The organism is Spirabiliibacterium pneumoniae (genome assembly GCF_014884995.1).
Taxonomy (GTDB): Bacteria; Pseudomonadota; Gammaproteobacteria; order Enterobacterales; family Pasteurellaceae; genus Spirabiliibacterium; species Spirabiliibacterium pneumoniae.
Genome location: NZ_JABMII010000001.1, coordinates 57672 through 173014, shown reverse-complemented (window position 1 = coordinate 173014; position 115343 = coordinate 57672). Strand labels below are relative to the sequence as shown.

General features: G+C 46.8%; 113 protein-coding genes, 4 tRNA genes and 1 riboswitch (2 of these 118 cut by a window edge). Of the genes, 72 read left to right on the top strand and 45 right to left on the bottom strand.

Going from position 1 to position 115343, the window contains the following annotated elements:
* From HPC38_RS00870 to HPC38_RS00815, 12 genes are all read left to right on the top strand, one after another.
* Window positions 1-260 carry the final stretch of an ABC-2 transporter permease gene (locus HPC38_RS00870; RefSeq protein WP_208119392.1) on the top strand. It extends 868 nt beyond the left edge of the window, so only the last 260 of its 1128 coding nucleotides appear in the window; the start codon falls outside the window, past its left edge; its stop codon occupies window positions 258-260.
* Window positions 261-268: 8 nt separating this feature from the next.
* Entirely contained in the window at window positions 269-1705 is a 1437-nt protein-coding gene (locus tag HPC38_RS00865) for an efflux transporter outer membrane subunit (RefSeq protein WP_208119391.1), read from the top strand.
* Window positions 1706-1795: 90 nt separating this feature from the next.
* Window positions 1796-3112 carry a glutamyl-tRNA reductase gene (gene hemA / locus HPC38_RS00860; protein ID WP_208119390.1) on the top strand — a complete coding sequence of 439 codons (1317 nt, stop codon included), beginning with the start codon at window positions 1796-1798 and terminating at the stop codon, window positions 3110-3112.
* A 74-nt stretch (window positions 3113-3186) separates the two neighbouring features.
* Complete coding sequence (gene prfA, locus HPC38_RS00855) at window positions 3187-4269, top strand: peptide chain release factor 1 (RefSeq protein WP_208119389.1); 1083 nt, start codon at window positions 3187-3189, stop codon at window positions 4267-4269.
* 2 nt (window positions 4270-4271) lie between these two features.
* Window positions 4272-5159, top strand: coding sequence for a peptide chain release factor N(5)-glutamine methyltransferase (gene prmC, locus HPC38_RS00850; RefSeq protein ID WP_408021832.1), 888 nt, complete (start codon window positions 4272-4274; stop codon window positions 5157-5159).
* Complete coding sequence (locus HPC38_RS00845) at window positions 5156-5980, top strand: SirB1 family protein (protein ID WP_208119387.1); 825 nt, start codon at window positions 5156-5158, stop codon at window positions 5978-5980. Before prmC ends, HPC38_RS00845 begins: the two co-directional genes overlap by 4 nt.
* A gap of 17 nt (window positions 5981-5997) precedes the next feature.
* On the top strand, window positions 5998-6942 hold the full coding sequence (locus tag HPC38_RS00840; protein ID WP_208119386.1) for a 2-hydroxyacid dehydrogenase: 945 nt from the start codon (window positions 5998-6000) through the stop codon (window positions 6940-6942).
* A complete protein-coding gene (locus HPC38_RS00835) occupies window positions 6942-8126 on the top strand; it encodes a lipoprotein-releasing ABC transporter permease subunit (protein ID WP_208119385.1) in 1185 nt (394 codons plus the stop codon). The genes HPC38_RS00840 and HPC38_RS00835 overlap by 1 nt, the downstream gene beginning before the upstream one ends.
* A 1-nt stretch (window position 8127) precedes the next feature.
* The gene (gene lolD, locus HPC38_RS00830; protein WP_208119469.1) at window positions 8128-8826 is read left to right on the top strand and encodes a lipoprotein-releasing ABC transporter ATP-binding protein LolD; all 699 of its coding nucleotides are present in this window, start codon (window positions 8128-8130) and stop codon (window positions 8824-8826) included.
* The gene (gene lolE / locus HPC38_RS00825) at window positions 8823-10085 is read left to right on the top strand and encodes a lipoprotein-releasing ABC transporter permease subunit LolE (RefSeq protein ID WP_208119384.1); all 1263 of its coding nucleotides are present in this window, start codon (window positions 8823-8825) and stop codon (window positions 10083-10085) included. Before lolD ends, lolE begins: the two co-directional genes overlap by 4 nt.
* Window positions 10086-10097: 12 nt before the next feature.
* Window positions 10098-11180 carry a 3-deoxy-7-phosphoheptulonate synthase AroG gene (aroG, locus tag HPC38_RS00820; protein ID WP_208119383.1) on the top strand — a complete coding sequence of 361 codons (1083 nt, stop codon included), beginning with the start codon at window positions 10098-10100 and terminating at the stop codon, window positions 11178-11180.
* A gap of 146 nt (window positions 11181-11326) precedes the next feature.
* On the top strand, window positions 11327-11536 hold the full coding sequence (locus tag HPC38_RS00815) for a DUF1107 family protein (RefSeq protein WP_235977540.1): 210 nt from the start codon (window positions 11327-11329) through the stop codon (window positions 11534-11536).
* An 11-nt stretch (window positions 11537-11547) separates the two neighbouring features.
* Here the strand turns inward: HPC38_RS00815 and HPC38_RS00810 are convergent, their stop codons facing one another.
* The 5 genes from HPC38_RS00810 to sstT are packed head-to-tail and all read right to left on the bottom strand — an operon-like array spanning window position 11548 to window position 16298.
* Window positions 11548-12171, bottom strand: coding sequence for an NAD(P)H-dependent oxidoreductase (locus tag HPC38_RS00810; protein ID WP_208119382.1), 624 nt, complete (start codon window positions 12169-12171; stop codon window positions 11548-11550).
* Window positions 12168-12614, bottom strand: a complete 447-nt coding sequence (locus tag HPC38_RS00805; protein ID WP_208119381.1) for an NfeD family protein — start codon at window positions 12612-12614, stop codon at window positions 12168-12170. The genes HPC38_RS00810 and HPC38_RS00805 overlap by 4 nt, the downstream gene beginning before the upstream one ends.
* An 8-nt stretch (window positions 12615-12622) precedes the next feature.
* Window positions 12623-13543, bottom strand: a complete 921-nt coding sequence (locus HPC38_RS00800; protein WP_208119380.1) for an SPFH domain-containing protein — start codon at window positions 13541-13543, stop codon at window positions 12623-12625.
* A gap of 14 nt (window positions 13544-13557) precedes the next feature.
* On the bottom strand, window positions 13558-15000 hold the full coding sequence (gene modF, locus HPC38_RS00795) for a molybdate ABC transporter ATP-binding protein ModF (RefSeq protein WP_208119379.1): 1443 nt from the start codon (window positions 14998-15000) through the stop codon (window positions 13558-13560).
* Window positions 15001-15041: 41 nt separating this feature from the next.
* Window positions 15042-16298 (bottom strand): serine/threonine transporter SstT, encoded by a 1257-nt coding sequence (sstT, locus tag HPC38_RS00790; RefSeq protein ID WP_208119378.1) that lies wholly within the window; start codon window positions 16296-16298, stop codon window positions 15042-15044.
* Window positions 16299-16541: 243 nt separating this feature from the next.
* Between sstT and HPC38_RS00785 the strand changes: the two genes are divergently transcribed.
* Both HPC38_RS00785 and HPC38_RS00780 read left to right on the top strand, forming a co-directional pair.
* The gene (locus tag HPC38_RS00785; protein ID WP_208119377.1) at window positions 16542-16964 is read left to right on the top strand and encodes a S24 family peptidase; all 423 of its coding nucleotides are present in this window, start codon (window positions 16542-16544) and stop codon (window positions 16962-16964) included.
* Between the two features lie 115 nt (window positions 16965-17079).
* Window positions 17080-18933: an SLC13 family permease gene (locus HPC38_RS00780; protein WP_208119376.1), complete on the top strand. Its 1854-nt coding sequence runs from the start codon at window positions 17080-17082 to the stop codon at window positions 18931-18933.
* Window positions 18934-18988: 55 nt separating this feature from the next.
* Here HPC38_RS00780 and rimO read toward each other — a convergent pair whose 3' ends face one another.
* Window positions 18989-20329: a 30S ribosomal protein S12 methylthiotransferase RimO gene (rimO, locus tag HPC38_RS00775; protein WP_208119375.1), complete on the bottom strand. Its 1341-nt coding sequence runs from the start codon at window positions 20327-20329 to the stop codon at window positions 18989-18991.
* 361 nt (window positions 20330-20690) lie between these two features.
* On the opposite strand from rimO, the gene aceE reads away from it, so the two are divergent.
* From aceE to lpdA, 3 genes are all read left to right on the top strand, one after another.
* Complete coding sequence (aceE, locus tag HPC38_RS00770; RefSeq protein ID WP_208119374.1) at window positions 20691-23354, top strand: pyruvate dehydrogenase (acetyl-transferring), homodimeric type; 2664 nt, start codon at window positions 20691-20693, stop codon at window positions 23352-23354.
* A gap of 23 nt (window positions 23355-23377) precedes the next feature.
* Window positions 23378-25261 (top strand): pyruvate dehydrogenase complex dihydrolipoyllysine-residue acetyltransferase, encoded by a 1884-nt coding sequence (gene aceF, locus HPC38_RS00765; protein WP_208119373.1) that lies wholly within the window; start codon window positions 23378-23380, stop codon window positions 25259-25261.
* Between the two features lie 71 nt (window positions 25262-25332).
* Complete coding sequence (lpdA, locus tag HPC38_RS00760; RefSeq protein ID WP_208119372.1) at window positions 25333-26754, top strand: dihydrolipoyl dehydrogenase; 1422 nt, start codon at window positions 25333-25335, stop codon at window positions 26752-26754.
* A gap of 65 nt (window positions 26755-26819) precedes the next feature.
* Here lpdA and HPC38_RS00755 read toward each other — a convergent pair whose 3' ends face one another.
* Window positions 26820-27242, bottom strand: a complete 423-nt coding sequence (locus HPC38_RS00755) for a hypothetical protein (RefSeq protein ID WP_208119371.1) — start codon at window positions 27240-27242, stop codon at window positions 26820-26822.
* Window positions 27243-27404: 162 nt separating this feature from the next.
* Here HPC38_RS00755 and HPC38_RS00750 point away from each other — a divergent pair, with 162 nt between their 5' ends.
* The 3 genes from HPC38_RS00750 to HPC38_RS00740 are packed head-to-tail and all read left to right on the top strand — an operon-like array spanning window position 27405 to window position 32089.
* The gene (locus HPC38_RS00750; RefSeq protein ID WP_208119370.1) at window positions 27405-28118 is read left to right on the top strand and encodes a DNA methyltransferase family protein; all 714 of its coding nucleotides are present in this window, start codon (window positions 27405-27407) and stop codon (window positions 28116-28118) included.
* Window positions 28096-29613 carry an Eco57I restriction-modification methylase domain-containing protein gene (locus HPC38_RS00745; RefSeq protein WP_208119369.1) on the top strand — a complete coding sequence of 506 codons (1518 nt, stop codon included), beginning with the start codon at window positions 28096-28098 and terminating at the stop codon, window positions 29611-29613. The genes HPC38_RS00750 and HPC38_RS00745 overlap by 23 nt, the downstream gene beginning before the upstream one ends.
* Window positions 29606-32089, top strand: coding sequence for a GIY-YIG nuclease family protein (locus HPC38_RS00740; protein WP_208119368.1), 2484 nt, complete (start codon window positions 29606-29608; stop codon window positions 32087-32089). The genes HPC38_RS00745 and HPC38_RS00740 overlap by 8 nt, the downstream gene beginning before the upstream one ends.
* A 43-nt stretch (window positions 32090-32132) precedes the next feature.
* On the opposite strand, the gene bioB is transcribed toward HPC38_RS00740, so the two are convergent.
* From bioB to rho, 7 genes are all read right to left on the bottom strand, one after another.
* Window positions 32133-33149, bottom strand: coding sequence for a biotin synthase BioB (bioB, locus tag HPC38_RS00735; RefSeq protein WP_208119367.1), 1017 nt, complete (start codon window positions 33147-33149; stop codon window positions 32133-32135).
* A gap of 65 nt (window positions 33150-33214) precedes the next feature.
* Window positions 33215-33844, bottom strand: coding sequence for a thiamine ABC transporter ATP-binding protein (thiQ, locus tag HPC38_RS00730; RefSeq protein WP_208119366.1), 630 nt, complete (start codon window positions 33842-33844; stop codon window positions 33215-33217).
* Entirely contained in the window at window positions 33828-35423 is a 1596-nt protein-coding gene (thiP, locus tag HPC38_RS00725; protein ID WP_328805194.1) for a thiamine/thiamine pyrophosphate ABC transporter permease, read from the bottom strand. Before thiP ends, thiQ begins: the two co-directional genes overlap by 17 nt.
* Window positions 35423-36421 carry a thiamine ABC transporter substrate binding subunit gene (gene thiB / locus HPC38_RS00720; RefSeq protein ID WP_208119365.1) on the bottom strand — a complete coding sequence of 333 codons (999 nt, stop codon included), beginning with the start codon at window positions 36419-36421 and terminating at the stop codon, window positions 35423-35425. The genes thiP and thiB overlap by 1 nt, the downstream gene beginning before the upstream one ends.
* Window positions 36422-36453: 32 nt before the next feature.
* Window positions 36454-36545: riboswitch (TPP riboswitch) on the bottom strand.
* Window positions 36546-36584: 39 nt separating this feature from the next.
* Window positions 36585-37022, bottom strand: a complete 438-nt coding sequence (locus tag HPC38_RS00715; protein ID WP_208119364.1) for an RrF2 family transcriptional regulator — start codon at window positions 37020-37022, stop codon at window positions 36585-36587.
* 111 nt (window positions 37023-37133) lie between these two features.
* The gene (locus tag HPC38_RS00710; RefSeq protein WP_208119363.1) at window positions 37134-38603 is read right to left on the bottom strand and encodes a YdgA family protein; all 1470 of its coding nucleotides are present in this window, start codon (window positions 38601-38603) and stop codon (window positions 37134-37136) included.
* Window positions 38604-38698: 95 nt separating this feature from the next.
* The gene (gene rho, locus HPC38_RS00705; protein ID WP_208119466.1) at window positions 38699-39961 is read right to left on the bottom strand and encodes a transcription termination factor Rho; all 1263 of its coding nucleotides are present in this window, start codon (window positions 39959-39961) and stop codon (window positions 38699-38701) included.
* A gap of 228 nt (window positions 39962-40189) precedes the next feature.
* On the opposite strand from rho, the gene rhlB reads away from it, so the two are divergent.
* The 11 genes from rhlB (at window position 40190) to HPC38_RS00650 (ending at window position 50726) form a co-directional block, all read left to right on the top strand.
* Window positions 40190-41458, top strand: coding sequence for an ATP-dependent RNA helicase RhlB (gene rhlB, locus HPC38_RS00700; RefSeq protein WP_208119362.1), 1269 nt, complete (start codon window positions 40190-40192; stop codon window positions 41456-41458).
* A 122-nt stretch (window positions 41459-41580) separates the two neighbouring features.
* Window positions 41581-41895 (top strand): ribosome silencing factor, encoded by a 315-nt coding sequence (rsfS, locus tag HPC38_RS00695; RefSeq protein WP_235977539.1) that lies wholly within the window; start codon window positions 41581-41583, stop codon window positions 41893-41895.
* Window position 41896: 1 nt separating this feature from the next.
* Window positions 41897-42364, top strand: a complete 468-nt coding sequence (gene rlmH / locus HPC38_RS00690; RefSeq protein ID WP_208119360.1) for a 23S rRNA (pseudouridine(1915)-N(3))-methyltransferase RlmH — start codon at window positions 41897-41899, stop codon at window positions 42362-42364.
* Between the two features lie 14 nt (window positions 42365-42378).
* Window positions 42379-44280, top strand: coding sequence for a penicillin-binding protein 2 (gene mrdA, locus HPC38_RS00685; RefSeq protein ID WP_328805192.1), 1902 nt, complete (start codon window positions 42379-42381; stop codon window positions 44278-44280).
* Window positions 44277-45392 (top strand): rod shape-determining protein RodA, encoded by a 1116-nt coding sequence (gene rodA / locus HPC38_RS00680; protein WP_208119359.1) that lies wholly within the window; start codon window positions 44277-44279, stop codon window positions 45390-45392. Before mrdA ends, rodA begins: the two co-directional genes overlap by 4 nt.
* Window positions 45393-45411: 19 nt before the next feature.
* Complete coding sequence (locus HPC38_RS00675; RefSeq protein ID WP_208119358.1) at window positions 45412-46314, top strand: septal ring lytic transglycosylase RlpA family protein; 903 nt, start codon at window positions 45412-45414, stop codon at window positions 46312-46314.
* A gap of 20 nt (window positions 46315-46334) precedes the next feature.
* Window positions 46335-47516 (top strand): serine hydrolase, encoded by a 1182-nt coding sequence (locus HPC38_RS00670; protein WP_208119357.1) that lies wholly within the window; start codon window positions 46335-46337, stop codon window positions 47514-47516.
* A gap of 11 nt (window positions 47517-47527) precedes the next feature.
* Window positions 47528-47824, top strand: a complete 297-nt coding sequence (ybeD, locus tag HPC38_RS00665; RefSeq protein ID WP_208119356.1) for a DUF493 family protein YbeD — start codon at window positions 47528-47530, stop codon at window positions 47822-47824.
* A 13-nt stretch (window positions 47825-47837) separates the two neighbouring features.
* Window positions 47838-48512 (top strand): lipoyl(octanoyl) transferase LipB, encoded by a 675-nt coding sequence (gene lipB / locus HPC38_RS00660; RefSeq protein WP_208119355.1) that lies wholly within the window; start codon window positions 47838-47840, stop codon window positions 48510-48512.
* Between the two features lie 18 nt (window positions 48513-48530).
* Entirely contained in the window at window positions 48531-49493 is a 963-nt protein-coding gene (gene lipA, locus HPC38_RS00655) for a lipoyl synthase (protein ID WP_208119354.1), read from the top strand.
* A 24-nt stretch (window positions 49494-49517) separates the two neighbouring features.
* Complete coding sequence (locus HPC38_RS00650; RefSeq protein WP_208119353.1) at window positions 49518-50726, top strand: BaiN/RdsA family NAD(P)/FAD-dependent oxidoreductase; 1209 nt, start codon at window positions 49518-49520, stop codon at window positions 50724-50726.
* Here HPC38_RS00650 and HPC38_RS00645 read toward each other — a convergent pair.
* Both HPC38_RS00645 and HPC38_RS00640 read right to left on the bottom strand, forming a co-directional pair.
* Window positions 50695-52458: a DUF3413 domain-containing protein gene (locus tag HPC38_RS00645; RefSeq protein WP_208119352.1), complete on the bottom strand. Its 1764-nt coding sequence runs from the start codon at window positions 52456-52458 to the stop codon at window positions 50695-50697. The genes HPC38_RS00650 and HPC38_RS00645 overlap by 32 nt on opposite strands.
* A 12-nt stretch (window positions 52459-52470) precedes the next feature.
* Window positions 52471-52692 (bottom strand): YejL family protein, encoded by a 222-nt coding sequence (locus HPC38_RS00640; RefSeq protein ID WP_208119351.1) that lies wholly within the window; start codon window positions 52690-52692, stop codon window positions 52471-52473.
* Window positions 52693-52828: 136 nt separating this feature from the next.
* On the opposite strand from HPC38_RS00640, the gene yejK reads away from it, so the two are divergent.
* The 3 genes from yejK to HPC38_RS00625 all read left to right on the top strand — a co-directional run bounded on the left by yejK (window position 52829) and on the right by HPC38_RS00625 (window position 54895).
* Window positions 52829-53851 (top strand): nucleoid-associated protein YejK, encoded by a 1023-nt coding sequence (yejK, locus tag HPC38_RS00635; protein WP_208119350.1) that lies wholly within the window; start codon window positions 52829-52831, stop codon window positions 53849-53851.
* Between the two features lie 132 nt (window positions 53852-53983).
* A complete protein-coding gene (gene bamE / locus HPC38_RS00630; RefSeq protein WP_208119349.1) occupies window positions 53984-54403 on the top strand; it encodes an outer membrane protein assembly factor BamE in 420 nt (139 codons plus the stop codon).
* Window positions 54404-54505: 102 nt separating this feature from the next.
* A complete protein-coding gene (locus HPC38_RS00625) occupies window positions 54506-54895 on the top strand; it encodes a hypothetical protein (protein ID WP_208119348.1) in 390 nt (129 codons plus the stop codon).
* 15 nt (window positions 54896-54910) lie between these two features.
* On the opposite strand, the gene HPC38_RS00620 is transcribed toward HPC38_RS00625, so the two are convergent.
* The 3 genes from HPC38_RS00620 to focA form a co-directional block, all read right to left on the bottom strand.
* A complete protein-coding gene (locus HPC38_RS00620; protein WP_208119347.1) occupies window positions 54911-55762 on the bottom strand; it encodes a hypothetical protein in 852 nt (283 codons plus the stop codon).
* Between the two features lie 64 nt (window positions 55763-55826).
* A complete protein-coding gene (gene pflB / locus HPC38_RS00615) occupies window positions 55827-58139 on the bottom strand; it encodes a formate C-acetyltransferase (RefSeq protein ID WP_208119346.1) in 2313 nt (770 codons plus the stop codon).
* 63 nt (window positions 58140-58202) lie between these two features.
* Window positions 58203-59027 (bottom strand): formate transporter FocA, encoded by an 825-nt coding sequence (focA, locus tag HPC38_RS00610; protein ID WP_408021831.1) that lies wholly within the window; start codon window positions 59025-59027, stop codon window positions 58203-58205.
* A 323-nt stretch (window positions 59028-59350) separates the two neighbouring features.
* Between focA and hinT the strand changes: the two genes are divergently transcribed.
* From hinT to rlmC, 5 genes are read left to right on the top strand one after another with little or no spacing between them, the layout of a single operon-like run.
* Window positions 59351-59701: a purine nucleoside phosphoramidase gene (gene hinT, locus HPC38_RS00605; protein ID WP_208119344.1), complete on the top strand. Its 351-nt coding sequence runs from the start codon at window positions 59351-59353 to the stop codon at window positions 59699-59701.
* 1 nt (window position 59702) lies between these two features.
* Complete coding sequence (locus HPC38_RS00600) at window positions 59703-60068, top strand: DUF1425 domain-containing protein (RefSeq protein WP_208119343.1); 366 nt, start codon at window positions 59703-59705, stop codon at window positions 60066-60068.
* Window positions 60061-60873 carry a phosphotransferase gene (locus tag HPC38_RS00595; RefSeq protein ID WP_208119342.1) on the top strand — a complete coding sequence of 271 codons (813 nt, stop codon included), beginning with the start codon at window positions 60061-60063 and terminating at the stop codon, window positions 60871-60873. Before HPC38_RS00600 ends, HPC38_RS00595 begins: the two co-directional genes overlap by 8 nt.
* Complete coding sequence (gene nagZ / locus HPC38_RS00590; protein WP_208119341.1) at window positions 60854-61888, top strand: beta-N-acetylhexosaminidase; 1035 nt, start codon at window positions 60854-60856, stop codon at window positions 61886-61888. The genes HPC38_RS00595 and nagZ overlap by 20 nt, the downstream gene beginning before the upstream one ends.
* Window positions 61881-63086 (top strand): 23S rRNA (uracil(747)-C(5))-methyltransferase RlmC, encoded by a 1206-nt coding sequence (gene rlmC, locus HPC38_RS00585; protein WP_208119340.1) that lies wholly within the window; start codon window positions 61881-61883, stop codon window positions 63084-63086. Before nagZ ends, rlmC begins: the two co-directional genes overlap by 8 nt.
* On the opposite strand, the gene HPC38_RS00580 is transcribed toward rlmC, so the two are convergent.
* From HPC38_RS00580 to rpsO, 4 genes are all read right to left on the bottom strand, one after another.
* On the bottom strand, window positions 63058-63582 hold the full coding sequence (locus HPC38_RS00580) for a methylated-DNA--[protein]-cysteine S-methyltransferase (RefSeq protein WP_208119339.1): 525 nt from the start codon (window positions 63580-63582) through the stop codon (window positions 63058-63060). The genes rlmC and HPC38_RS00580 overlap by 29 nt on opposite strands.
* 52 nt (window positions 63583-63634) lie before the next feature.
* Complete coding sequence (locus tag HPC38_RS00575; RefSeq protein WP_208119338.1) at window positions 63635-63895, bottom strand: GlsB/YeaQ/YmgE family stress response membrane protein; 261 nt, start codon at window positions 63893-63895, stop codon at window positions 63635-63637.
* A gap of 275 nt (window positions 63896-64170) precedes the next feature.
* A tRNA-Ser gene (locus HPC38_RS00570) sits at window positions 64171-64261 on the bottom strand.
* Between the two features lie 161 nt (window positions 64262-64422).
* Entirely contained in the window at window positions 64423-64692 is a 270-nt protein-coding gene (gene rpsO / locus HPC38_RS00565; protein WP_208119337.1) for a 30S ribosomal protein S15, read from the bottom strand.
* A gap of 249 nt (window positions 64693-64941) precedes the next feature.
* Here rpsO and HPC38_RS00560 point away from each other — a divergent pair, with 249 nt between their 5' ends.
* The 5 genes from HPC38_RS00560 (at window position 64942) to HPC38_RS00540 (ending at window position 71552) form a co-directional block, all read left to right on the top strand.
* Window positions 64942-66012 (top strand): 3-deoxy-7-phosphoheptulonate synthase, encoded by a 1071-nt coding sequence (locus HPC38_RS00560; RefSeq protein ID WP_208119336.1) that lies wholly within the window; start codon window positions 64942-64944, stop codon window positions 66010-66012.
* 8 nt (window positions 66013-66020) lie between these two features.
* Window positions 66021-67145, top strand: a complete 1125-nt coding sequence (gene tyrA, locus HPC38_RS00555) for a bifunctional chorismate mutase/prephenate dehydrogenase (RefSeq protein WP_208119335.1) — start codon at window positions 66021-66023, stop codon at window positions 67143-67145.
* 101 nt (window positions 67146-67246) lie between these two features.
* The gene (locus HPC38_RS00550; protein ID WP_408021830.1) at window positions 67247-68704 is read left to right on the top strand and encodes an MFS transporter; all 1458 of its coding nucleotides are present in this window, start codon (window positions 67247-67249) and stop codon (window positions 68702-68704) included.
* 17 nt (window positions 68705-68721) lie between these two features.
* Complete coding sequence (locus tag HPC38_RS00545) at window positions 68722-69630, top strand: mechanosensitive ion channel family protein (RefSeq protein WP_208119334.1); 909 nt, start codon at window positions 68722-68724, stop codon at window positions 69628-69630.
* A gap of 8 nt (window positions 69631-69638) precedes the next feature.
* The gene (locus HPC38_RS00540) at window positions 69639-71552 is read left to right on the top strand and encodes an ABC transporter ATP-binding protein (protein WP_208119333.1); all 1914 of its coding nucleotides are present in this window, start codon (window positions 69639-69641) and stop codon (window positions 71550-71552) included.
* A 41-nt stretch (window positions 71553-71593) separates the two neighbouring features.
* Here HPC38_RS00540 and HPC38_RS00535 read toward each other — a convergent pair whose 3' ends face one another.
* Together HPC38_RS00535 and HPC38_RS00530 are read right to left on the bottom strand one after the other, a co-directional pair.
* Window positions 71594-71983, bottom strand: a complete 390-nt coding sequence (locus HPC38_RS00535; RefSeq protein WP_208119332.1) for a hypothetical protein — start codon at window positions 71981-71983, stop codon at window positions 71594-71596.
* Between the two features lie 66 nt (window positions 71984-72049).
* The gene (locus HPC38_RS00530; protein ID WP_208119331.1) at window positions 72050-73240 is read right to left on the bottom strand and encodes a CynX/NimT family MFS transporter; all 1191 of its coding nucleotides are present in this window, start codon (window positions 73238-73240) and stop codon (window positions 72050-72052) included.
* Between the two features lie 373 nt (window positions 73241-73613).
* Here HPC38_RS00530 and HPC38_RS00525 point away from each other — a divergent pair, with 373 nt between their 5' ends.
* Window positions 73614-74360 (top strand): GNAT family N-acetyltransferase, encoded by a 747-nt coding sequence (locus HPC38_RS00525; RefSeq protein ID WP_208119330.1) that lies wholly within the window; start codon window positions 73614-73616, stop codon window positions 74358-74360.
* A gap of 2 nt (window positions 74361-74362) precedes the next feature.
* Window positions 74363-75139 carry a lysophospholipid acyltransferase family protein gene (locus tag HPC38_RS00520; RefSeq protein ID WP_208119329.1) on the top strand — a complete coding sequence of 259 codons (777 nt, stop codon included), beginning with the start codon at window positions 74363-74365 and terminating at the stop codon, window positions 75137-75139.
* A gap of 2 nt (window positions 75140-75141) precedes the next feature.
* Here HPC38_RS00520 and ybaK read toward each other — a convergent pair whose 3' ends face one another.
* The gene (ybaK, locus tag HPC38_RS00515; protein ID WP_208119328.1) at window positions 75142-75618 is read right to left on the bottom strand and encodes a Cys-tRNA(Pro) deacylase; all 477 of its coding nucleotides are present in this window, start codon (window positions 75616-75618) and stop codon (window positions 75142-75144) included.
* Window positions 75619-75717: 99 nt separating this feature from the next.
* Between ybaK and HPC38_RS00510 the strand changes: the two genes are divergently transcribed.
* Window positions 75718-76686, top strand: a complete 969-nt coding sequence (locus HPC38_RS00510; RefSeq protein WP_208119327.1) for an oxidoreductase — start codon at window positions 75718-75720, stop codon at window positions 76684-76686.
* Between the two features lie 45 nt (window positions 76687-76731).
* Here HPC38_RS00510 and HPC38_RS00505 read toward each other — a convergent pair whose 3' ends face one another.
* From HPC38_RS00505 to HPC38_RS00490, 4 genes are all read right to left on the bottom strand, one after another.
* Entirely contained in the window at window positions 76732-77334 is a 603-nt protein-coding gene (locus tag HPC38_RS00505) for a YagU family protein (RefSeq protein ID WP_208119326.1), read from the bottom strand.
* Between the two features lie 114 nt (window positions 77335-77448).
* The gene (gene fur, locus HPC38_RS00500; RefSeq protein ID WP_208119325.1) at window positions 77449-77895 is read right to left on the bottom strand and encodes a ferric iron uptake transcriptional regulator; all 447 of its coding nucleotides are present in this window, start codon (window positions 77893-77895) and stop codon (window positions 77449-77451) included.
* Between the two features lie 91 nt (window positions 77896-77986).
* Window positions 77987-78511 (bottom strand): flavodoxin FldA, encoded by a 525-nt coding sequence (gene fldA / locus HPC38_RS00495; RefSeq protein ID WP_208119324.1) that lies wholly within the window; start codon window positions 78509-78511, stop codon window positions 77987-77989.
* 115 nt (window positions 78512-78626) lie between these two features.
* Window positions 78627-79412, bottom strand: coding sequence for an alpha/beta fold hydrolase (locus tag HPC38_RS00490; protein WP_208119323.1), 786 nt, complete (start codon window positions 79410-79412; stop codon window positions 78627-78629).
* 119 nt (window positions 79413-79531) lie between these two features.
* Between HPC38_RS00490 and seqA the strand changes: the two genes are divergently transcribed.
* The 11 genes from seqA (at window position 79532) to recR (ending at window position 92467) form a co-directional block, all read left to right on the top strand.
* Window positions 79532-80152: a replication initiation negative regulator SeqA gene (gene seqA, locus HPC38_RS00485; RefSeq protein ID WP_208119322.1), complete on the top strand. Its 621-nt coding sequence runs from the start codon at window positions 79532-79534 to the stop codon at window positions 80150-80152.
* Window positions 80127-81545 carry an AMP-binding protein gene (locus HPC38_RS00480; RefSeq protein WP_208119321.1) on the top strand — a complete coding sequence of 473 codons (1419 nt, stop codon included), beginning with the start codon at window positions 80127-80129 and terminating at the stop codon, window positions 81543-81545. The genes seqA and HPC38_RS00480 overlap by 26 nt, the downstream gene beginning before the upstream one ends.
* 31 nt (window positions 81546-81576) lie before the next feature.
* The gene (gene mscK, locus HPC38_RS00475) at window positions 81577-85059 is read left to right on the top strand and encodes a mechanosensitive channel MscK (protein ID WP_208119320.1); all 3483 of its coding nucleotides are present in this window, start codon (window positions 81577-81579) and stop codon (window positions 85057-85059) included.
* 13 nt (window positions 85060-85072) lie between these two features.
* Window positions 85073-86161 carry a chorismate synthase gene (gene aroC / locus HPC38_RS00470; RefSeq protein WP_208119319.1) on the top strand — a complete coding sequence of 363 codons (1089 nt, stop codon included), beginning with the start codon at window positions 85073-85075 and terminating at the stop codon, window positions 86159-86161.
* Entirely contained in the window at window positions 86161-87006 is an 846-nt protein-coding gene (gene mepA, locus HPC38_RS00465) for a penicillin-insensitive murein endopeptidase (protein WP_208119318.1), read from the top strand. The genes aroC and mepA overlap by 1 nt, the downstream gene beginning before the upstream one ends.
* Before the next feature lie 26 nt (window positions 87007-87032).
* Window positions 87033-87794 (top strand): TSUP family transporter, encoded by a 762-nt coding sequence (locus tag HPC38_RS00460; protein ID WP_208119317.1) that lies wholly within the window; start codon window positions 87033-87035, stop codon window positions 87792-87794.
* Complete coding sequence (lpxM, locus tag HPC38_RS00455; RefSeq protein ID WP_208119316.1) at window positions 87794-88756, top strand: lauroyl-Kdo(2)-lipid IV(A) myristoyltransferase; 963 nt, start codon at window positions 87794-87796, stop codon at window positions 88754-88756. Before HPC38_RS00460 ends, lpxM begins: the two co-directional genes overlap by 1 nt.
* A gap of 68 nt (window positions 88757-88824) precedes the next feature.
* Complete coding sequence (apt, locus tag HPC38_RS00450) at window positions 88825-89373, top strand: adenine phosphoribosyltransferase (protein WP_208119315.1); 549 nt, start codon at window positions 88825-88827, stop codon at window positions 89371-89373.
* A gap of 8 nt (window positions 89374-89381) precedes the next feature.
* Complete coding sequence (gene dnaX, locus HPC38_RS00445; protein ID WP_208119314.1) at window positions 89382-91430, top strand: DNA polymerase III subunit gamma/tau; 2049 nt, start codon at window positions 89382-89384, stop codon at window positions 91428-91430.
* A 65-nt stretch (window positions 91431-91495) separates the two neighbouring features.
* Entirely contained in the window at window positions 91496-91825 is a 330-nt protein-coding gene (locus HPC38_RS00440; protein WP_208119313.1) for a YbaB/EbfC family nucleoid-associated protein, read from the top strand.
* Between the two features lie 42 nt (window positions 91826-91867).
* Window positions 91868-92467, top strand: a complete 600-nt coding sequence (gene recR, locus HPC38_RS00435) for a recombination mediator RecR (RefSeq protein WP_208119312.1) — start codon at window positions 91868-91870, stop codon at window positions 92465-92467.
* A 20-nt stretch (window positions 92468-92487) separates the two neighbouring features.
* Here the strand turns inward: recR and HPC38_RS00430 are convergent, their stop codons facing one another.
* The gene (locus HPC38_RS00430; protein ID WP_208119311.1) at window positions 92488-93348 is read right to left on the bottom strand and encodes a VirK/YbjX family protein; all 861 of its coding nucleotides are present in this window, start codon (window positions 93346-93348) and stop codon (window positions 92488-92490) included.
* The gene (yjgA, locus tag HPC38_RS00425) at window positions 93341-93874 is read right to left on the bottom strand and encodes a ribosome biogenesis factor YjgA (RefSeq protein ID WP_208119310.1); all 534 of its coding nucleotides are present in this window, start codon (window positions 93872-93874) and stop codon (window positions 93341-93343) included. The genes HPC38_RS00430 and yjgA overlap by 8 nt, the downstream gene beginning before the upstream one ends.
* Before the next feature lie 114 nt (window positions 93875-93988).
* Between yjgA and pmbA the strand changes: the two genes are divergently transcribed.
* Complete coding sequence (gene pmbA, locus HPC38_RS00420; protein WP_208119309.1) at window positions 93989-95338, top strand: metalloprotease PmbA; 1350 nt, start codon at window positions 93989-93991, stop codon at window positions 95336-95338.
* Window positions 95339-95569: 231 nt separating this feature from the next.
* Window positions 95570-96109 carry a hypoxanthine phosphoribosyltransferase gene (gene hpt / locus HPC38_RS00415; RefSeq protein ID WP_208119308.1) on the top strand — a complete coding sequence of 180 codons (540 nt, stop codon included), beginning with the start codon at window positions 95570-95572 and terminating at the stop codon, window positions 96107-96109.
* Between the two features lie 19 nt (window positions 96110-96128).
* Here the strand turns inward: hpt and HPC38_RS00410 are convergent, their stop codons facing one another.
* Window positions 96129-97073 (bottom strand): GlxA family transcriptional regulator, encoded by a 945-nt coding sequence (locus HPC38_RS00410; RefSeq protein WP_208119307.1) that lies wholly within the window; start codon window positions 97071-97073, stop codon window positions 96129-96131.
* Between the two features lie 83 nt (window positions 97074-97156).
* On the opposite strand from HPC38_RS00410, the gene HPC38_RS00405 reads away from it, so the two are divergent.
* Window positions 97157-98032 carry an MBL fold metallo-hydrolase gene (locus HPC38_RS00405; protein ID WP_208119306.1) on the top strand — a complete coding sequence of 292 codons (876 nt, stop codon included), beginning with the start codon at window positions 97157-97159 and terminating at the stop codon, window positions 98030-98032.
* A 183-nt stretch (window positions 98033-98215) separates the two neighbouring features.
* Here HPC38_RS00405 and HPC38_RS00400 read toward each other — a convergent pair.
* From HPC38_RS00400 to HPC38_RS00390, 3 genes are all read right to left on the bottom strand, one after another.
* A tRNA-Leu gene (locus HPC38_RS00400) sits at window positions 98216-98302 on the bottom strand.
* A 5-nt stretch (window positions 98303-98307) separates the two neighbouring features.
* Window positions 98308-98381 (bottom strand) — tRNA-Cys (locus tag HPC38_RS00395).
* A 2-nt stretch (window positions 98382-98383) separates the two neighbouring features.
* Window positions 98384-98459, bottom strand: a tRNA-Gly gene (locus HPC38_RS00390).
* A 228-nt stretch (window positions 98460-98687) separates the two neighbouring features.
* On the opposite strand from HPC38_RS00390, the gene HPC38_RS00385 reads away from it, so the two are divergent.
* From HPC38_RS00385 to bioD, 6 genes are read left to right on the top strand one after another with little or no spacing between them, the layout of a single operon-like run.
* Complete coding sequence (locus HPC38_RS00385) at window positions 98688-99797, top strand: methionine biosynthesis PLP-dependent protein (protein ID WP_208119305.1); 1110 nt, start codon at window positions 98688-98690, stop codon at window positions 99795-99797.
* Window positions 99798-99799: 2 nt separating this feature from the next.
* Window positions 99800-101089, top strand: a complete 1290-nt coding sequence (gene bioA / locus HPC38_RS00380) for an adenosylmethionine--8-amino-7-oxononanoate transaminase (RefSeq protein ID WP_208119304.1) — start codon at window positions 99800-99802, stop codon at window positions 101087-101089.
* Window positions 101086-102240 (top strand): aminotransferase class I/II-fold pyridoxal phosphate-dependent enzyme, encoded by a 1155-nt coding sequence (locus HPC38_RS00375; RefSeq protein WP_328805190.1) that lies wholly within the window; start codon window positions 101086-101088, stop codon window positions 102238-102240. Before bioA ends, HPC38_RS00375 begins: the two co-directional genes overlap by 4 nt.
* Window positions 102240-102902 carry a DUF452 family protein gene (locus tag HPC38_RS00370; RefSeq protein WP_208119303.1) on the top strand — a complete coding sequence of 221 codons (663 nt, stop codon included), beginning with the start codon at window positions 102240-102242 and terminating at the stop codon, window positions 102900-102902. Before HPC38_RS00375 ends, HPC38_RS00370 begins: the two co-directional genes overlap by 1 nt.
* Window positions 102887-103660, top strand: a complete 774-nt coding sequence (gene bioC / locus HPC38_RS00365) for a malonyl-ACP O-methyltransferase BioC (protein WP_208119302.1) — start codon at window positions 102887-102889, stop codon at window positions 103658-103660. Before HPC38_RS00370 ends, bioC begins: the two co-directional genes overlap by 16 nt.
* A gap of 1 nt (window position 103661) precedes the next feature.
* Window positions 103662-104309 (top strand): dethiobiotin synthase, encoded by a 648-nt coding sequence (bioD, locus tag HPC38_RS00360; RefSeq protein ID WP_208119301.1) that lies wholly within the window; start codon window positions 103662-103664, stop codon window positions 104307-104309.
* A gap of 16 nt (window positions 104310-104325) precedes the next feature.
* Here bioD and HPC38_RS00355 read toward each other — a convergent pair whose 3' ends face one another.
* The 7 genes from HPC38_RS00355 to HPC38_RS00325 form a co-directional block, all read right to left on the bottom strand.
* Window positions 104326-105846 (bottom strand): tripartite tricarboxylate transporter permease, encoded by a 1521-nt coding sequence (locus HPC38_RS00355; RefSeq protein WP_208119300.1) that lies wholly within the window; start codon window positions 105844-105846, stop codon window positions 104326-104328.
* Window positions 105843-106298, bottom strand: coding sequence for a tripartite tricarboxylate transporter TctB family protein (locus HPC38_RS00350; RefSeq protein WP_208119299.1), 456 nt, complete (start codon window positions 106296-106298; stop codon window positions 105843-105845). Before HPC38_RS00350 ends, HPC38_RS00355 begins: the two co-directional genes overlap by 4 nt.
* A gap of 16 nt (window positions 106299-106314) precedes the next feature.
* A complete protein-coding gene (locus HPC38_RS00345) occupies window positions 106315-107280 on the bottom strand; it encodes a Bug family tripartite tricarboxylate transporter substrate binding protein (protein ID WP_208119298.1) in 966 nt (321 codons plus the stop codon).
* Window positions 107281-107479: 199 nt separating this feature from the next.
* A complete protein-coding gene (gene ychF, locus HPC38_RS00340) occupies window positions 107480-108571 on the bottom strand; it encodes a redox-regulated ATPase YchF (protein WP_208119297.1) in 1092 nt (363 codons plus the stop codon).
* 16 nt (window positions 108572-108587) lie between these two features.
* Entirely contained in the window at window positions 108588-109175 is a 588-nt protein-coding gene (gene pth, locus HPC38_RS00335; protein WP_208119296.1) for an aminoacyl-tRNA hydrolase, read from the bottom strand.
* A 96-nt stretch (window positions 109176-109271) separates the two neighbouring features.
* Window positions 109272-109412 carry a type B 50S ribosomal protein L36 gene (gene ykgO, locus HPC38_RS00330; RefSeq protein ID WP_208119295.1) on the bottom strand — a complete coding sequence of 47 codons (141 nt, stop codon included), beginning with the start codon at window positions 109410-109412 and terminating at the stop codon, window positions 109272-109274.
* Window positions 109413-109420: 8 nt separating this feature from the next.
* Window positions 109421-109684: a type B 50S ribosomal protein L31 gene (locus tag HPC38_RS00325; RefSeq protein WP_208119294.1), complete on the bottom strand. Its 264-nt coding sequence runs from the start codon at window positions 109682-109684 to the stop codon at window positions 109421-109423.
* A gap of 305 nt (window positions 109685-109989) precedes the next feature.
* Between HPC38_RS00325 and HPC38_RS00320 the strand changes: the two genes are divergently transcribed.
* The 3 genes from HPC38_RS00320 to HPC38_RS00310 are packed head-to-tail and all read left to right on the top strand — an operon-like array spanning window position 109990 to window position 112732.
* The gene (locus HPC38_RS00320) at window positions 109990-110526 is read left to right on the top strand and encodes a hypothetical protein (protein WP_208119293.1); all 537 of its coding nucleotides are present in this window, start codon (window positions 109990-109992) and stop codon (window positions 110524-110526) included.
* Between the two features lie 17 nt (window positions 110527-110543).
* Entirely contained in the window at window positions 110544-111188 is a 645-nt protein-coding gene (locus tag HPC38_RS00315) for a YchE family NAAT transporter (protein ID WP_208119292.1), read from the top strand.
* The gene (locus HPC38_RS00310) at window positions 111188-112732 is read left to right on the top strand and encodes a peptide ABC transporter substrate-binding protein (protein WP_208119291.1); all 1545 of its coding nucleotides are present in this window, start codon (window positions 111188-111190) and stop codon (window positions 112730-112732) included. Before HPC38_RS00315 ends, HPC38_RS00310 begins: the two co-directional genes overlap by 1 nt.
* On the opposite strand, the gene ribA is transcribed toward HPC38_RS00310, so the two are convergent.
* Window positions 112729-113349 carry a GTP cyclohydrolase II gene (gene ribA, locus HPC38_RS00305; RefSeq protein ID WP_208119290.1) on the bottom strand — a complete coding sequence of 207 codons (621 nt, stop codon included), beginning with the start codon at window positions 113347-113349 and terminating at the stop codon, window positions 112729-112731. The genes HPC38_RS00310 and ribA overlap by 4 nt on opposite strands.
* Before the next feature lie 160 nt (window positions 113350-113509).
* Here ribA and nagK point away from each other — a divergent pair, with 160 nt between their 5' ends.
* On the top strand, window positions 113510-114424 hold the full coding sequence (gene nagK, locus HPC38_RS00300) for an N-acetylglucosamine kinase (protein ID WP_208119462.1): 915 nt from the start codon (window positions 113510-113512) through the stop codon (window positions 114422-114424).
* A 15-nt stretch (window positions 114425-114439) separates the two neighbouring features.
* On the opposite strand, the gene HPC38_RS00295 is transcribed toward nagK, so the two are convergent.
* On the bottom strand, window positions 114440-115003 hold the full coding sequence (locus tag HPC38_RS00295) for a DUF1439 domain-containing protein (RefSeq protein WP_208119289.1): 564 nt from the start codon (window positions 115001-115003) through the stop codon (window positions 114440-114442).
* Between the two features lie 84 nt (window positions 115004-115087).
* Between HPC38_RS00295 and HPC38_RS00290 the strand changes: the two genes are divergently transcribed.
* Window positions 115088-115343: the 5' portion of a hypothetical protein gene (locus HPC38_RS00290; RefSeq protein WP_208119288.1), read on the top strand. 452 nt of this gene lie beyond the right edge of the window; only the first 256 of its 708 coding nucleotides appear in the window; it begins with the start codon at window positions 115088-115090; the stop codon falls past the right edge of the window.

Below are 115343 nucleotides of genomic sequence, written 5' to 3'. Positions count from 1 at the left end.
TGTTGTGCTTGCCTGTTTATATCGTGCTTTATTTGCTCTCTGGTGCGCCGTCACCGTTTGAAAATATGCCGCAAGTGGTGCAAGATGTGATACAGCTTTCGCCTTTGACACAATTTGTGGCGATAAGTCAAGATGTGTTATTCCGTGGCGCAGGCTGGGAAACCATTTGGCATCGCGTGTTGATCATGGCGGTGCTTGGCGCGGTGTTTGTGGCATTGGCCATTTTCAGTTTCCGTTCTATGTTGGCAAGACAAAATTAGGAGTTTTTATGTCGCAGTCTAAATGTGTATTAACCGCACTGGCTCTGTTGCTCACCGCGTGCAGCCAAACGCAAGTGCCGTTAGAATCCAAGATCAATTTGCCAGCACATTTTGAGCAAGTCAAAGCGGGGCAAGTGCAGAATATGCAGCAGTGGTGGCGCTATTGGCACGACGCGCAACTGACGCGCTTGATTGAGCAAGGGCTTGCAACTAGCCCTGATATTGCCATCGCGCAATCCCGCTTAAATGAAGCGCGCGCCACGGCGCAACTGGCACAAAGTGATCTCGGGCCGAATGTGGGCGTGAGTGCTAATGTGGCGGGGCAACGCAGCCGCCTTGATAACCCTGTTGGCGAGCCATACCGCACTTTGCTGGGGCAAGATGACCACATCAACAGCAAAGGCTATGGCGCCAATCTTGGTGTGATGGCCAGCTGGGAGGTGGATATTTTCGGGCAAAAGCAAAGTGATGCCGATGCTGCTAGTGCCGCTGCGCGTGGCGCACAAGCGCGCGTATATGGCAGCCAAATGATATTAGCCAGTACCATTGCTGAAAACTACCTCAAAGCGGCGGCGGCCTTAGAAAAACGGGCGTTGCTCAATAGCATGGCAAACACTTTGAGCAAAATGCGCCAATATGTCAAAGGGCGTTTTAATGCAGGGCAAGCCACCGCCTATGAAGTCAGTGAAGTGGATTCCAAATGGCAGGCGGTGCGCGCCCAAGCCACTAGCTTGTTGGCAGAATTTAATGCCTATGAGCGCAGCATTGCGGTGCTGATTGGGCAAGCGCCACAAGGGTTTCATTTGGATAAAACCGCACTTTTAGGCAAGAATGCGATTCTTCATCATTTGCCCGCGCCACCAACAGGCGTGCGCCCAGGGAGCTTGTTGGACAGTCGCCCTGATCTTCAAGGCCAAAAAGCCGTGGTCGAGGCGTATGCCGCGAAACTGGCAAGTGCGAAAGCCGATTTACTGCCCCGATTTGACATTCGTTTTTTAGGGCAAGGCGGGCGCATTGAGCTTGATGGTGACTTGCCGACTCTTAAAGGTGTGGGGGGTTTGGTCAGCCTTGGCGTGCAGTTGCCGATTTTCACCAACGGGCGAATTCAAGCCAACATTGATGCCGCCGATGCGCGATTAAAAACCGCACTTTTAGAGTATGACCAAACCTTGCTTAAAGCGCTAAGCGAGGTAGAAAGCAGTTATCAATTGCAATATGCCTTGCAAACGCAAAGTCAAAAATTGCAAAGTGCGGTCAGCTTGGCACAGCGTCAAGCCAAGCAAGGCGAACAGCTGTTTCATTATGGCGATAAAACGTTAGATGAAGCGCTGCGCGCACGCCTTGAGGCGCTCACGCTTGCCCAAAATGCGCTGGAGCTGCGGCTGTTTAAAGGGCAAAATTTGCTCAATTTATACAAAGCCATCGGGGCTGGTTGGCAGCCATAAATCACAGTGGTTGCCCATTGGCGCACAATTGATTAAAATGTTGCGTTTTACCGCACTTTGCGGTTCGTGTGGGGAGTGGGGCAAGCCCAAATGACCATTTTATTGCTTGGCATTAATCATAAAACCGCGCCAGTGGAGTTGCGCGAGAAGGTTGCTTTCAGTGATGAAAAGCGCGAGTTTGCCTTGCAACAAATTCACGCACAGCACTTAGGTGAAGGTGCGGTGATTCTTTCCACCTGCAACCGCACGGAAATTTATATCCACGCGCGCCATATTTCCCCTGATGAACACAGCGAGAAAAACCGAACGTGGCTGGAGAGCATTTTTGCGTGGTTTGTGGCGTTGCATGGGGTGAGCCAATCCGAGGTGCAAAAAAGCCTTTACGTTGAGCAAAATATGGGCGTGGCACGCCATTTGATGCGTGTTGCTTGTGGGCTGGATTCTTTGATTTTAGGCGAGCCACAAATTTTAGGTCAAGTGAAACAAGCCTTCGCTGCTAGTGAGCAGTTTTATCACCGTCAAGGCTTAACCTTAAGCAGTGAATTTTCCCGCCTTTTTCAAAAAAGTTTTGCCAGCGCTAAACGCGTGCGCAGTGAAACGGCAATCGGCAGCAGTGCCGTGTCGGTGGCGTATGCCGCCACCAGTCTTGCGCGCCAGATTTTTGATTCTTTCCAGCCGCTGACGATTTTATTGCTCGGCGCGGGGGAAACCATTGAGCTGGTGAGTCGCTATCTTTTTCAGCAAGGGGCAAGCAAGGTGATGATCGCCAACCGCACTTTAGCGCGTGCGCGCGCGCTAAGTGAGCGCGTTTCGCCGATGACGGTGCTTTCCCTTGCGGATTTACAACAGGGGCTGAATCAAGCCGACATTGTGATTTGTTCTACCGCCAGCACGACGCCGTTGATTGACGTGAACATGGTCAAAGCCGCGCAAAAAGCGCGTAAATATCGCCCGATGTTGATTATTGATATTGCGGTGCCACGTGATGTGGAGGAAAAAGTTGCCGAGCTTGATGCGGTTTATCACTATTGTGTGGACGATTTGCAACACATTATTGAGCAAAACAAAGCCCAGCGCCAGCAAGCTTCCGAGCAAGCAGAGCTGATTGTTGCGCAAGAGGCGCAAGCTTTCTTTCAATGGTTGAAATTGCATCAATCTTCGAATTTAATCCGTAAATACCGCACGAGCGCAGAAGCTACGCGTCAGGCGTTATTGTCGAAAGCGCAGGCCGCCCTTGCGCAGGGGCAAGATGTGGACAAAGTGCTGCAAGAGATGAGTTACAAGCTCACAAATAGCTTGTTGCACCCGCCCACTCACGCCATTACGCAATTGGTGAAACAAGGTGATGCACAGGCGCTGCAACTTTTTTCGAGCGCACTCGGGCTTGATAACGAGCACGAAGATTAAGCCAAAACAGTTAAAAAATCCCACAAAGTAGGCTAGAATAGCCCGTTATTAATCGACATTTAGACATAAAAACAATGAAAGAGTCCATTATTGCAAAATTAGATAGCCTCAACGAGCGCCATGAAGAGCTGCAAGCTTTGCTCGGCTCGCCTGAGGTGATAGGCGATCAAGACAAATTCCGCGCCTATTCCAAAGAATATGCCCAACTCGGCGAGGTGGTGGAATGCTTCAATGCGTGGAAAAAACAGCAAGACGATCTCGAGCAAGCACAATTATTGCTTGATGATCCCGCGATGAAAGAGATGGCACAAGAAGAAATTGAGCAATGCAAAGCGGAAAGTGAAACCCTTGAGCAGCGTTTGCAAGTGTTATTGCTGCCGAAAGATCCGAATGACGAATACAACTGCTTTTTGGAGATTCGTGCGGGTACAGGGGGCGATGAAGCGGGTATTTTCTGTGGTGATTTGTTTCGAATGTATAGCCGTTATGCGGAAATCAAGCGCTGGCGAGTGGAGCTGATGAGCGCGAATGAAAGCGAGCAAGGTGGCTTTAAAGAGGTAATCGCAAAAGTCAGCGGTGAGGGCGTTTATGGGCAGTTAAAATTTGAATCCGGTGGGCATCGGGTGCAGCGCGTGCCGAAAACCGAATCACAAGGGCGTATTCATACCTCGGCATGTACTGTGGCAGTGATGCCTGAATTGCCAGAATCTGAATTGCCTGAAATTAACCCTGTCGATTTGAAAATTGACACCTACCGTTCATCGGGCGCTGGTGGTCAGCACGTAAACACCACCGATTCTGCGGTGCGGATTACCCACTTGCCAACGGGCATTGTGGTGGAATGTCAAGACGAGCGTTCACAACATAAAAATAAAGCCAAAGCGATGTCGGTGCTGGCCTCACGCATTGTGAAAGCCGAAGAAGAGCGCAAAGCGGCAGAAACCGCCAATACTCGCCGTGACTTGCTCGGCAGTGGCGATCGCTCGGACAAAATCCGCACTTACAACTACCCACAAGGGCGGGTAACAGATCATCGCATCAATTTAACGCTCTACCGTCTCGATGAGGTGATGAACGGCAAAATGGACGAGTTAATTCAGCCGATCATCACCGAATATCAAGCGGACCAACTCGCTGCGCTGTCGGACGAGAGTTAATGATCACTTACGCCGATTGGCTTAAAAGTGCGGTTGAAACACTGACAAAGTGCGGTGTGGGGCAAAGCGCAAAACTGGATGCTTACCTACTGCTCGAGAAGGTTACAGGAAAGACACGCGCGCAGTTAATAGCATTTGATGATGAATTCTTAACTGATACACAATTAAGTGCATTGACCGCACTTTTCAATCGCCGTTGTCAAGGTGAGCCGATGGCGTATATTTTAGGGGAAAAGGCGTTTTGGTCGCTGAATTTAGACGTTGACTCAAGTACGTTGATCCCTCGCCCAGATACGGAAGTGCTGGTTGAGCGCGCGCTGGATCTGGCGCGTGCGGCGATCGCACAGCTCAATCCACCGCACTTTGCGATTCTTGATCTCGGCACGGGCACCGGGGCAATAGCACTGGCACTGGCGTGTGAACTTCAGCCCTATTGTCAGCAGCATGATTGCCATTTGCGCGTGGTCGGGGTGGATAAAATTGAAAGTGCGGTTGCACTGGCCAAGCGTAATCAGCAGCGCAACGGCATCTTTTGCGTGGAGTTTGTGCAAAGCGATTGGTTTCACGCGCTGTTAGGTCAACATTTCGATTTGATTGTGAGTAATCCGCCCTATATTGATGCAGCCGATCCGCATCTTGAGCAAGGCGACGTGCGCTTTGAGCCGCGCAGTGCATTGGTGGCACAAAAGTGCGGTTTGGGTGACATTGAACAGATTATTCGACAATCCCCAGCCCACCTTAATGATGGCGGCTATCTCTTGCTTGAACATGGCTGGCAGCAAGGTGAGGCGGTGAGATCACAATTTTTGCAACAACATTGGCAACACATTCAAACTATTTTCGATTATGCAGGCCTTGAGCGTGTAACTTTGGCAGGTAAACCAACATGACACAAACACAACACGAACGCTTAAGTAAAACCGAAGCCCACGCCCAGCGTATCTTAATCAATTTGATGGTGACACTGGAGTCGGTGCTGAGTGATGAACTCAAACCGCGCCGCATTTATGGCCAGTTAGGGCATTTGGTACGCGAGGTGGGGGGCAAATTAGACCGCACTTTGCCCGTGAAAGCCCAAATCGATCAGCTATTACACATTTTTTATCGTGATCTTGGCTTTGCTTGTGATCCCATGCGCTATTACTTATCGGATAACCTGAAAATTTCGACCATCTTAGACAGCAAGCGAGGTATGCCAGTGTCTCTTGGCGCAATTTTGCTTTTTTTAGCCAACCGCTTTGCCTTGCCGCTGTTGCCTGTCAATTTCCCAACCCAGTTGATTTTAAAAGCGCAAGTGGGGCGTGAGGTGGCATTCATTGACCCTTGGAATGGTGATTACATTAGCCTTGATCATTTGAACAAATTAATTCAAGGTCATCTCGGTTTTGGCGCTACACTTAACCCACGCGATGTGGCGCTAGCTGATACTGAAATTCTGGAAGGGCGTTTGGTGCAATTGACCAAAATGGCATTAATGCGTGAAGAGCAGGATATGGCGGCGTTGCGCTTGATTGAGTGGTGTATGCAGCGTTACCCTGAAAATCCTTACGAACTGTTAGACCGCGGCGTGGTGCTCGCGAATTTAGGCTGTGTGGCGCTGGCGCGTGATGATTTTAACAATTTTATAAAAAAATGCCCAGAAGATCCCAATAGTCAAGTTTTGCGTGATAAGATTACCCAATTGGAAAACATTAGCCACATTTATCATTAGTGACAAAAGGAGAGCCTATGCTGACGATTGTGCATCTTGATGCTGACACTTTTCCCAAAGGTGTCGTCGTGCCAAAACCGCGCCTAGAACACAACTGGATTACCTATCCTTTCACTGACCCTGAAGACAGACTTGAACGGCTCAAAGCAGCGGATGTGGCGGTGACTAATAAAGTAGTGATTGATCGTGAATTAATGGCGAAATTGCCACGTTTAAAATTGATTGCCATCACTGCAACGGGCATGAACAATGTCGATTTAGAAGCCGCGAAAGAATGTGGCATTTGCGTGAAAAATGTCGCAGGCTATTCCTCCACTTGCGTGCCTGAACACGTTTTAGGCATGATCTTCGCCTTAAAACACAGCTTAATGGGCTGGTATCGCGATCAATTAAGCGATCGCTGGGTTGAAAATAAACAGTTTTGTTATTTTGATTATCCTATCACCGACATTCGTGGATCAACGTTGGGCATTATCGGCAAGGGCAATTTAGGCACTGAGGTGGCGCGATTGGCAAGTGCGGTGGGCATGAACGTGATCTTCGCCGAGCGAGCAGAAGCAAGTACGTGCCGTGAAGGGTATTTGCCGTTTGATGATGTGCTTGCAAAGTCTGATTTCATCAGCTTGCACTGCCCACTGACGGAAGAAACGCAAAATATCATCAACGCCGCCGCCATTAATAAAATGAAAAAAGGCGCTTTTTTGATCAACACGGGGCGCGGGCCATTGGTGGACGAGAACGCTTTAGTGGCGGCATTAAAGTGCGGTCAGCTTGGGGGCGCAGCGTTAGATGTGATGGTCAAAGAGCCGCCAGAAAAAGGTAACGTGATTATGCAAGCCGCTAAAGAATTACCAAACTTGCTCATCACCCCGCATATCGCATGGGCATCGGATAGTGCGATTGACACCTTGTTACATAAGGTGCGCGATAATATCGAAACATGGATTAAAGAGCAGCAATAATGGCATTGAATGTCTCCCTTTTTGTGGCATGGCGCTATTGGCGCTCAAAAAGTGCCGATCGCTTTGGGCGCATTGTCACGTGGCTGGGCAGCATTGGCATTACACTCGGTGTGATGGCGTTGGTGATCGTACTTTCTGTGATGAACGGCTTGCAGCATCAGCAAAAGGTAAATGTGCTCTCAAGCCTGCCCCATGCCATCATTATGCCGCAGCAGGGGCATTTGCCTGTTGATTTTACTTTGCCACACACGCAAGGCATTATGCACGCCGTACCAATTAATCAAAGTGATGTAATTTTGCAAACGGCGTCGGGCATGAGTGCGGCACGGCTTTTGGGGGTGCAAAGCTGGGACGATGATCCCACACTGGCGGATGAAACTGCGGATTTTGACCGCACTTTGCCCGCAGGTGGTTATCGCATTGCGCTGCCTTATTCACTGGCACAACAGCTCAACTTACAGGTGGGGGATAAAGTGCGGGTGATGTTGGCGGCGAACAGCCAATATACGCCATTTGGGCGCGTGCCTGTGCAGCGCTTGTTTGAAGTGTCAGCAGTGTTAGACAGCAGCCAGAAAAATGACGGCCACAGCGCTTTTGCCAATCTTGCCGATGTTGGTCGGCTTTTGCGCATCGCACCTGATGAGGTGCAAGGTATGCGTGTATTTATGCAAGATCCATTTAAAGTGACCGCACTTTCCCATGATTTTCCTGAAGAAAAATGGAAAATTGCTGATTGGCGTGAGCAAAAAGGTGAATTTTTCCAAGCAGTGGCGATGGAAAAAAATATGATGGGGCTGCTGATTGGTCTTATCATCATCGTGGCGATTGCTAATATTGTGACGAGCTTGAGCTTAATGGTACTCGATAAACAAGGGGAAATTGCCATTTTGCAAACCCAAGGTATGCAAAAGCGTGATGTGATGGGCATTTTTATTTTGCAAGGGCTATTGGTTGGCGTCAGCGGCACCGCCATTGGTTTGCTTGCGGGCTTTTTGGTGGCCTCAAACATCAATGAGATTATGCACTATTTGCCGTTAAACAGCATTCATCTACCTGTATTGTTTGACCACAACCAGCTGTTGCTGATAGGCGTACTCACGCTGACGTTAACGTTGCTTTCAACCCTTTATCCTGCTTATCGAGCAGCCAAAATTGAACCTGCGGACGCATTACGCTATGAATAATATGACTCTCTCAAACACGCCATTGCTCTCGTGTCAACAATTGTGCAAATCCTATCAAGAGGGCGAGAAAACCACCGACGTGCTTAAACAGGTGAGTTTTGCTATGCAGCCACAAGAATTGGTGGCGATTGTTGGCAGCTCAGGCTCGGGGAAAAGTACGCTTTTGCACTTATTAGGTGGGTTGGATAAGCCCGATAGCGGCACGGTGCAGTTGTGCAATCAGGATTTATTTAGTCTTTCCAGCCGTCAATTAGCGCAGCTGCGCAACCGTCATCTCGGCTTTGTGTATCAATTTCACCACTTAATGGCGGATTTCTCAGCACTTGAAAATGTGATGATGCCGCTCTTGATTGGCAAAGAAAATAAGCGTGAGGCGCAAGATAAGGCGGAAAATATGCTCCATGCGGTTAGGTTGGCACATCGTCTGAGCCATCGTCCTTCTGCGCTTTCAGGCGGTGAGCGACAACGGGTAGCGATTGCTCGCGCGCTGGTTAATCAGCCAGATTTAGTGCTAGCCGATGAACCTACTGGGAATTTGGATCATAAAACCACTGAGAGCATTTTTGAATTGATCCAAATGCTCAACGCAGAGCAAAAAATTGCCTTTTTGTTAGTGACCCATGACCGCACTTTAGCACAAAAATTGTCACGCACAATGGTGATGAGAGATGGCGTGTTACAAACTGAGGCTGCACTATGAACACACCGTTAATGATGGCGTGGCGCTATCAGCGTGGCAAACAGAAAAATCGGCTGGTGAGTTTAATTTCTGCCTTTTCCACTGTGGGCATAGCGCTTGGCGTGGCGGTATTGATTATTGGACTAAGTGCGATGAATGGCTTTGAGCGCGAGCTGCGCCAACGGGTGCTGGCGGTGGTGCCGAATGTGGAAATTAATGCCTATGCCACCCGAGCAGGCAGTGAAAATTATGTGCACGATTGGGCACAGTTAGCCTCGCTGTTTTCAGCACAAAGTGCGGTTAAAGGCGTGGCGCCCTACGTCAGCACGACTGCTTTAGTCGAAAATGGCAATCGCCTGAAAGTGGTACAGGTGCGTGGCGTGGACAAAGCAGCACAAAATAACGTGAGTGCGTTGGGGCAATTTGTACAAGATGGTGCATGGCAGGCGTTCAATGCTGATTCAGGGCTGATTTTAGGCGCAGGAATTGCCCACGATCTCGGTGTGCAAAAAGGCGATTGGGTGACGCTGTTGTTATCTCAAGGGCAAGAGGGTAACAGCGGCAATATGGCAAAAAGTAAGCGGGAGCGTATCCGTGTGGAAGGTATTTTGCGCCTTGATGGCCAGCTTGACCATAGTTTTGCCTTGATGCCGATTGGGCAGTTGCGCCATTTGCTACATCTCTCCGAGCGTGAAGCAACTGGCATTGAAATCGCTCTGCATGATCCTTTTGTGCTTGACAAGCTTGATTATCAAGGGATTATCAATTATCCACAACAGCTATGGGCAAGCAGTTGGCAGGGTAAATTTGGCTATATGTATCGCGATATTCAATTGATTCGCAGCATTATGTATATCGCCATGGTGCTCGTGATTGGAGTGGCGTGTTTTAATATTGTATCCACGCTGATTATGGCGGTGAAAGACAAGCAAGGGGACATCGCCATTTTACGCACACTCGGCGCCAATGGGCATTTTATTCGTCGAATATTTATTTATTATGGTATGCTCGCTGGCATGAAAGGGTGTTTTTATGGCATTATCTTAGGGGTATTGGTGGCACTAAACTTGACCGCACTTATTCAAGGCATTGAACAACTTTTTAATATTCACATTTTGTCTGATGGCATTTATTTTGTCGACTTCTTACCAAGTCAATTGCACTGGTTTGATGTGGCAATGGTGTTTATTGCGGCCTTGATTTTAAGTTTGATGGCAAGCCTTTACCCCGCTTCGCGTGCGGCGAAACTCTCACCAGCACAGGTTTTAAGTAGTTATTAATAAGAGAAGAACATGAACAGCAAAAATAAACTATATTATAAAAACGATGATTTACGCATTGAAAAAACACAACAACTATTGCCACCAGTGGCGTTGCTGGAAAAGTATCCTGCCAGTGACATCGCCGCTGAAACTGTAGCGCAAGCACGTGAAAAAGCGCATAACATTATTCATGGTAAAGATGATCGTTTGCTCGTGATCATTGGTCCGTGCTCAATTCATGATCCAACAGCAGCACTGGAATACGCACAAAAAATCAAAGCGGTGCGTGCAGAGCTTGGAAATGAGCTTGAAATTATCATGCGGGTTTATTTTGAAAAACCGCGTACCACGGTGGGGTGGAAAGGGTTTATTAATGATCCTTATCTCAACGATAGCTTTTTGATTAATGACGGGCTGCGCATGGCGCGTAAAGTGCTTTCCGATATTAATGATATGCAAGTGCCAGCTGCGGGTGAGTTTTTGGATATGATCACCCCACAATACATGGCGGATTTCATGAGTTGGGGGGCTATCGGTGCGCGCACCACAGAATCTCAAGTGCATCGTGAGTTGGCGTCAGGGCTTTCATGTGGAGTGGGCTTTAAAAATGCCACCAACGGTTGTGTACAAGTGGCGCTGGATGCCATTGGCGCGGCACAAGCGCCCCATAATTTTTTATCCGTCACCAAATTCGGCCATTCTGCCATTGTGACCACCAAAGGCAATGAAGATTGCCATATTATTTTGCGCGGTGGCGATAAACAAACAAACTATGATGCCGACTCGGTTGAGCAAGTGTGCGAACGTTTGGCAGAAAAGGGTAAAGTTGCCCATGTGATGATTGACTTTAGCCATGCTAATAGCCAAAAACAGTTTAAAAAACAACTTGATGTATGTCATGATGTGTGTGAGCAAATCGCCAATGGTTCATATCACATTTTCGGCGTGATGATTGAGAGCCATCTCGTGGAAGGGCGACAAAACTTAGTCGACGGCAAAGCCCTAGTATATGGGCAAAGCATCACCGATAGTTGCCTAGGCTGGGAAGACAGCGAAAAAGCGTTGTGCGATTTAGCGCAAGCCGTACGTTCTCGCCGCGCTAAAAAGAGCTAGTGCAAAAAATGTGATCTCATTCAAAGTGCGGTTAATTAAATCACCATTAACCGCACTTTTTGTTTTATACTGAGTCTAACGTGATAACAAGAAGAAAATCATACAGACAACCCCTATAATTAAAGCAATAAAAACAGGAGTGTACTATGCAAATTCGTGTTTTTAAACGTTACAATCCCCTCCAAATTGCACGCTATGTGAGCATCTTGTTCACAGGCAGTTTCTTCATTCGTGGCATCGGTTTGTTCGAGTTTCGCCACGGCAAAGTCATCTCCCCTAAAGTTAAAAACCTGAAAAAATTCAGTGTAATGAGTGAAGTGAATAAGCAGATTAAAACACTCACGGCATTAAGTTAGTCAAAATGCGGTTAGAGCCTTTTACTAAATGTATTGGGGGATGATATTGCGTTTAGTTTTTTCTCGGTGATGTGATAGGCACTTTCCAAATAGTTAGCTAGTGTTGGCTTGTCAACGAGATGAATATCATCAAACACATGGTGGGTGATGTCTGTGATGCCGCAAAAGTTAAATAGGCCGTCGGCGAGGGTGTCGCGAATGGATTTGTCAAAGCCAAAGCCTGTGTATTCTTGCCAGTTGCTACCAATGGTGATGAACTGTTGCAGCCGTTTGCCTGTGAGGAGGCCTTGCGATTTACCGTTGAGGGTTTGATAGGCAAAGCCGAAAGTTAAAGTGCGGTCAAGGTAGCCTTTTAAGATGGCGGGGAAGCCCATCCACCATAATGGGTAAATTAAGGTGATCAGATCAGCATGGCGGATAAAATCGTGCTCTTGGGCGATGTGTTCATTGATGATGCCTTGATAACTTTCGGCGAGTTCTTGCCAAGAGAGCACAGGGTTGAACTCAAGCGCGTGCAAATCGCGTACCACGGGCTGCCAACCGCACTTTTTCGTGGCATGCACAACCTGCTCGAGAATGGCGTGATTAAAACTTTGTGGGTTAGGGTGTGCGTAGATAATCAAGTGTTGTTTCATGGGTGTTTCTCAACGGTGAGAGTGATGCCATGCACGGCGGTGACGGTGATATTATCCCCGATGCGTAAATCGTTGCCTTGAATGCGCCAAGTAGTGTCGCCAAATTGCCCTCGACCGATGCCGTTGTCGGCGAATGCGAGCACACGCCCCGTTTGCCCAAGCATAGCCACGCCACGCTGGTTGAGATCGTTATGATGGTCATCGGCTTGATCTTTTCGATGCTGAATGCGCCACCATGCGAGGCTGAATATAATAGCAATGCAGGCAAATAGCACCCAACTGAGCGCAGTTGATAAAGAGAAAAGTGCGGTCAGGGCAGCCATAATAATGCCTGCAACTCCAAACCATAGCAAGAAAATACCAGGAAGTAAAAGTTCACCAATCAGCAAGATAAAGCCGAGAATGAGCCACTGCCACACACCCCAGTCAGTTAGCCACGCCATAATGCCCCCTAGTCTTTTTGTGTTTTCAACAATTCCGCAATGCCAGCGATGGAGCCAATCAAATTGCCCGCCTCAAGCGGCATTAGCACCACTTTGCTGTTCTCGGCTTGGCCGATTTTTTGTAGCGCTTCGGTGTAGCGTTGTGCCACGAAATAGTTGATGGCTTTAGTATCACCTTGCGCGATAGCGTCAGACACCATTTTGGTGGCGCGTGCCTCCGCTTGCGCTTCACGCTCACGTGCTTCGGCTTTTAAGAAGGCCTCTTGGCGTTCCCCTTCCGCTTGCAAAATGCGTGATTGTTTATCCCCTTCGGCGCGTAAAATTGCCGCTTGGCGGATCCCTTCGGCCTCAAGCACTTCCGCGCGTTTATTCCGCTCCGCTTTCATTTGGGCGTTCATTGAATCAATCAGTTCACGCGGTGGGCGCACATCACGAATTTCAATTCGCGTGACTTTCACGCCCCACGGATTGGTAGCTTCATCAACAATCGTGAGCAAGCGAGAGTTGATCGAATCTCGCTGTGAGAGCATTTCATCTAGCTCCATTGAACCAAGTACGGTACGAATATTGGTTAAGGTGAGATTGACAATCGCTTGTTCTAGATTATTCACTTCATAGGCGGCGTTGCGTGCGTCGATCACTTGTACAAAGCACACCGCATCAATGGAAACGTTGGCATTATCTTTAGAGATGACTTCTTGTGATGGAATGTCGATCACCTGTTCCATCATATTGATTTTGCGCCCCACGCGGTCGATAAACGGCACAATAAAATTTAAGCCTGGGGTCAGCGTGCGAGTGTAGCGCCCAAAACGTTCAATCGTCCAGTGATAGCCTTGTGGTACAGTTTTCAAACTGGAAAATAGCGTGACGACCACTAAAATGATAAAAAAGATGACCGCTACGGGTAAGCTGTCGAGAAATTCCATAATAAACTCCATGATTACACAATACCTTGATGATAATCATAACCTGTGCCGTTTGCAATAAAAGTCAGCGTGTGGTTAATGCAACGAGGTTGGTCCTCATCGTGGTGAGAAACAAAAATGAGTTGGGTTTGACTGTTGTCGATAAGCTGCTCAATAAATGTCAGCACCAAATGGCGATTGAGGGCATCAAGCCCCATTAGCGGTTCATCTAAAATCAGCACGGGTGGGTGTTTAACCATCGCGCGGGCAATCAGCAAAAGGCGTTGCTGCCCAAAAGAAAGGCTTTTAAATGGGCGATTGGCCAATGCCGTGAGGTTAAGCCGCTCAAGCCATTGCATGGCACGCAGGCGTGTTGGTTCATCCACGTGTTGATAAACGCCAATGGAGTCAAAAAAGCCCGAAATGATGACATCCAGCGCACAGCAGTTGACGCGATAGTCTAAATGCAGTTGATTGGACACATAACCAATATGCTGTTTGATTTCCCATACGGTTTCGCCGCTGCCACGTTGGCGACCAAAAATGTGTACATGATTATTAAAGGCTTGCGGATGATCGCCGGTGATGAGGGAGAGTAAGGTTGATTTTCCGCAACCATTGCCACCTTTAATCCACCAATGCTCACCCGATTTCACCTGCCATGACAGTTTATCTAAGATCATTTTTTCGCCAAATTGCACAGACACCTCTTTAAGGTCGAACAACAGTGCGCACGTAAGTGGTGACGCAGGGCTTAAAGGGGCAGGAATGGCTTGGTGCGTGGCGTTTTCGGCATAGCATAACTGCTGAAAAATCGGGTTTTGTTGCACTTCAGCAAAAGGTGCTTGCAGCACTTGATGGCAGTGGCTGAGCAGGGTTACACTTTGTGCGGCAGGTGGAATATCGTGCAGGCGATTGAGAATTAACACCACGCAACATGATTGGCTAAGTTGGGCGATCAGCGTTTGCCACTGGGCTTGCGATGCGTGATCTAACCCTTCAAAAGGCTCGTCTAAAATTAACAAATCAGGCGCATTGATTAAACTTTTTGCCAGCAGCACCTTGCGTGCTTGCCCCGTCGAAAGCAGCTTAAATGGCGTGGATAAAAGTGCGGTTATGCCAAGTTGGGCGGCAATGCGGGGTAGAGTTGAGGGCTGCGTGGCATTTTCTAAAATAATCTGTTGTGCACTTGGGCCATGATCATCGGGTGAACGTGTGTCATCGTTAAGCTCATACGCGATGCGTTCAATCAGTTTCTGATGCACACGCAAAGAAAGCAGCGCAGGGCGTTGGAAATAATTTTGATATTCTCCGCGTTCACAAGGCTTACCTTGGCTAATGAACTGGGCTAGTGTGCTCTTGCCCGAACCATTATGCCCCACCACTACAGCAAAGTGCGGTTTGGTCAGCGTGAAATGATCAATGGTAAGGTAGCACTGTGGCGCAATTTTAATGTGTGCGTTGTGTAGCTCTAACATAGTTTTCCCATGAAAAAAGCGAACACAAGGTTCGCTTTTCATCAGTTAATTTTGTTGCGCTCGCCGATGTCGGCGGCAGCAGTGAACACCACATCGGTAGAGGAGTTCAGCGCAGTTTCTGCAGAGTCTTGGATAACCCCAATGATAAAGCCCACACCGATCACCTGAGCGGCGATGTCGTTGGAAATCCCAAAAAGGCTACACGCCAGTGGGATGAGCAGTAAAGAACCGCCTGCGACACCAGATGCACCACAGGCGCAGATGCTGGCAACAACACTTAATAAAAGTGCGGTTGTAAAGCTCACTTCAACGCCGAGCGTGTTGACAGCGGCTAAGGTCAAAATTGTAACCGTGATGGCGGCTCCTGCCATATTAATTGATGCGCCGAGTGGAATGGAAACGGAGTAAGTTTCTTCATCGAGATTGAGGCGTTTACACAAATTAATGTTGACAGGGATATTGGCAGCTGAACTGCGAGTAAAAAATGCGGTTAGGCCACTTTCACGAATGCACACCCAAATCAATGGGAAAGGATTTTGGCGTGTTTTCCAGAAAACTAAGATTGGGTTGACAACAAATGCCACAAACAGCATTGCGCCCACCAACACGGCAATCAGGCGTGCGTAGGTATTAAGTTCGCTCAAACCTTGTGAGGCAATAGACATAGCCACCAAGCCAAATACCCCAAATGGCGCAAAGGCAATCACCACTTTCACGATCATCGACACCGCTTCAGCCATCTCGTGGATAAATCGCTTGGTTGTATCGCTAGCGTGACGCAGGGCAAACCCCAGCCCAATTGCCCACGCGAGAATGCCAATATAGTTGGCGTTGAACAGGGCTTTAATTGGGTTATCGACAATGTTCATCAGCACACTCATGATCACTTCTGTGACATTTTGTGGTGGGCTGAGCTCAGCATCGGTGGTGGCTAATGACAGTGTGGTTGGGAACAGATAACTGGCAATCACCGCCACTAAGGCGGCTAAAAAAGTGCCGATCAAATATAGCACGATGATCGATTTCATGGTTTTGCCACTGTGATCACTGTCACTTTTCTTTTTATTACTAATGGCTGAAAGCACTAAAATAAAAATCAAAATGGGTGCAATCGAGCGCAGTGCGCGTACAAAAAGCTCTCCGAGCACACCAACGCTATTAGCGAGATTAAAACCTAAAGTAGGTTCTAGTGGTGCGCTGATCAGGGCTACAATCAGCCCGAGCACTAAGCCTACAGCGATTTTAGCAATTAAACTGCCTTGAAATAAAAGTGCGGTTAGTCGATTTGAGTTACTCATAAGATAGTTATAGTCATCATGTGAAACACACGGCCTTGCTCAGCAAAGCCCCCAGTGATGAAAGATTACCCGAAAATAAACATAATGCAAAACAAAAAGTGTGAAATGTGTTAAATCTTCAAAGGGTTAGCCATGAAATTGTGATGCGGTCAATAAAGGATCAAAAAAATGCTTGCGAATTGTATAAAAACACAGTATAAATACCTGTATAAAAAAACAGTGATGCTGTTATAAGGAGCCGATATGAAAATGATGAGTCACCAACACCCCAGCGCATACAGTTATCAGCCTATGCCACTGTGCTACGATAAAGATGCACAAAGTGCGGTGCGCTATAAATTGGATTTGAATAAATATTGCATCAAAAAGCCGCAAGAGACTTTTTTTATGCACGTAAGCAATACTAATCTTACCGCGTGGGGAATTGAAGCGGGCGATGTGCTGGTGGTGGAGCGTAGTAATGCGGTAAATAAAGGGGATTTAGTTGTGATTGCGATTGCAGGTCAGCTGAGTATATTTGAAGTCTTCTCAACATCGTCTGTCAACTGGGTATTATTTCCGCTGGATTCCACGCAGTCTTGTTTACAGCTGGCGTCATTAAATGACGTTGATTTGCAAGGGGTGGTAACGAATACAATTCATCAGGTGCGTCGCCGCGTAGCATAATGGCATTACGCCAAATAATGTGTAAAGTGCGGTCAAATAACGTCAAAAAAACCGCACTTTAATGTTTAAGGCTGTGTTATAATCGTGTCTTTCAATTGTGTTTAATGGCCATTTTGTGAGTATATTTTCAGGACTTTCCGCAATCAACACGGATCTTTATTGGGTGCTGCTTTTCCTTGGCGCCGCTATTGTATTATTCATCTCTAATAAACTACGCATGGACGTAGTCGCGTTGCTCATTATGGTGGCGTTCAGTATCAGTGGTATTCTTTCCACCAATGAAATTTTAGCGGGCTTTAGTGACCCTAATGTGATTTTGATCGCCTTGTTATTTATTGTGGGGGATGCGCTATTGCGTACAGGGGTGGCCTATCAGGTGGGGGCGTGGCTGTTGAAAGTGGCCAATAATAATGAGTTAAAGGTACTGCTGCTATTAATGCTTATCGTGTGCGGACTGGGTGCGTTTATGAGTTCTACGGGCATTGTTGCGATTTTCATTCCTGTGGTATTGGCCATCTGTACTCGTATGAATATCTCGCCACGCCGATTAATGATGCCATTGAGTATTGCAGGGTTAATTAGCGGTATGATGACGTTGATTGCCACACCGCCGAACTTGATTGCCAACGCTGAGCTGGTGCGTGCTGGCTTGCCTGCGCTTAACTTTTTCTCTTTTACACCGATTGGGATTATGGTGTTGGTGCTGGGCGTGGTGTATATGCTGTTTGTGCGCCATTTATTGGATGGCGATGGTGGGAATATAAAAACAAACTACAATCGCACTTCAATGAATGATTTGATTGAAAGTTATCATTTGCAAGGGCGCTCTAAACAAGCACTGATTTTGCCTGATTCACCTTTAGTGGGTAAAACGCTAGATGAGCTACACCTGCATTCACAACACGGTATTTTGGTGGTGGCGATTGAGCGTTGGCGACGGATTCGTCGTATTGTGGTTAGCGCGTTTGGTTTATCTGATTTACGTGCTAAGGATATTTTATTGTTAGATATTTCATCGCCTGATTTGGATTGGGAAGCCTTTTGTGAGGCCAATAAACTCAAGCCGATGGAGGTGCGTGGTAACTATTTTAGTGAAAAATCAAAAACTGTCGGCATGGCAGAAATTTCACCTATTCCAGACAGCACATTGATTGGCAAAAGTGTGCGTGATATCAAGTTTCAACAGCGCTATGGCTTGATCATCGTAGGCATTAAACGTGGTGGGCAGCTGCTTGAAGTCAATCCCAGTGATATTGAAATGGCGGCTGGGGATCAATACCTCGTCATTGGTGAGTGGCGTTTAATTCAAGAAATGCGTTCTAATAGTCGTGATTTTTTTATCCTTAACTATCCCGCTGAGATCGACAACGTTGCACCCGCCGCCAGTCAAGCACCCCATGCAATTTTGTCGGTGGCGTTGATGGTGGCGATGATGCTCAGTGGCGTTGTTTCTAATGTGATTGCAGCACTTATAACGTGTATGTTACTGGCAAAATTTCGTTGTGTGGACGCCAAAAGTGCCTATCGCGCTATTCACTGGCCAAGCATTGTCTTGATTGTGGGAATGATGCCATTTGCTACCGCCTTGACAAAAACGGGCGGGATTGACCTTGCCGTCAATGGCTTATTGGACCTTGTCGGAGGGCTTGGCATTCACGCCATTCTTGGTAGTCTGTTTATTTTATGTGCGCTGATCAGCTCATTTATCTCCAATACGGCAACTGCCATTTTGATGGCGCCGATTGCCATCGCTATGGCGCAAGCGCTGGATACTTCCCCAGTGCCATTTGTGATTACGATTGCGGTTTCGGCCTCTGCCGCCTTTATGACACCTGTGGCATCACCTGTGAATACCATGGTTTTAGGCCCAGGTGGCTATTGCTTTGGGGATTTCTTGAAAGTGGGCGTGCCATTTACGCTGATTGTGATGCTCGCAACCGTTATAGTGGTGCCGTGGATGTTTGGCTAAATAAAGGTGCAATAAAAAGGGGCATATATGCCCCTTTTTAGTATGTTTTCGAACGCTATGAGCGGACAATATCGCCCCACAGGTCATACTCATCACTATGAGTAATCTTCGCTTGCACAAAATCACCGACCTTGACCGCACTTTGCGTTGGGTTTTGTAGATACACCAGCCCGTCGATTTCGGGGGCATCGGCCATTGAGCGTGCGATAATACCGTCATCGTCAATTTCGTCGATGAGCACAGTGAGCGTTTGCCCCACTTTTTGTGCTAAACGTGTAGTGGAAATGCGCTGTTGGGTTTGCATAAAGCGGTGGTAACGTTCTTCTTTCACCTCTTCAGGCACTTGCTCTGCCATCTCGGTGGCAGGTGCGCCTTCCACTGGGCTAAATTTAAAGCAGCCCACACGGTCAAGCTGTGCCGCTTCTAAGAAATCTAACAGTTGTTGAAAATCGTCTTCCGTTTCCCCTGGAAAGCCGACAATAAAGGTTGAGCGCAAGGTTAATTGTGGGCAAATTTCACGCCATTGCTTAATGCGTTCTAAAGTGCGGTCAATGCTACCAGGGCGCTTCATCGCTTTGAGAATTTTAGAGCTAGCATGTTGTAGCGGAATATCTAAATACGGCAGAATTTTACCCTGCGCCATTAGTGGGATAAGTTTGTCCACATGGGGATACGGATAAACATAATGCAGCCGCACCCACACGCCGAGGGTGGCAAGCTGCTCGCACAACGCTTGAAGCGAATTGTTTAGCGGCATGCCATTCCAAAAGGCGATTTTGCTTTTCTCTTTTTTAGTCTTATCGAGGGCGTAAGCACTGGTGTCTTGGGATACCACTAACAGCTCTTTCACGCCAGCGTCCACCAGCCGTTTTGCCTCATCGAGCACCTGTCCGATAGGACGGCTGTCAAGGTCTCCACGCATAGACGGGATAATGCAAAACGTGCAGCGATGGTCGCAACCTTCAGAGATTTTCAAATAGGCATAATGCTTTGGCGTGAGTTTGATACCTTGTTTGGGCACTAGGCTCAAATAGGGGTTGAATTCAGGGCGTGGGACATATTTATGCACCTGTTTAAGCACGGTTTCATAACTGTGCGGGCCACTGATAGCCAGTACATTAGGATAGACTTCGCGAATTTGGTCTTCTTTTGCGCCAAGACAACCAGTGACGATCACTTTGCCATTCTCATCTAATGCTTCACCGATGGCTTCCAGCGACTCTTGCACGGCAGAGTCAATAAAACCACAGGTGTTTACGATCACAAGCTCCGCATTATCATAATTAGGCACAATGTTATAGCCTTGCGTGCGCAGCTCGGTTAAAATCCGCTCCGAATCGACTAAGTTTTTCGGGCAGCCTAAACTTAAAAATCCAATATTAGGGCTATTGCTCATCTTGTATCCCACAGAAAAAACCGCACTTTTGTGCTGCTTGAAAATTAAACGCGCTATTTTAGAGAATTTTTCGCCAAAAGGCTATGAATTTGCACAGGGAAAAATGCAAAGTGCGGTCTTGGCACTTGAAATTATCAAAATTGGTAATTTTTTACAAAAAAAGTTGAGTAAATGGCGGATATTTTACAGATAGGGATTAATTTTTTTGCAAATTTAGGCTATATTAAACAAGATAATTTTTAGCATTTTTATTACAAACCATTAATATTTATTTTATGGAAAAAAATAAATCTGCTTTTCGTGTAAGTGATCATCAAATCTGTGGCTTGACCGCACTTTTGAACAACAAAAAGGAAATACTATGTCCGATATGGTTAAAAATGACGTGGATACAGCGGAAACAAATGATTGGCTATTAGCCATCGATTCCGTGATCCGTGAAGAAGGCGTTGAACGTGCACAGTTTATTATTGAGCAATTAATGCAGCGTGCACGCGCTAACAATGTTTCCTTGCCAACTGGCACCACCACTGACTATGTCAACACCATTCCAACCGCTGATGAACCTAATTATCCAGGTAATTTAGACATTGAGCGTCGTATCCGTGGCGCTATTCGCTGGAATGCTATTATGATGGTGTTGCGCGCCTCGAAAAAAGACCTAGAACTCGGCGGTCACATGGCGTCATTCCAGTCTGCCGCAACCATGTATGAAGTGTGTTTTAACCATTTCTTCAAAGCTCGTACAGAACAAAGTGGGGGGGATTTAGTCTTCTTCCAAGGTCATATTTCTCCAGGAATTTATGCTCGCGCTTTCCTTGAAGGCCGCTTAAGCGAAGAACAATTGGATAACTTCCGTCAAGAGGTGCATGGTCATGGTTTATCTTCCTACCCGCATCCAAAATTAATGCCAGAATTTTGGCAATTCCCAACCGTATCTATGGGCTTAGGGCCATTGAATGCCATTTATCAAGCGCGTTTCTTGAAATACCTTGAACACCGTGGCTTGAAAGACACCTCTGATCAAACTGTTTACGCCTTCTTAGGTGATGGTGAAATGGACGAAGTCGAATCACGTGGTGCGTTGGCGTTTGCGGCACGCGAGAAACTAGACAATTTGGTATTCGTGATCAACTGTAACTTGCAACGTCTTGATGGGCCAGTCACAGGTAACAGCAAAATTATTCAAGAGTTAGAAGGTCAATTCACAGGCTGTGGCTGGGAAGTGATCAAAGTCATTTGGGGCCGCCGTTGGGATCGCCTATTGCAACGCGATACCTCAGGCAAATTGCTACAACTGATGACCGAAGTGGTGGACGGCGACTATCAAACCATGAAATCTAAAGATGGCGCCTATGTGCGTGAACATTTCTTTGGCCGTTACCCTGAAACGGCGGCATTGGTTGCGGATATGACCGATGATGAAATTTGGGCATTAAACCGTGGTGGCCATGACCCAATTAAAGTGTTCGCGGCGTTTAACAAAGCGAAACAAGTGAAAGGCAAACCGGTTGTGCTTTTAGTGAAAACTATTAAAGGCTACGGCATGGGTGAAGCTGCCGAAGGTAAAAATATTGCTCACCAAGTGAAAAAAATGGATATGTCTGGCGTGCGTCATGTGCGTGATTATTTCTCAATCCCAGTCAGTGATGAGAATATTGAGAAATTGCCATACATCAAATTTGAAGAAGGCTCAGACGAGTACAAATATCTCCACGAGCGTCGCCAAGCACTCAATGGCTACTTACCAACTCGTGCGCGCCGTTTCACCACAGAGCTTGACGTGCCACCGCTGGAAGACTTTTCACAACTGTTTGAAGCGCAAAACCGCCCAATTTCAACCACCATGGCGTTTGTGCGTTCATTGAACGTGTTATTGAAAAATAAATCAGTGGGTAAACACATTGTGCCAATCATTGCCGACGAAGCCCGTACTTTTGGTATGGAAGGTTTATTCCGCCAAATCGGTATTTACAACCCACATGGTCAAAACTACACCCCACAAGATCGTGAACAAGTGGCCTATTATCGTGAAGCAGTGGACGGCCAAGTGCTGCAAGAAGGCATCAACGAGCAAGGTGCAACTGCATCATGGTTGGCGGCAGCGACCTCTTACAGCACCAACAACGTGCCAATGATCCCATTCTTTGTTTATTACTCTATGTTTGGTTTCCAACGTGTGGGTGATTTAATGTGGGCAGCAGGTGATCAACAAGCACGCGGCTTTATGATCGGTGGCACATCAGGACGTACAACCTTAAATGGTGAAGGTTTACAACACGAAGATGGCCACAGCCACATTCAATCTGCGGTGATTCCAAACTGTGTGTCTTATGACCCAGCATTTGCTTTTGAAGTGGCAGTGATTATCCAAGATGGTGTGCGTCGTATGTATGGTCCAGACCAAGAAAACGTGTACTACTACATCACCACCTTGAACGAAACCTACGACCAACCAGCCATGCCAAAAGGTGCGGAAGAAGGTATCCGCAAAGGTATCTACAAATTTGAGACCGTCAATGGTCAAGGCAAAGGCAAGGTGCAATTACTCGGCTCTGGTGCGATTTTACGCCATGTGCGTGAAGCCGCTAAGCTCTTGGCCGATGACTTTGGTGTGACATCTGATGTTTACAGCGTGACTTCATTTACAGAATTGGCACGTGAAGGTGCGGATGCCGAACGTTACAATATGTTGCATCCAACTGACAAAGCCCGTGTGCCGTATATTGCGCAAGTGATGAACGATGCACCAGCGGTGGCAGCGACAGATTACATCAAATTATATGCTGAACAAGTGCATCCATTTGTACCTGCCTCAAGCTATCGCGTGCTGGGCACTGATGGTTTTGGTCGTTCCGACAGCCGTGAGAACTTGCGTGAACACTTTGAGGTGAATGCGCACTATGTTGTGGTGGCAGCATTGACCGAATTGGCAGCGAAAGGTGATATTGATAAGAAAGTGGTTGCTGATGCGATTGCGAAATATGGTATTGATGCGGATAAAATCAATCCACTATACGCATAATCAGTTAAGAATAAGGAAATAGTATGTCTAAACAAATTCAAGTACCTGATATCGGTGGCGACGAAGTCACCGTAACAGAAGTGATGGTAAAAGTAGGCGATAAAGTTGATGTTGACCAAAGCATTATCAATGTTGAGGGCGACAAAGCCTCAATGGAAGTGCCATCGCCAGAAGCTGGCGTGGTGAAAGAGTTGCTAGTAAAAGAAGGCGATAAAGTGTCTACTGGCAGCCCAATGATGGTGCTCGAAGCCGAGGGCGCAGCAGAGGCTGCGCCTGCTAAAGCTGAAGAAAAACCAGCCGAGAAACCTACACAAGCCGCTCAAAGTGCGGTTGTGGATGTCAACGTGCCTGATATCGGTGGCGATGAAGTTAACGTAACCGAAATCATGGTGGCTGTGGGTGATAAAGTAGAAGCAGAGCAGTCACTCATCACCGTTGAAGGCGACAAAGCCTCAATGGAAGTGCCAGCGCCATTTGCGGGTGTGGTGAAAGAAATCTTAATCAAAAGCGGCGACAAAGTGTCTACTGGCAGCTTGATTATGCGCTTTGAAACCAGCGAAGGCGGTGAAAGTGCGGTTGCAGAAAGCACTGCCGAAGCCTCAGCACCAGCTGCAGGTGGCGTGGTTGATGTCAACGTGCCAGATATTGGCGGTGACGAAGTTAATGTAACTGAAATCATGGTATCTGTCGGTGATAGCGTCAGCGAAGAGCAATCACTGATCACTGTTGAAGGCGATAAAGCCTCGATGGAAGTGCCAGCACCATTTGCCGGTGTGGTGAAAGAAATCTTGGTGAAAGATGGCGACAAAGTCGCAACTGGCAGTCTAATTATGCGCTTTGAAGTGGCAGGAGCTGCGCCTGCGCAAGCGCCAGCAAAAACCGAAGCAAAAACGGAAGAAAAAGCGCCAGCGTCTACTGCGAAAAATGAAAGTGCGGTCAGCTCACAACAAGAAGTGGTAGAAAGTGCGACATTTGCTCACGCAACCCCTGTTGTGCGCCGTTTAGCACGCGAGTTTGGTGTCAACCTTGATAAAGTGAAAGGCACCGGTCGCAAAGGCCGTATCTTGAAAGAAGACGTACAAAACTACGTTAAAAACATCATCAAACAAGTGGAATCTGGCCAAGCGCCTGCCGCATCAAGCGGTGTAGCGAATGGCGCAGGCTTAGGCTTGTTACCATGGCCAAAAGTGGACTTCAGCAAATTTGGTGAAGTCGAAGAAGTTGAATTAACTCGCATCAACAAAATCTCGGGTGCAAATCTTCATCGCAACTGGGTGATGATCCCACACGTTACGCATTTTGACCGTGCTGACATCACTGAGCTGGAAGCGTTCCGCAAAGAGCAAAACGTACTGTCTGAAAAACAAAAATGGGGCGTGAAAATCACTCCTGTGGTGTTCATTATGAAAGCCGCTGCTAAAGCACTTGAGGCCTACCCACGCTTTAACAGCTCCATTTCAGAAGACGGCCAACGTTTGACACTGAAAAAATACATCAACATCGGTGTGGCGGTGGATACACCAAATGGTCTTGTGGTGCCAGTGTTTAAAGATGTCAACAAAAAAGGCATTATTGAGCTTTCTCGTGAGTTGATGGAAGTCTCTAAAAAAGCACGCGAAGGCAAACTGACCGCCAGCGATATGCAAGGTGGCTGTTTCACCATTTCAAGCCTCGGTGGCTTAGGTACAACCCACTTTGCGCCAATTGTGAACGCACCTGAAGTGGCGATTCTTGGGGTATCTAAATCCGACATGGCGCCAGTGTGGAATGGTAAAGAGTTTACACCGCGCTTGATGCTGCCATTGTCATTATCGTTTGACCACCGCGTGATCGACGGCGCTGACGGTGCGCGTTTCATTAGCTACATTGGCAGCGTATTGGCAGATCTTCGTCGCTTAGTCATGTAATCGAAATCCAGCCCACGCTTTCGGGCGTGGGATAATGAACCAAAGTGCGGTTGCACACAAAAGGGGAAATTATGAGTAAAGAGATTAAAACCCAAGTGGTTGTTTTAGGTGCAGGTCCTGCGGGGTATTCTGCAGCATTTCGTTGCGCCGATTTAGGCTTGGAAACCGTAATTGTTGAACGTTATTCAACACTGGGTGGTGTTTGTTTGAACGTTGGCTGTATTCCATCAAAAGCCTTATTGCATGTGGCGAAAGTGATTGAAGAGGCCAAAGCGCTGGCACAACACGGTATCGTTTTCGGTGAGCCAAAAACTGACGTTGAAAAAATCCGCGGCTGGAAAGAAAAAGTCATCAGCCAACTAACAGGCGGTTTGGCGGGCATGGCGAAAATGCGTAAAGTGCAAGTGGTCAATGGCTACGGTAAATTCTCAGGCCCGAACACCATTATTGTGGCAGGCGAAAAAGAAGATGTCACCATCAAATTTGACAACGCGATTATTGCCGCAGGTTCTCGCCCAATTCAATTGCCATTTATCCCACACGAAGACCCACGCATTTGGGATTCAACCGACGCATTAGAGCTTAAAGAAGTGCCTGAAAACTTGCTCATCATGGGCGGTGGTATCATCGGCCTTGAAATGGGTACTGTGTATCATGCGCTTGGCTCTAATATTGATGTGGTAGAAATGTTTGACCAAGTGATCCCAGCGGCAGATAAAGACATCGTCAAAGTGTTCACTAAGCGCATCAGTGACAAATTCAACTTGATGTTGGAAACCAAAGTTACTGCGGTGGAAGCCAAAGAAGATGGCATTTATGTGTCAATGGAAGGCAAAGCCAATGAAACCAAACGCTATGACGCCGTGCTTGTTGCTATCGGTCGTACACCAAACGGCAAATTGATTGATGCCAACCTCGCAGGCGTTGAAGTGGACGAACGTGGCTTTATCCGTACTGACAAACAAATGCGCACCAACGTTGACCACATCTTCGCCATCGGCGACGTGGTTGGCCAACCAATGTTGGCGCACAAAGGGGTGCATGAAGGCCACGTGGCAGCGGAAGTGATCGCGGGCAAAAAACACTACTTCGACCCGAAAGTTATCCCATCAATTGCCTACACCGAGCCTGAAGTGGCGTGGGTGGGCAAAACCGAGAAAGAATGTAAAGCCGAAGGCATCAACTACGAAGTGGCTACATTCCCATGGGCGGCATCAGGCCGTGCGATCGCCTCTGACTGCTCAGACGGCATGACCAAGCTGATTTTCGACAAAGAATCTCACCGCGTGATCGGTGGTGCCATTGTGGGGACTAACGGCGGTGAATTGCTGGGCGAAATCGGCCTTGCGATCGAAATGGGCTGTGATGCGGAAGATCTTGCCCTCACAATCCATGCTCACCCAACCTTGCATGAGTCTGTTGGCCTTGCCGCTGAAGTGTTTGAAGGGACTATCACCGACCTGCCAAACGCCAAAGCGAAAAAGAAAAAATAATGCAAGTTAAACGCAAAACCGCACTTTAAAGTGCGGTTTTTTGTTAAAAAATGCCAAACTGCATTTTATGTTTTTGATGGAATAACATGCGTTTTGTGTAAGGCGAGGATAACATCACTCACCGTATTTTTTTGTGCATCAGGTAGTTCCATAAAACATGCAAAAAGTTCCTTCTCTTTTGCACTGAGGGCGTTTTCCCACACATAAAGATGGCGATTACGTCTCATTTCACCGAGTTCTAATTTTTTCAGCTTTTCAAGCGAGACAAATTCCAGCATATCCACTTCAAGCCAAGCGCTGAGCAAGCGTAAGTTAGCAAGGCGTGGAATTGATTTCCCACATAGCCATTTGCGGACAGCCTGCGGTGTCACGGTTTCCCCGTGATTTCGTAAATTAAATTCTCTTTCGAGTACGGCAGGCGTAGCGTCATATCCTTTGTCGGTCAACGCTTTGATTAAACGTGCTGAAAATCGGCTCTTATCATTCATAGCGCTCACGCTATCACTGTTAGTAAAAAAAGATAAAACCAGTTTTACAAAAGTTAAATAATGATCAAAAATAGTTACTATGAAATAGCCTTATTAAAAAGACTTGTAGTGATAACTGAAAAGCAAATAGTTTCCAAAAAAAGAGTGGCAGATCATGGTGAGGTGTACACACGCCCCCAAGAGGTGAATGCCATGCTGGATTTGGTTTCCGATCAATGTGAGCGGATCACCAGCCGATTTCTTGAGCCAGCGTGCGGTACGGGCAATTTTCTGCTTGAAATTTTACGGCGAAAACTGGCGGTGGTGCGCAAGGCATATAAACGCAGCCAAGTGGAATACGAACGTAATGCGGTCAGCGCAGTTGGCTCCATTTATGGCATTGAGCTGCTGCCAGACAATGTTGAACAGTGCCGCACACGCTTGTTTGAGTTGGTGGAGCGTGAGTACCGCACTTTGTTTAAACGCCATGCCAAGCCCCGCTTTTTACGCACCATTCACTATATTTTGACATTGAATATTGTGCATGGTGATGCCCTTGAGATGACGGCCAAAACCCAGTTCACGTTGCCAGAATCCTTGCCACCCTCACTCAAAGCCCTTGCCCAAGAGGCGATTATTTTCCCGCATTGGTCATTTGTGAGCGATAACTTACTGAAGCGACACGATTATTTATTTGACCGCCTCGTCAACCACGGCGGGCAAAAGTGCGGTAAAAAAGCGCAAAAGTCCGCTTTAACGCCATCACGCCAAAACCGTCAGGCAGATTTGTTTTCTGATGAAGCTGTGGTGCAAGACGATGACCCTTCTCGCTCGTTTTTTCAATACCCACCGACACACTATTTGGAGATAGCCGATGCCTACCCTATTGAACCATAATCCTGATGTGCTTTCGTGCTTGGCGAGCCTGTCTAACGATGAGGTGTTCACGCCCCCAAGTGTGGTCAACCAAATGCTCGATCGGCTACCACAATCGCTATTTAGCGACCCTAACAGCACGTTTTTAGACCCAGCCACCAAATCGGGTGTATTTTTGCGTGAAATTGCCAAACGGCTGATTGTGGGGTTGCAACCGCACTTTCCCGATCTACAAGCACGGCTTAACCATATTTACACCCACCAATTATTCGGCATTGGCATTACCGAGCTGACCGCACTGTTAAGCCGCCGCAGCCTTTATTGTTCTCGCACCGCGAACAATGCGTTTTCTCAATGCCAAGTGTTTGATGATGAACACGGGAATATTTTTTATCGTGCTATTGCGCATGAGTGGGTCGATGGCAAATGCCGCCACTGTGGCGCAAGCCAAGCCGTGTTTGACCGCGGCGAAAACCGAGAAAGCCACGCCTACAATTTTATTCACAACCCGATCGCACTTTTTGAGAAATTAAACAGCATGAAATTTGACGTTATTATTGGCAATCCGCCTTATCAACTCAGTGATGGCGGCGCACAAGCGAGCGCAAAGCCAATTTATCACTTATTTGTTGAACAGGCGAAAAAACTCAACCCTGACTACTTAATCATGATTATTCCTGCACGTTGGTATTCTGGCGGCAAGGGATTAGATGATTTTCGAGCGGCGATGCTTGCTGATCGCGATATTTGTGAATTGCACGACTTTCCAAACTCAAGTGATTGCTTTTCAGGTGTTCAAATTGAAGGGGGGGTGTGTTATTTCCTGCGGAAAAAGGGGTATCAAAGTGATTGTGAAGTGTCAAATTATGGACAAGGAAAATGTGTTTCTCGCCTAAAGCGCCCATTAAAGGAGCAAGAGCTGGATTTTTTTATTCGGGATAATAATGCCATTGGAATCCTCAATAAGATATCAGCTTTAGAGGAAAAATCCTTTAGCAAATTAGTTAGTCCAAGAAAGCCTTTTGGTTTTCCGACTAATTTTAGAGGTTATATTAAAAGTAAACATAATACTGTGAAGATTTATGTGAATAAGTCGATGAACTATATTAGTCGAGATGAAGTTAAACAAAATAAAGAATGGATAGATAAGTATAAAGTTTATATTTCAGAAGCCTACGGTATGGGGAGTACGTTTCCTTCACAAATTATCAATAAGCCATTTTTAGGTGAACCGAATACCTGCTGTTCAGAAACTTATTTGTTGATAGGTCCATTTGATGATGAGTATAGCGCAAAAAATGCTATTTCATACATTAAAACTCGTTTTTTCCGTTTTATGGTTTTTTTATTAAAAAATACTCAGCATGGTACACAAAAAGTCTATCAACTCGTCCCTATGCAAGACTTTTCCCAGCCTTGGTCTGATGAAAAACTGTATCAAAAATATGGCTTAACTGAGCAAGAGATTGCCTTTATTGAATCGATGGTGCGACCAATGGAGGCAAGCGATGAATAGCTTACTGAGCCGATTGGCGACACCGACGATTTATGCTTATCAAGACAGCCGTTTCCCAGGTTGCTTAAAGGTGGGGTTCACACAGCGCAGTGCCGCTGAGCGAGTGAGAGAACAGCAAAGTGCGGTTAAAATGCCATCTCAATCATGGAAAATTGTGTTAGAGGAAAGTGCGGTTTGCAATGACAAGCACTATATTCGCGATCACGATGTGCATCGCATTTTGGCGCAACACGGATTTGAACGCCTTGAGGGGGAGTGGTTTCGTTGTGGGCTTAATGATGTGAAAAAAGCCATCAACATTGCGAAAAATCCAGACAAAGCGTTGGATTTTAACCGCACTTGTGATTTTGCGATGCGCCCAGAGCAGCAAAGTGCGGTTGAAAAAACTGCCGATTATTTCCGCCGCTTTCATCAAGACCCGATGAATAAAGGCAAAGAACCCAAATTTTTATGGAATGCCAAAATGCGTTTTGGCAAAACCTTTGCTGCCTATCAATTGGTGAAAACCATGGGCTGGAAACGGGTGCTGATTCTCACCTTTAAACCAGCGGTGCAAAGTGCGTGGGAAGATGATCTTGCCCATCATGTTGATTTCAACGGTTGGCATTTTGTCAATAATATCAGTGGCGCAACACCGCCAGATATGACTCACCTTGATAAGCCGATGATCTGTTTTAGTTCCTTGCAAAATGTGGGGGGCAAAACAAAACAAGGCAAAATTAAAGCGCATAATCAATGGCTGCACGATTTCAATTGGGATTGTATCATTTTTGATGAATATCACTTTGGGGCATGGAAAGAGAACACCAAAAAATTGGTCAATGACGAAGTGGAAGAGGCAGAGTATTGCGACACCGATGATTTGCCGATTACCTGCAATCACTATCTTTATCTTTCTGGCACGCCATTTAGAGCATTGCAAAACGGTGAGTTTATCGAAGAAGCGATCTATAACTGGACTTATTCCGACGAGCAACACGCCAAAGCCCAGTGGCAAGGTGAGAATAATCCTTATGCTGCATTGCCACAAATGGTGATGCTGACCTATAAGTTATCCGATGATGTGATCAATGTGGCGCAAGAAAGTGAGTTCAATGAGTTTAGCCTCAATGAGTTTTTTAAAGCGGAGGGGGAAAAAGATAAAGCGCGCTTTGTTTATGAGGAGTCGGTGCAAAAATGGCTCAACATTATCCGCTATGGTTCTAACACCTTGCATACATCAATTGATGAGTTGCGCATGGGGGCAGAAAAACCACCTATGCCGTTTAGTGACAGTGATTTGCTCAATGCGCTGTTGCATACGGTGTGGTTTTTGCCCGATGTGGCTGCCTGCCATGCCATGGCAAATTTGTTACGCAAAAAAGCCAACCAATTTTATCATGATTATCATATTGTGGTGGCAGCAGGGGCTGAGGCAGGGATTGGCGTTAAGGCATTAGCGCCCGTGCGCAAAGCCATTGGTAAAAATGGGTTGAAAAGCAAATCCATCACCTTAACATGCGGTAAATTGACAACTGGGGTATCGGTGCCTGAATGGACAGGCATCTTTATGCTGCGCAACAGCAGCACGCCTGAGAGCTATTTCCAAGCAGCGTTTCGAGTGCAAACACCGTGGACATTGAAGGGGCAAGACCGTGAGCGCCCAAACGACATCGCTATTTTGAAAGAAAAGTGCTATGTCTTTGATTTTGCGCCTAACCGTGCGTTGTCGCAAATTGCCGAATACAGCAACAGCTTAAATGCCGATCCTGACCTTTCTCTTGAGCGTAAGGTTGCCGATTTTATCGAATTTATGCCAGTGCTGGCCTACGATGGCGGTGTGATGACACAAATTAATGCGGAAGCCTTATTGGACATCGCCACTAAGAGCATTAGTGCGACATTGCTAGCACGCCGTTGGCAAAGTGCACTGTTGGTGAATGTGAACAATGATGTGCTAAAAGCATTGCAAAATAACCCACAAGCTTTGGCTGCGTTGCAAAAAATTGAAGGGTTTCGTTCACTGCATGAAGACATTAGCACCATCATCAATAAATCAGAGGCGATAAAAGATAAAAAGAAAAAGCAAAGCGAAGGAAAACTTAACACCAAAGAGGAAAAAGAATTAAAAGCCGATGAAAAAGAACGCACAAGCCTACGCAAAGAAATTCAGAAAAAACTGATTCAATTTGCCACCCGCATTCCGATTTTTATGTATTTAACAGATGATCGTGAAAACACCTTGAAAGATGTTATCACGCAAGTTGAGCCTGAGCTGTTTGAAAAGGTGACGGGGTTAACACAAGAGGATTTTGAGTTGTTGGTGCAATTGAATCTCTTTAATGAAAGTTTGATGAATAGCGCGATCTACAATTTCCGCCGTTATGAGGATGCCAGCCTGAATTATACGGGGATCGATCGCCATCAACATGAGCTGCATATCGGCTTGTGGGACACCACCATCACACAGGCAGAGTATCAAACGTTGGATAATTAATTTAAAGTGCGGTTACATCAAGGGCTGACCGCACTTTGCATTTTTAGGCGGTTTCTTCTGGCGTGTCTGCCTGATTGTGCCCAGCAGGGTACAAGTCAAGTTTAGCCATCAATGCCATGTCGCTGTCTTCTTGTGGCAGTGGGGTGGTGAGCAGTTTATCACCGTAGAAAATGGAGTTGGCGCCCGCCATAAAGCACATCGCCTGCATGCTCTCCGACATGCCATGCCGCCCAGCGGAGAGGCGTACGTAGCTTTTTGGCATGGTGATGCGCGCCACCGCAATGGTGCGGACAAATTCAGTCCAGTCAAGCTCTTCTGCGTCCATCATTGGCGTGCCTTCCACCTTGACTAATTGGTTAATAGGCACAGATTCAGGCTGCGGATCAAGGTTGGCCAAGCTGGCAATTAAGCCTGCGCGCTCTTTGCGCGTCTCGTTCATGCCCACAATGCCGCCACAACATACTTTCAAGCCAGCGTTGCGCACTTTGCCAAGGGTATTGATACGGTCATCAAAGCGCCGTGTGCCAATGACTTCTTTGTAGTGCTCAGGGGCGGTGTCGAGGTTGTGGTTGTAATAATCTAAGCCCGCCTCTTTGAGCTGTTCGGCCATGCCGTCTTGTAGCAGGCCAAAGGTGCCGCAGGTTTCAAGGCCTAACGCTTTCACGGCTTTGATGATTTTGGTGAGCTTTTCCACATCTTTTGGCTTTGGCCCACGCCACGCAGCCCCCATGCAAAAACGCCCTGCGCCACGGGCTTTAGCGATTTTAGCTTTCTCGATGATTTCGTCCACATCGAGCAATTTTTCGTTTTGCACACCCGTGTGGTAGCGCGCTGACTGCGGGCAATAGCCACAATCCTCTGGGCAACCACCCGTTTTGATCGAAAGTAGGGTAGAAAGCTGAATGGCTTGCGGGTCAAAATGGGCACGGTGGACTTGTGCCGCGCGGAAAATCAAATCCAAAAAGGGGGTTTCAAATAATGCTTCGACTTTGCACACCGACCAGTATTCCACGCTCGGGTGGGGGGTGAGTTGGCTCAGTTCAATGGGTTGTACGCTCATCAAAAATCCTTTTTCTAAGTTATTTCGGCTATGGTAACGGAAAACGATTATTTACTTAAGCAAATTTATATTAATTTTCCATTTTCGACCACCACCGTGCGTGAAATAAACGACCGTACTTCATCAAGCTGATGCGTGACCATCACCACCGTCAGCGCGCGTTCAGCGCTGATGCGCGCCAGCAGCGAGAGCATATCGCCACGCAGTGCGGCATCTAAGGCAGAAAAAGGTTCATCAAGCAGTAAAATTGGCCTATCGCGCAGTAAGGTGCGCGCCAGTGCCACCCGTTGTTGTTGCCCGCCTGAAAGCGCATCGGGCGTGCGGGAGAGCAGTTCACGAATGCCCATTTGCTCGGCAATGGTGTCAATTTGGCGCTGTTGTGCGGCAGTGATGCGCAAGTGCGGTTGCAAGCCCAGCGCGATATTTTGGGCACAGGTGAGGTGGTCAAATAAATTGTGCGCTTGAAACAACATTGACACAGGGCGCAGGTGTGGCGCACTGTGGGTGTGGTTTTCGCCTGCCAACACAATGTCACCGCCACTGGGCGGCAAAAAGCCTGCGATTAAATTCAGCAGCGTGGATTTGCCTGCGCCACTTTTGCCCACCAGCGCCAGATGTTCACCGGCTGCAACGTCAAGGTTAAAGCAAAAAGCGGTTTCGGCATAATGAAATTGGAGATTATGAAGTTTTATCATCTTTTTCGATCACTAAAAAAAGTGCTGCGCATAATAGCAAAAGCACAAGTGCGGTTAGAGCACCATCCCCCGTGCGATAATGCCCGAGTTGTTGATACAACAGTCTTGGCAGTGAGGTTAAGTCTTGGCTGCCAAACAGCGCAATAGCGGTGAAATCGCCTAAAGACAACGCGCAAGCATACGCCAGTGCGCTGCGCAGTGGCTGTTTGAGGGTGTTCCATTCCACCCACTCAAAGCGTGAGAATCCTGTAATACCTAAAGATTGGCAAAGGCGTTGGTAGCGCTGCATATTGTCATAAAGTACAGGCTGCAAAATGCGCAGAGCAAACGGCATGGCCACCAGCGCATTGCACAATGCGACCACACCAAATAGCCACCATGTGCTGTCTAGATCACGCAAAGCCAAATAAAGCCCCGTGGCAATCACCAGCATAGGCAAGGCGAGAATGACCATGCCGATATTCATCAGCTCGCGCGCACTTTTCGCAAAGCCATAAAAATGCAACTGCCGTGCGCACAGCAGCAATGCCACGCTCATGCCTATGCACATCATCCCCGCACAACACGCCAGCGCGAGGGAATATTGTGTTGCCCGCCAAATATCTGTCCATGTGCTGGTGCTCAGCGTGTTGAGCGAACTTATCCCTTGCATAAGAATGTTGCCCAGTGGCAGTGCCACAAACAGTGCCAGCGCGCATAATGCTAACCGATGAAAAAAGCGCAAAGTGCGCTCAGGCGTGGGCAAAAACGCGTGCGAGGGGGTTCCACTTGTGCTGGTGTGGGTTGTGAACACATGGCTAAGGCGAAAAAGCAACGAACAAATCAGCAGCTGCACCACGGCTAACATCGCTGCGCGGGCGAGATCAAAATCAAAGGTTAAGGCTTGATAAATCGCCACCTCAAGGGTGGTGTATTTTGGCCCACCGCCGAGGGTGAGCACAATGGCAAAGCTGGTGAAACAGAGCATAAAAATCAGCGTGGCGGTGGGCAGAAGCTGTTTTTTTAAGTAAGGCAGCTCAAGGAGCGTGAACAAATTTAGGCGGCGAATATTTAATTGCGCCGCCAGTTTGTATTGCTCTGACGGAATGCTTTGCAGGGCGCTGTAAAACAATTTGGTGGCCAGCGGCAAGTTGAAATACAGGTGCGCTAGCAAAATGCCTGACAAGCCATAAATGCTCAGCGGCTCGCCTTGCCCGAAAAACATCAAAGTGCGGTTGAGCCAGCCTGAAAGACCGTAAACCCCCAGCAGCCCAAACACCGCCACCAGCGTGGGCAGCACAAAGGTGAGCGAACACAGCTTGAGCAGCAAGCCCTTTCCCAAAAATTGTTGGTAGTGCAGCGCATGGGCGCACACCAGCCCTAACGCCGTGCTTAACAGCGTGCTGAGCAGCGCTTGAAATAGGCTAAATTGAATGATATGCCAAAAATAGGACGAGCGAAAAAGCCCGCGCCAATCGCCAAAGCCAGCTTGGGCGAGCAGTTGCCCTGCACTGTTGAGATACAACGCCAATAACGCTAATGCCACGCTGCTGCCGAGCAGGCACTGCGTGGCGGAAAGTTGGCGAAATGCGCCTTTCACTATTGGCTAAGGGCTTGTTGCCACACGTTGATTTGCGCCTTGCTTTGAATGTCGCTTGGATACGGCACAGGCAGGCTGGCAAATGGCTTGAAGGCATCATATTGCGCGTTGACTGAGGTTTTAATCACTGGCAACATCACATTTTTCAACGCAATGGTTTTTTGCGCCTCAGGGCTGATCAAAAATGCTAGGAATTGATCCGCGAGTTTTGGGTGCAATGCGCTTTTGGTTTTGGCCGCCAGTTCAATTTGCACAATATGCCCTTCGGCAAAAGGCGCGGCGACGTAGTTGTCTTTCCCTTCATTGATTTGGTGATAAAGCGGCGAGGTGTTATAACTTAGCACCATATCCGATTCGCCTTTCAAAAATGCGCCGTAGCTTTCCGACCAGCCTTTGCCCACGGTGACGGTGTGTTTTGCCAAACGCTTCCACGCCTCGGCTACGTCATTTTTCGGGTAAACATTGTTCATCCATGCCAATAAGCCGCGCCCAACGGTGGAGGTGCGTGGGTCTTGGTAGATAATTTTAATGTCTTGGCGATCGACTAACTCTTTCAGGCTTTGTGGTGGGTTTTTGAGTTTTTGGTTGTCGTAGATAAACGCATATTGCCCATAGTCATACGGCAAAAAGGTGTGATTGTCCCACTTTTGCGGCAAGGCTAGGGTGTTAAGTTTCACCTTGTTGCTGTCGAACAAATCGGAATTCTCTGCCTCGGGCAGCAAGTTGTTATCCAATCCCACTACCACATCAACTTTGGCTTTTTTGCCTTGCAGGCGCAAGCGATTAAACATCGTTACGGCATCTTCAAAGGTGACAAAATTCACTTCACAACCGCACTTTTGCTCAAAGGCGGTTTTCAATTCAGGGCCTGGCCCCCATTTGGAGGTGAATGAGTCATAACCGTAAACCGTTAATACGGGTTTGGCTGCGGCATAAGCCCCCGCATTTGAAAGGGTGATTAAAAGTGCGGTTGCCAGAATAGTTTTTTTGATAGTCATAGGAAATCCTTTTGTTAAAAAAGGATCTAAGTGCGGTGTCCCGTCTCAAATCCCTTCGCTGCTACTAATCAGATCAGGTTCAATGGGTATTTTCTCAGCGCTTCGCGCACCCCAATGAGAACGATTTATCATAACCAAACGTGCGCATGCGGTAAAGAGGGAATTAACCGACTTTGTTTTCAATAGGGGGGTAAAATTGTGTGCCGAGCAGCTCTGGCTGGTTGATGACATCACGCAAGGTGTATTGACTAAGCACACCGTAAAACGCAGCCAGCCCTTGCTCAAAAATGCACGGCAGTTGGCAATGGCTAACAATGCAGCAGCCATCACATTTCACATACGGGTCGTCGCCTTCGACTTTTTGAATGATTTCACCAAGATTGAGGGCATCAGGCTGAGAGGCAAGGGCAATACCGCCCCCTTTGCCGCGCTTGGAGTGGATGAATCCCAGTTTACTGAGATTGTGGATCACTTTCATCAAATGATTTTCAGAAATTTGATACGCTTGGGCAATTTCTTGAATGGTACTTAATTTGTCAGGATGCGTTGTTAGATAAATCAACACTCGCAGGCTGTAGTCTGTGAATTTATTTAATCTCATCCGCGCTTCTCACTCATCAATTTGGGGTAGTATAACATAAATTGTAAAGTGCGGTCAGGTGGCCAAAGAAAAAGGCGATGAAATCATCGCCTTTTTGATCTCGCTTATGGGTTAATAAAAGCCCGCGCCTAAAATACCCATCAGTAGCATATTGGCGATGTCCTTTTCAGGAATGACGGTGCCGTTGAGTTTCAGCTCACCTTTGTCTAGCTTAAGCTCAAGCGTATAGTGCTCGTCACTTTGTTTTTGCAAAATGTTTTCAGCCACCGCACTTTGCAGCATTTCATCCACATCGGCTTGTGCTTGTGAGAGTGCAGTTTTTGCATCAGCATCTTCATCGATCATGTTTAGCGCTTTTACCGTTTCGGTCAATGCGGGTTTGTTGACATCGGCATTGATGGCAAAGCGATCAAATAACGAGAGCACTTTGCCTTTCATCAACGCTTTTTGCCAATCAGCTTGAGCAAAGGCAATATCCGCGGTCACTTTATTTTCACCCACGCTGTTGGTGAGGCTAAATGGCTGGAGTTTTAGCTCAGGTTGATGTTGGAAAAAGGCCATGCCTGCACTTTGCAATGCGTGCTCAAGGCGCGCTTCGTCCATATTTTGGGCGTTGCGAATGGTGGCCATTAGTTCGTCTAAGGCTTTGGCGTCTAAATGGTTGAAAGCGATGTCATAAAATAGTTTGCCTAAATCTTGCCCAGAGAGCACTACTTTATCGGCTTGCAGTTTTGAGCGAACATTAACCGAATCGTTATCAAGTGTCACATCACCGTTGGCATCGAGGTTTTTCAATGAGAAAAATGCCTTCGCGTCAGCTTGCGTGCTGTCGAACAGATCGAGCGAGTCAAGGGTGAGCTTTTGCGTGCCCACGCCAATGTTTTTGTATTCCGTTGGCTGGTAGTCTGATTTGACCGCGACATTGCTGAGCGTCATTTTAAACGGTGATGAATCGCCATCGAGGCCATCACTGGCGAGGCTGGTGATGGAGATACTGTCGATCTGCGTTTCCACCTTGCCGATGCCGTTGAGATCGGTATCGCTGATAAATTTAAATGGCGTTGAGGTAAACTCGCGTTGCCCATCTTCGCTGCGGTAGTTGATTGCTGCAAAATTAAGAGTTTGTGCCACAGTTTGATCGTAGCCAACAGTAAAATCGCCTTTCAGCGGTGTTTTGTCGTTAGTGGCTGCAAAAATAGGGCTAATACTTGGGTCGTTGAGTAATTCGATGTTGCCACTGGCCATCACGGGCAACCAGTGCAATGTCATTAAACGAGACAGTGGCAGTGGACCGTGTTCAACCAAAATTTTAAATGGCACAGTATAGCTTTTATTCTCTTGCGTGTCGGTTACCACCAGCTGATTTTCAATGGCGGTGGTGAATAAGTGTTTGTTGTATTTGGTAGTTTTGTACTCAAGTTTGTAAGGCGAGGTGAGGGAGACTTGCGCAAACTCGCTGTTTACGCGTTCCACCAACTGTGGGTATTGTTCGGCTAACAGTTTGCCTGAATACCAACTGCCACCAAGCCAAGCCCCGCCTAAAACGACTGCTAACGTGAGTGCAATATAACGTTTTTTCATTCATTTCCCCTTAATTTGTAACGTTTTTGTTACTATAACAGCTTATCGGTAAAAAAACACCCGCAATGTGCGGGCGTTTAATTGGAAAAGTGCGGTTACGAGCGTTTCATCACTTCAAAAAACTCTTCGTTGGTTTTCGCCATCGCCAGTTTATCGAGCAAGAATTCCATCGCTTCAATCTCACCCATTGGGTGAACAATTTTGCGCAGAATCCACATTTTTTGCAGCTCATCAGGGGTGGTGAGTAGCTCTTCTTTACGGGTACCTGAGCGGTTGAAGTCAATGGCTGGGAATACGCGTTTTTCAGCAATTTTGCGTGAAAGGTGCAATTCCATGTTACCTGTACCTTTAAATTCTTCGTAGATCACTTCATCCATCTTTGAGCCTGTATCTACAAGTGCGGTGGCGATAATGGTTAAGCTACCGCCTTCTTCCACGTTACGCGCCGCACCAAAAAAGCGTTTTGGGCGGTGCAGCGCATTAGCGTCCACCCCACCTGAGAGAATTTTTCCTGATGCTGGGGTCACGGTGTTATATGCGCGCGCGAGTCGGGTGATGGAGTCAAGCAAGATCACCACGTCTTTTTTGTGTTCAACTAAGCGTTTAGCTTTTTCAATCACCATTTCCGCCACTTGCACATGGCGTGTTGCTGGCTCGTCAAAGGTCGAGGCCACCACTTCACCTTTCACCATGCGTTGCATCTCGGTCACTTCTTCTGGGCGCTCGTCGATCAACAACACCATTAGCACACATTCAGGGTAGTTGTAGGTGATGCTTTGTGCAATGCTTTGCAGCAACATGGTTTTCCCTGCTTTAGGTGGCGCGACAATCAAGCCACGTTGACCTTTACCGATTGGCGCCGCAAGGTCGAGAATGCGAGAGGTGAGATCTTCTGTTGAGCCGTTGCCGCGCTCCATATACATGCGGGAGTTGGCGTGCAGCGGAGTTAAGTTTTCAAATAGGATTTTGTTGCGGGAGATTTCAGGTTTGTCGGCGTTGACTTCTTTGATTTTTAATAAGGCAAAATAGCGCTCGCCTTCTTTCGGTGGGCGGATTTTGCCTTCCACCATATCGCCTGTGCGCAAGTTAAAACGGCGGATTTGGCTTGGTGAAACATAAATATCATCAGGCCCTGCCAAATAGGAGCTATCGGCTGAGCGCAAAAAGCCAAAGCCATCAGGTAGAATTTCTAGTACGCCGTCGCCGAAGATGTCTTCGCCGCTTTTAGCGTGCTGTTTTAAGATCGCAAAAATAATGTCTTGTTTGCGCAAGCGGGCTAAATTTTCTAACCCCATTTGCTCTTCGCCGAGCTTAACTAGCTCAGAGACAGGCGTGTTTTTCAGTTCTGTTAAATTCATAATGTAATATAGAAAAGTGTAAATTGAATTGATTAATGGAATGTTAAAGTGCGGTCGCACTAAAATTTTGAATGGGCGTAAAATTACCATTAAAACCGTGCACTGTCTAGCCTGATTTGCGAAATTCCGCCATAACCGTGCAATTATGTGATAAAAATCAAGTTTATTTTGTGGATAATGACGCAAAATGCTATGCTTAGGACTTTGAAAACAATTAAAGGAGTCGTCATGGAAAAAACTACCCACCTTACCTCATTGCGTTTTAGCGAATTGTCGCTACATCCGCAAGTTGCGCAAGCACTTGCGTGCAAGGGGTTTGATTTCTGTACGCCGATTCAAGCGCTCACCTTGCCGATCACGCTCTCTGGGCGCGATGTGGCAGGGCAGGCGCAAACGGGTACGGGGAAAACCATGGCGTTTTTGATTGCCACTTTCCACCATTTATTGAAAGATCAAGAAAGTGCGGTGCGCACTAATCAACCGCGCGCGCTAATTTTGGCGCCTACCCGTGAGTTGGCGGTGCAAATCGCCCACGATGCCGACACCTTGAGCGCACAAACGGGGTTGAAAACCGCACTGGCCTATGGTGGTGATGGCTACGATAAGCAGCTTAAAGCCATCGAACAAGGCGTGGATGTGCTGATTGGCACCACTGGGCGCGTTATCGATTATGTCAAACAAAACATCATCAACCTCGATAAAATCCAAGTGGTGGTACTGGATGAGGCGGATCGTATGTTCGATCTCGGCTTTATTCGTGACATTCGTTATCTGCTGCGCCGCTGCCCAGCCAACACCGAGCGCTTGACGATGTTATTTTCCGCCACGCTTTCCTATCGTGTCCGCGAGCTGGCCTTTGAAGACATGAACGATCCAGAATATATCGAAATTGAACCGCAGCAAAAAACTGCGGCGCAAATCTCTGAAGAGCTGTTTTATCCATCCAATCAAGATAAGATGCGCTTGCTGCAAACGTTGCTGGAAGAAGAATGGCCAGATCGCTGCATTATTTTTGCCAATACTAAACATCAGTGTGAAAACATCTGGGCGCATTTGGTCGCTGACGGTCATCGCGTTGGCTTGCTCACAGGTGATGTGGCGCAAAACAAACGTTTAGCCTTACTTGATAAATTCACCCAAGGTGCGTTGGATATTTTAGTTGCGACAGATGTGGCCGCGCGTGGCTTGCACATTCCAGCCGTGACCCATGTGTTTAACTATGATTTGCCAGATGATTGCGAAGACTATGTGCACCGCATTGGGCGTACAGGTCGTGCGGGTGAAACAGGCAAATCCATCAGTTTTGCCTGCGAGCAATATGCCATGAACTTGCCTGCGATTGAAGATTACATTGGCCACCATATTCCCGTTAGCCAATATGACGAAACCGCACTTTTAACCGACTTGCCAAAACCGCAGCGCCGCCGTCGCACCAGCAATAACAATCAGCGCACAGGCAATCGCAGCACCTCTCGCCGACGGAATTTTTCACGCTAATTATGACCACGCAACCGCACTTTGCTACCAAAAGTGCGGTCAGGCATTTCGCTTTTTTTACAAGTGCGGTTATAATTCCGCCTTTGTTTATTTTATTTTTAACACAATCTATGGGGAAACTTTTGCAAGATTCATTAGTCCAAACAGTGACAACAATTTTAGACGATTTAAAAGCCACCGATATTGATGTGTTTGACGTACGCGCCAACAGCAGCATTACCGATAATATGGTGATCTGCACGGGCACGTCGAGCCGCCATGTGGGATCCATTGCACAAAATCTTACGGAGCAATGTAAAAAGTGCGGTTTTGACGCATTTGGCGCTGAAGGTATTGAAACCGCTGATTGGGTGGTGGTCGATTTCGGGCAGGTGATTGTGCACGTTATGCAGCAAGAAAGCCGAGATCTCTACCAATTAGAAAAACTTTGGGGTTAAGGTGAAAATTCAGCTTATCGCCGTGGGCGTGAAAATGCCTAGCTGGGTCAGCGAAGGTTTTCATGAATATCAGCGCCGCTTTCCAAAAGAAATGCCACTTGAGCTGGTGGAAATTCCTGCGGGCAAACGTGGCAAAAATGCGGATATTAAACGCATTTTAGACAAAGAAGGTGAGCTGATGTTAGCGGCGTGTGGTAAATCGATGATTGTCACTTTAGACATTCCAGGCAAGCCATGGACCACCGAGCAGCTCGCAACCCAGTTGGAAAGCTGGAAGCAAGACGGGCGCGATGTCAGCTTGCTAATTGGCGGGCCTGAGGGATTATCAAGTGCGGTTAAAGCTGCCGCTGAGCGCAGCTGGTCACTTTCACCCTTAACCCTGCCACATCCGTTGGTGCGCGTGGTAGTGGCGGAGAGTTTATATCGTGCTTGGAGCTTGTCCACCAATCACCCTTACCATCGTGAATAAGAGAAAGTGCGGTTGTGAAAGAGATTATTCGAGATAACAAAGCAGAGCAGAACCTGTTTTTACGACGGGCGCTGGTGGCGTTTATTGGCGTCATTATTTTGCTGGCATTGCTATTATTAAATCTCTATCACTTGCAAGTGCGCGATTTTGAGAATTACCAAACCCGCTCGAACGGTAACCGTATTAAATTGCTGCCCGTTCCCCCAACGCGTGGATTAATTTATGATCGTAATGGACATGTGCTGGCGGAAAATTTAACGTTTTTCGGGCTGTATATCGTGCCAGAGAAAACCGAAAATTTGGAACAAACCTACGACGCGCTGCGCCAGATTGTCGGCTTGCAAGACGAAGACATTGAGGCGTTTAAAAAAGAGCGCCGTCGTAACTCACGTTACACCCCAATTTTGCTCAAACCCAATTTAACCGAAGAGCAGATCGCTCGCTTTGCGGTGGAGCAATATAAGTTTCCTAGCCTTGAAGTACGCCCTTATTTCAAGCGGCACTATCCTTACGGAGAGGATATGACCCATATTCTAGGCTATGTGGCGAAAATTAATGATAAAGACGTCGAAAAACTGAAAAAAGATGACAAACTAGCCAATTACGCAGGCTCGAGTGATATTGGTAAGCTCGGGATTGAGCGCTATTATGAAGACGAACTCCACGGCGAGGTGGGCTTTGAAGAAGTAGAAGTCAATAACCGCGGCAAGGTGATACGCACGTTGCGTCAACAGCCAGCGGTATCGGGCAAAAGCATCAAGTTGACCATCGACATCGAACTGCAGCGCTACATTCGCCAGTTGCTGGACGGGCGTCGTGGTGCAGTGGTGGTGCTTGACCCGCGTGACAACAGTATTTTGGCAATGGTCTCCAGCCCGACTTATGACAACAATTTATTTGTGGGCGGCATTTCAGGTAAGGATTACCGCACTTTGCTTAACGATCCAGACCGACCGTTATACAGCCGCACCACGCAAGGGGCATTTCCACCAGCGTCAACTATCAAACCATTTTCAGCGGTGGCGGCATTGCAAGAGGGCGTGATCAGCACTAGCAGCACCATTTACGACCCAGGTTATTGGGTGCTGCCGGGCACAGAACGACGTTATCGCGACTGGTTGAAAAGTGGCCACGGGCGGCTGAATTTGAATAAAGCGATTATGGAATCGGCAGATACCTATTTCTATCAAGTGGTTTACGATATGGGCATCACACGTTTTTCTAAATGGATGAAAAAGTTCGGTTTTGGCTTGCCGACTGGCGTGGATATTCGTGAGGAAACCACCGGCGTGATGCCAGATCGTGAATGGAAGCGCAAACGTTTTAAAAAATCGTGGGTGATGGGGGATACGATTCCTGTGGGTATAGGGCAAGGTTATTGGACGGCCACGCCATTGCAGGTGGTTAAGGCGCTGAGTATTTTAATTAATAATGGTAAAGTGAACACACCGCACTTTATGAAAGAAATTATTGGTAACCAGATTCAGCCATATCAGGACCCAAAATTGTATGAAGATATCACGGGTGTGCCCAATGCCTATTGGAACGCAGCCAAGCAAGGCATGTTTTCAGTGCTTTATGGGCCATCAGGCACAGCGCGTAAAGCGTTTACGGGCATGCCATACTATGCCGCAGGCAAATCAGGCACTGCGCAGGTGTTTGGTTTGAAAGAGAATCAAAAATATGATGCGAAAAGCCTCGCTAAGCATTTGCACGATCATGCTTGGTTTATCTCTTTTGCGCCTTACAATGAGCCTAAAATTGCGTTGTCTATTTTCCTCGAAAATGCTGGCGGCGGCTCGAGCAATGCGGCACCGCTTGCGCGCCAAATTCTTGATTATTATTTGCTGCGCATGGGGCATATTAAAGAGGATAACGCACAAAGTGCGGTTACACCGCAGGAGGCGCAGCCATGAGTGAGGAAAAACGCTTTTTCGGTGGGCTGTGGGCGCGATTGCATTTAGATTTCTGGCTGTTTTTAGGGCTGGTAGTCATTAGTGCCTATGGCTTGATTGTGCTTTATAGTGCATCAGGTGCCAGTGAGGCAATGTTCCAAAGCCGTGTGATTCAAATTGCGCTGGGCTTTACGGTGATGATCGTGATGGCACAACTGCCGCCACGTTTTTATGAACGCATTGCGCCTTATTGGTATGTTATTGGCATTGTGTTGTTGATTTTAGTAGATGTGATTGGCACCACCAGTAAGGGCGCGCAGCGTTGGTTGAATTTGGGCTTATTTCGTTTTCAACCGTCAGAGATTGTTAAACTTTCGGTGCCACTGATGGTGGCGGTCTATTTAGGGCGGCAAAAGCTACCGCCGAGCTTTTGGAACACGTTCATTGCACTGGCTATGATTTTTGTGCCGACCATTTTGGTGGCTATTCAGCCTGATTTGGGGACGTCGATTTTAGTTAGCGCATCGGGCATATTTGTTGTATTCTTAGCGGGGATGAGCTGGCGGTTGATTGCAGGGGCTGTGGTGGGCTTAGCAGGCTTTATCCCAATCATGTGGTATTTTTTAATGCACGATTATCAACGCACCCGCGTGATGACGTTGTTTGACCCTGAGTCAGATCCACTGGGGGCGGGCTATCACATTATTCAGTCGAAAATCGCCATTGGATCAGGCGGGCTGTTTGGCAAAGGCTGGATGCAAGGCACACAGTCGCAATTGGAATTTTTGCCCGAACCACATACCGATTTTATTTTTGCAGTGCTCGGTGAAGAGCACGGCTTAATTGGTGTGTTGATTTTGCTGGCGATTTATATGTTTATCATCATCCGTGGTTTGATGATTGCTGGCAAAGCCGACACTTCGTTTGGCCGCATCTTAACAGGTGCGATAATTTTAATCTTTTTTGTTTATATTTTTGTCAACATCGGCATGGTCAGCGGTATTTTGCCGGTGGTTGGCGTACCATTACCGCTTGTTAGCTATGGTGGCACGTCTTTTGTGACGCTGATGGCAGGATTTGGGCTGATTATGTCAATCCACACCCACAAGCGAAAAATTACACAATACCTTTAAGGTATTGCGAGGACTTTTTATGAACTATGTAAAATTCACACTCTGGAGTTTGCTCTCACTGTGTATAGGCATGCAAACGGCGTTTGCTAATGCGGGTGGCGCGCTTGAGAAGTATTACGGCGTGAAAGGCCCTGCCTTGAGTCAGTCAGCTAAAAGCAAAAGCCATTCCTATACAGTGAACGGGCAAACCTACAAAACACTTAATCACGAAATGGCAAAAGAATACTCGGTGACGGGTACAGCAAGCTTTTACGCTAAAAAATTTAATGGACGTAAAACTTCCAGTGGGGAAATTTATAACGAAAATTTACTCACCGCGGCACACAAACGCTTGCCAATTCCAAGTTATGTATTGGTAACCAATTTGCATAACGGGCGCAAAGTGGTGGTACGAGTCAATGATCGCGGGCCATTTGTGGGTGATCGGAAAATTGATCTATCTAAAGCAGCTGCGCGCGAGCTTGGTATGCTTAACCGTGGCACGGCTAAAGTGAAATTGGACGTTGTGCATGTGGACCGCCACGGCAATATCAGTGGACCAGGTGGTGAAAAGCTGATGACCATTGCCAAACGTAAAAATTTGCCCTTACCAGGGCAAAAAGACGCGCAAAATGCCGTTGAAATCGCACAAGGCGAAAGCCAAAGTGCGGTCGAAACCGCACAAAACGCGCCGCAAAACGTGAGCGTGTCTGCCCATACTTATGAATTGCAAAGTGTCAATCTTGGCAGTGACAAACAAGCCAAGCAGCTTATTGCTAAACTCACCATGGATAATATCAACAGCGAAATTATTCGTGATGGAGAACGCTACAAAGTGAAATTCGGCCCAATCGCCAGCAAGAGCATGGTTAATCAGTTGAAGTCTCAGCTGGTGAAAGAAGGGCAAAAGGAAAACATTTTATATTCTTATAACGCAAAATAAGCCAAAGGAGTTTGTTTGCTATGTTTAAACACTCAAAATCAGCCGTAACGTTGTTAGCAGCAACTTTATCTGTTTCTAGTTTCAGTTTCGCTGAGGGCGAAGCGCAGGAATTTAATATTCCAACGCCACAACTGAATGCCAAAAGTTTTGTGTTGCTGGATTATCACACAGGTGTCGTATTGGCACAAAAAGATATGAATGAACGTTATGCTCCCGCGAGCTTGACGAAAATGATGACCAGTTATGTGGTGGGTGATGCGATAAAAAAAGGCAAAATCCATAATGATGACATCGTGACTGTGAGTGAAAATGCGTGGGGGAAAAAATTCCCAGGCTCATCAAAGATGTTTTTAAATATCAATCAGCAAGTGAGTGTCAGCGATCTCAACCATGGTGTGATCATCGCCTCTGGTAACGATGCGTGTGTCGCATTAGCGGAGCATTTAACGGGCAGTGAGCACAATTTTATTGAGTTGATGAATCAATATGTTCAGCAATTTGGGCTGAAAAATACCCACTTTGCCACCGTGCATGGGCTGGATGCTGACGGGCAATATTCCTCTGCTTACGATATGGCGGTGATCGGCAGCCACTTAATTCGTGATCTGCCAGATGAATATCACATTTATGCGCAAAAAGATTTCACGTTTAATAAAATCAAGCAAAATAACCGCAACGGCTTGCTATGGGATAAAAATTTACAAGTCGATGGCATCAAAACAGGCCATACCGATCAAGCGGGCTACAATTTAGTGGCGTCAGCGGTGAATGGCGACACACGCTTTGTATCTGTGGTGATGGGGGTGCCAACGTATAAAGGCCGTGAGGTGGAAAGCAAGAAGATTTTGCAATGGGGCTTTAACCATTTTGAAACCTTAAAACCATTTAAGGCTGGCACGGTCGTTTCAGAGCAAAGCGTGTATTACGGGGCGGAAAATAAAGTCAAACTGGGCACGCTAGAGGATGGCTTTATCACCATTCCAAAAGGCAAAATGAGTGAGCTCAAAGCCCGCTACGAGTTGAATAATCGCTTTTTAGAAGCGCCATTGGCCAAAGGACAAAGCGTGGGTAAAGTGGTTTATCAACTCGACGGCAAAGACGTCGCCACAGTAGATTTGCAAGTGCTTGAAAGTGTGGAAGAGGCAGGCTTTTTTGGCAAGATGGTTGACTGGGTTGTGTTGACCGTGAAAAGCCTATTTTAAGAGAGAATACGATGGTAAAAGAGATTAACTTAAACGATCTAGGTGAAGATAAAACCCTAAAAGATTTGCTCACCTTCCCGTGTAGCTTCACCTTCAAAGTGATGGGGCTAGCTGACACAGCGCTTAAAGACAAGGTGGTCGCCGAAGTGCAAAAAGTGGTGCCTGGTGATTACAGCCCAGAGGTGAAACCAAGTTCAAAAGGCAAATACGAAGCGGTTTCTATCACGCTACAAGCACAAAATATTGAACAAATCGACACCTTATACAAAACGCTGGCGGAAATCGACGGCGTGCGTATGGTGTTGTAAGCAAAGTGCGGTTATGGAACAGCGAGACAAAACGCTTATCATTCGTCAGCTCGGCATACAACCCTATGTTGACACATGGGAGAAGATGCAAGCATTTACCGATGCGCGCAGTGATGACACGCTTGATGAAATCTGGCTAGTGCAGCACCCGTCGGTGTTCACCCAAGGGCAGGCGGGCAAAGCGGAGCATTTATTGCGTCAAAGTGACATTCCTGTGGTGCAATCGGATCGTGGCGGGCAGATCACTTATCACGGCATCGGTCAGCAGGTGATGTATGTACTCATTGATATTAAACGCCACAAAGAGCATAACCGCACTTTTAATGTACGAGAGTTGGTCAGCGCGTTAGAAAATACGGTCATTGCCACTTTGCGTGACTACGGCATTGAAAGTGCCGCAAAACCTGATGCGCCAGGGGTCTATGTTGACGGGCGTAAAATTTGCTCGCTGGGGCTTCGCATTCGCAAAGGGTGCTCATTTCATGGGCTGGCGCTTAATGTGAACCTTGATCTCACGCCGTTTACTTACATTAATCCTTGCGGTTATGCGGGGCTTGAAATGTGCCAGCTGAGCGAATTAATTGATGACCGCACTTTACAATGCGATACGGTTGCGCCACAATTGGTGCAACATTTTTGCAACATTATGCACTACACAACATTTCACCACCGTGAAGGGTGGCAATAATCATTAACTGAGAACTTTATGGGCAAGCCGTTTAAAATGGAACGCGGCGTGAAATATCGCGACGCGGCAAAAACATCAATTATCCCTGTTAAAAATATTAATCCAGACCAAGAACTTTTACCAAAGCCGGCGTGGATGAAAATTAAATTACCCGCCAGCAGCGTGAAAATTGAGGGGATTAAAAATGCGATGCGCAAGCATGGGCTGCATTCAGTGTGTGAAGAGGCCTCTTGCCCGAATTTGGCGGAATGTTTCAATCACGGCACGGCAACGTTTATGATTCTCGGGGCCATTTGCACCCGACGCTGTCCATTTTGTGATGTGGCGCATGGTAAGCCATTGCCGCCCGATCCAGAGGAGCCGCGCAAGCTGGCGATGACCATCCGTGATATGAAATTGCGCTATGTGGTGATCACCTCCGTTGACCGTGATGATTTGCGAGACGGCGGCGCTGGGCATTTTGCTGAGTGCGTGAAAGCTATTCGTGAGCTTAACCCTGAAATTAAAATTGAGATTTTGGTGCCCGATTTCCGCGGCAAAATCGACAAGGCCCTCGAGGTGCTTGCCACCGCGCCGCCAGATGTGTTTAATCACAATTTAGAAAATATTCCAAGACTGTATAAAGAGATTCGTCCAGGGGCGGATTATCAGTGGTCTTTGCGTTTATTGCGTGAATTTAAAGCGTTATTTCCGCAGATTCCAACCAAGTCTGGCTTAATGGTGGGGCTGGGTGAAACCAATGAGGAAATTTTGGCTGTGATGCAAGATTTACGCGACAATGGCGTCACCATGCTCACTTTGGGGCAATATTTGCAACCAAGCCGACATCATCTGCCAGTTGACCGCTATGTTTCGCCCGATGAGTTTGATGTGATGAAAGAAAAAGCGTTGGCGATGGGCTTTGAGCATGCCGCGTGTGGGCCGTTTGTGCGTTCTTCTTATCACGCCGATTTGCAAGCACAAGGCAAAGAAGTGAAATAACGCAACCGCACTTTAAGATTAAATATGAGCAAAACATATGATGTTGCCATCATTGGCGCAGGTGCTGCAGGGCTGTTTTGCGCTGGGGTGCTTGGGCAGGCGGGCTTGCGCGTGTTGGTGCTTGATAGCGGCAAAAAAATTGGGCGCAAAATTTTAATGTCGGGGGGCGGTTTTTGTAATTTTACCAACCTTGATGTGGGGGCTGAACACTATTTGTCCGCCAACCCGCACTTTGTTAAATCCGCACTTTCCCGTTTTACCCAGTGGGATTTCATCGCGCTAGTCAATCAATATCAGATTGCTTATCACGAAAAAGAGCATGGACAGCTGTTTTGCGATTTGGGGGCGAGTGAAATTATTCGATTGCTGCAAAGCGAGTGTGACAAAGGCGATGTGACCATTGCCTTGCGTGAGGCGGTGGAAAGCGTCAGTTATCACGAACCGCACTTTGCCATTGCAGCAAATCAGTTGTATCAGGCATCACATCTTGTTGTGGCAACAGGTGGGCTTTCCATGCCGAAATTGGGCGCCAGTGCTCTGGGTTATCAGCTGGCGGAGCAATTTGGCTTAAATGTTCGTGCGCCAAGAGCCAGTTTGGTGCCGTTTACCTTCCGCGAGGTAGATGCTGATTTGGCGTCGCTGGCGGGGGTTGCGCTGCCCGTTATGGTGCAAGCAAAGTGCGGTATGCAATTTAGTCATCAAATGTTGTTCACGCACCGTGGGCTGTCAGGCCCTGCGATATTGCAAATTTCCAATTATTGGCAGAATAATGAGCCTGTGCATATTGATTTATTGCCACAACAAAACATACAAGCTGCACTCAATCGCTTGCGTCAGTGTGCACCAAAACAGCAATTAAAAACCGCACTTTGCCAATTTTTACCTAAGCGTTTGGTAGCACTGTGGGCGGAGAAACAGGCGTTTAATGATTGCCTTTTGGCTGATCTTAGTAATAGCGCATTAAATTCACTGGCGCAGTTGATCCATCATTGGCCATTTTATCCTAACGGCACCGAAGGGTATCGCAGCGCCGAAGTCACTTTGGGGGGCGTGGATACAGCGCAGATTTCATCCAAAACAATGCAGACCTCAACGCAGCCCAAATTGTATTTCATCGGTGAAGTGCTGGACGTGACGGGCTGGCTGGGCGGCTATAACTTTCAGTGGGCGTGGAGCTCCGCCTATGCCTGCGCGCAGGGCATTATCGCGCAAGAAAGTTGCGATCACGATTAAACACTTGCAAAAATAGCTCAAGTGGTGGTTTTTCTGATGGCATGAGCCGATGTTGAGCGTCAAACTGGAAGTATTCCCCTTTTGAATCCAGCTGGTACTGTGTCCCATCACGGGCTATAATCACATTCCAGCGTTGGTTAGAGGCAAACACCCAAGAGGCATTGTCCGCCGAGAATAGGTTACGCCCTTGGGTATAATCGCCATTACGATTTTCTATTGCGAACACATCTTGCATCACGCTGGGCACAATGTCCATCAATGAGGTAATGCTGGCATAATGCCCCGAACCGTGTCCGCGCCATTGCATAACAAGGGGAACTTGGATACGATCTTGTCCAAAATAGTTGCTATCTTGCTGGAATTTTGCATTAAAAGAATAGCCTTGATCAGCGGTGATGATCACAACCGTATCGGGTGCACTTTGATTAATCTGTGCGAGCATTTGCGCTAGATAGCCATCAATGCGCTGTAATTGTCGGGCATATTCCGCTTCTTTCTTGTCTTCGCTGGCATTGAGCACATTCTTCATAGCACTGATCAGATCAAATTGCACATAGCTAAACCATGGCGTTTGTGCTTGTTTGTAGGCATGTAGCCAATTCAGCCAAGCATGGGTGCGTTTGTCATCATCGTGAATCACATTTAAGGCATTGCCAAACAGCGTGTTTTTATACAGTGTGCTACTGGCGTTGGCAAAAGCACCAAATTGGTAGCCTAGATCATGCATGCGATCAAACCACACAGGCTGAATTTTTTGGTTTAAAACACTGTCTAAATAGTTTGCGTTGAGACCATAGAACAGGCTAAGCAGCGCTCCATCTTGCTCGTTACTGCCACTGTAATTGTTGGTGAGCTGAATGTGCTGTTCGGCAAAATCGTGCAGAGTGGGCATTGTGCCACTTTGCAACGCATCAAAACGTAGCCCCGAAATATTGACGAGCAAAATATTTTGCAACGGCATTTGTTGTGTCGGTGCATAATGAAGTGCGGTTTTCGGGTAGTCCAACGCAGGCGCATCTAATCGCCCAGTTTGTGAAAGACGATCGAAATAGATTTCTTTATCCAACAGTTGATTTTTTTGCAAGAAAGTTCGTGCAGTCATCGGGTAGGCTAAGGGTAAATTAGCCCGTTGCGCGGTGACAGGGCGGTAAAAATAAGCATCAGCCCATGCGTAGATTAAATGTGAGCAAATAAAACATAGAGTGAGCACAAATACGACACCTTTAACCCATTTTTGCCGCTCAAGGCTGCGTAATTTCTCCCAACTCCAACGCGAGAAAATCATCGATACCATCAAAATGAATGGCATCGGCGCAAAGAAGATTTCCCAATTGCGTGCTAGTCGTCCATTGTCAGGATTGACTAAAATATCCCAAATCAGAATTGATAAGTGCAGATTAAAACGATAAAACACTTCACTGTCAAACAGTAACAATGTCAGCCCAATGGTTGCAAAAATAACGCTTATCCCACGGAAAGTGGTGGGATTTTTGATAAGAAAACTTAAAGGGAAGAGCACTAGCAGATAAAGTGCAAAAACAATAAAGCTAAAATGCCCTAGGATATTGATAATAAAATAAAATCGGCCAATAAAGGTGTCAGGCCAGTCGCTAATAAATGCGTAACGCGCGCCAATTAAGATGGCAAAAATAATATTAAATAGTGCAAACCAATGCCCCCACGCAATTTTGTGCGAGATGGCTTCCCAGTATTGGCGCGACACCTTCAACATGTTTGCCTGCACTCAGTGATGCGTTTTAAACGACTGTTGCAATGCGCGACAGAAAGTCTCTACCAAGGCTTGTTGCTGCGCAGGTGCAACACTGGATTTCAACAGATTGGTTACCGTATCCCCCAACGCCATCAAGGCGAGGTCAACGCTGGCGTGGTGTTGTTCAAGTACTGCCGCCAAATCTTGCAGTAATGCACGCACTTGTGTGTCGGAATATTTTGATTGTCTTGCCATGTTTTTTCTTAGCTTGAGTTTGCGAGCAAATAGGATTATTTATCGTGATATAGTAGCACAAATTTTTTTTGACAGCTAAAAAAGCACAACAAAATTCGGTATAATGTCGACAAATTTTTCAACTTAGGCACAGATTATGAGTATTGATGTAAAGGCAATTATTCTCCACCAACTTGAACGCAGCCATTCTGACGGCGAGGCGGTCACACTAAAAACGCGCCTGCGTGCTAAACCGCTGGTGGTGGAAGACGACATCTTGCAAATGATGTTGACCTTACACCAACATTACCAAGGCAAAGCGCAAGCCTACGGCGTGTTTAAACAAGAATCTCGTTTTGCGCAAAACTTAAATCAATACCTAGAAGGCGAACTGGATTTTTTATTATTTAGTCAGCAAAGTGCGCAAGCACTGAGTCAAGAGTTAGGGCAATACAATTTTGCTGAAAGTGGCAGCTTTATTTTCTGTCACTACACTTTTTTGGCCACCCAATATCTGTTTATTGCACTTTTGGATAACCGTGAGAGCGTACTTGTTGATGAAGCGCTAGACATTCATCAAGTTTCTTATCTCAACATGGCGCAATTTGACATCGCCGCGCGTATTAATTTGACTCAATTGCAAGTAGATGCCAGTGATAAACGTTATCTGAGTTATCTCAAAGGTCGCGTTGGGCGAAAAGTGGCGGATTTCTTTATGGATTTTCTTGGTGCTGAGCCAGGGTTTGACGCAAAACAGCAAAATTTGACTTTATTACAAGCCGTCGATGATTTTTGCCAGCAAGGTGAACTTAACGCGCAACAAACTCAGGCGGTTAAAGCGCAAACTTTTGATTATTGCAAAGGGCAACTCAAAGCAGGGGAAGAAATTGTGCTTGCTGATCTCTCGTCGACTTTACCTGTGCTGAATGAGCAGGCATTTAGTGCGTTTAGCCAAACACAGGAGTACGATCTTGCAGAGCAAATTCCACCCGTGCAAAGTGCACTTAAAAGCCTAACAAAATATTCAGGTTCAGGTAAAGGTGTGACTATCAACTTTGATGCGGCATTGCTGGGTGAACGCCTAATTTGGGATGAACAGGCTGATACGTTATTGCTCAAGGGGCTGCCTGCGAATTTACGCGATCAGCTACAACGCTTTGCCAAACGTGAACAAAACTAAAGTGCGGTTGGATTTTTTAGCTTCATATGCACATATGAGTAGAAAAAGCTCTCACTTTTTGGCATTATAAACCGTATTGAAAACAGCATGCCGTTTTGCGGTTAAGCCAACCTAGATGGAAAAGGTAAACTTATGCGTATAAAATCTCTTCTCGCCTTGACGTTCATCGCAGTGAGTGTCAGTTCTTGCTCATTGTATAATAAGCTGGTCTATCGGATTGATGTACCACAAGGAAACTACCTACAGCAAGATCAAGTTGACCAGCTCCAAGTTGGCATGACGCCGCAACAGGTGCAATATCTGCTCGGTACCCCACTATTGATTGATCCATACAACCGTTATGTGTGGTATTACGTCTTCTTACAACAAAAGGGCCATCAAGAGCCTGTGCAGCGTACATTAACGGTCACCTTCTCACAACAAGGCAACGTCAGTGACTTCACCTTAGACAAACCGTTGCCAGAAGTACAAAAAGGCGACGTCAAACCAATTGAACTCGACGACGAACACAGCTGGTGGCAGTCGTTTAAAAATATATTCTCATCGAACTAACCGTTAAGCCCGATTTCATCGGGCTTTTTGTTGCCCGCTATTTGAGTTTGATTTCAAGGAAATGCTATAGTGAGTGTAACTTCATTCTCACAAGGAGGCGTTATGGATAATATTATTTGGGTTATTGCGCTGGCGGTACTTGTACTGCTTGGCTTTTGGTTTATCGGTAATGTGCTACGTAACCGACGAGAAAAAGCGCGTCTTGACCAGCATGAGCAGAGTGTGGTGGTGCTTTCATCTCATCAGTCAGGTTTTGCCGATAGAGTGGATGTGTTGTCGTACAACGGCATTAATGTCAGCCCCTTTTCTTTTCAAGGCGAGCAAGCCATTTATTTACCAGTAGGGCAGGTTAGATTAGTGGTACAAGCACAAAGCGATGAGGTGAGTGAGCCTCATCAGATGAATGTTAATGTAGCAAAAAAAGCAGTCTATCACCTACGTTATAATCTCAATACGGAGCAATATCAATTTATACTTTATACGGAAAAGTAAAGTACCATATTAATGTTACTTATAGCATGGTACTAGCTTTTTACTAAATTGATATTTAAGAATATTTTCTTGATTATCATGTGGCATATTCTCTTTCCATATTGGTTCTGCAATCGATACATTATTAAATTCAATGAATTTTATTTTTGTATATTTATCCAATTTAAGTGTTTTTAGGTAACTACAATTATCAGAAATAGGAATATATTCAATAGAGACTAATAATTTAGTAGTTTCTTCTTCATTTCCTACTTTATGTATCCACTTCGAATATTGAACTATATATGAATAGCTTATTATAAGGATAATTATATTTACAGTTATATCAAATAATTTTTTTCTATAATTTTTATAGTCTATTATTACAGAAATTAAGTAAGCGGCATTCGTTATGATTAAAATAAAGCCTAAAATATATGGGGAGATTATAATTGGCATAACTAAAGATTTAAAATCATTAAAATATAATGATGAGGAAAAAGTATAGAGCTCTATTGTTTCATTTAGACTTATATTGGAGGTGATGATTGGATAAATCAAATAAATTATTAGTCCAGATAAAGGTATTGTATATGATATTAGCCATTTAAATTTTTTATAGTAAAATATTACTTTGTGAGATGATCTTAATAGCCATATGAAATATGCTAGATTTATAATGTAAGTTAATAAGAACAGTACAGGAGGGTTTGTGATGTCAAAAAAATTGGTTTTATCTATGTTATTTTTAACATAAAGTGATAATCCTATATTCAATAATAATATGATAATCATGATTATCGCTTTTTCTATTTTTTTATAGTCAAATATTAATGCTGCTATTATACATATTATAAAAATTAACGAAATTATGAATTCAAATAACATATAATTTCCTTTTATAAAAAACGCCCCATAAGGGGCGTTTTGTTTTTGGCGTTACCGCACTTTATTACATAGTTTGTGTAAAGGTACGGGTGATAACGTCTTGTTGTTGCTCTTTAGTGAGCGAGTTGAAACGTACAGCATAACCAGATACACGGATAGTCAATTGAGGATATTTCTCAGGATTTTCCATTGCATCTAACAGCATTTCACGGTTCATTACGTTGACGTTCAAGTGTTGTCCGCCTTCGATGGTTGCTTCGTGGTGGAAGTAGCCGTCCATCAAGCCTGCTAAGTTACGTTTTTGTGCTTCGTAATCTTTACCCAGTGCATTTGGCACGATTGAGAAGGTGTATGAGATACCGTCTTTTGCGTAGGCAAATGGCAGTTTAGCAACAGAGGTCAGTGATGCTACAGCACCTTTTTGATCACGTCCGTGCATTGGGTTAGCACCAGGTCCAAATGGCGCACCTGCGCGACGACCGTCAGGGGTGTTACCTGTTTTCTTACCGTAAACCACGTTAGAGGTGATGGTCAACACAGATTGTGTAGGCACAGCATTGCGGTAGGTTTTAAGTTTTTGAATTTTCTTCATGAAACGTTCAACCAAGTCGCATGCGAGTTCATCAACACGTGGGTCGTTGTTACCGAATTGTGGATATTCACCTTCGATTTCAAAGTCAAGTGCAACGTTTTTCGCAACAACATTACCATCTTTATCTTTGATGTCGCCACGAATTGGTTTTACTTTGGCATATTTGATCGCTGAAAGTGAGTCAGCAGCAACGGAAAGACCTGCGATACCACACGCCATGGTGCGATAAACATCACGGTCATGCAAGGCCATGAGTGAGGCTTCGTAGCTGTATTTATCGTGCATGTAATGGATGATGTTAAGTGCGGTTACATATTGACGAGCTAACCAATCCATGAAGCTGTCCATTTTGGTCATCACTTCGTCAAAATCTAAGTATTCAGAGGTGATTGGTTCAGCTTTAGGAGCAACTTGCATACCATTTTTCTCATCGATACCACCGTTGATGGTGTAAAGCATAGTTTTTGCAAGGTTAGCACGTGCACCGAAGAACTGCATTTGTTTACCCACAACCATTGGGCTCACGCAACAGGCGATAGCGTAGTCATCGCTGTTGAAGTCTGGGCGCATTAAGTCATCGTTTTCATATTGCACAGATGAAGTGTCGATAGACACTTTTGCACAGAAACGTTTGAACGCATCAGGCAATTGTTCAGACCACAAAATGGTCATGTTTGGTTCTGGGCTTGGACCCATGGTGTAAAGGGTGTTAAGGAAACGGAAGGTGTTTTTAGTCACTAATGTACGACCGTCTAAGCCCATACCACCAAGAGATTCAGTTGCCCAAATTGGGTCGCCTGAGAAGAGTTGATCGTATTCAGGGGTACGCAAGAAACGCACCATACGCAATTTCATTACCAAATGGTCAATCAATTCTTGAGCTTGTTCTTCAGTGATAGTGCCTTCTTTAAGGTCACGTTCAATGTAGATATCCAAGAATGAAGATACGCGACCAAATGACATGGCAGCACCATTTTGTGATTTAACTGCAGCTAAGTAACCAAAGTAAGTCCATTGTACGGCTTCTTTCGCATTTTTTGCAGGGCCTGAGATATCACAACCATAGGTCGCAGCCATTTCTTTAATTTTATTAAGGGCTTTGTGTTGCTCAGCAATTTCTTCACGCAATTGAATAGTCATTTGCAAATCTTCACCATTTTCGAGGCGAGGTTGCAATGAAGTAAATTGCGCTTTTTTATCTGCCATCAAATAGTCGATACCATAAAGGGCAACACGACGGTAGTCACCGATGATACGGCCACGGCCATAAGCATCAGGCAAACCTGTCAACACGCCTGATTTACGGCAGCGTAAGATATCTGGAGTGTAAACATCGAAAACACCTTGGTTGTGTGTTTTACGGTATTCAGTAAAGATTTTTTTCACTTGTGGATCAAGTTCACGTCCATAAACTTTACATGAACCTTCCACCATTTTGATACCACCAAATGGGATGATAGCACGTTTTAAAGGCGCATCAGTTTGAAGACCAACGATTTGTTCAAGATCTTTTTCAATATAACCTGCTTTGTGAGAGGTGATAGTTGATGGCAGATCAGTGTCGAAATCCAAAGGTTCATGAGTGCGGTTTTCTTCTTTGATGCCTTCCATTACTTTGTCCCAAAGGGTAGTAGTGGCTTGTGTGGCACCCGCTAAGAATGATTCGTCACCTTCATAAGGGGTGTAGTTTTTTTGGATAAAGTCACGCACGTTGACTTCTTTTTGCCAGTCACCTTCTTTGAAACCGGCCCAGGCTGTAATTTGTTGCTCAGTTAATTGTGTCATAAACATTCCTTATTTAAAGAAGAAATTGAAAAATTACCCGACACGCTAGGCGTGCCGAAAAACTCAGTGATGTTCCCGATTTAAAAACCATTGTACCAAGGCAATACAAAACGAACCACCCACAATATTGCCTAATGTTACAGGAATTAAATTGTTGAGAACGAAATGACCGATGTTTAAATCTGCATACTGCGCAGCATTCAACCCGATCGCTTGCCAAAACTCTGCGCTACTGTTGTGCGCGGTAACGATCCCCATTGGGATCATAAACATATTTGCCACACAGTGCTCAAAGCCTGATGCAACAAACATTGAAATCGGTAAAATGGCGATTAACATTTTATCAGTCAATGTTTTGCCAGAGTAAGCCATCCAAATGGCGATACACACCATAATATTACAGAAAATGCCTAAGCAAAAGGCCTCAAGCCAAGTGTGATGAATTTTGTGTTGTGCGGTGTTTAAAATGGTTAAGCCCCATTGACCGTGGTCTGCCATAGTTTGTCCACCAAACCACACGAGCGCCACGATAAACAAGCTGCCCACCAAGTTGCCAGCATACACCACCGCCCAGTTACGAAACATTTGTACAAAGCTGATTTTGCCTTCCACTTTAGCCAGCACAGTCATGGTGCTGGAGGTGAAAAGCTCGGTGCCGCAGACAATCACCATGATGATCCCAAGGGAGAACACAATGCCGCCGACAAATTTGGCCAAGCCCCAAGCAACATCAGCAGTGCCTGTTTGGGTGGTGGCATAAAAAACAAATGCAATGGCAATAAAGGCGCCAGAAACAATGGCAGAAACAAAGGAGAGAAGTTGATTTTTGCGCGCTTTATAAGCACCAGCAGACACTGCAACCGCAGTCATTTGAGTGGGCGTTAACATCACGCTATTTGGTTGTTCGTTTGCGCTCATAAGCTCGATTTGACCCTCAATTTCAAAAAAATTTTAATATTTATTAATTTTTTTTAGCATTATACGGGGCAACGCCGCGTCCGACAAATCTTTTTTGCGTGAAAACGAGCTGTTATAAAAAAATGTGATTTAGATCAAAAATAACTGTTAAAACAATGTTATAAATTTAAACTTTTGTTAAATTTTATAGAGTGTTTTTACGGTAAAACCGCACTTTTGTGGCCGTAGTTTGCCCTTGCTAAAGGCGGCAAACTTGATTATTCTAAAGCCATTAACATACGATGAGGTGAGCTATGGCTGAAGAAACCATTTTTAGTAAAATTATCCGCAAAGAGATCCCTGCCAAGATTGTTTATCAAGATGACTTGGTCACGGCATTTCATGACATTTCGCCACAGGCGCCAACCCATATTTTGATTATTCCAAATAAGCTGATTCCAACCGTCAACGATGTGACAGAGCAAGATGAGCAAGCACTGGGGCATTTGTTTGTGGTGGCGGCTAAAATTGCTAAAGAGCAGGGCATCAGTGACGATGGCTACCGCTTGATTGTGAATTGTAACCGTCACGGCGGGCAAGAGGTGTTTCATATTCACATGCACCTTGTGGGTGGGCAACCGTTGGGGCCAATGCTGGCAAAATAAGATGAAAAACGCTATTTTAACCGCACTTTGTCTTTTCCTCTGTGCCTGTTCTAGCGCGCCACAGCGTTATCTCGCCAGCGATCATCCAATTGTCAATGTTGATGCACAGGTGGCGGCGCAAACGCGTGTATTCGCCGGCAACACACAGGTTGAACTAAAAAACGTAACCGATCAGTTGCTTACACTGCAATACCAAATTACGTGGTATGACGCCAACGGCGTGACGCAATTGGCCGATTGGGCGCAAACGCCGCCGTGGTTGTGCGTAAGTTTGCAAGGGCAAAGTGCGGTACGCATTGCCTTGCATAGGCCAACGCCAGACAGTCAGAATTACCGCATTTATATTATGGGTAAAGGCCGTGAGTGATTTGCGCGCGCGCATTGAAACGGATTTTCAGTGGCAAAGTGCGGTCCGTGAGGCTTTAGCGCTGGTACCAGATACCTTTAAGGTGAGCTTGGCAGACGGTGGGCAATATGTTGTGCGCTATTTTTCCGAAGCGCGTGATGAGCTGGGTGCTCAGCGGCGTTTTGAGCCAGTGTTGATGGAAAGCCTTGCGTCGTTGGCATTTGTACCCACACTTTATGCGCATAATGCGCTCGGGGTGGTTTATCGCTGGGTGGATGGGCAGGGCGTGACGCAATGGCATGATGCCTTGTTAACCCAATTGGCGGCGCAGCTTAAAACGTTGCACCAATTTTCACAACAAGAACAGGCGCACCTGCACGCCATACCGCACTTAGACTTGATGCAGCATATTTTCTTTTTGTTGCAGCGCATTCCACCTGAGGCGCAAAGTCAATGGTTATTGGCGCTTGATGCACTGCCTGCTTATAAAGAAAGTGCGCTGACAACACTTGGGCACCATGATTTACACCACCACAACATCGTTCTCACGCCTGACAATCGCCTGATATGGCTGGATTGGGAATATGCCAGCTGGTCTAATCCCGCTTTTGATCTCGCCAGTGTGATTGTTAACAATGAACTTGACCAAAGCCAGCAGCAATTGCTGTGGCAGCATTACTTGGCGGATAATACGGTGATTAAAAAAACAACGCAATTAAAGAAATTAACCACCAGCTACATCCCGTGGGTACGTCTGCTGAATGACTTGTGGCGAGCGGTAAAAGCGGTAAAAGAGGAGCGAAAGCATGTCGAGTGTAATTATTGATTTGGCAAGTTATGAGCTTACGCAAGATGAAATTGAACTGCTCGCCCACCCATTGTGTGCGGGTGTGATTTTGTTTACGCGTAATTTTTACGATGTGGCACAGCTGCAAGCCTTGATTCGCGATGTGCGCAAAAAAGTGAAAAAACCATTGTTGATCACCGTCGATCAAGAAGGGGGGCGCGTGCAGCGTTTTCGCCAAGGGTTGACGCAGTTGCCCGCCATGCAAGCCTTTGCCACGCTGGCACAAGACAGAGCCACTGCCGCGTTGTATGCCAAAGAAGCGGGCTGGCTGATGGCCGCTGAAATGACCGCACTGGGCATTGATCTTAGTTTTGCGCCAGTGTTGGATCTCGGGCATGAATGTCAGGCGATTGGCGATCGCAGTTTTGGCTGTGATGTTCAGCTGACCACCGAGCTGGCGGAAGCCTTTATTGACGGCATGCACGAGGTAGGCATGGCCGCTACAGGCAAGCATTTTCCAGGGCATGGTTATGTGTTAGCCGATTCCCATTTAGAAACGCCTTATGATGATCGCCCGAAAGACGTTATTTTCGCACAGGATATTAAGCCGTTCGCCACACTGATTGCGCGGCGTAAACTCGACGCAATTATGCCCGCACATGTGATTTACACCCAATGTGACAATCAGCCAGCCAGCGGCTCACCTTATTGGCTCAAAGACGTGCTGCGCCAACAATTGGGCTTTGACGGCGCAATTTTTTCCGATGATTTGGGCATGAAAGGCGCGGGCTTTATGGGCAATTTTGTTGAGCGTGCGCAGCGCGCATTGCAAGCTGGGTGTGATTTACTCTTGCTGTGTAATGAACGCAAAGGCGTGGAGATGGTGTTTGACCAGCTGCAACATTCGCCAACGCAGGCGGCAAAAGTGCGGTTACATTCGCTTTATCAGCGTCAGGCATTTTCACTGCATGAATTGCAACAAACGCAGCGTTGGCGCAACAGTCAGCGCACGTTAGACGCTTTGCAGCAGCAGTGGTTAGCGCGCCATGGCTAAACTGGCATGTGATTATCATCGTCAAGGATTATGCCACTCTTGCCAGTGGCTAGAGGTTGACTACCACACGCAACTTACGCGTAAGTCCGCACACTTACTCAGCCAGCTTGCGCCTTTGCAGGTGGCAAATGAAGCGTTTTTGCCGCCTTATGCCTCCCCCTTTGCAGCCTTTCGCAATCGTGCCAAAATGGCGGTGAGTGGCAGCGTAGAGCGCCCAATTTTAGGCATTATTCCAGACCCTCAAATGCCCCAAAGTGCAGTTGATTTGTGCTATTGCCCACTTTACCCAACGGCCATGCAGCAACTGATGGTCGCACTCAAAGATTTTATCGCACGGGCTGGTCTTGTACCTTATAACCCAGCAAAACGCAAAGGGGAGTTGAAATATATCCTGCTCAGTTTTAGCCAGCACAGTGGGCGCTATATGCTGCGCTGGGTGCTGCATAGTGATAAAAAGTTAGCACTGATTACGCGTGAACTGCCAGCGCTGTTAGCACGTTTGCCCCAGTTGGCGGTGGTGAGTGTCAATATTCAGCCGCAGCACGCCGCCATTTTGGAAGGTGAGCAAGAGATCATACTCACGCCGCAGACCGCACTTTGTGAAATCTTCAATGATGTGCCGCTATTTTTGCGCCCGAATAGCTTTTTCCAAACCAACCCTACGGTGGCCAGCGCCCTTTATCACCAAGCGCAAGCGTGGGTAAGTGAGCTGCCTGTTTCCCATATTTGGGATCTATTTTGTGGTGTAGGTGGCTTTGGGCTGCATTGTTTGCAGGCCTTGCGCGCAGCCCACCCACACGCGCTACTTTCACTGACAGGGATTGAAATTTCACCCCCCGCCATTGAAAGCGCAACGCAATCTGCTCGCGAAATGGGGCTGGTGAATAAGCAAACCAAAGTGCGGTTCGCCAGCTTAGATGCGGTGAGCGTGGTCAACCATACGGAGAAACCCGATTTGGTGATCGTTAATCCGCCGCGGCGTGGGATTGGGCAAGAACTGGCGGCATTTTTAAACCAACTGCAACCGCACTTTATTCTTTACTCGAGCTGCAATGCGCGCAGCATGGCGCAGGATTTGGCGCAGTTAACCCATTATCACTGCCAAAAAGTGCGGTTATTTGATATGTTCCCGCACACTGCCCATTATGAAGTGCTGGTGTTGCTTCGCCTTAAAGCCCCTGATGCGCTTTGCGATTAACATATTCTTTGCCGCGATCAACAAAGGCAATATTTTCCAGCTGGAGTAAATAGCGCTTGGCAGGCAAGCCACCGCCAAATCCCGTGAGCGTTTGCCCTTTGCCCAACACACGGTGGCAAGGAATGATAATTCCGATAGGATTTTGCCCAACGGCATTGGCCAACGCCCGCACCGCACTTTTGCGCCCAATGCGCGCCGCCAGTTGCCCGTAGCTGACACTTTCGCCATAATCCAACGAGCATAACGCTTGCCACACTTGGCGCTGAAACGCCGAGCCCTGTGGCGCGATGGGCAGCGTGTCAAACCGCACTTTTTCACCCGCGAAATAGCGCGAAAGTGCGGTTATCGCTTGCGTTAATATGGCGTGATTTGGCGCATGCACCCAGTGTGATTGAATAACGGGGCGTTCACGTTCAAACAAGGCAAAACGTAAGGTGGCATCGTCTGCCAGCAACGTCATGCTGCCAATTGGGGTGTTAAGTGCGGTGTAGTACATCGTTGTAAGACAAAATAAAACCGCACATTAAAAGTGCGGTTTACATCAAGTGTTATTTCAAAATTTTGAAAAAGCGCAGAATCCAAATTAAGACAGCCGCACCCAGTACGCCGAAGAACAGGCCTGCAAATGAGAAACTACCTGCCATGTAGGCAGAGTCAAATCCAAGAATGGTGCCAAATAGCCAGCGACCTAATGATGAACCGATAATCCCGATGATGATGTTCATCAACAGCCCCATGTCGCTTTTCATCACTTTTTCAGCGATCCAACCGATTAACGCACCAACAATAATAGCTGCAATCCAGCCCATAGCATTCTCCTCTAAAACAATAAAATTGTGATTTGTGTCACAGAATATTTATAACACAATTTAAACAAAATGCAAAAAATTGTCGCGCGTACTATTAAGATGATTTATTCCATCGTGAGGACGCATGAAGCGGTCTAGCATCATCAAGCAGAGTTTGATTTCGATGAACGGCAACTGTCACGGTGTGTGATATTTATACTGCACTTTTAACGAGACTTGCTCAAGCCTAAACGTAAAAACCGCACTTTGATGGTAAAGTGCGGTTTTTTAGAATATGGCGGAGGAAGTGAGATTCGAACTCACGGAGGGCTATAAACCCTCGCCGGTTTTCAAGACCGGTGCCTTCAACCACTCGACCATTCCTCCGTTGAAGTGGTGCAGATGATACAAACTTCACCTAATGAAGTCAACCATCAATTTAACGCAAGTGATTTAATTGCGGAAATAATATGCAAAGTGCGGTCAATATGCTATACCTTGGGTATAAAAAAACCCTGCTAATGCAGGGTTTTGAATCAAAGCAGAGATTAGCGACGCAAACCTAAGCGTTCAATGGTAGAAAGATACAATTGAACGTCAGTACGTTTTAAGTAGTCCAACAGTTTACGACGACGAGAAACCATACGCAACAAACCACGACGGCCATGGTGATCTTTCTTATGTACAGAGAAATGACCTTGTAAGTGGTTGATTTGTGCGGTTAAAAGTGCGATTTGTACTTCAGATGAACCCGTATCTTTACCGTCACGACCAAATTCTGCGACGATTTTCGCTTTTGCTTCAGCGCTTAGAGACATGTTAACTCCTAATAGTAAGTTGTTTAAAATACATCAATAGCCGATCTCTAGTTCAGCTATGACAAGAGAGAGCATTTTACTGTGTATGCTAAGGCTTTGCAAGCCTCCATTTTGCCCAGCGACTGATTTGTGATAAAAGTGCGGTTAAAATAGATTGCGCCCTTGCGAAAATAGGCAATATGTAGTATTGTAACGAATAAATTACATTAATCGTAAAAATAAATTTACAAAAAGTAAAAGGTAACCTCCATGAATGCTGTATTGAATAAAGACGTGCTACACAATGTCAACATTAACGATGAAAAAATCCTGATCACGCCACACGAGCTAAAAGCCCAGCTGCCCTTGAGTGAAGATGAAAAACGCTTTATTGCCACCACCCGCTGTGAAATTGCCGATATCATTCATAAGCGTGATAAACGCTTGTTGGTGGTGATTGGGCCGTGCTCTATTCATGATCCGAAAGCGGCGCTTGAGTATGCTAAGCGGCTTAAGGCGCTCGCAGATGAAGTGAAGGATACGCTGTACATTGTGATGCGGGTGTATTTTGAAAAGCCACGCACGACAGTGGGCTGGAAAGGGTTGATTAACGATCCGCACTTAGATGGCAGCTTCGATGTGGAACACGGGCTTTACATCGCACGGAAATTATTATTAGACATCATTAAAATGGGTTTGCCGCTGGCGACTGAAGCGCTGGATCCTATTTCGCCACAATATATGGCGGAGCTGTTTAGCTGGTCGGCAATCGGCGCGCGCACGACAGAGTCGCAAACGCACCGTGAAATGGCGTCGGGTTTGTCGATGGCGGTGGGCTTTAAAAACGGCACTGATGGTGGGTTAGATGTTGCGGTGAATGCGCTCAAAGCCGCTTCTCAAGGCCACCGCTTTATCGGTATCAATCAAAAAGGGCAGGTGAGCTTATTGCAAACGGCAGGCAACCATGATGGGCATGTGATCTTGCGCGGCGGTAAAACACCAAATTTTGAACCGCACTTTGTACAACAATGTGAACAAATTTTGGCAAACGCGGGGCTTGAGCAATCCATTATGATTGATTGTAGCCACGGCAATTCCAACAAAGATTATACCCGTCAAGCCCTTGTGGCAGAAAGTGTGGTTGAGCAAATTTGTCAGGGTAATCAATCCATTACAGGTTTAATGATTGAAAGTAATCTGCATGCGGGCAATCAGTCTGCTGATGTGCCAGTTGAGCAGCTGCGCTATGGCGTGTCGATCACAGATGCTTGCATTGATTGGGAAACTACAGAAAGCCTGCTAAAATCGCTACATCAAAAACTGGCTAACCGCACTTTATAAGAGGATTTATGGAGCCTTTAAAGCTGCTGCGCGATGAAATCGATCGCATTGATAAAACATTGCTTTCTCTGCTCTCTCAACGCTTAGCATTAGTAGAGCAAGTCGGGCAAGTTAAGCATCAACATGGCTTGCCTGTTTACGTGCCTGAACGCGAGGCGCAAATGTTGGCTGAACGTCGGCAAGAGGCTGAAGAGCTTGGTGTGTCGCCCGATTTGATTGAAGATATTCTACGCCGCGTGATGCGAGAGTCTTATCAAAATGAACATAAAACAGGCTTTAAATGTGTTAACCCTGAGATCAGAAAAATCGTTATTGTCGGCGGTGGTGGTAAACTCGGTGGTTTATTTGCACGTTATCTCCGCCTTTCGGGCTATCACTGTGAAAGCCTTGAACGTGATGATTGGGCAAAGGCTGACAGCATTTTACAAGACGCCGATGTTGTTATTGTCAGTGTGCCAATTCACGATACGCTCGCGGTACTTGAAAAACTACGACCGCACTTGCGTGAAGAAATGCTGTTGTTGGATCTTACGTCAGTCAAAGCACGCCCATTGGCAAAAATGCTTGAAGTACACCGCGGCGCTGTGGTGGGGCTGCATCCGATGTTTGGACCTGATATTCCAAGTTTTGCAAAACAGGTGGTGGTGTGCTGTCAAGGGCGCGAGCCACAGCAGTATGCGTGGCTTTTAGAACAAATGCAAATGTGGGGGGCGGTGATTTATCACACGGATGCGCAGTCACACGATAAAAATATGACTTATGTGCAAGCGTTGCGCCACTTTTCTACGTTTGTGAATGGCTTACATCTTTCTCAGCAGCCTGTGGAATTGGCGCAGCTATTGGCGTTGTCGTCGCCGATTTATCGCTTAGAATTGGCAATGATTGGGCGACTCTTCGCACAAGATGGCGCATTGTATGCGGATATTATTATGGATAAACCAGAAAACCTTGCTGTGATAGCGTCCTTGCAGCAATGTTTTAAAGACACGCTAAGCCTGTTTGAGCAGAACGATAAGCAAGCTTTCATTGATAAATTCAATGCGGTAAATACTTGGTTTGGAGAATATTCTGAGCGATTTTTAAAAGAAAGTCGCCTACTTCTACAACAAGCCAGTGATGTGCGTAAGTTATAATTTCTGCAAGAGCGCATTAATTGCAATTAGTCATTGCACATATGCGTTATACACTTTACTATTTTAAGGCTCACAGTGTGAGCCTTCTTTATGACAATAAAATGAGTCTAGCTATGCCAACATCAACTAAATTTTACTCTCTCTTTGCGAGCGTTTTTCTTTTATTTGCAGGATATGGTCTTTTTCTAAACTCCGCTGGGGTTGAATTAGCAGAAATGGGCGTGGGTGAGATCACCATTGGTATTCTCAATGCGGCATTTTTTGTTGGTGCGGCCTCAAGTGCGGTCGCCGCGCATCGTATTGTATCAAGTGTGGGGCATATTCGCTCGTTTAGTGTATTTGGTGCATTATTTTCCATCTCCGCCCTCGGGCATATCATGTTAGAAAATCTTTGGGTGTGGGGCATATTACGGATATTACTTGGTTTTTGTTATTACAGTTTATTGATGATTATTGAAAGCTGGTTCAGTGAAAAGACCACAGTTAGCACGCGTGGCAAAGTATTGGCAAATTATAATTTAGTCTTTTACCTTTCTTTTACCTTAGGTATTGCCTTGTTATCGTTGAAATTAAGCAGTAGTAATATTTTTATTCTTGCTGCAATGTTTGTGGTGATGTCGATGCTTCCCGTGTCGCTTACCCGTATAAAAGAGCCACAGCTACCACCACGCGACCGCATTAGTGTGCCGCGTGTATTAATGATTGCTCCTCTTGCCTTAGTTGCGAGTTTTATTGGCGGGTTATTGGTTAATGGTTTTTATACCATGGCCTCGGTATTTCTGTTGAACTTAAAATTTAGTGTGCAGCAAATATCCATTTACTTAATGGTTGCCATGGTCGGTGGCTTTGTTACTCAGATACCGATCGCTAGTCTTTCTGACCGTTATGGCCGCCGCAACGCCATTTTGGTTTGCTCATTATTGGCCACGATAAGTGCAGCACTCGGCATTGTTGCGATTTTTTATAGTTCAGATAACCTGTGGCTACAATATGGTGTTGCGTTTTTGCTTGGTGCCAGCTTATTTACGTTGTATGCGCTCAGCATCGCGCGCGCCAATGACGTCATTCCAAAAGAAATGAGCACTGTTGAAGTCAGCCGCAGTTTATTGTTTGCGTATGGCACAGGTGCATTGATTGCCCCACCATTACTCGGGGTGGTGATGTCACAATTTGTGGACTTTGGTTTTTATAGCTTTTATGCGATTTGCTCGCTGATTCTCGTACTCTACACTCTGAGCCAAAAATCAGTGCCTGAAGAAGAGCTTAGTGAATACGTCGTAATGCCAGCGGCAACAACAGCTATTGCGACCGAGCTTGACCCTCGTAATAATAAGAAACATGCTCAGCCGTTTGATGAAGATATTATTCAACAATACCAAGAGTGCTTGGAACAGGTAGAAGCTGAAGCCAGAGCCGAAGCTGAAGCAAAAGCAAAAGCAAAAGTTGAGTCTGAAACAAAAGAAAAGAAAAACCTAGGTCAAGAACAAGAGAAGATTGAAGAGTCTGTTGAAGGTTGTATTAGTAAGGAATCAACTGGATCGGATACTAATATTCAATGATAGGATATTCAACACAGATGATACAATCAGATAAACCTATTTCGGTGGTTGAGCACACTATTGAGGGGTGGCAGGCGTGGTTGTTGGCGATGTTGCCAAATGTGCTTGCTGCCACGATTGTACTGGTGCTGTTTTATTTTCTTGCGCGTGTTTTACGCAAGGCCAGTCTGAAAGCCTATGAGCGCCTTTTTCCACAAGCGCAGCGCATGGGGGCGTTGGTGTCGCTGTTGGTATTTGTGTTTATGTGTTTTTCAGGCATAATTTTGGCGCTGGACATTTTAAACCTGACAACCTTTATTACCCATCTTTTAGCTGGCGCAGGGATTGTGGGCATTATCGCAGGCTTTGCCTTTAAAGACATCGCTTCCAATGCGTTTGCGGGTGCATTGATAAAAACGCAACGCCCTTTTGATGTTGGGCACTGGGTTAAAATTGAGAATTATCTTGGTGTGGTGGAGCAAATTGGGCTGGTGTCGGTGAGCTTGAAGAGCTTGCAGGGCAAATTGGTGTATGTGCCTAATCAGCTGATTTATAACGGTGTTTTTATTAATTATTCCGCGCAAGATCGTCTAAAAGTGGTACTTTCAAGCGGCGTGTCTTATGGTGATGATCTTGAGCATGTGAAAGCGGTGGCATTGGAGGTGGTGAGAGCGCTGCCATGCACTGTCGATTCACAACAAGCTGATTTTTATTTCACCGAGATTGGCAGTTCGACTTATAATTTTGAAGTGCGGTTTTGGATTAAATTTTCGCACTATAATGATTATTTAAACGCACAAAGTGCGGTTATTATGGCGCTGAAAAAGCGCTTTGAGCAAGAAAATATTTCCATTGCGTATAATGTCACAACACTTGATTTCGGCGTAAAAGGTGGCGTGAATGTGTTTGATAAGCCATTGGTAATCAATGAGATAACAAAAGAATAAGGATTTTTGTGGCTCTTTTAAGTTTAACCCATGCCTATTTGGCATACAGTGACGCACCATTGCTTGACCATACCGATTTGCACATAGACGCGGGTGAGTGCGTGTGTTTGGTGGGGCGTAATGGCGCAGGTAAATCCACGTTGATGAAAGTCTTAGCTGGCGAAACCGCACTTGACGATGGGCAGTTGCAATGTGAAAGTGCGGTTGTGGTTTCGCGCTTGCCGCAGGATCCGCCACGCGATGTGCAAGGCAGTGTGTTTGAGTATGTGGCAGAAGGCATTGCCGATGTTGCCCAGTTATTGAAAAAGCATCATACGCTGTTGCAGCAGATGGCACAGCAGTGCAGTGATGAGTTGATGGCGCAATTAGCGGATGTGCAGGCTGAACTTGACCATGTCAACGGCTGGCAATTTGAAAATCGCATCAATGATGTGCTGCAACGCCTTGAGCTTAAACCTGATACCGCACTTTCAAGTCTTTCGGGTGGCTGGCAACGGCGGGCCGCGTTGGCGCGGGCATTGGTGAGCAATCCTGATATTTTGCTGCTTGACGAGCCAACGAACCACCTTGATATTGCCTCGATCAGCTATCTTGAACAGTTCTTGTTGGAATTTGCGGGCAGCATTGTCTTTATCTCTCACGATAGGGCATTTATCCGCAAAATGGCCACCCGCATTGTGGATCTCGATCGTGGCAAGCTGACCTCTTACCCAGGTGATTATGATCATTATTTGCAGGCAAAAGAAGACGATTTGCGCATCGAAGCGCAACAGAATGCGCTGTTTGATAAGCACCTCGCGCAAGAAGAAGTGTGGATTCGTCAAGGCATCAAGGCGCGGCGCACGCGTAATGAAGGGCGTGTGCGTGCATTGAAGGCATTGCGCCAAGCGCGCCGTGAGCGGCGTGAAGTGCTGGGCAATGTCAATATTCAGCTCGATCAAAGCGCACGCTCAGGCAAAATTGTGTTTGAGCTTGACAATGTCAGCTATTGCGTGGACGGGCGAACGTTGATTAAGGATTTCTCGGCAACCTTGATGCGTGGTGATAAAATTGCGTTGGTAGGACCGAATGGGTGCGGCAAAACGACCTTTATCAAGTTGTTGCTTGGGCAGTTGCAGCCAACGAATGGCAAAGTGCGGTCAGGCACAAAATTGGAAATTGCCTATTTTGATCAACACCGTGCAGCGCTGGATGTTGAAAAAACGGTGATGGATAACGTGGCAGATGGCAAGCAAGATGTGGAAGTCAATGGCGTTAAGCGCCATGTGTTGGGTTATCTGCAAGATTTCCTTTTCCCGCCTAAACGGGCGATGAGCCCTGTTAAAGCGCTGTCTGGCGGAGAGCGCAATCGGTTATTGCTGGCTAAACTCTTACTCAAGCCGAACAATTTGCTGATTCTCGATGAGCCAACCAATGATTTGGATGTGGAAACGTTGGAGCTGTTGGAAGATATTTTAAGTCAATATCAAGGCACATTGATTATCGTCAGCCACGATCGGCAATTTATTGATAATACGGCAACGGAGTGTTATTTCTTTGAAGGGGATGGCGTGATTGCCCCGTATGTTGGGGGATATTATGATGCCAAACAGCAGCAAGATAACGCATTCAGTCGCCAACAACGTATTGAGACAACACAAAGTGCGGTTACAACTCAAGCAAAGCCGAAGCAAAAAGCCACAGAACGCACGCGCAAATTAAGTTTCAAAGAACAACGTGAGCTTGACGAGCTGCCACAACGGCTTGAGGGGCTTGAGCACGAAATTGAGGAATTACAAAGTGCGGTTAGCGATCCGAGCTTTTTCAATCAAGATCACCAAACCACCAGTGCGGCCTTGTCATTATTGGCATCGAAAGAGCAAGAACTTGAACGCGCACTTGAGCGCTGGGAAGCATTGGAAACCATTAAAAATGGCGGATAAACTAAAAAGCTGAGTGATGATGAACTCAGCTTTTTTGTGGGTTATTTGATGTTGATGGTCACGTTGTAGTGTGAGGTTTTGCCGCGTCGTGCCATTGCACGAGGTTGTAATACTCGCACTTCATATTTGCCGCTTTTTGGCAATGTGTAGGCTTCGCCCTCCATAAAATTATCGTAGCCGTAAAGTACCGCTTCGGCGTTCTCTTTCGTGTTGACAGTCACGGTTAATTTTTGTCCTTTTTGGGCTTTGAAAAAGTAACTATTGTATTGTGAGCCTTTAATCACACCCTTGTAGGTGGCGGCATAAGCGCCTTTTTTGAAGTGCACGTTTACGCTTGTGTGGCTCGGCGCTGCATTAGCAATAGGGGTGAATGCGAACACGGAGGCGGCAGTGAATACAGCAACAGCTGTGGTTTTAAGATTGAATTTCATCCTGTTTCCTTATTGAGTGAAATGTGTTTATTAGAACGTGCTTATATCAAAAAGTTCAATCTGATTTTAAGCTGTGTGCGACTCCTGCCCGACGATCAACGAAGCGATAAATTGTAATAGTAATGCGCCGATAATGGCGTATATTGGCAGCGCCCAATCGTTGTGTAACTGATAAAGATACCCCACACCAATTGGCCCGAAAGAAGCGATTAAATAGCCAACCGTTTGTGCCATGCCAGAAAGTGCCGCGGAATGCGCCGCACTTTCTGCTTTTAGGGCGAATAACATTAAGCATAGAGTGAAACTGGCGCATCCGCCAATGCCTAAAAGTGCGGTTGCTAGCCACATCCATTGCACGCTTGCAAAACATAGCAGCAAAAAGCCCGCCAAAGTAAACAAGCACGCGCCCGTGATTAGTAGGCGAATGTTGACCTTTTCTGCCAGCGGTGCGAGTAAAAGTGCGGTTGGAAAGGCGATAAATTGGAAAATCGTGCTGTAGTTTCCAGCCTCCACAGAAGTAAAGCCACGAGCGGCGATCAGTGAAGGCAACCAGTTTGCCATAGTATAAAACATCATCGACTGTAAGCCCATGTAAATACTAATTTTCCATGCAAGCGGGCTTTTCCAAATATTGCCTTGCCAAGCAGGGGTATTGAGGTGTGGCTTTTCAGCGTGAGGCGTGCTCACTTTCTGCCGCAAGCGCCACCAAATGATGATACCAGGAATGACCACTACGCCCCACAACCCAAGAGACAGCTGCCAGCTAAAGGCATCAGCAAGTGGCACCGAGATACTTGACGCCACGGCTGAGCCAACGCTGAATGAGAGCATTTGAAGTGCGGTTAGGCGTTCGACATAGCGTGGGCGGTAGCGGCGGATCATCGATGAAAGCAGCACATTGCCCATCGCAATGCCGCCACAAAACACAAAAGTGCCGAGCAGGACCGTCCAGATATTATTGAACGCCGAGCGCAGCGCACAACCGAGGGCAATTCCAATCATGCCCATAATGATGACATTCTCCGCACCAAAGCGCTTAGCAAGGCGGGCGACAAAAGGTGAAAAAATGGCAAATGCCAAGACGGGCAACGTGCCCACCACGCCCATCATCGTAGCGCTGGTGTTAAGACTGCGTTGTACAATATCAACCACAGGCCCCATCGCAATGATCGCAGGGCGTAAATTTAACGCTAAGAAAAAGACCGCCATTGCAAAAAAGAAGGTGGAAAATTGCTGTTGGGGTTTGAGTGTTGTCATCGCTGTTCTCACATATTAAATTCAAGCGATTAACATAACAATTTATGCCACCGTGTCAATATGAAATCGTGCGCAAGTGAAAAAAGCCCCAGCCTAACGCTGGGGAAAACAGAAAAGGTAAATTGTAATTTGCAAAACAAATTACCCTTTGAGTTTACCCCGAAAGGTGTGCATTGCAAGATGCGAATGAGGATAACAGACTGATTTTTCATAATATTACACTAAAAATGAATTGATTTATTTTATTTACTATTTAAAGCATACGATATTGTGCAGTCGTGCGTTCGGGATGGGATTGATTAATAGTTTTCACTCGTAGCGAACGATGTTATTATTAGCCTTTAGCAATCAAAGCGAGAGATAAAGGAACGCTATGTTGGAGCACGATCTGACATCTGAAAAACATGAGCACGCTATTGTCGTAAGATTAGCCAACACACAATCTGAAATTGAACAAGCACAGCGATTACGTTATACGGTGTTTGCGCAGGAGATGGGGGCGAAGGTGCATAGTGTAGATGGACGAGATGTTGACCAATATGATGCGTTTTGCCAGCATTTGATTGCAGTGGATGAACGAACAGACGATGTGGTGGGGTGCTATCGTCTTTTGACTGCCCGTGGTGCGAACGCATTAGGGCAGTGGTATAGCCAAACTGAGTTTGATTTGCGTAATATTGAGCCGCTCCTTCCAGACACAGTGGAACTAGGGCGGGCATGCGTGCATAAGGATTATCGTACAGGTGCGGTGATGCTGATGTTATGGTCAGGCTTGGTGAAGTTTATGCAAGAAAATCAGTTAAAATATATGATTGGTTGCGGCAGCATGAGCATGCACAATGGTGGTGATGTTGTGGCCAGTTTGTATCGTAAATTAGCTAAAAATTACCTTTGCCCTGAAAAATGGCGCGTGTTCCCACGCAATCCAATTGATTTGAGCCAATTTGATAGCCATTTGGCTGTGTCAACTCCACCGTTAATTAAGGGTTATGTGCGCGCGGGTGCTTACATTTGCGGTGAGCCAACCTTTGACCCTGATTTCAATACGGCGGATGTATTGATTTTGATGACGATTGATCGCCTAGATGATCGCTATTTCAAACATTTAAGCCGAGCTTAAGCATGCAGCAGTTAACCGTTCTTTATCGTTTATTCAAGGTGTTTTATTACCTTGTCAGTGGGATGCTGCAAATTGTGATTTTCTTTCCTCGCAGCACACCTGCACAAAAATTAGCGCGCATTCAGCGCTGGTCGCAAAACGTACTGGCGATTTTCAACATCCGCGTGGTGGCTTACAATTTGCCTGAGCTTTGCCCTGAAAAGGGTCGTCTAATTGTGGCCAATCATGTTTCGTGGCTGGATATTTTTGCGCTGAATGCTGTCTTGCCAGGGCGATTTATTGCCAAAGAAGATGTGCGTAAATGGCCAATGATTGGCTATCTGGCGGCGCAAGCGCAAACAGTGTTTATTTCACGTCAGCGTGGCAGTAATACGACGCAAGGTAAAGTGCAAGGCGTGGCACAGGCGCTGCGTTTCGGTGAGCAAGTCACTCTTTTCCCTGAAGGAACGTCGAGCGACGGCGCGCAGGTGTTGGGGTTTAAAAGCAGTTTTTTTCAAGCGGCGATCGATGCCAATGTTAGCATCTGCCCCCTGTTAATTTTTTACCCCGATCACACGGGTACACGCTGTAACTCGACGATGGCCTATTATGGCGATATCAGTTTATTGCAATCACTTAAAGCATTGGCAAAACAGCAAAGTGCGGTAGTGGAGCTGCATTTTTTCCCTGCCCTTGAAAGCGATGATCAAACACGACGTGAGCTGGCTGATCATGCCCAACATCAGCTCGCCCAAGCGCTGGCTAAACGGCTGCGTCAAGGTCAACCGACCGCACTTTAAGGTTAGGCTTCGTCTAATAAATCAGCAAATTGTCCGCGTGTAAGCGTGGCGAGATCTGCTGGCGCCAGGGCGATATCAAGCCCACGCTTGCCACCTGAAATGTAGATGTTATCCCACTGCTTGGCACTGGCATCAATCCACGTTGGCAACGCTTTTTTTTGCGCCAGCGGGCTGATTCCTCCAACCAGATAGCCGCTCGATTTTTGCGCCATATCTAAAGGAGCAAGCTCCAGTTTTTTAACGCCAAGGGCTTTGGCGGCCTTTTTTAAGCTTAATTGATGGGAAACGGGCAGCACCATCACGCCGATGGGCTTGTTATCAGGGCCTGCCACCATCAAGGTTTTAAAGGTTTGCGCAAGGCTTACTCCGAGCTTTTGCGCAGCCTCCTCACCGAAATGCGTGTTGTTAGGGTCATGCTCATAGGGGTGGAGCGTGAACATGATGGCGTGTTTTTTCAAAAGTTGAATAGCCGGTGTCATAAATCCTTCACAAAATTTTTAAGACTTAGTGTATAGAATTGCGTAAAATAGCGGGCTATGTCAATAAAAATGTCAACGTGCGGTTGCACAGGAGAGAATATGCAGGAAATGATGACAGCGGTGATCGCCGCAGAATTTGCGCTGGCAGAAAAACTCATCGATGCCCTTGAAGAGAGTGCATTGCCACTTGAGCATGTCGATGCGGTAGAAATTGTGCCTTTTGGTGATGAGCAAGGGCTGCGTTTTCATAACCGTGCGGTGGCGCAAAAAACGATGGATGAAATTGATTGGAGCGAGGTGCATTATCTCTTTTTTGCAGGAGATATTAGCCATGCGCAGGCTGTTCAAGCAGCAGCGCAAAGCGGTTGTGTGGTGATTGATTTGCTGGGTGTGTTTGCGAGTTTGCATGATGTGCCGCTGGTGGTGCCTAGCGTGAATGATGAACAGTTAAGCCAACTGCGTAACCATAATATAGTTTGCTTGCCTGATGCGCAAATTAGTCAGCTGGCGATTGCTGTGGCGCCACTGATGGAAAGTGCGATCACGCGCGTGTTTATCTCCAGCTTGTTGCCCGCCTCCTATATGGGGGAAGAGCAGGTGCGCACCTTAGCAGGGCAAACGGCGAAGTTGCTCAACGGTATTCCGCTTGATGATGACGAGAAGCGTTTGGCGTTTGATGTTGCACCGTTTAGCGCACCGCACTTTAGCCCTGCGCGCTTGGTGCAGCAATTTCAAAAAGTGCTGCCAGGTGAGCTTGATCTGGTGATTCACCCCGTGCAAAGTGCGGTTTTCTATGGCTTGGCGCAGCAGATCAGCGTGCTCAGTGATTATCCACTGGCATTAGATGCGTTGATTGCTCAGTGGCGAGCGAATACGCTGGTGAATGTGTCTGAAAAATCCCTAGTCACCCCCGTGAGCACGGGCGAGCTGGCCGCGCAGTTACATATCAGTGATATTCATGAACACGATAACGGCGTGACGTTCTTCACTGCCTGTGATGAACAACGCTTTTCCATTGCCAGATTAGGCGTGGAGCTGGCGACGTTGTGTTACCACAGCGGGTATTAAACGCCTTGAAAAAAGAAACCGCACTTTTAAAGTGCGGTTTTATCATTAACGGTAAGGTTGATCTAATGGGACTTCAGGGTCTGGTTGGTGCGTGATGCGGTTACGCAGGTCACGGCGGATGATTTCAATCGTCCAGAACCAGAAAATATGTCCGACCAATTCAGAGATGTGCTCATACCACGGCCAGTCTAACACTGGCGGAGTAAGACCCATCAGTGGGAAAGTAATGTAATGTACACAGATGTCAGCGATAAGTCCTGCACCAATCCCTTGCCAGAATTTGATTTTCGGGAAGACTTCAGCGACCAAGCAATAACCAACCGCGAAGACCAGTGAGAAGGTGATGTGTGTGACACCAATCCAGTTGAAGGCTTGATCTGCAAATGTGAATGCCGCGCCTGTTGGGTCAATGCCCAAGTAATCACGCAAAAATACGTGTGGCGGGTTCAAAAATGCGCGTGAACATACCTCTAAGGCTTGTGATGGATCTTGACAGGCAGCAGTGAACAGATCCAAAGGGCTGCGTGGCGGAAACGGGTGTTCAGCACCCCATTTTACGAAAGCAGAGATAAGCCCTGCAATGATGCCGACTAAAATGGCGACGCCATAACGACGGCGGTTCGGGTTAGTTTGTTGAAAAATAGACATAAAAAATCCCAAAATAAGCAATTAAAAATAATTATTTTATTGCCTAAATAAATTAGGCAGCCTATTTTGGGGGGATTTGACAATAAAAGCAAATAATTTATATCAACTAATGACTTACTTTTTACCATCATCACATTTGTTGGCACTATTGCACTTACCATAAAGGTATAAGCTGTGATTTTCCAACTCAATGCCAAATTTTTCGCTGATTTCACGTTGGCGTTTTTCGATCAAATCATCTGTGAATTCGATCACTTTTCCGCAATCGGTGCAAATGATGTGATCATGGTGGCTCACAGGCGCAAGCTCAAACACCGATTTGTTACCTTCAAAATTGTGGCGAGTTAAAATATTGGCCTCATCGAATTGATTCAATACACGATAAACCGTGGCCAGTCCAATTTCTTCCCCCTCTTCAAGCAACATTTTATAGATATCTTCTGCTGAGAAGTGCTGCATTTCTGTGTTGGTAGTCGATTGCATTAACGCCAAAATTTTCAACCTAGGTTCAGTGACTTTTAGTCCTGCTTTTTTGAGTAATTGAATATTTTGTTCAGACATATATCCTCTCTATAAAGGCTTTTGCCTTATTGCGACCACATATTTCCCTCGTATTTTATGTGGAATAACTTTTAATTGCAAATGATAATCGTTAGATGAGTTCACCTAAATACATTTCATCGAAAATCTGCTTGCACCATTTTTCCACCCGTTGTTCGGTCAGCTCTGGTTGACGGTCTTCGTCAATGCAAAGCCCAACAAAGGTTTCAGCATCAATCAAGGCTTGTGAAACCTCAAAGTGATATCCTTCAGTTGGCCAGTGGCCGACAATGGTTGCGCCATGAGGCTCGATGATATTGCGCACGGTGCCCATGGCATCGCAGAAGTATTCTGCGTAATCTTCTTGGTCACCGCAGCCGAAAATACCGACGATTTTATCTGTAAAATCAATTTCTTCCAGCGTAGGGAAAAAGTCGTCCCAGTCTGCTTGTGCTTCGCCGTAATACCAAGTTGGAATGCCGATCAAAATAAAATCATAGGCTTCAATATCTTCTTTGGTGCTTTTTGCGATGTCGCGAATATCAACGAGGTTGTCACCCAATTGTTTTTGAATCATTTTAGCAACGCTTTCAGTATTGCCTGTATCGCTGCCATAGAATAAACCGACTACTGCCATGTTGATTACCCTAATCTTGTTTTTTGTTATAAATCATACGTTATTTCATTCAAGTGAGAATGATAAGCCGTTGGCCAGATTTGCGAACTATACCATACTTTTCAAAAAAGTTAAATTAGGCTAAGAACGCGCGTATCGCCTCAATAACCGCACTTGGCTTTTCCGCGTGCAGCCAGTGGGCGGTGTCGTCGATTGTTACGATTTTTGCCGCACTAAATTGCGCGTGGATAGCCGCCAGATAGTGGTCCGCCACATACTGCGATCGCCCGCCGCGAATAAATAGTGTTGGCACACTGATATGCAATGGCTGCCAGCTCATAATGTTGTCGTAATTTTGATAAAGTGCGGTCAAATTAAACAAAAAACGATCAGGTGAACTAGCATCAAAGGATTTCAGCATAAATTGTTGTACACCTTCGGCCTGAATATGTTGCTGCAAAATAGGCTTGGCCTCTTGGCGTGTTGCAGGCATCGCTTTTTGTACGGCAAACAAAGCATTGAACACATCATCGTGCCCATTGTGGCCATAAGCAACAGGCGCAATATCTAGCACGATTAATTGCTTAACTCGTGAGCCAAGGCGCTCAGCCGCCGCCATAGCGGTTTTCCCACCCATTGAGTGCCCGACTAATATCACGTCACGCACGCTAAGCTGGTCAAGCAGCGTAATCACATCCTGCGCCATGTCAGCGTAGTTCATCTCGTGACTATGAAATGAATGCCCATGATTACGCAGGTCGATTTTCAGCACAGGGTAGTCTTGCGCGAATGCACGCGCAATGACACCAAGGTTATTAAGATCGCCAAATAAGCCGTGCAGAAGCACCATGGTGGGCGCGCTGCTGATTGTTTTTTCGGCATTTTGCCATTGATAATGGAGAAATTGTGTATTTTGTGACATTTGTGTTTGTTAAATCGTAGTTAAACGGACTTTAAATGAGTATAATGGGGCAAAATAATATTCAAATCAAGCAATCACTGCCATAAGCAAAACTGTGCTTAGCGCAAGAGGAGAGAAGCATGAAAATTATCGAAGTCGACGAAGAAATTTATCAATACCTCGTGTCTAACACCCAATCCATTGGGGAGAGCGCGTCGGATATTTTACGTCGCTTGTTAAATTTATCGGCTGACCATTCCCCTGCGGTGGCAGCACCCGAGCCAGCCAATGTTGAGCGCGCGCCAACACCGGTTGTCAGTATCCCTATGCCAGCAAAGCCAGCGGTTAGCAACGTGCAGCCTGAGGTGACCGTAAGCAAAAAAACACAATCGCAAGAGTCCATCATGCACGTGGTTAACCGCGTGCGCAAGGTGATCGACTCAGAAGCCTTTCAGCAAGAGAGCAAGGGGGTGGTGAAATTTTTAATGATTTTGACCGCACTTTATCGAGCTAATCCTGAGACGTTCGCGCAAGCCACTGAATCTTTAGCGGGGCGAACACGGGTGTATTTTGCGCGGGATGAAGCCACCTTGTTGCAAGCCGGCACACACACCAAGCCAAAGCAAATCCCGGAAACACCCTACTGGGTGATCACTAACACCAATAGTCAGCGGAAAATGTTGATGCTGGAAGGGGCGATGACGTCTATGCACTTGCCGACTGATTTGATCGACGATGTCAGATCGTATTTCACTGCATGATGCACTAGCGTGGCAAGCGCATTTAGCGCAGCTGCGTACAAGTGAGCGCATCGCCTGTGAGCGGGGTGAAAAAGCAAGTGCAATCGATGACTTGCTTTTTTCATCTCGTACATTGCGTTGGTGCGATGTTATGCGCACATTCGATGCCCTTTGTGCTCAGTTGCGAACAGCCCATGTGGGCGAGCATGCAGGGGTGGCGCTGATTGGGCACAACAGCTTAATACAATTATTGCTCTATTTTGCCGCTTTAGCGGTAGGCGCGCGCGTAATGGTGCTCAATCCGCATTTTCCCGCTGAAAAATTAAAGCGCATTTGCGATGACAATCAGCTGTTGTTTTATTGGGCGGAAAAGCCAATCACGTTGCCACTGACGCCTTTGGCGCTGACGGGAGCATTAGCACAAAGTGCGGTCAACCCTTGGCATGGGCTAAGCATGACGCTATCCTCTGGGTCCACTGGGCAACCTAAAGCCATCGTACACAATGTACAGGCGCATTTAGCCAATGCTTGTGGTGTATGTGAAGCACTGAAGTTTAGCGCGAAAGACACATGGCTTTACACCTTGCCATTATTTCATGTTTCTGGTCAAGGCATTGCTTGGCGTTGGATTAGCCAAGGCGCCTGCTTGCGTCTGCCGAGTGATGATCTGCTTGCCGACATTACCCGTTGTAGCCACTGCTCGCTTGTACCCACCCAACTGTGGCGCTATCTGAAGCAGAAAAAAACGATGCAAAGTGCGGTCAGAGCAGGGCAGAAAGTGTTGCTCGGCGGTGCGTATCTTGACCCACAATTGTGCACACAGGCGCAATTGCAAGGGCTTGAGGTTTATCGCGGTTATGGCTTAACGGAGATGGCCTCCACCGTTTATATTGAACGCAGCGGACAACCGCACTTTGCACTATTACGAGGGCGTGAGCTGCGGGTGGAGCAAGGTGAAATTTGGGTACGCGGTGCGGGGCTGGCGTTGGGGCGTTGGCAACAAGGAAAAATAGTGCCGATTGTCAACGCGCAAGGCTGGTTTGCCACGCGAGATTGCGGCACTTTTGACGGCGAGCGATTGAACATCACAGGACGAATGGATAATATGTTCATTTGCGGTGGTGAAAATGTGCAGCCAGAGGAGATTGAGCAAGTGCTCTATCAAACGGGGCTGGTTAGTCAGGCTTATGTGGTCGGGCAGGTGGATGCCGAGTTCGGGCACAAAGTAGTGGCGTTTGTGGCATTTACGCAGGGTGATTTTGCCACACAAAGTGCGGTGCTGGCTGAGCGTATTGCCACGCAAATTGAACGTTTTAAGCAGCCCGTTGCGTACTATCCGCTGCCTGTCATGGCGCCAGGCGCGATTAAAATTTCACGTGTAGCGCTGCGTGAGCGCGTGAATATGATTAAATAATCGTGAATATGATTAAATAATAAGGAAGGTTATGTTGAAGGTTGGCTTACGGTTGTTTTCATTCATTGTGCTCTTGTTATTTGGCACCCACGCATTGGGGCAAGATACGCTGCCGAAAAAAGCCGATGTGCAAGCACAAATTGAGACGGTGGAAAAAAGCGACAAAAAAGAGCCAGATACAGAGCTGTTGTTGAATAATTTGCGAGATACTCTCTCATTATTGACGCAAGTCGATCAGCAACAAAGTGCTATCGATGCGCTGCGAAACACGGTGAATCAAGCCGATAGCCTGATTCAAAAAAGCCAAAGTAGCCTTAATCAAATTAATGATCAGCCCAAAGCAGATGAAGTGGCGCAACAGTGGTCAGACAAAACACTAGATGAACTCACTGCCATGCAGACCAGTAATGAAGCGAAACTTCAACAAATTCAAACGCAGTTAACCAATTTAAACACGCAGCTGGTAGCGCAACGCAGTGCACCTGAACGGATTCAAATGTCACTGAGCGAAAACCTTGAGCGTACTACACAGCTTAACAAGTTGATGTTCAGCGCACAGGTTAGTCCATCGTTGCGTGATAAATATAAAGCGGAGTTGGAGTTGATTGAACTGCGCAATCAATACAATCAGCTCAGTCTTAATGGCGGCTCACGCTTAACGTCATTATACGAATCGCAAATCGCAGAAAAAACCGCTGAGCAGCAGTATATTCAAGCCATTCAAGGGCGCTTGGTGCAAAAAATCAGTGAAATGCGTTTGGCATTATCGCAGCAGCAGGTTGCCCAGCTAGAGCAAAGCAGTGGCAATAATTTAGCTAATCCGCTGATCAAATCCGAGCTGGCATTGAATTCAAAACTCAGTCAAGATTTACTTGAGCAAACCAATACCAACAATCAATTGGTACAAGATGGCTTGCGCATTCGCAATGCGTTGGATAATCTCATTCAAACTCAACGTAACCTAGAAGAGCAAATTAGTGCTTTGCAGGGTACATTACTACTTTCTCGTGTGATTAATAAGCAGCGCCATTCACTGCCCAGTGATAGTTTGATCAGCGACTTGCCTAATCGCATCACACAATTGCGTGTTATGCTGTTTAACGTAAATGAAAAGCGTGATGAGGTATTTAATCCTGCCAATTATATTGAAAACTTAGAAATAGAGCACAATACCCAATTTAGTGCATTGGAGAAAAGACAGCTGACCACGATTTTACAAGATCGCCGTAAGCTGTTAACCGACATCATCACTCAACTAAATGAGCAGCTTAATCACGCAATTAATATTGAGCTTAATCAACAACAGGTAGTGAGCATTAGTAATGAGCTGCAAAGCAAACTCGAGCAGCAAAGTTTTTGGGTGCGCAGCAACATTCCTGTGGATTGGACATGGTTTAAAAACTTGCCGAAAATGGCCAGTGCGCAAATTAAGCAAATTGTCGGCTTGATGGGCTTTAGCCACTGGCGTGAACATATTACATCGGTGGCGTTGCTGTTGGTGGTGTTATTGGTGCCGATGTTTTTGATCAGCTGGCGCAAAGAGTGGATCAAAAAACGTATTACGTTTCATAACTCACAAGTGAACACACTTAATGGTGATAGCCTATGGCGCACTATTATGGTGTTGATTTATACCGTATTGTTAGCATTGCCAAGCACATTATTGTTTTTGGTTAGCCTCACGGTGATTTTATTTTTTATGTTTAAAACGCCGCTCGATTATTTGCCTTGGGCATTTCGGATGGCGGCGTTTTGGCTCTTTTTTGCTTTTATGCTGGCATTGCTGCGCCCAAATGGTATCAGCTATCGCCACTTCAATTTTTCGCAAACGACTAATGAACTGTTCCGCAGCACGTTAAAACGATCTATTCCGATTTTGGTGGTATTGCTTAACGCGTCTATTTTTACTGGCCTTGAAGATACTGGCGTTACGAATGATTATCTTGGTGAGACGATGATTGTGGTAGCGTTGTTGACCTTTTTATTTCAGATTCGCCCAGCATTTAGCAATGCCGTTAAGCACATGCAAACGGATCATAAAAATAGTGGCGAGCAGATCAACTACACCACAGTTCTGCGCATTTTTAGTGTGTTGTTGGTACTTATCCCGATCATATTGATTGTATTGATTGGATTAGGTTATTACTACACCGCACTTATTTTGATCAAATATATTACATACACCTATGTAGTGACCATTTTGTGGTTTTATCTGCGTGAGATTATCCATCGTGCCATTCGTGTGTCAGCGCGCAAGCTAGCTTATCGTCGTTTGAAAGAAAAACGTGAGCGTGAGCGGGAACAACAAGAGCAAGAAACACGCGGCGAGGAGTTTATGGTGGATGCGCAAGAAGAGCAAATCGCTATTGCCACCGTTAATCAACAAATTAGTCAAGTCAGCGACATTGTGATGTGGATTTTACTGGTCGGCTTGCTCTACTGGGTGTGGTCAGATTTGCTGAGCGTGGCATATTACCTTGACGGCATCACACTATGGCAGCAAACTAGCACGGGTGAAAATGGCAAAACGGAACTGGAATCCGTCACGCTGCTCAATTTGCTCAGTTCGTTCTTGATTTTATGGGGAACTTATTTGGTAGTGCGAAACTTAAGTGGGGTGCTGGAAATTTTGGTGTTCTCGCGCATTCGCCTCTCGCAAGGCGCGCCTTATGCCATCACGACCATTTTAAGTTATTTAATCATTGCCGTGGGGGCGGGCAGTGCATTTTCCAGCCTAGGCATGTCGTGGAGCAAATTACAATGGCTATTTGCCGCACTGTCGGTGGGGCTGGGATTCGGTTTGCAAGAAATCTTTGCCAATTTTGTCTCAGGCCTCATTATTTTATTTGAGCGCCCTGTACGCATTGGGGATATTATCACCATTGACTCTTTTAGCGGTACAGTATCGAAAATCCGCATTCGCGCCACCACCATTGTAGATTTTGATGGCAAAGAGGTGATTGTACCAAACAAAACCTTTGTGACAGAGCGTTTGACCAACTGGTCGCTGTCGAACACGGTTACGCGCATTGTGCTGGAGGTGGGTGTGGCGTATGGATCCGATTTAGAGCTCACTCGGGATCTGCTTTTGCAAGCCGCTGATGAAGCGCCACACGCGCTAAAAGAGCCTGTCCCGTCAGTTTATTTTCTCACCTTTGGTGCCAGCACGTTGGATCACGAGTTACGGGTGTATGTCAGCCAAACAGAATATCGCAACCCAACGATTGACTTTTTAAATCGTCGTATCGATGAACTGTTCAAACAGCATAATATTGAAATTGCATTCAACCAATTGGATGTGTATATCAAAAACCTTGCTGATGGCCAGCAACTTAAGCTCGACCAACAAGCGTTAGCCAATGAATCGGGGACTAAAAATTCTCAGCCCGTTGAGTTAAAAAGTGCGGTCAATAAGGCAAAAAATACACGCAAGCCACCATTGATTAAAGAATATGAAGAACACCATCGCGACCATGATCTTGATTTGGACTTTGATGGCGATGATGAACATTAGACAAGGATAACATATGGCAGGAAATAGTATCGGACAGCTTTTTCGCGTAACGACTTTTGGGGAATCCCACGGGGTGGCGTTAGGTTGTATTGTTGATGGTGTGCCGCCAGGGCTGGAGCTGTGCGAGGCGGATATGCAACATGACCTTAATCGTCGCAAACCTGGCACGTCACGTTATACAACCCCGCGGCGTGAAGATGACGAAGTGCAAATTCTCTCTGGCGTATTTGAAGGCAAAACAACGGGCACTAGCATCGGGCTTGTGATCAAAAATGCTGATCAACGCTCTAAAGACTACGGCGATATTAAAGACAAATTCCGTCCAGGGCATGCGGATTACACTTATCAACAAAAATATGGCTTGCGTGATTATCGTGGTGGTGGGCGTTCCTCTGCGCGAGAAACTGCTATGCGCGTGGCAGCAGGGGCGATCGCGAAAAAATACCTTAAAGTGCATTTTGGCGTACAAATCAACGCATTTTTGAGCCAAATGGGCGATGTGAAAATAAACGAGCAACCCCTTGATGCGATCGATTGGGATGCGGTCAACAGCAACCCCTTTTTCTGCCCTGACCAAAGTGCGGTCGAGCAATTTGATCAGCTGATTCGAGCATTGAAAAAAGAAGGTAACTCCATTGGGGCTAAGCTCACCGTGGTGGCGCAAAATGTGCCTGTGGGCTTAGGTGAGCCTGTCTTCGACCGTCTCGATGCCGATCTTGCCCACGCGTTGATGAGCATTAATGCGGTGAAAGGCGTAGAAATTGGTGACGGCTTTGCAGTGGTGAGCCAAAAAGGCACAGCGCACCGTGATGAAATGACCCCTGAAGGTTTTTGCTCCAACCACGCTGGCGGCATTTTAGGGGGAATCAGTACAGGGCAGCCGATTATCGCGCACATTGCACTCAAACCCACCTCAAGTATCACGGTGCCAGGGCGCAGTGTGGATGTGAACAACCAAGCAGTGGAAGTAGTCACTCGTGGCCGCCACGACCCGTGTGTGGGCATTCGTGCGGTGCCGATTGCTGAGGCGATGATGGCGATAGTCTTACTCGACCACCTATTACGCCAGCGTGCACAGTGTGGCTTAAAGGAGCTGGTATAATGAAACGGTTAATCATGCTTGCAACCTTCGCGCTGACCGCACTTTTAACGATGCAAAGTGCGGTGGCGGAAACCGAGTGGCAAAAAATTAAGCGCCCTATTCCAGGTGAGGCGTTGCCCGTTGGGGGCTACAGTAATGGCTGTATTATTGGCGCGCAGCCGTTGGCGTGGCGCGGTGAGGGCTATCAAGTTATCCGTATGCAGAAAAATCGCTACTACGGGCACCCGATGATGATCCGTTATTTGCAAGATCTGGGCAAGCGCGTGAAACAAGCGGGCTTGCCAACCATGCTGGTGGGCGACATCGCTATGCCAGGCGGCGGGCGTTTTTTAACGGGCCACGCCAGTCACCAAATCGGGCTAGATGCCGATATTTGGCTGCGCTTTGGCCCGTTGAGTGATAAAGAAGCAAGAACGCCAGTGGCCACGTTAATGGTTGATCGTGCGCGCAAAGTGGTGGATGAGCAAGTGTGGACAAACGGGCAAACCACCATGTTGAAACTGGCTAGTCAAGACCCGCGAGTGGCGCGCATTTTTGTCAACCCAGCCATCAAGGTGAAACTGTGTCAAAGCGTGCGCGGCGATCGCAACTGGCTGCGCAAAATTCGCCCGTGGTTTGGGCATGATGCGCATTTTCATGTACGCTTGCATTGCCCAAGTGATGCCAAATATTGCCAAGAGCAAGCGCCTATCCCCGCTGGCGAAGGCTGTGGTGCGGAGCTTTATTCTTGGTTTGAACCGCCGAAGCCGAGCGTGAGTAAGCCGAAAAAAAGCGTGCCTGCGCTGCCTGCATTATGCCAGCAAGTGCTTGATGCTCCTGATAAATACAAATGGCTACAAGATTAACCGCACTTTAATGATGAGGAGAACCTATGGATCTAGGCTTTGACGTGATCGCGCTGTTGTTTGTCTTGGCGTGCATTTCGGGCTTTATTGATGCCATTGCGGGCGGAGGCGGGCTTATCACTATCCCTGCGCTGTTGGCAACGGGAATGTCACCTGCCATGGCGCTGGGCACCAACAAGTTACAAGCCTGTGGCGGCTCATTTTCGGCGAGTTGGTATTTTATCCGCCAAAAAGCGGTAGATGTTCGCTCGGTGTGGTTTTTGATTGTGTGCACCTTTATTGGTGCGGCACTGGGTACGTTGTTGGTGCAGCAAATTGATGCCAGTTTTTTGAAAAAAATTCTGCCATTTTTGATTCTCGCCATCGGGCTGTATTTCTTGCTGTCCCCCAATCTTGGCGTTGTGGATAAACAACGCCGTGTAAGTTTGATCGTGTTTGCGCTCACCGCAGGCTTTGGGGTTGGGTTTTACGACGGCTTTTTCGGCCCAGGCACGGGGTCGTTTTACAGTCTTGCGTTTGTCGCTCTACTAGGCTATAACCTCGCCAAAGCCACCGCACACGCGAAAGTGCTCAATTTTACCTCCAATGTCGCCTCGTTGCTATTTTTTATCCTTGGCGGGCATGTAGTGTGGGAAATTGGTTTTTTGATGATGCTGGGGCAATTTTTAGGTGCGCGGATGGGCGCAAAAATGGTATTAACCAAAGGGCAAAAACTGATCCGCCCAATGGTGGTACTGATGTCGTTGATTATGACAGTGAAACTGGCAATGGATAATGGGTGGTTTTAATGAGCGATGAAAATATCCGCCTGACCTCGCGTGTGGGCTATGATCCTGCATGGTCGTGGCAATTTTTGCACCCCAAATATTGGGGCGTGTGGCTTGGCATGGGAGTGATCGCACTGTTGGCATTTTTGCCTTATCGCTGGCGTGACGCTCTTGCTGCTAAGCTCGCTCGCATGGTGGCACGCAAGGCGAAAAAGCAATATCATCGCGCGAAGGTTAACCTTGATTATTGCTTTCCCCAGTGGAGCGACGAGCAAAAAAGTGCGGTCATCGAACAGATGTTTGTGACTGTCAGTCAAGTGATGCTGGGCATTGGCGAGATTGCACTGCGCTCGCGTGAGCAGCTGAAAGCGCGCACCCGTTTTGAAGGGCTTGAGCACATTATTGAGGCGCGCAAAGCAGGGCAGAACATCATTTTATTGGTGCCCCATACGTGGTCGATTGATGCCTCAGGCATTATTTTGCACACTCAAGGCATGCCGATGACGGCGATGTATAATCCGCATCGCAATCCACTGGTGGATTATTTGTGGAACAAAACTCGTGAGCGCTTTGGCGGCAAAATGCAAGCGCGGCAAAATGGCATTAAGCCGTTTTTAAACCGCGTACGTGCTGGTGAAATGGGGTACTATTTGCCAGATGAAGACTACGGCGAGGAGCTGAGTGTCTATGCTGACTTTTTCGCCACTTACAAAGCCACGTTACCAGGGCTGAATAAAATGGCGAAAATCGCCCGCGCGGTGGTGATTCCGATGTTTGCTTGTTACAGTGCGCAAGAGGGTAAATACATTCTAAAAATTAAACCGTCTATGTCATTAAGCGATGATGACGTGCAGATGGCGCGTAATATGAACTCGGTGATTGAAGATTATGTGCGTGAGTCACCTGAGCAATATGTATGGATTTTACGGCTGTTAAAAACGCGCAAAGATGGCGAAGATATCTACAAAATGCCCGCACAATAACTTGCACAAAATGGGCGTTTTGCTATGCTAGGTTTTTAATTTGATTTCGACTTTTTAAGGGTTTAATAATGACTGCAAAGTGTGAATTGATTCGCTCCGCGATTAAAGCAATTCCTGACTATCCAAAAAAAGGCATTATTTTTAGAGATATTACCAGTTTGCTTGAAAATCCACTGGCATTTCAAGCGGCTATCGACATGTTGGTGGCACATTACAGCAACAAAGGCATCACCAAAGTGGTAGGCACCGAGTCGCGTGGCTTTATTTTTGGCGCACCCGTAGCGCTGGCGCTTGGCGTGCCGTTTGTCTTGGTGCGTAAGCCTGGCAAACTGCCGCGTGAAACGCTCTCGCAAAGTTATGAATTAGAATACGGACAAGATACGTTAGAAATCCACGTTGATGCCATTACGGAAGGCGATAATGTGTTGATCATCGACGATTTGCTCGCAACAGGCGGCACGGTGGAGGCAACAGCAAAATTGATCCGTCGCTTAGGCGGTAAAGCCGAGCATGCAGGCTTTATTATTCGCTTGATTGATCTTGGCGGCAAAGAGCGGTTGGCGAAAGAAAACATTGCGTGTTTTGACGTGGTTGAGTTTAGTGAAGATCAATATTAAGGGATAACATGAGCTATCAGGTCTTGGCAAGAAAATGGCGGCCGCAAACCTTTTCGCAAGTGGTCGGCCAGCAGCATGTGCTCAGCGCATTGCAAAATGGGCTAAACACGGGTCGACTGCATCATGCCTACCTGTTTTCAGGCACGCGCGGGGTGGGTAAAACGTCCATTGCGCGGCTGTTTGCCAAAGGATTGAACTGCGAAACGGGCATTACCGCCACGCCGTGTGGCAAATGTGCTAATTGCAAAGCCATTGAAGAAGGGCGTTTTATTGATTTATTAGAAATCGACGCCGCTTCCCGCACTAAAGTGGAAGACACCCGTGATTTGCTGGACAATGTGCAATATAAACCCGTGCAAGGGCGCTTTAAAATCTACTTGATTGATGAAGTGCATATGCTATCGCGTCACAGTTTCAATGCGCTGCTCAAAACGCTAGAAGAGCCGCCTGAATACGTCAAATTCTTGCTTGCCACCACCGATCCGCAAAAACTGCCGATCACGATTTTATCCCGTTGCATTCAGTTTCATCTCAAAGCACTGGACACCGAACAAATCAGCGAACACTTGGGCGCAATTTTAAATCAAGAAAAGCTCGCTTTTGACCTGACCGCACTTGAGCAACTCGCTAAAGCCGCCAAGGGTAGCATTCGTGATGCGTTGAGCTTGACCGATCAAGCGATTGCGATGGGTAATGGTGAAGTGCGGTTAGCCACTGTGCAGCAAATGCTTGGCACGCTGGATGATGACCAAGCGTTGGATATTATTCAAGCGCTGCAACTGGCCGATGGCAATACCTTAATGCAGGCGATTTCGGCGGTGGCGCAGAAAGGAATTGGCTGGGATCAACTTCTCCAGCAGCTGGCCAGCCAGCTGCATTTGATTGCCATGCGCCAGTTGTTAAAAGGTGAGCAAACCGATGACCGCATTGGCTTTTTGGCGCAGCATTTGCCCCCTGAAGATGTGCAGTTTTATTATCAGTTGATCTTAACGGGGCGCAAGGAGCTGCCGTTTGCGCCCGAGCCACGCAGTGGCGTTGAAATGACATTGTTGCGTGCATTGGCTTTCCATCCGAGTAATTGGCAGGTTGCGCCTGCAAGCAAGCCAACAGCCGCGCCAGATACCGCAAGCAAAATTGACGCCATGCGTGAGCAGCTGAAAACGCAAAGTGCGGTGACGAAGCCGCAAGTGGTTAAACCGACTGTGGAGCACTATGATGCGGTGCAAAGTGCGGTCAGCGAAGCCGTTAAAGAAACGCCGACCGATGAGCTCAATGCTGAGACGAGTGACACACTTTCGCCCGCCTTGCGCGCAGCAGCTGCGTTAAAAAAACTCAATCAAGAAGAAAAAAAAAAGCCCGTAGCAATCACTGAGCCAGCGCCTGCGAGCAAAGTGCAAGCGCAAACCTGCGGCAAGGTTGATTTGCTTGAGCGCTTAAACCACCTAGCACAACACACGCTCGCGCCTGAAGAGCCTGATCAAGAGGTGCCCACACCAGATATCCAACCCGAAAGTAATGACGATGAAATTGGTGAAGATTATCACTGGCAGTGGCTCAACCCTGAGCTTGAAAGCCATGATGACAACCGCTTGCGCCCATCGGAAATAAAACAAGCCATTTTGCAAGACTATACGCCTGACGTGGTGGCAAAAGTGCTGCAGCTTAGTGCCGAGCGTGATAAATGGGCGGCGGATGTGGAGGCGTTGGGTATGACGGGCTTGAGCAAGCAGCTGGCACTCAACGCCTTGTTGTTGAGCCACAATGCAACGGAAATTGTCCTTGGGCTGCGCTCGCAATTTAGTCATTTGCAGCGGGATAATTACCTCGAGGCATTACAAAGCAAATTACAACAGTATTTTTCTCAACCGCACTTGCAGTTACGCGTTGAAATTTGTGATGATAGCGATGAGCTAACTCCCATCGAATTGCGCCGTGAAGTGTATCAAGAACTAAGCCAATCCGCGAAAGCCGCCCTTGAGCAAGACGACAAGCTCGCGCTCCTCAAGGAGGCGTTTGATGCGACACTGGAGCTTGATAGCATACGGCCAGTCGGTTAGCCTTTGCCAGCGTCAACCTTTTAGGCTAAAATGCAGCTTTTACACGAAAAGAGAGAGAAAAAACAATGTTTGGAAAAGGTGGACTTGGAAATTTAATGAAGCAAGCGCAGCAAATGCAAGAGCGCATGCAAAAAATGCAAGAAGAAGTCGCCCAGCTGGAAGTGACAGGTGAATCAGGCGCGGGGTTGGTGAAAATCACCATCAACGGTGCGCATAATTGCCGTCGTGTTGAAATCGATCCGTCTTTGATGGAAGACGACAAAGAAATGCTGGAAGACTTGATCGCCGCTGCTTACAACGATGCGGTGCGCCGTGCCGAAGAGTTGCAAAAAGAAAAAATGGCGTCTATCACCAACGGCATGCAACTGCCACCTGGCTTTAAAATGCCATTCTAATTGCCGACCGCACTTTTATGAAAGTGCGGTTTTAGACAGCCTATGCAAATCAGCCCATTATTAGAGCAATTAATTGATGCCTTGCGTTGCCTGCCAGGTGTGGGCCCAAAATCGGCCCAGCGTATGGCTTACCATTTGCTGCAACGCAACCGCAGTGGTGGCATGAACCTTGCCCAAATGCTTGAGCGCGCCATGAGCCAAATTGGGCATTGCAACCAATGCCGTACATTCACGGAAGAAGAGGTCTGCGCCCTGTGCCGCAATCCGCGTCGGCAAAAAAGTCAGCAGTTGTGCGTGGTTGAAATGCCTTCTGATATTCAAGCTATTGAGTTAACAGGACAGTATTCTGGTCGCTATTTTGTGTTGATGGGGCATCTTTCTCCCCTCGATGGCATCGGCCCGAAAGAAATCGGGCTGGATTTGCTTGAACAACGTTTGCTCAGTGAAACCTTTAGTGAAGTGATTTTAGCCACAAATCCCACTGTTGAGGGCGACGCCACCGCACATTTTATCGCACAGCTTTGCCAGCAATATGACATCCCCGTCACACGCATTGCCCACGGTATTCCTGTGGGTGGCGAGTTGGAAAATACCGACGGCACCACCTTGACCCATGCTTTAATCGGGCGGCGCAAACTCTAACTTGCAACCGCACTTTGGTGTTAGAATGTGGCAATCTCGGCTTGTGCGCGTTCTAGCATAGCGTAGCGTTTGCGATACATACTGCGTTTTTTGCTGGCAATCTCTTCCAGCGATTTTTGTTCAATCGCCGTTGGCAGGCGCCAAAAGCCAGATTGCGCTTCAAACTCACCTTCATTTTCAGCCCAAAATTCATCGTAGTTAAACAGTAAACGAGAGTGATCGTTAAAGCGGTATTTGGCTTGATGTTTGTGTGCCACACCATAGAGCGTGCAACCCCAGTGCGCGGCCAGCATTTTCATCAAATTGACTAACATAAAGTGCGGTCGCATGCCATGCAGCTGCTTAGTGAGGCTGCGCACCAGTGCTTGTGCTTGCTCGCCTTTAGGGCCTTGTAGCGAAGTGATCACCATGCGTTTGTCAGGCAAGATCATAAAAACCAAATCATACAGCCGCTGCGCACTGTGATCACGCAGATTCAGTGAGAAAAAGCCCTCGAGCGGATCAATTTGATTGATGTTGAAATAGGCGCTGATGTCGTCTGTCAACGGCGCGAAAGGCAGCGCATTTTGTGCCACTAAGGCGTCATAGCGCGCGCCTAATTTCTGCGCAACAAAATCAAAGGTATATTGCATTGCCTCCCGCCGCTGGGCAGGTGTGAAACGTTTGTCGCCATAGCAATACAGCAAGGCATAATGGCGGTATGGCTGAGCCTCAAAAATGGCGTTGGTCTGTGGCTGGTTGGACAAATAATCCATCCACGGCTCACATTGCGCGCGCGCTTTGGTGCGATAAAAATAATAACGCAGGCGTGAGCGCAACACTTTGAGCTTGCGCTTGTGTGGCGGAAAGAGCGCGCGTGCGCTTGGAAATGGTTTACTCATCACTGCACAACTCTTTGAGATATTGAAAAATTTCTCGATAAAACTTCGGTGGCTTATTGGCCTCACGTTCTTTTTTGGCGCCGCGAATTAAGTTGCGCAAATGCTGAATATCAAGGGCGGGGTAGTCAGCGATCAGCTGTGAGAAAAGCACATTATTGTCTTCTTCAAGCAGTTCATCGCGCCATTTTTCCAAGCGGTGGAATAGCACTTGTTGCTGATTGTGGCGATTTTCCAGCTTTTCCAAACCGTCTTTGATCGGCTCCACGTCCATTGTGCGCAACAGTTTGCCGATATATTGCAACTGACGACGCAAGGCGCCGCGTTGTGAGCGCTGGGCAAGGTCAATGGCATCACGCAATTTTTCTTCTAGGGGCAGTTTGTCAAGCTGTGCAGGGGTGAGTGCGACCAATTTTTCGCCGAATTTTTTTAAGGCTTGCGCATCGCGCTTGATTTCACTTTTGCTGACCCAAATGATGTCGTCATCTTGGTCGGTGTTATCTAAAAAGTCAGGCGTATTGTGTTGCATAAACTCTCTGTGGTTGTCAAAATTGCGCTCATCATAGCATAAATTATGTAATTACGTTAAACAGCGACGCAAAAGTGCGGTAGAATGGGGCAATTTTTTACAAAAGAGTGAACTATGACAGAGTCAACACAATCCCTTTTAATTCAACAACAGCAAGCATTGTTAAATGCGGCTGAAATGGCACTGGATTATGCCAAAAAAGCGGGTGCGAGCGCACAAGTAGGCGCCACTAAAACAGCGGGGCTGTCGGTTTCGAGTCGCTTGAGAGAACTTGAAAATATCGAATTTAACAACGACGGCGCGCTTGGCATCTCGGTGTATCTTGGCGCACGCAAAGGCAATGCCTCCACCTCAGATCTTAGCCCAAGTGCGGTTAAAAGTGCGGTTGAAGCGGCGTTAAGCATCGCCAAATACACCTCAGAAGATGATTGCAACGGCCTTGCTGAGCCTGCATTGCTAGCCCTCAATCCGCCTGATCTTGATCTTTATTACCCCCACGATCTCAGCGTGGATGATGCCATTGCCCTAGCTCTGCAAACTGAACGCGCCGCGTTAGATTTTGACTCGCGGGTTGTTAACAGTGAAGGGGCGAGTGTGAACGCTCACAGCGGCATTCGCGTTTATGGCAACACGCACGGCATGCTGGCCAGCTATCTTTCATCACGCTATTCGCTTTCTTGCAGTGTAATTGGTCAAGATGGTGGCGCAATGGAGCGTGATTATGAATACACCATCTCGCGCGATTTCAGCCAGCTGGCGAGTGCCGAATGGGTTGGCCAACAGTGCGCGCAAAAAACACTCAAACGGCTTAATCCACACAAATTACGCACCTGCAGTGCGCCCGTTGTATTTTTAAACGATGTGGCAACAGGCCTTTTAGGCACCATTGTGGGTGGCGCCAGCGGCAGTAGTATTTATCGCAAAACGAGCTTTTTATTGGATAAACTTGGGCAAGCCATCACGCCAAGCTGGTTAACCATCACGGAAAAACCGCACTTACGCGCAGGGCTTGCGTCCACACCGTTTGATAGTGAAGGGGTGAAAACAAAAGCGCGCGTGATTATCGACCAAGGCGTTTTACAAACCTATTTATTAACCACCTATAGCGCAAAAAAACTGGGACTGCAAAGCACAGGCCATGCTGGCGGCATTCACAACTGGCACGTCAGCCCGAACTTACACGGTGGCTTGACCGCACTTTTAGCGCAAATGGGCACAGGGCTTTTGGTTACGGAGCTGATGGGGCAAGGCGTGAACTTAGTGACAGGGGATTACTCCCGCGGCGCGGCGGGCTATTGGGTTGAAAATGGCGAAATTGCTTATCCTGTGAGTGAAATTACCATTGCGGGCAACCTTAACGACATGCTCGCCAATATGGTGGCAATGAGTGATGACATTGAGCATCGCTCTAACATTCAATCAGGCTCCATTTTACTCGACGAGATGAAAATTTCAGGTAATTAATGCAATTGATAATAATTCTTATTGACAACAAAAATAAACCTGATATGATAGCACTCAGTTACACGGCATTGGGTGTAGCGAGTCCGCAGCGATTGTGATAGCAGTCCAGCAGATGTAGAGTAAAAGTAAATTCGTTAAGTTTTAAGGCTGAAGATTCTTCAGCCTTTCTTTTTGGATTCAACCGCACTTTTGATGTATCATAAAACATCTTAGTTTATGAAAGGCATAATCATGAAAAAGCATCACGTTGAAACCCTTATTCCGCAAGCCGACGTTATCTCCCGTATTCATACCCTTGGGCAAGAAATTACCCGTTTTTATCAACAGCAACAGGTGGACTGCATCACCGTGGTGGGGCTGTTGCGCGGTTCGTTTATGTTCATGGCTGACCTCGTGCGAGAAATTAACATTGCTACTGAAATTGAATTTATGACCACCACCAGCTACGGCACAGGGCTTTATTCCAACCACGATGTAAAAATCACCAAAGATCTTGATGGCGACATCAAAGGCAAGCATGTGCTGATTGCTGAAGACATCATTGACACAGGCTACACCCTCGATAAAGTCCGCCAAATGCTCTTGCTGCGCGAACCCGCCTCCCTGACCATCTGTACCTTACTCGACAAACCCTCCCGTCGTGAAGTGGAAGTACCAGTGGACTGGGTCGGCTTTTCCATTCCTGATGAATTTGTTGTCGGCTACGGCATCGACTACGCCCAACGCTATCGTAACTTAAGCTACATTGGGCATGTGGTTTTGGAGGAGTAAAAAGACGAATTTCGCTTTTTTATGATTTAAATCTAAAACGCCATTGCTTTGGCGTTACATTATATTTTTTAATAAAATGCTGTCTCATTGATGTTGATGATTTAAAACCGCTCTGTAAAGATACTGTTTCTATATTAAGATCTGTGGTTTCTAATAAATTTTTCGCGTAGGCTAATCTCGTATCAATTAGCCAATGAGTAAATGATTGTCCAGTAATATTATGAAAATGACGAGTAAATGTTTTTCGACTCATAGCAAGTTGAGAAGCGAGTTGATTAATTGAATAATCTTGACAAATATTTTGCCTGATAATATTAATTAATTGATTTATATTGAAATTTTTATTTTTCTTTGATACAGGTTGTGGAATAAATTGTGGCTGGAGTCCTTCTCGATGAGTTGGCATAATAAGTATTTTTGCAATATTACTTGCTATTTCTACACCATAATAATTTCTAACAATAGATAAACAGCAATCTAAGCTGGCAACAGTTCCAGCCGACGTAATAACATTATCCTGCTCAATGTAAATAGTATTTTTTTCTAGTTTGACTTTAGGAAATCTCATAGAAAAGTCTACATGTGCAAGCCAATGTGTAGTCGCTTTTTTTCCATCTAAAATACCAGAGTATGCAAGAATATAGGCACCATAACACAAGCCGACAAGTATGGCTTTTTGAGAATATGCTTTTTTTAATGTATCTAATAACTTCTGTGGTGGCCTACTTTGATTATTTCCACCAAATAATATAATGACATCACACTCTGGAATTAATTCCAATCCACCATGTGGATGAATGGATAATTCATGATGTGTTTGTCTTGATATATCTTCCGTTGAAATTATTTTAATATCAAAAAGTTTTTTCTGATCTATAATCGTTGAAAAAATTTTATATGGAATAGAAAAATGGAATAAACTAAAGTCAGGATAAAGTACTAATGCAACAGTAGGCGTTTTCATATTATTAAATCCGCTATATTTTGACCCAATTTTTGCGAAAATTGACTTTTTGCTGCTGTTTATATCTTTTCTAAAAGAGTAGAGTGTTACCAGAAAAAATTAAACAGATGGAGTTAAAAATGATACTATATAATCGAAATTGCAACAAGATGTCTTTAAACTCAAAGGAAAATCATATAGTTTATCAACATATTCGCAATGCAACAGCTAAGATCAAAATAGGAAATTTAGTACTGCTTGTAGATCCTTTTTTTGCATCTAAAGGCAGTTGCCCTCCTTTTTCTTGTCCAGCCAATTCCTTTAAAAATCCTCTTATAGATCTACCAGTATCTATAGATAGTATTGTGGCTGATGTTGATGCAGTTATTATTACCCATACACATTTAGATCATTGGGACAGTACTGCGCAAGTAGTTTTGAAGAAAAATATCCCTATTTTTGTACAGAACGAAAAGGATAAAAATACAGTTATTACTCAAGGGTTTCGTAATGTTACTGTTGTTGGGCAATCAACTCAATTCAAAAATCTGATCTTAACAAAGATAGCTGGGCAGCATGGTACATCAGAAATGTATGCTAATCCTAGTATCGCTAAGAGATTAGGCGAATCAATGGGTATATTGATACATGAAATAAATGATAGTTCATTGTATTTAGTGGGTGATACTATTTGGATTGATGAAGTAGAATCTGTTATAACACAGCTTCAACCTGATATTATTGTATTAAATACTGGCTATGCTCGTATTACGAATGATAAAGGAAGTATTATTATGGGATATGATGATGTATATCGATGCTATCATTTATCTCCTAATTCATCTCTAATTACAGTACATATGAATGCGTTAAATCATTGCACGATTACATCGGAAGATATGAAAAAATTTATTATGGAAAATAAATTACAAGATAGAGTTTATATACCTAAAGAAGGAGAGGTTATAGGTTTTATGTAATAAAAAGAATTACAAGAATAAAATAACGTAGTGGCTGTTGTGACGTTTTGCAAATGTCACTTTTAAATAACAGCCACCGAACAGCCACCAGTGGGCAATTTTTGCAAAAGTGCGGTGATGATTAGGCATAAAAAAAGCCGCTAAGTTAGCGACTATCTTTTTGATTTGATTTACTATTTTAAATGGTGCCCGAGGCCAGACTTGAACTGGCACAGCTCGAAAGCCGAGGGATTTTAAATCCCTTGTGTCTACCGATTCCACCACTCGGGCAAAAATGGAGGCGTGTCCCGGAATCGAACCGAGCTCCACGGATTTGCAATCCGGTGCATAACCTCTCTGCTAACACGCCTTTGGAGCGGGAAACGAGACTCGAACTCGCGACCCCAACCTTGGCAAGGTTGTGCTCTACCAACTGAGCTATTCCCGCAAACTTCCATTGAGAAAGTAGGCTTGCATTTTACCCACTTCCGCTGCGGTGTCAATCTTTCAAGCCAAATTTTTGTTTAATTGCTGAAAAAATGAATAATTTGGGCAAAAATGCAAAGTGCGGTCGGTGAGATTATGATATTCCTGCGTTGGAGTATTCCAACAGCGCCTGCCTTGTGTCAGAATAGTGAGCTTTAAAAATTAAATAACATCATGGAAGGAAAACGCAATGTCAGTATCCTATTCTTTAGAAACACAGCTTGCTCAACTTGGCAACCGCAGCGATGAGAAAACAGGCGCAGTGTCGGCGCCAATTTATCTTTCCACGGCGTATGGTCACCATGGCATTAATGAGTCCACAGGTTTTGATTACACGCGTACTAAAAACCCAACCCGCACTTTGTTAGAAGAAGGCATTGCAGCGTTGGAAGGAGGCGATCGAGGTTTTGCTTGCGCATCTGGCATGGCGGCGATTCAAATTTTGATGTCGCTATTTAAAGCGCCAGATGAGTGGATTATTTCCAGTGATGTGTATGGCGGTACCTATCGCTTGCTCGATCATTGTTATAAACATAATCATGGGGTGAAACCTGTTTATGTCAACACGGCAGACTTGAATGCGATCGAAAGTGCGGTCACGGAAAATACGAAAGCGATTTTTATCGAAACGCCGTCCAATCCGCTGATGGAAGAGTGCGATGTGGGTGCGATTGCGCACATGGCGAAACAGCATAATTTATTGTTGATTGCTGATAATACATTTTTAACCCCTGCCTTGTTTCGTCCGTTGGAGCATGGCGCTGATATTGTGATTCACAGTGCCACAAAATATTTAGCTGGTCACAATGATGTGTTGGCAGGGTTAATCGTTGCCAAAGGGCAGGCATTGTGCGATCGCCTATTTTACATTCAAAATGGGGCGGGCGCGGTGCTTTCGCCATTTGATTCATGGCTGACCATTCGTGGCATGAAAACGTTGGCGCTGCGCATGGAGCGTCATCAGCAAAATGCGCGCGCATTGGCGGAATTTCTGCGCGCTCAGCCACAGGTGCGTGATGTGTTATACCCCAATAAAGGCGGTATGTTGTCCTTCCGCTTGCAAGATGAAACGTGGGTGAATCCTTTTTTGAAAGCGATCAAATTGATCACGTTTGCGGAAAGCCTTGGTGGCACAGAGAGTTTCATCACCTATCCCGCCACGCAAACCCACATGGACATTCCAGAGCCTGAACGCATTGCGCGTGGCGTGTGTAATCGTTTATTGCGTTTTTCTGTTGGACTTGAGAATGTGGACGATTTGAAAGCTGATTTAACACAGGCATTTGCTAAGCTAGGCTAATTATGCAACAAGATTTACTGCTCACGTTTGACCGTGAGCACCTTTGGCACCCGTATTCCTCAACGCTCAATCCTTTGCCAACCTATGCGGTGGAGCGCGCCGAGGGGGTAGAAATCACACTTGCCGATGGACGCGTGCTGATTGATGGTATGTCATCTTGGTGGGCGGCGTTGCATGGCTATAATCATCCTGTATTGAATGCGGCGGTGCAGGCGCAATTGGCGAAAATGAGCCATATTATGTTTGGCGGGCTGACCCATGAAAGTGCGGTTGAGCTGGGGCAGTTGTTGCTGGACGTTTTGCCAAAAGCGCTGAATAAAATCTTTTATGCTGACTCAGGCTCGGTGGCGGTGGAAGTGGCGATGAAAATGGCGCTGCAATATTTCCAAGCACAGGGCAAGCGCCACAAAAGCCATTTCGCCACTATTCGCTCAGGCTATCATGGCGACACTTGGCATGCGATGTCGGTGTGTGATCCCGTGACGGGTATGCACTCGATTTTCGGGCAAAGGTTACCTGTGCAATATTTCTTGCCGCAACCACGTTCGCGCTTTGATGATGATTTTGATCTCAACGATCTTGCGCCCTTACAATCGTTGTTGTCGCGTCATGGCGATGAAATTGCCGCATTGATTTTAGAGCCTGTGGTGCAAGGGGCGGGGGGCATGTATTTCTACTCTCCGCACTTTTTAACCCACGCTAAAGCCCTATGCGCTGAGCACAATGTTTTGTTGATTTTTGATGAAATTGCAACAGGCTTTGGGCGCACGGGGAAATTATTTGCATTGGAACACGCCAATGTGGTGCCAGATATTATCTGCTTAGGCAAAGCACTCACGGGCGGATATATGACACTTTCTGCCACGATCACGAGTGAGCGTGTGGCCAGCACGATCTGTTCGGGCGAGGCGCAATGCTTTATGCACGGCCCGACCTTTATGGCGAATCCGCTGGCTTGCGCGGTGGCGGCGGCGTCAATCAAATTGCTGTTATCTAGCGACTGGCAGGGCAAAGTGCGGTCAATTGAAGCGCAACTCAAGCGCGAACTTGCCCCAGTGGCAAATTGGCCTTGCGTGCGAGAGGTGCGTGTGCTTGGCGCCATCGGCGTGATTGAAATGAAAAGTGCGGTGGATATGGTGAGCTTACAAAAACGCTTTGTTGAAAAAGGCATTTGGGTGCGCCCATTTGGCAAATTGGTTTATCTTATGCCGCCTTTTATCATCAGTGCGGCGCAATTAAGCCAGCTCACCACGGGGCTTTTGCAGGCGTTGCGTGAGGAATACCAACGGTGAGCATACTCGATGAATTCAGCGCAGAGTTGGCGCAATTAAAGGCGCGCGCGCAATACCGCACTTTGCCACAGCTGATGCCACAAGCAGGAAGTGAGCTGATTAACTTTTCATCCAATGACTATCTCGCCCTAGGGCAGGATGTGGCGTTGCAGCAGGCATTTTTAGCCAATGTTGCGCTAGACACAGCACCACTAGGGTCGTGCTCCTCTCGCTTATTAACGGGCAATTTCCCTGCTTTTTCCCAGCTGGAACAGCAGCTTGCTGCCCGTTATGGCACGCAGGCAGCACTGGTGTTTAACAGCGGTTATCACGCCAACATTGGCATTTTGCCTGCGCTGGCGAATAAGCATACGTTGATTGTGGCGGATAAATTGGTGCATGCCAGCCTGATTGACGGCATTCGTTTGGCAAACTGCGATTTTAAGCGCTTTCGTCACAATGATATGGCGCATCTCTCAACACTGTTGGCGCAATATCATAACGCCTATCAGCGGATAATTGTGGTGACGGAAAGTGTGTTTAGCATGGACGGCGATAGCGCCGATCTCTGCGCGTTGGTGGCGTTGAAAAAACAGTTTCCAACGGTGCTACTTTATGTTGATGAGGCGCACAGCGTGGGCTGTTATGGTGCGCAGGGCTTAGGTTGGGCAGAAAAGTGCGGTGTGGCTCACGAGATTGATTTGCTGGTGGGCACGTTTGGCAAGGCGTATGCCTCCACGGGGGCGTTTGTGGTGTGTGCGCAGGTGTTAGCCGATTATTTGGTGAATTTTATGCGCCCGTTGATTTTTTCAACCGCACTTTCACCGTTAATTATGGCATGGAATGGCTATTTGGTTGATAAAATGCCTGAATTTGCGCAAAAACGTCAGCATCTTGCCAATATTAGCCATCTTTTGCGATCAGGCATCAGTGAGCTGACAGGGCAAGAAACACCGAGCACAAGCCATATTGTGCCGCTGATCGTCGGGGAAAATGAACGCGCAGTGCAGCTAGCACAGGTATTGCAACAAAGCAGATTTTACTGCTTGCCTATTCGCCCACCGACTGTGCCTCAAGGTACGGCGCGCATTCGTTTTTCACTGCATGCCGATATGCCTGAAGACGCCATTGACAGACTCTTAACAACCCTTAAAACACAGCTGAGGTCATAATGCAATTTCATTGGTTTAAACGTGCAGGTAAGCGAAAATTAATCCTCTATTTTGCAGGCTGGAGCAGTGCGCCGAATGCGGTTGAACATTGGGTCATCCCTGACGATTGCGATGCGCTGGCGTGTTTTGATTACCGCACTTTGGATTTTTCACCCGATTTGCGTGCGTATGATGAAATTACTGTTGTGGCGTGGTCGCTTGGCGTGTGGGTGGCGCAGCAGGTGTTAGGGCAAGGCTTGCCGATAGTCAATAGTATTGCCATTAATGGCACAGGCTTGCCGATTGATGATGATTTCGGCATTCCTCAGGCGGTGTTTAGCGCCACATTGCAGCATTTAGATGCGGCAGGAAGGGTAAAATTTGAGCGCAGAATGTGTGGAACGCGTGAGATATTGCGTGTTTATCAACAATTTCCCGCGCGCGCATTGGCAGAAATTTACGACGAATTGGCAGCCCTTGAGCGGGCAATTAATGCGGCACCTAAGCGCACTTTTCGCTGGCATAAGGCGATAATTGGCATTCACGATCGTATTTTTCCAGCTGAGAGCCAAGTGCGTTATTTCACACAATTTCAGCCACAGTGTGACATTGTGATGTTTGAAGCACCGCACTTTGTTTTTTCTCATTTCTCATCATGGCAGGCGCTATGTCAGAGCCGCTAGACAAGGCATTGATCGCACAGCGTTTTGCCAAAGCCTTGCCTAGCTATGATCATCAGGCGAGTGTGCAGCGCGCAGTGAATCGAAGAATGCTTACGTTGCTGCGTGAAAAGTGCGGTCAGGCGTTTGCGAATGTGTTGGAAATTGGCTGCGGCAGCGGCGATTTGACCGCACTTTTGCATCAGCAGCTGACGGCGCACCAATGGTGGCACAATGATCTCAATGCTGCCGCCGTGCAAACCCAAGCCCAGCGCTGGCAGGGCGATGACACCCATTTTTTATGTGCAGACGGTGAGTATCTTGACCGCACTTTGCCTGCCACACAGGCATTTGATCTGCTACTTTCAGGCTCCACCGTGCAGTGGTTTCATGCGCCTGAGCGGATTGTGACGCTGGGTCGTGCCTATTTACGCCGCGGTGGTGTGTTGCTTTTCAGCACCTTCTTGCCTGATAACTGCGCTGAAATTCGTCGGCTGACGGGCAAGGGGCTGGATTATCCTACTTGTCAGCAGTGGCAACGCTGGCTGGTGTCTGGCTTTGAATTGGTAAACTTAGAAGCGCAGCGCCATGTGCTCACTTTCCCGAGCCCCAGAGCAGTGTTAAAACATCTTAAAGCAACGGGCGTGACGGCAACAGCACAAATGCACTGGACAAAACACCGCTTGCAAGCCTTTGAGCAGGCTTATTGTGCGCACTATTCATCTCAAACGGGGGTGCGTTTGACGTATCACCCTTTGATTATTTTAGCGAAGAGGACATAATATGGCAGGGCAGATTTTATTTGTATCGGGCATTGATACCGACGTAGGCAAAACCATTGCCACAGGGGTTTTTGCCCGAATGTTAGCGCAACAAGGCGTGCGTGTGATTACGCAAAAAATGGTGCAAACAGGCTGTGAAAAACTATCAGACGACATTATAACGCACCGCAAAGTGCAAGGTGTACCGTTGTGTGATGATGATACTTGTGGTTTAACCTGTCGCTTTATTTATCACTACCCATGCTCACCGCACTTGGCAGCAGAAATGGAAGGGCGTGCCATTGATCTTGATTTAATCACGCAAGACAGTCGCACACTGGCGCAGCGTTATGAGGTGGTGTTGCTTGAAGGCGCAGGTGGGCTGGCGGTGCCGTTAAATGCAACGCAAACAACACTGGATTATCTCCAGCAGCAAGGCTATCCGCTGATTTTGGTCACCAGTGGCAAATTGGGCAGCATTAATCACACGTTGCTCAGCCTGGAAGTTTGCCGCGCCCGCAATATTCCATTGCATACACTGATCTACAATCGTTACCCGAAAAAAGATGACATCATCGAACAAAGCAGCGAGTGTTATTTGCAACACTATTTGCAGCAACATCACCCGAATGCGCAATTTATGATACTAGAGGAACAAAAAGCGATCTAATTGATCGTTTTTGACATTAATCATCAAGCCCTTTGGTCGAGGCTTTCATTTTCGCACGCAAAATAGGCCCCACAAGCATTGGTAAAATTAGCCCAAGAATGGCAACAATCCATAGCCCAATGGCCAGTGGGCTGCCCCATAAAATGGCCCAATCGCCGTTAGAGATCATTAATGAATGGCGCAGAGCGATTTCCAGCTCGGGGCCGAGCAACATACCAAGAATAATCGGCACGAGCGGGATTTCAATTTTGCGCAAAATATACCCCAACACGCCAAAGCCAATCATCATATACAAATCAATCACGCTATGGCTTAAGGCATAAATGCCTAAAATGGCGATCAGCGTCACTACTGGCATGAGAAAGCGTGGTGGGATGGATAAGATTTTCACAAAAAAACCAACCATCGGAACGTTAAGTAACAGGAGCAACACATTGCCGATAAACAGCGCCGCAATGACACTCCACACCAGTTCCGCATTTTGTTGGAAGAGCATTGGCCCTGGGGTAATGTTGAGCGAGATCAACATCGCAAGCAAAACGGCAGTGGTGCCGCTGCCAGGCACGCCTAATGTTAACATGGGCACTAATGCACCACTGGCGGCGGCGTTGTTGCCCGCTTCAGGCGCTGCCACACCGCGCGGATCGCCAGTGCCAAAAGTGTTTTCTTTATCAACCCATTTTTTCTCTAATGTGTAACTGATAAAACTGCCTAGTGAGGCCCCCGCCCCTGGCAACACGCCTGAAATAAAGCCTAGAATAGCGCCACGAAAAGAGGTGGGCAGCAGCGCGATAATATCGGCGAGTTTAATCCGCATTTTGTTCACGCTTATCATATTACGAACGTCGTTGCGGTGGCTTTCAATAAACAGCAGTAACTCACTGATTGCAAATAACCCCACGAGAACAATAATAAAATCAATGCCTTCATACAATTCAAGTATATCAAAGGTATAACGTGGAATGCCTGTACTGGCGTCGATGCCCACCGTTGCAATCATTAATCCAAGTGCGGTTGCAACCAATGTTTTTGCGACACTTTTACTGGTGATGCCACCGAGTGCGGCAAAGGCCAAAATATACAGCGCCACATATTCAGGCGGCCCGAAGTGCAGCGCGGCTTTCGCCAACAACGGCGCAAGTAGCACTAAGCCGATGGTGGCAAGCAAACTGCCAACAAAAGAGGCCACTGCGGAGAAAACCAACGCTTCTGCTGCTTTGCCTTGCTTGGCCATGGGATAACCGTCAAGGGTGGTCATCAGCGCGGGTTCATCGCCTGGAATATTCAATAAAATGCTGGAAATCCGCCCTCCGTACATCGCGCCTGAATAGACGGCGGTGAGCAAAATCAGTGCAGTGGTCGGGTCAAGCCCGAGGCTAAACGCCAGCGGAATTAAAATTGCCACGCCATTAGCCGGCCCTAACCCAGGCAGAGCGCCAATAAGCGTGCCAAGCGTGCAACCAAGGGCAGCGAAGGCCAGATTTTGCCAAGTTAATGCCGCCATAAAGCCATTGAGAAGCAGATCAACGGTTGTCATAGCCAGCCTCCTAAAATACCTTCTGGCAGCATCAGCTCCAGCACAACATTAAACAACAGATAAAGGGCACTGGCGTAGCAGGTCGCGATGAGATATGCGGGAAAAGGTTTTGCGCCCATTTGCCAGCTTAACAATCCGCAGCACAGCACTGAGGTGGGAATAAAGCCCAATGGCTCAAGTAAGATGACATAAATTATTAAAATGGAAATGACCAACAACAAAGAAAACCACGTTTTACCTTTCGCCCAGTCGCTATTTTCTTGCGGTTTAATCACAAGCCATAAGCCTGCCAGTGCCAAGATTATAGCGATAATGGTGGGAAAGGTGCGCGGCCCGATGGTTTCATGTGCGCCGAAAGGTTGCTCAAATTCTAGGCCAAGATAGCCATAACTGAGTGCGAGCAACACCATACACAGCCCAAAAATGCGATCCGCCAGCCGACTTTGCGCCATAACCCACCTCACTTTATTATTTTATAATGCCCAATGATTTAGAAATCGCCTGAATGTCGGCAATTTGTGTGTTGACATAATCTGTGAATGCCGCCCCTGACTTATGAAACGGCATTAAGCCATTTTGCGCCATGACAGCGTGCCATTTTGGATCGTCGTTGAGTTTATCCAGTGTGGTTACCCACCAGTTATAGGTCTCGTCGCTGACCTCTTTTGGCAGATAGAAACCACGCCAGTTAGCCGCTGTGGTATTAATCCCTTGCTCTTTTGCCGTTGGAATGGCGTCATAAGGTGCTGGCAAGCGTTCATCAGCAAGCACGGCAAGCACGCGCAAATCACCTGATTGGATAAAGCCTTGCGCCTCTGAAATATCGCCTGTGAAGGCATCTAAGTGCCCGCCAAGCACTTTGGTGATAGCATCGCCCCCGTTATTAAAAGAAAGATAGCGAATGTCTTGAGCATTTTTAACGCCAGCCTCTTGGGCGGCCATTAATACTTTGAGGTGATCCCAGCCACCAACGGAGCTGGCGCCTGCAAATTTGACCGCACTTGGTGTTTTTTTCAATGCCGCCATCAAATCGTCAAGCGTTTGATATGGCGCATCTTTTTTCACTGCGATCACGCCATAATCCGCACCAATGGCGGCGACCCATTTCACCATGTCGGCATTCATGCCTTTAAATTGCCCTTGTGCCAAGCGTGTGGTGGTGGCGGTGGAAGCTGCAACAAACAAGCCATCGTCTTTTTTCCGTTTAGACACCACATGGGCAAACGCCACACCGCCTCCGGCGCCCGCCATGTTGACGGTTTGAATTGGGTTAGGCACCAGTTTTTCTTCAAACAAAAGTTTCGATACGCTGCGGCAGGTGAAATCCCAACCGCCGCCTGGACCTGCTGGAGCAAGGCACTCTTTGATGGTTGGGGCGGCAAAACTGCTGCTGGCGAACAAACCTAGCAAAACAACACTGGCAAATTTTTTCATGGTGCGCTCCTTTTGTATCATTTCTGATAATAAATTGAAAACAAAATGTTAAATCAAATTAGCAAAAATCAGCACAATACACAACGCGCCTGATGGTGTTATCAGGTGATCGCGATCCCAAATTTAGAATTTAGTGAAATTTGTGGCGTGATAACCGCACTTTATAAAAAAACCACCGCAAGTGCGGTGGTTGAAGGGGTTATACGTTGAAGCGGAAGTGCATGACATCGCCATCTTGCACGATGTAGTCTTTGCCTTCAAGGCGCCATTTGCCCGCCTCTTTGGCGCCGTTTTCACCGTTGTATTGAATGAAATCATCATAACCGATGACTTCAGCGCGGATAAAGCCTTTCTCAAAATCGGTGTGGATAACGGCGGCAGCTTTAGGTGCGGTGGCACCCACGGAGACTGTCCACGCGCGCACCTCTTTCACGCCTGCGGTGAAATAGGTTTGCAGGTTCAACAACTCGTAGCCAGCGCGAATCACACGGTTAAGCCCTGGTTCATCAAGGCCAAGCTCACTTAAAAATTCGTCTTTTTCATCATCTTCTAACTCGGCGATCTCGGCCTCAATCGCCGCGCATACAGGCACAACAACAGAGCCTTCTTTTTCAGCGATTGACCGCACTTTGTCTAAAAATGGATTATTTTCAAAGCCATCTTCGTTGACGTTGGCGATGTACATGGTCGGCTTCATGGTGAGGAAATTGTAGTTTTTCAACACCGCCAATTCATCTTTGTCAAAATCCAACGTGCGCAGCATGCCAGCATTTTCCAGCACAGGCAGGCATTTTTCCAACACGGTGAGTGCAAATTTTGCCTCTTTATCGCCGCCTTTGGCTTTTTTCTGCAGGCGTTGAATGGCTTTTTCACAGCTTTCTAAATCCGCCAACGCCAGCTCGGTGTTGATGATGTCGATGTCATCTGCAGGGTCAATTTTGCCTGACACGTGCACGATGTCATCGTTTTGAAAGCAACGCACCACATGACCGATAGCATCGGTTTCACGAATATTGGCAAGAAATTTGTTGCCTAACCCTTCCCCTGTGGAGGCGCCTTTCACTAGGCCTGCAATGTCGACAAATTCCATGGTGGTTGGTAGCACACGCTGCGGATTGACAATTTTAGCTAGCGCATCCAAGCGTGGGTCTGGCATCGGCACTACACCCGTGTTTGGCTCAATGGTGCAAAAAGGGTAGTTCGCCGCTTCAATGCCTGCTTTGGTTAACGCGTTAAATAGGGTGGATTTGCCCACGTTGGGTAAGCCCACGATACCGCACTTAAATCCCATAAAAATTCCTTACTAGTTAGTTTGCTTTAAAACCGTTTAACCGATTCATTGCAGCATTGATATCTTGTTTGAGCATAAGTTCAATGCAACGCGTGGCTTCATCTACGGCTTGGATAATTTTTTCACGTTCAGCAGGCGCAGGTTTACTTAACACATAGTTACTTACCAACGATTTATCGCCTGGGTGCCCAATGCCAAGACGCAGGCGGTAAAAATCGCGCTGATTTCCCAAACGCGCGATGATGTCTTTTAGCCCATTGTGCCCGCCATGCCCGCCACCGAGCTTGAATTTTGCAATACCAGGTGGCAGGTCCAGCTCATCGTGAATAACTAAAATCTCTTGCGGCGCGATACGGAAAAAGTTTGCCAATGCGCTAACCGATTTGCCACTGAGGTTCATAAAAGTGGAGGGCAAAAGCAACCGTACTTCTTGCCCTTCAATCGTGGCTTTTGCGGTGGCACCGAAGTACTTACTTTCAGGCACTAAGCGAACATGATTTCGCTCGCACAAAGCGGACAACACCCATTCGCCCGCATTGTGGCGGGTGCCATCATATTGGGCGCCAGGGTTGTTTAAGCCCACGATTAATTTAATTTGTGACACAGCAGCCTCTGAACTCAAAATAATCCGTTATTTTATGCTAAAAGTGCGGTACTGACAAGGATATAGGCGATGAAAGTGCGGTTAGACCGCACTTGGTTATTTACGTTTTTTGCCACCTTGGCGTGCTTTAAAGCGGGGGTTTTCTTTGCAAATGACATATACCACGCCGTGGCGACGGACAACTTTGCAGTTAGGATGGCGCGTTTTGGCGCTTTTGAGCGAGGTTAAAACCTGCATAATGGCTCCTATTTACTTTTCAAACCAAATTTGGCGAAACGGTTGGTAAATTCGCTCACGCGACCTTCGGCAGCCACTTGGCGGGTTTTGCCTGTGTAGAATGGGTGTGAGGCGGACGAGGTGTCGCAGATAAAGACGGGATATTCATTGCCGTCTTCCCATTTCATTGTGTTGTTGGTGCGTGCGCAAGAGCGAATTAAAAAGCCTTTTTTGGCATTAGAATCATAGAACAACACGGTGCGGTAATTATCAGGATGGATACCTTTTTGCATAAAATCTCCTAAAGTAAGTATGGAAATAAAGTTGTTATTTTATAGATAATGATAATTATTATCAAATAAATTTTTTAATTTTAATATCTTTTTTGTTTTGTCAACTTATGCAATTTTTGAGCGCTTGCTTTTGTTTGTGTAAAAAACGCCTTATAATGCCAAAATTATATCCTAATGTTGTTGTTTAGGTGAGCAACTTGTTAGAAAGTTGATTTTGGCGCTGATTTCAAAACTCACTCGAGGTGATAATGTATTCACAGATAAAATCAATGGTTGTCGTTGCGCTGCTTTTTTGGGGATTGCCTTTGTACACATTAAGCGCTCAGACCTCACTCGAAACAGATGAGCCTCTTAATGCAAACCCTGTCAACGGCAGTTATATTGATATGATGCACGATTGGGTTGATGCCATCTCACAAGGAAGCATCAGTGTTGATAGTCTGCCCAAACAGGCTGTAAAAATAAGCGATCAGGTGGGGACTGATGCTTATCTTTATATTGGCGATTATAGCGTGCGCCTTGGCAAAGTGCGGGTTGGCATGGGGAAAAAAAGTGATTACCGCATTGCCATTTTAGGCACCAGTGATAAAGCAAATCTCTATTCTCAGACAGCGGTATTCAATTGTCGCAAAAGGGAAATGCGTGTGGTGGAAGTGATCACCTATCCTAACTTGTCGGAACGGATGTTTTATAATGTTCCCAAGCCTGCACCGTGGGTTGCACCCAAAATGGGCAGTGGGCAGTATTGGCTAGTTAATGCCATTTGTTCAGCAAATCCTGTGACTTTAGATGACCATCGAACCGTAATCGGGTATAGTGTGCAGTCGAATCGACTTTTGTAATCGTTTAAGGTTTTATTGTGGACTTACCAAATCTTTCTGTCTATATCCAATTTTTCATTGGGCTCGTGGCTATTGTGAACCCCTTTGGGATTCTGCCGATTTTTGTCAGTATGACCGCCAATCAATATGAAGCGGAGCGCAAAAAAACAACCCTCATGACTTGCGTGTCCGTGGCGGTTATTTTGCTCATTAGTGTATTTGTGGGTCAGCTTATTCTCAATTTGTTTAGCATTTCAATTGACGCCTTTCGGATCGCTGGCGGAATTTTGATCGTCACCATTGCGATGACGATGATCAACGGCAAACTGGGCGATCAAAAACAAAATAAAGAAGAACAAACCACCGATGTGACAGAATATAACAATATTGCCGTGGTGCCACTGGCAATGCCGATCATGGCAGGGCCTGGCAGCATCAGCACCACAATTGTGTGGTCATCGCGTTATAATTCTTGGGTCGATTTAGGTGCATTCAGCGTCGCCGTACTGTTATTTGCATTATTGTGCTATGCGTTATTTCGCTCAGCGCCTTACATTGTCAGCCTGCTGGGCAAAACGGGCAGCAACGTTGTCACCCGTATTATGGGGGTGATTTTGATGTCGCTTGGTATTGAAGTGGCTGTGGTGGGCATTGGCAATCTCTTCCCAGGGTTGATGCACTAATGAACCGCACTTTTGCTCTCAGCTGTGCTGGGCTTTCATTGCTACTGACCGCATGTGATCCAAAGCCAACACCAGTGCCCCCGCCAAAGGGGGATGCGCAGGTGATCAAAGCGCCAAAAGGCGAGGAGCTTCACCGTAAGCGGCTAGAACGCGGCATGGAAAGCCCATTTGTGTTCTCGCCCCAAGCTATTGAGCAGCCAGAGCAACGAGCGTTATTATTTGATCTCTACGCAGGGCTTGTACGCCTTAACAGTCAAGGCGAAATTGAAAGTGCACTCGCTAGTCATTGGGAGCAAACCTCACCGACGGTGTGGCGCTTTCACCTGCGAGAAGGAGCAAAATGGTCAAACGGTGAGTCGTTAACCGCGCAGGATTTTGTACGCAGTTGGTGGCAGCTGGCATTGAGCGACAGCCCGCTGCGGGAATATTTGCGTTATCTTCATTTGCTCAATACGGACGAGGTGCTGGCTAAAAAAATCGGGGTGGAAAGCCTTGGCGTGCAAGCCCTTGATGACCGCACTTTAGTGTTCACGTTAAGTGAGCCCGTGCCCTTTTTGCCGAAGTTGCTTGCCCATGTGGCGCTGTTGCCTGTTTATGCTCACAATGATGGCGAAACGCTGATCAGCAACGGTGCTTATCGCCTGAAATCTCACAACAGTGAAACCGCACTTTTGGAAAAAAATGCGGACTATTTTGATGCGGCGAAAGTCGCCTTTGAGCAAGTGCGTTATCACCACGATCTCACAGGTGCGCTCGACATCACGCCGAATACCACACAAAGTGCGGTTGCGCCAAGCCATGTGTTGCTGCTGCCACAGTTGTGTAACTATTATTATGAGTTTAATTTCCGCCACCCGCGTTTGCAGCAACGCGCCGTGCGCCAAGCCATTGACGCGATGGTGGCGCAAAATGATCTATTGCCCCAAAGTGCGGTCGGCTTTCGCCTCAATACCAAATTTTTACCACATAATTTGCAAACGCAAGCGCAATCTCAAGGCTGGTCGGTGGTAGTGCCAGAGCAGCAGTTGGCGCAGGCGGGCGTAAGCCGTGAAAAGCCGTTGAAACTGCGTTTAACCTATGACAACACGGGCATACACCCAGCGGTGGCGCAACAGTTGGTGCGAATGCTTTCGCAATCCGATTTAATTTATATCCAGCCTGAAATGGTCACCACCGAGGAACTTTTAGCCCGCCGCAATCGGGGGGATTTTGACTTGATTCGCTCGGGCTGGTGTGCGGATTTTTATGATCCCGCTGCGTTTTTTGACCCTCTTTATAGTCATAGCCCGAACAATAAAATGGGCATTAATGACCCCGACATTGATGGCGTGCTTAACGCCATTTATCAACCGAATGTGAGCCAAAGTGAGCGCAGCGCACTGTATGACAAATTGGCGCGCGTGGTGGATGACAAACAAATAGTGCTGCCGTTGTTTCAAGCGTACCGCACTTTACGGATCAACGACAGCGTGCAAGGCGTCAGTGTTAATTTTCGTCTGGGCTATCTCCCCAGCGAAGGGCTTTATCGCAAAGTGTCACACTAGTTGTGGCAACCGCACTTGCATTTGTGTGTGCCAGTAAAATGCCCCATTTTGTCGGCTTTGACTTGCAGATAATCATTGTTGTATTGATTTTCCCCTACATTCAGCGCCACGCGTTCAACAATGTTGATGCCAGCACGTTTTAAGGTGTCGATTTTATCGGGATTATTGGTGAGCAACCGCACTTTGTGTACCCCGAGTGCTGCCAACATATCAGCACACACAGTGAAATCCCGTTCATCGGCTTTGAATCCTAATGCTTCATTGGCTTCGATCGTATCAAGCCCTTGATCTTGAAGTGCATAGGCTCGAATTTTATTGATAAGCCCGATTCCGCGGCCTTCTTCTCGGTGGTAAATCAATACTCCGCGTCCCAGTTCACTAATCTGCTTCAATGCGGTTTCAAGCTGAAAGCCGCAGTCGCATTTTAAACTGTGCAGCGTATCCCCCGTTAGGCATTCTGAGTGGATGCGAGTGAGCACGGGTTTGCCGTCGTCAACGCGGCCCATCACCAACGCGACGTGTTCTTTTTTCGTGTCTGGCATTTCAAAGCCAATTAGGCGAAACAGCCCATAGCGGGTGGGTAAGTTGGCTTGCGCCACCAGTTCAATTTTGGCCATAAGTCATCCTCAACGCAATTAAAAACGGCGCTATCATAGCACAACCTCACTCAAGGCGTGTGCAATTTTGTGTGGTATCTCACATCTCACCACTTCCCTTGAGCACAGATGTTATTTTTCAGTTAGAATAACGCCATTGTGATTATAAGGAGATGCAATGATTTATTATGGCTTAGATATCGGCGGCACAAAAATTGAGCTGGCGGCGTTTGATGCGCAGTTTAGTTTGCTGCACAAAGAGCGGGTGGAAACCCCAAAAGAAGATTATTCACAGTGGCTTGATACTGTGGCGGGGTTGGTGGAAAAAGCCGATCAGCGATTTGGCGAAAAGGGCAGTGTTGGCATTGGTCTGCCAGGCTTTGTTAACCGTGAAACGGGCATTGCGGAGATAACCAATATTCGTGCGGCGGATAATCGCCCAATTTTACACGATTTAAGCACGCGGCTTGGTCGCGAAGTACGGGCGGAAAATGATGCCAACTGTTTTGCGCTGTCTGAAGCGTGGGCGGATGAAAATCAACAATATCCTTTCGTGCTCGGCTTGATTTTAGGGACAGGTTTTGGTGGGGGCTTGGTGTTTAACGGCAAGGCGCACTCAGGCCATGTGGGCATGGCAGGCGAACTTGGCCACATTCAGTTGAACTACCATGCGCTGAAATTGCTCGGTTGGGACAACGCGCCGATCTATAAGTGCGGTTGTGGCAATGAGGCTTGTTTGGATACATATATCTCAGGGCGCGGATTTGAAATGCTTTATCGCGATCTAAAAGGCGAAAGTTTAAAGGCGCCTGAGATTATTGCACGTTTTCAACAAGGCGATAAAAGTGCGGTTGAGTTTGTCGAAATGTATATTGAACTGATGGCAATTAGCATTGGTAATATTATTACCGCACTGGATCCTGATATGATTGTGCTCGGCGGCGGGTTGTCAAATTTTGACTATATTTATCAGGCGCTGCCAAAGGCGTTACCGAAACATTTACTGCGCAGCGCCACAGTACCTGTGATCAAAAAAGCCATTTTCGGTGATTCAGGTGGCGTGCGAGGGGCGGCCGCGTTACACATGGCGCGTTGAAAAAGCAAGGCGTGCTTAAAGCGGCACGCCAGTTTCTAACACAATATTGCCAGGCTCAATGCGCAGTTTTTTCACCATCGCCTTGATCATACTTTGTGTGCTGTCGTTGGGGTCGAGCGTGTAAACAGGAAATTGATTGAGCAACAATTCTAAGCTATTGCTAATCAACGGCATAATGGTTTGCAGCTGTGCAGCGTAGCGATCGGGCTGTGACGACCAGCGCAAAACGCGTAAATTTTTCAAATACACCGACCCTTGTTCTGCGTTGTAAACGGGCGTGACATCAAAGGTGAGCTTGATTTGACTGGCGATATTTTGCCCTTGAAATTGAATGTTGGCACTCACGGCGCCATCAAGCTGGACATTTTCACCGTCGTTGATGCCCACTTTGGCTTGCAGGGAGTCCACTTGATAGTGCATTTTCATGACCATCGGGATGGAAAAATCATCGTTATAGCCAAATTTTTCGCTCAAGTAGTGATTGATTTGTGCCTCGCTAATACGAAAATCGCCCGCGTGTGCGAGCAGCGGTAAAAACAACGCAAAAATCGTGAAAAAAGCCTTTTGGATTCGGCGCATAAAATATCCTTTTGGGTTTAAATTCGGCGCAAAACACGCTAGAATGTTGCTAATTACAACTCGTATTCACTTAAGTGAGGACCTATGAAACACTATATCACAAAAATTGCGCTTTTATCATCCGCTTTAGCATTGGGTGCGTGTAGCACCATTTCCGATGTGACTGGGGTGAGCTTACCAGGCGCTAGCGAGACAGCTGCAATGGACAGTCAACTAGGCTCACAACTGACGCAAATGGAACAAACCTTAGCGAAACAACCACAATTTGCCTACCAACTCAACCAAGACGCTTACCGTGTTTACACTCAAGACGGCAAAGTGGCCTTTGTGGAAGCCAAAG

Coding starts and splice junctions, on each gene's coding strand:
- hemA (WP_208119390.1), top strand. CDS start 1,796: ATGACCATTTTATTGCTTGGCATTAATCATAAAACCGCGCCAGTGGAG.
- HPC38_RS00535 (WP_208119332.1), bottom strand. CDS start 71,983: ATGAAATTCAATCTTAAAACCACAGCTGTTGCTGTATTCACTGCCGCC.
- rpsO (WP_208119337.1), bottom strand. CDS start 64,692: ATGTCTCTAAGCGCTGAAGCAAAAGCGAAAATCGTCGCAGAATTTGGT.
- sstT (WP_208119378.1), bottom strand. CDS start 16,298: ATGAGTAACTCAAATCGACTAACCGCACTTTTATTTCAAGGCAGTTTA.
- thiQ (WP_208119366.1), bottom strand. CDS start 33,844: ATGATAAAACTTCATAATCTCCAATTTCATTATGCCGAAACCGCTTTT.
- aceF (WP_208119373.1), top strand. CDS start 23,378: ATGTCTAAACAAATTCAAGTACCTGATATCGGTGGCGACGAAGTCACC.
- yejK (WP_208119350.1), top strand. CDS start 52,829: ATGAGTATTGATGTAAAGGCAATTATTCTCCACCAACTTGAACGCAGC.
- rimO (WP_208119375.1), bottom strand. CDS start 20,329: ATGAGCAATAGCCCTAATATTGGATTTTTAAGTTTAGGCTGCCCGAAA.
- apt (WP_208119315.1), top strand. CDS start 88,825: ATGACTGCAAAGTGTGAATTGATTCGCTCCGCGATTAAAGCAATTCCT.
- thiB (WP_208119365.1), bottom strand. CDS start 36,421: ATGACTATCAAAAAAACTATTCTGGCAACCGCACTTTTAATCACCCTT.
- lolE (WP_208119384.1), top strand. CDS start 8,823: ATGAACACACCGTTAATGATGGCGTGGCGCTATCAGCGTGGCAAACAG.
- HPC38_RS00345 (WP_208119298.1), bottom strand. CDS start 107,280: ATGAAAAAATTTGCCAGTGTTGTTTTGCTAGGTTTGTTCGCCAGCAGC.
- fur (WP_208119325.1), bottom strand. CDS start 77,895: ATGTCTGAACAAAATATTCAATTACTCAAAAAAGCAGGACTAAAAGTC.
- HPC38_RS00785 (WP_208119377.1), top strand. CDS start 16,542: ATGAAAATGATGAGTCACCAACACCCCAGCGCATACAGTTATCAGCCT.
- HPC38_RS00460 (WP_208119317.1), top strand. CDS start 87,033: ATGGATCTAGGCTTTGACGTGATCGCGCTGTTGTTTGTCTTGGCGTGC.
- HPC38_RS00385 (WP_208119305.1), top strand. CDS start 98,688: ATGTCAGTATCCTATTCTTTAGAAACACAGCTTGCTCAACTTGGCAAC.
- aroG (WP_208119383.1), top strand. CDS start 10,098: ATGAACAGCAAAAATAAACTATATTATAAAAACGATGATTTACGCATT.
- HPC38_RS00430 (WP_208119311.1), bottom strand. CDS start 93,348: ATGAGTAAACCATTTCCAAGCGCACGCGCGCTCTTTCCGCCACACAAG.
- HPC38_RS00350 (WP_208119299.1), bottom strand. CDS start 106,298: ATGGCGCAAAGTCGGCTGGCGGATCGCATTTTTGGGCTGTGTATGGTG.
- HPC38_RS00355 (WP_208119300.1), bottom strand. CDS start 105,846: ATGACAACCGTTGATCTGCTTCTCAATGGCTTTATGGCGGCATTAACT.
- lpdA (WP_208119372.1), top strand. CDS start 25,333: ATGAGTAAAGAGATTAAAACCCAAGTGGTTGTTTTAGGTGCAGGTCCT.
- prfA (WP_208119389.1), top strand. CDS start 3,187: ATGAAAGAGTCCATTATTGCAAAATTAGATAGCCTCAACGAGCGCCAT.
- HPC38_RS00740 (WP_208119368.1), top strand. CDS start 29,606: ATGAATAGCTTACTGAGCCGATTGGCGACACCGACGATTTATGCTTAT.
- bioD (WP_208119301.1), top strand. CDS start 103,662: ATGGCAGGGCAGATTTTATTTGTATCGGGCATTGATACCGACGTAGGC.
- HPC38_RS00560 (WP_208119336.1), top strand. CDS start 64,942: ATGAATGCTGTATTGAATAAAGACGTGCTACACAATGTCAACATTAAC.
- HPC38_RS00845 (WP_208119387.1), top strand. CDS start 5,156: ATGACACAAACACAACACGAACGCTTAAGTAAAACCGAAGCCCACGCC.
- HPC38_RS00620 (WP_208119347.1), bottom strand. CDS start 55,762: ATGTTATTTGAATTCATAATTTCGTTAATTTTTATAATATGTATAATA.
- nagZ (WP_208119341.1), top strand. CDS start 60,854: ATGTCGAGTGTAATTATTGATTTGGCAAGTTATGAGCTTACGCAAGAT.
- hinT (WP_208119344.1), top strand. CDS start 59,351: ATGGCTGAAGAAACCATTTTTAGTAAAATTATCCGCAAAGAGATCCCT.
- lipA (WP_208119354.1), top strand. CDS start 48,531: ATGGGCAAGCCGTTTAAAATGGAACGCGGCGTGAAATATCGCGACGCG.
- bioC (WP_208119302.1), top strand. CDS start 102,887: ATGTCAGAGCCGCTAGACAAGGCATTGATCGCACAGCGTTTTGCCAAA.
- HPC38_RS00755 (WP_208119371.1), bottom strand. CDS start 27,242: ATGAATGATAAGAGCCGATTTTCAGCACGTTTAATCAAAGCGTTGACC.
- HPC38_RS00840 (WP_208119386.1), top strand. CDS start 5,998: ATGCTGACGATTGTGCATCTTGATGCTGACACTTTTCCCAAAGGTGTC.
- ychF (WP_208119297.1), bottom strand. CDS start 108,571: ATGGGATTTAAGTGCGGTATCGTGGGCTTACCCAACGTGGGCAAATCC.
- fldA (WP_208119324.1), bottom strand. CDS start 78,511: ATGGCAGTAGTCGGTTTATTCTATGGCAGCGATACAGGCAATACTGAA.
- ykgO (WP_208119295.1), bottom strand. CDS start 109,412: ATGCAGGTTTTAACCTCGCTCAAAAGCGCCAAAACGCGCCATCCTAAC.
- HPC38_RS00805 (WP_208119381.1), bottom strand. CDS start 12,614: ATGGCGTGGCTAACTGACTGGGGTGTGTGGCAGTGGCTCATTCTCGGC.
- HPC38_RS00520 (WP_208119329.1), top strand. CDS start 74,363: ATGCAGCAGTTAACCGTTCTTTATCGTTTATTCAAGGTGTTTTATTAC.
- HPC38_RS00710 (WP_208119363.1), bottom strand. CDS start 38,603: ATGAAAAAACGTTATATTGCACTCACGTTAGCAGTCGTTTTAGGCGGG.
- HPC38_RS00480 (WP_208119321.1), top strand. CDS start 80,127: ATGTCAGATCGTATTTCACTGCATGATGCACTAGCGTGGCAAGCGCAT.
- rodA (WP_208119359.1), top strand. CDS start 44,277: ATGAGTGAGGAAAAACGCTTTTTCGGTGGGCTGTGGGCGCGATTGCAT.
- modF (WP_208119379.1), bottom strand. CDS start 15,000: ATGTTAGAGCTACACAACGCACACATTAAAATTGCGCCACAGTGCTAC.
- HPC38_RS00575 (WP_208119338.1), bottom strand. CDS start 63,895: ATGGGCTGGATTGCAGCTATTATTGTTGGTGCGTTAATCGGTTGGATC.
- bamE (WP_208119349.1), top strand. CDS start 53,984: ATGCGTATAAAATCTCTTCTCGCCTTGACGTTCATCGCAGTGAGTGTC.
- recR (WP_208119312.1), top strand. CDS start 91,868: ATGCAAATCAGCCCATTATTAGAGCAATTAATTGATGCCTTGCGTTGC.
- pflB (WP_208119346.1), bottom strand. CDS start 58,139: ATGACACAATTAACTGAGCAACAAATTACAGCCTGGGCCGGTTTCAAA.
- HPC38_RS00815 (WP_235977540.1), top strand. CDS start 11,327: ATGCAAATTCGTGTTTTTAAACGTTACAATCCCCTCCAAATTGCACGC.
- ybaK (WP_208119328.1), bottom strand. CDS start 75,618: ATGACACCGGCTATTCAACTTTTGAAAAAACACGCCATCATGTTCACG.
- tyrA (WP_208119335.1), top strand. CDS start 66,021: ATGGAGCCTTTAAAGCTGCTGCGCGATGAAATCGATCGCATTGATAAA.
- HPC38_RS00810 (WP_208119382.1), bottom strand. CDS start 12,171: ATGAAACAACACTTGATTATCTACGCACACCCTAACCCACAAAGTTTT.
- mscK (WP_208119320.1), top strand. CDS start 81,577: ATGTTGAAGGTTGGCTTACGGTTGTTTTCATTCATTGTGCTCTTGTTA.
- HPC38_RS00550 (WP_408021830.1), top strand. CDS start 67,247: ATGAGTCTAGCTATGCCAACATCAACTAAATTTTACTCTCTCTTTGCG.
- HPC38_RS00715 (WP_208119364.1), bottom strand. CDS start 37,022: ATGAGATTAAATAAATTCACAGACTACAGCCTGCGAGTGTTGATTTAT.
- aceE (WP_208119374.1), top strand. CDS start 20,691: ATGTCCGATATGGTTAAAAATGACGTGGATACAGCGGAAACAAATGAT.
- HPC38_RS00675 (WP_208119358.1), top strand. CDS start 45,412: ATGAACTATGTAAAATTCACACTCTGGAGTTTGCTCTCACTGTGTATA.
- HPC38_RS00310 (WP_208119291.1), top strand. CDS start 111,188: ATGAACCGCACTTTTGCTCTCAGCTGTGCTGGGCTTTCATTGCTACTG.
- bioB (WP_208119367.1), bottom strand. CDS start 33,149: ATGAGCGTACAACCCATTGAACTGAGCCAACTCACCCCCCACCCGAGC.
- HPC38_RS00600 (WP_208119343.1), top strand. CDS start 59,703: ATGAAAAACGCTATTTTAACCGCACTTTGTCTTTTCCTCTGTGCCTGT.
- HPC38_RS00640 (WP_208119351.1), bottom strand. CDS start 52,692: ATGGCAAGACAATCAAAATATTCCGACACACAAGTGCGTGCATTACTG.
- focA (WP_408021831.1), bottom strand. CDS start 59,027: ATGTTAACGCCCACTCAAATGACTGCGGTTGCAGTGTCTGCTGGTGCT.
- rho (WP_208119466.1), bottom strand. CDS start 39,961: ATGAATTTAACAGAACTGAAAAACACGCCTGTCTCTGAGCTAGTTAAG.
- yjgA (WP_208119310.1), bottom strand. CDS start 93,874: ATGCAACACAATACGCCTGACTTTTTAGATAACACCGACCAAGATGAC.
- HPC38_RS00865 (WP_208119391.1), top strand. CDS start 269: ATGTCGCAGTCTAAATGTGTATTAACCGCACTGGCTCTGTTGCTCACC.
- HPC38_RS00440 (WP_208119313.1), top strand. CDS start 91,496: ATGTTTGGAAAAGGTGGACTTGGAAATTTAATGAAGCAAGCGCAGCAA.
- HPC38_RS00370 (WP_208119303.1), top strand. CDS start 102,240: ATGCAATTTCATTGGTTTAAACGTGCAGGTAAGCGAAAATTAATCCTC.
- bioA (WP_208119304.1), top strand. CDS start 99,800: ATGCAACAAGATTTACTGCTCACGTTTGACCGTGAGCACCTTTGGCAC.
- HPC38_RS00645 (WP_208119352.1), bottom strand. CDS start 52,458: ATGTTGAAGGTGTCGCGCCAATACTGGGAAGCCATCTCGCACAAAATT.
- aroC (WP_208119319.1), top strand. CDS start 85,073: ATGGCAGGAAATAGTATCGGACAGCTTTTTCGCGTAACGACTTTTGGG.
- rlmC (WP_208119340.1), top strand. CDS start 61,881: ATGGCTAAACTGGCATGTGATTATCATCGTCAAGGATTATGCCACTCT.
- HPC38_RS00835 (WP_208119385.1), top strand. CDS start 6,942: ATGGCATTGAATGTCTCCCTTTTTGTGGCATGGCGCTATTGGCGCTCA.
- HPC38_RS00800 (WP_208119380.1), bottom strand. CDS start 13,543: ATGGAATTTCTCGACAGCTTACCCGTAGCGGTCATCTTTTTTATCATT.
- HPC38_RS00625 (WP_208119348.1), top strand. CDS start 54,506: ATGGATAATATTATTTGGGTTATTGCGCTGGCGGTACTTGTACTGCTT.
- HPC38_RS00525 (WP_208119330.1), top strand. CDS start 73,614: ATGTTGGAGCACGATCTGACATCTGAAAAACATGAGCACGCTATTGTC.
- dnaX (WP_208119314.1), top strand. CDS start 89,382: ATGAGCTATCAGGTCTTGGCAAGAAAATGGCGGCCGCAAACCTTTTCG.
- ybeD (WP_208119356.1), top strand. CDS start 47,528: ATGGTAAAAGAGATTAACTTAAACGATCTAGGTGAAGATAAAACCCTA.
- seqA (WP_208119322.1), top strand. CDS start 79,532: ATGAAAATTATCGAAGTCGACGAAGAAATTTATCAATACCTCGTGTCT.
- HPC38_RS00510 (WP_208119327.1), top strand. CDS start 75,718: ATGCAGGAAATGATGACAGCGGTGATCGCCGCAGAATTTGCGCTGGCA.
- HPC38_RS00410 (WP_208119307.1), bottom strand. CDS start 97,073: ATGAAAACGCCTACTGTTGCATTAGTACTTTATCCTGACTTTAGTTTA.
- HPC38_RS00325 (WP_208119294.1), bottom strand. CDS start 109,684: ATGCAAAAAGGTATCCATCCTGATAATTACCGCACCGTGTTGTTCTAT.
- HPC38_RS00745 (WP_208119369.1), top strand. CDS start 28,096: ATGCCTACCCTATTGAACCATAATCCTGATGTGCTTTCGTGCTTGGCG.
- HPC38_RS00545 (WP_208119334.1), top strand. CDS start 68,722: ATGATACAATCAGATAAACCTATTTCGGTGGTTGAGCACACTATTGAG.
- mepA (WP_208119318.1), top strand. CDS start 86,161: ATGAAACGGTTAATCATGCTTGCAACCTTCGCGCTGACCGCACTTTTA.
- pmbA (WP_208119309.1), top strand. CDS start 93,989: ATGACAGAGTCAACACAATCCCTTTTAATTCAACAACAGCAAGCATTG.
- lpxM (WP_208119316.1), top strand. CDS start 87,794: ATGAGCGATGAAAATATCCGCCTGACCTCGCGTGTGGGCTATGATCCT.
- ribA (WP_208119290.1), bottom strand. CDS start 113,349: ATGGCCAAAATTGAACTGGTGGCGCAAGCCAACTTACCCACCCGCTAT.
- lolD (WP_208119469.1), top strand. CDS start 8,128: ATGACTCTCTCAAACACGCCATTGCTCTCGTGTCAACAATTGTGCAAA.
- HPC38_RS00295 (WP_208119289.1), bottom strand. CDS start 115,003: ATGCGCCGAATCCAAAAGGCTTTTTTCACGATTTTTGCGTTGTTTTTA.
- HPC38_RS00505 (WP_208119326.1), bottom strand. CDS start 77,334: ATGTCTATTTTTCAACAAACTAACCCGAACCGCCGTCGTTATGGCGTC.
- HPC38_RS00650 (WP_208119353.1), top strand. CDS start 49,518: ATGAGCAAAACATATGATGTTGCCATCATTGGCGCAGGTGCTGCAGGG.
- lipB (WP_208119355.1), top strand. CDS start 47,838: ATGGAACAGCGAGACAAAACGCTTATCATTCGTCAGCTCGGCATACAA.
- HPC38_RS00580 (WP_208119339.1), bottom strand. CDS start 63,582: ATGTACTACACCGCACTTAACACCCCAATTGGCAGCATGACGTTGCTG.
- HPC38_RS00530 (WP_208119331.1), bottom strand. CDS start 73,240: ATGACAACACTCAAACCCCAACAGCAATTTTCCACCTTCTTTTTTGCA.
- rhlB (WP_208119362.1), top strand. CDS start 40,190: ATGGAAAAAACTACCCACCTTACCTCATTGCGTTTTAGCGAATTGTCG.
- HPC38_RS00490 (WP_208119323.1), bottom strand. CDS start 79,412: ATGTCACAAAATACACAATTTCTCCATTATCAATGGCAAAATGCCGAA.
- hpt (WP_208119308.1), top strand. CDS start 95,570: ATGAAAAAGCATCACGTTGAAACCCTTATTCCGCAAGCCGACGTTATC.
- HPC38_RS00670 (WP_208119357.1), top strand. CDS start 46,335: ATGTTTAAACACTCAAAATCAGCCGTAACGTTGTTAGCAGCAACTTTA.